The 115,343-nt window shown below is 38.4% G+C and carries 113 protein-coding genes, 7 pseudogenes and 1 riboswitch (2 of these 121 cut by a window edge); of the genes and pseudogenes, 97 read left to right on the top strand and 23 right to left on the bottom strand.

The features are described from left to right. Positions 1-288, top strand: partial view of a CopD family protein gene (locus QUF73_14135; GenBank protein MDM5227340.1) — the 3' portion only. It extends 789 nt beyond the left edge of the window; only the last 288 of its 1,077 coding nucleotides appear in the window; its start codon lies off the left edge, out of view; its stop codon occupies positions 286-288. A 297-nt stretch (positions 289-585) separates the two neighbouring features. Here the strand turns inward: QUF73_14135 and QUF73_14130 are convergent, their stop codons facing one another. Next, a complete protein-coding gene (locus QUF73_14130) occupies positions 586-1,428 on the bottom strand; it encodes an alpha/beta hydrolase (GenBank protein ID MDM5227339.1) in 843 nt (280 codons plus the stop codon). 532 nt (positions 1,429-1,960) lie between these two features. Here QUF73_14130 and QUF73_14125 point away from each other — a divergent pair. The 10 genes from QUF73_14125 (at position 1,961) to QUF73_14080 (ending at position 9,579) form a co-directional block, all read left to right on the top strand. Continuing rightward, entirely contained in the window at positions 1,961-3,193 is a 1,233-nt protein-coding gene (locus QUF73_14125; GenBank protein MDM5227338.1) for a cytochrome P450, read from the top strand. A gap of 128 nt (positions 3,194-3,321) precedes the next feature. After that, positions 3,322-3,861: a helix-turn-helix transcriptional regulator gene (locus QUF73_14120; protein ID MDM5227337.1), complete on the top strand. Its 540-nt coding sequence runs from the start codon at positions 3,322-3,324 to the stop codon at positions 3,859-3,861. Positions 3,862-4,038: 177 nt separating this feature from the next. Then, complete coding sequence (locus QUF73_14115) at positions 4,039-5,541, top strand: multicopper oxidase domain-containing protein (GenBank protein MDM5227336.1); 1,503 nt, start codon at positions 4,039-4,041, stop codon at positions 5,539-5,541. 17 nt (positions 5,542-5,558) lie between these two features. Further along, positions 5,559-6,086 carry a CueP family metal-binding protein gene (locus QUF73_14110; GenBank protein ID MDM5227335.1) on the top strand — a complete coding sequence of 176 codons (528 nt, stop codon included), beginning with the start codon at positions 5,559-5,561 and terminating at the stop codon, positions 6,084-6,086. Between the two features lie 273 nt (positions 6,087-6,359). After that, the gene (locus tag QUF73_14105; protein ID MDM5227334.1) at positions 6,360-6,983 is read left to right on the top strand and encodes a class I SAM-dependent methyltransferase; all 624 of its coding nucleotides are present in this window, start codon (positions 6,360-6,362) and stop codon (positions 6,981-6,983) included. A gap of 114 nt (positions 6,984-7,097) precedes the next feature. Beyond that, positions 7,098-7,574: a GNAT family N-acetyltransferase gene (locus QUF73_14100; protein ID MDM5227333.1), complete on the top strand. Its 477-nt coding sequence runs from the start codon at positions 7,098-7,100 to the stop codon at positions 7,572-7,574. Positions 7,575-7,618: 44 nt separating this feature from the next. After that, positions 7,619-8,218, top strand: a complete 600-nt coding sequence (locus tag QUF73_14095) for a DUF402 domain-containing protein (GenBank protein MDM5227332.1) — start codon at positions 7,619-7,621, stop codon at positions 8,216-8,218. Positions 8,219-8,231: 13 nt separating this feature from the next. Beyond that, the gene (locus tag QUF73_14090; protein MDM5227331.1) at positions 8,232-8,414 is read left to right on the top strand and encodes a Na-translocating system protein MpsC family protein; all 183 of its coding nucleotides are present in this window, start codon (positions 8,232-8,234) and stop codon (positions 8,412-8,414) included. Positions 8,415-8,607: 193 nt separating this feature from the next. After that, the gene (locus QUF73_14085; protein MDM5227330.1) at positions 8,608-8,934 is read left to right on the top strand and encodes an antibiotic biosynthesis monooxygenase; all 327 of its coding nucleotides are present in this window, start codon (positions 8,608-8,610) and stop codon (positions 8,932-8,934) included. 105 nt (positions 8,935-9,039) lie between these two features. Beyond that, entirely contained in the window at positions 9,040-9,579 is a 540-nt protein-coding gene (locus tag QUF73_14080; GenBank protein ID MDM5227329.1) for a GNAT family protein, read from the top strand. A gap of 193 nt (positions 9,580-9,772) precedes the next feature. Here the strand turns inward: QUF73_14080 and QUF73_14075 are convergent, their stop codons facing one another. The 3 genes from QUF73_14075 to QUF73_14065 form a co-directional block, all read right to left on the bottom strand. Then, complete coding sequence (locus QUF73_14075; protein MDM5227328.1) at positions 9,773-11,098, bottom strand: CitMHS family transporter; 1,326 nt, start codon at positions 11,096-11,098, stop codon at positions 9,773-9,775. Positions 11,099-11,376: 278 nt separating this feature from the next. Further along, positions 11,377-12,072, bottom strand: coding sequence for a response regulator (locus tag QUF73_14070; GenBank protein ID MDM5227327.1), 696 nt, complete (start codon positions 12,070-12,072; stop codon positions 11,377-11,379). Continuing rightward, complete coding sequence (locus QUF73_14065) at positions 12,069-13,688, bottom strand: sensor histidine kinase (protein ID MDM5227326.1); 1,620 nt, start codon at positions 13,686-13,688, stop codon at positions 12,069-12,071. The genes QUF73_14070 and QUF73_14065 overlap by 4 nt, the downstream gene beginning before the upstream one ends. A 529-nt stretch (positions 13,689-14,217) precedes the next feature. Between QUF73_14065 and helD the strand changes: the two genes are divergently transcribed. Then, the gene (gene helD, locus QUF73_14060; GenBank protein MDM5227325.1) at positions 14,218-16,554 is read left to right on the top strand and encodes an RNA polymerase recycling motor HelD; all 2,337 of its coding nucleotides are present in this window, start codon (positions 14,218-14,220) and stop codon (positions 16,552-16,554) included. A gap of 62 nt (positions 16,555-16,616) precedes the next feature. Then, on the top strand, positions 16,617-18,137 hold the full coding sequence (locus tag QUF73_14055; protein ID MDM5227324.1) for a DHA2 family efflux MFS transporter permease subunit: 1,521 nt from the start codon (positions 16,617-16,619) through the stop codon (positions 18,135-18,137). Positions 18,138-18,199: 62 nt separating this feature from the next. Here QUF73_14055 and QUF73_14050 read toward each other — a convergent pair. After that, a pseudogene (locus QUF73_14050) lies at positions 18,200-19,974 on the bottom strand (dihydroorotate dehydrogenase). Positions 19,975-20,211: 237 nt separating this feature from the next. Here QUF73_14050 and QUF73_14045 point away from each other — a divergent pair. From QUF73_14045 to QUF73_14035, 3 genes are read left to right on the top strand one after another with little or no spacing between them, the layout of a single operon-like run. Beyond that, on the top strand, positions 20,212-20,637 hold the full coding sequence (locus tag QUF73_14045; protein MDM5227323.1) for a MarR family transcriptional regulator: 426 nt from the start codon (positions 20,212-20,214) through the stop codon (positions 20,635-20,637). A gap of 12 nt (positions 20,638-20,649) precedes the next feature. Then, positions 20,650-21,168: a GNAT family N-acetyltransferase gene (locus QUF73_14040; GenBank protein ID MDM5227322.1), complete on the top strand. Its 519-nt coding sequence runs from the start codon at positions 20,650-20,652 to the stop codon at positions 21,166-21,168. A 22-nt stretch (positions 21,169-21,190) separates the two neighbouring features. After that, the gene (locus QUF73_14035) at positions 21,191-21,814 is read left to right on the top strand and encodes an FMN-binding negative transcriptional regulator (protein MDM5227321.1); all 624 of its coding nucleotides are present in this window, start codon (positions 21,191-21,193) and stop codon (positions 21,812-21,814) included. Between the two features lie 300 nt (positions 21,815-22,114). On the opposite strand, the gene QUF73_14030 is transcribed toward QUF73_14035, so the two are convergent. Beyond that, complete coding sequence (locus QUF73_14030) at positions 22,115-22,585, bottom strand: tRNA (cytidine(34)-2'-O)-methyltransferase (protein ID MDM5227320.1); 471 nt, start codon at positions 22,583-22,585, stop codon at positions 22,115-22,117. A 283-nt stretch (positions 22,586-22,868) separates the two neighbouring features. Between QUF73_14030 and QUF73_14025 the strand changes: the two genes are divergently transcribed. From QUF73_14025 to fosM, 6 genes are all read left to right on the top strand, one after another. Beyond that, positions 22,869-23,081: a hypothetical protein gene (locus QUF73_14025; protein MDM5227319.1), complete on the top strand. Its 213-nt coding sequence runs from the start codon at positions 22,869-22,871 to the stop codon at positions 23,079-23,081. Between the two features lie 449 nt (positions 23,082-23,530). Then, positions 23,531-25,495 (top strand): D-aminoacylase, encoded by a 1,965-nt coding sequence (locus QUF73_14020; GenBank protein MDM5227318.1) that lies wholly within the window; start codon positions 23,531-23,533, stop codon positions 25,493-25,495. Positions 25,496-25,961: 466 nt separating this feature from the next. Then, entirely contained in the window at positions 25,962-26,978 is a 1,017-nt protein-coding gene (locus tag QUF73_14015; protein ID MDM5227317.1) for a DUF3231 family protein, read from the top strand. Positions 26,979-27,301: 323 nt separating this feature from the next. Next, positions 27,302-27,811, top strand: coding sequence for a DUF402 domain-containing protein (locus QUF73_14010; GenBank protein ID MDM5227316.1), 510 nt, complete (start codon positions 27,302-27,304; stop codon positions 27,809-27,811). Positions 27,812-28,035: 224 nt separating this feature from the next. Then, positions 28,036-28,713 carry a GNAT family N-acetyltransferase gene (locus tag QUF73_14005; GenBank protein ID MDM5227315.1) on the top strand — a complete coding sequence of 226 codons (678 nt, stop codon included), beginning with the start codon at positions 28,036-28,038 and terminating at the stop codon, positions 28,711-28,713. A 153-nt stretch (positions 28,714-28,866) separates the two neighbouring features. Further along, entirely contained in the window at positions 28,867-29,289 is a 423-nt protein-coding gene (fosM, locus tag QUF73_14000; GenBank protein ID MDM5227314.1) for a FosM family fosfomycin resistance protein, read from the top strand. A gap of 270 nt (positions 29,290-29,559) precedes the next feature. Here the strand turns inward: fosM and QUF73_13995 are convergent, their stop codons facing one another. After that, positions 29,560-30,114 (bottom strand): DUF3231 family protein, encoded by a 555-nt coding sequence (locus QUF73_13995; GenBank protein MDM5227313.1) that lies wholly within the window; start codon positions 30,112-30,114, stop codon positions 29,560-29,562. A 202-nt stretch (positions 30,115-30,316) separates the two neighbouring features. Between QUF73_13995 and QUF73_13990 the strand changes: the two genes are divergently transcribed. Both QUF73_13990 and QUF73_13985 read left to right on the top strand, forming a co-directional pair. Next, positions 30,317-30,916 (top strand): undecaprenyl-diphosphatase, encoded by a 600-nt coding sequence (locus QUF73_13990; GenBank protein MDM5227312.1) that lies wholly within the window; start codon positions 30,317-30,319, stop codon positions 30,914-30,916. A 49-nt stretch (positions 30,917-30,965) separates the two neighbouring features. Continuing rightward, positions 30,966-31,190, top strand: a pseudogene (locus QUF73_13985) (hypothetical protein). A 252-nt stretch (positions 31,191-31,442) separates the two neighbouring features. Here the strand turns inward: QUF73_13985 and QUF73_13980 are convergent. After that, positions 31,443-32,657, bottom strand: coding sequence for a translocation protein TolB (locus QUF73_13980; protein MDM5227311.1), 1,215 nt, complete (start codon positions 32,655-32,657; stop codon positions 31,443-31,445). Positions 32,658-32,913: 256 nt separating this feature from the next. Here QUF73_13980 and QUF73_13975 point away from each other — a divergent pair, with 256 nt between their 5' ends. The 3 genes from QUF73_13975 (at position 32,914) to QUF73_13965 (ending at position 35,600) form a co-directional block, all read left to right on the top strand. Further along, positions 32,914-33,444 (top strand): ATP-binding protein, encoded by a 531-nt coding sequence (locus tag QUF73_13975; protein ID MDM5227310.1) that lies wholly within the window; start codon positions 32,914-32,916, stop codon positions 33,442-33,444. A 369-nt stretch (positions 33,445-33,813) separates the two neighbouring features. Beyond that, positions 33,814-34,530: an MOSC domain-containing protein gene (locus QUF73_13970; protein ID MDM5227309.1), complete on the top strand. Its 717-nt coding sequence runs from the start codon at positions 33,814-33,816 to the stop codon at positions 34,528-34,530. A 173-nt stretch (positions 34,531-34,703) separates the two neighbouring features. After that, positions 34,704-35,600 (top strand): chromosome condensation regulator, encoded by an 897-nt coding sequence (locus QUF73_13965; GenBank protein ID MDM5227308.1) that lies wholly within the window; start codon positions 34,704-34,706, stop codon positions 35,598-35,600. A 165-nt stretch (positions 35,601-35,765) separates the two neighbouring features. Here the strand turns inward: QUF73_13965 and QUF73_13960 are convergent, their stop codons facing one another. The 3 genes from QUF73_13960 to QUF73_13950 all read right to left on the bottom strand — a co-directional run bounded on the left by QUF73_13960 (position 35,766) and on the right by QUF73_13950 (position 38,790). Next, positions 35,766-37,271, bottom strand: coding sequence for a BCCT family transporter (locus tag QUF73_13960; GenBank protein ID MDM5227307.1), 1,506 nt, complete (start codon positions 37,269-37,271; stop codon positions 35,766-35,768). Between the two features lie 34 nt (positions 37,272-37,305). Further along, positions 37,306-37,974, bottom strand: a complete 669-nt coding sequence (locus QUF73_13955) for a hypothetical protein (GenBank protein MDM5227306.1) — start codon at positions 37,972-37,974, stop codon at positions 37,306-37,308. 243 nt (positions 37,975-38,217) lie between these two features. Further along, complete coding sequence (locus QUF73_13950; GenBank protein MDM5227305.1) at positions 38,218-38,790, bottom strand: TetR/AcrR family transcriptional regulator; 573 nt, start codon at positions 38,788-38,790, stop codon at positions 38,218-38,220. Positions 38,791-39,514: 724 nt separating this feature from the next. Between QUF73_13950 and QUF73_13945 the strand changes: the two genes are divergently transcribed. The 10 genes and pseudogenes from QUF73_13945 to QUF73_13900 all read left to right on the top strand — a co-directional run bounded on the left by QUF73_13945 (position 39,515) and on the right by QUF73_13900 (position 46,328). Next, positions 39,515-40,033, top strand: coding sequence for a DinB family protein (locus QUF73_13945; GenBank protein ID MDM5227304.1), 519 nt, complete (start codon positions 39,515-39,517; stop codon positions 40,031-40,033). 195 nt (positions 40,034-40,228) lie between these two features. Next, complete coding sequence (locus tag QUF73_13940) at positions 40,229-40,846, top strand: alpha/beta hydrolase (GenBank protein MDM5227303.1); 618 nt, start codon at positions 40,229-40,231, stop codon at positions 40,844-40,846. 170 nt (positions 40,847-41,016) lie between these two features. Further along, complete coding sequence (gene catA / locus QUF73_13935; GenBank protein ID MDM5227302.1) at positions 41,017-41,664, top strand: type A chloramphenicol O-acetyltransferase; 648 nt, start codon at positions 41,017-41,019, stop codon at positions 41,662-41,664. A 239-nt stretch (positions 41,665-41,903) separates the two neighbouring features. After that, positions 41,904-42,251, top strand: a complete 348-nt coding sequence (locus QUF73_13930; protein ID MDM5227301.1) for a VOC family protein — start codon at positions 41,904-41,906, stop codon at positions 42,249-42,251. Positions 42,252-42,412: 161 nt separating this feature from the next. Continuing rightward, complete coding sequence (locus QUF73_13925; protein MDM5227300.1) at positions 42,413-42,883, top strand: DinB family protein; 471 nt, start codon at positions 42,413-42,415, stop codon at positions 42,881-42,883. 139 nt (positions 42,884-43,022) lie between these two features. Continuing rightward, on the top strand, positions 43,023-43,556 hold the full coding sequence (locus QUF73_13920; GenBank protein ID MDM5227299.1) for a GNAT family N-acetyltransferase: 534 nt from the start codon (positions 43,023-43,025) through the stop codon (positions 43,554-43,556). Between the two features lie 362 nt (positions 43,557-43,918). Beyond that, complete coding sequence (locus tag QUF73_13915) at positions 43,919-44,239, top strand: PadR family transcriptional regulator (protein ID MDM5227298.1); 321 nt, start codon at positions 43,919-43,921, stop codon at positions 44,237-44,239. A gap of 71 nt (positions 44,240-44,310) precedes the next feature. Beyond that, a complete protein-coding gene (locus QUF73_13910) occupies positions 44,311-44,652 on the top strand; it encodes a DUF1048 domain-containing protein (GenBank protein MDM5227297.1) in 342 nt (113 codons plus the stop codon). A gap of 172 nt (positions 44,653-44,824) precedes the next feature. Next, on the top strand, positions 44,825-45,586 hold the full coding sequence (locus QUF73_13905; protein ID MDM5227296.1) for an ATP-binding cassette domain-containing protein: 762 nt from the start codon (positions 44,825-44,827) through the stop codon (positions 45,584-45,586). Then, positions 45,587-46,328, top strand: a pseudogene (locus QUF73_13900) (ABC transporter permease). 112 nt (positions 46,329-46,440) lie between these two features. On the opposite strand, the gene QUF73_13895 reads toward QUF73_13900, so the two are convergent. Next, positions 46,441-47,211 carry an SGNH/GDSL hydrolase family protein gene (locus QUF73_13895; GenBank protein ID MDM5227295.1) on the bottom strand — a complete coding sequence of 257 codons (771 nt, stop codon included), beginning with the start codon at positions 47,209-47,211 and terminating at the stop codon, positions 46,441-46,443. 106 nt (positions 47,212-47,317) lie between these two features. Here QUF73_13895 and QUF73_13890 point away from each other — a divergent pair, with 106 nt between their 5' ends. Together QUF73_13890 and QUF73_13885 are read left to right on the top strand one after the other, a co-directional pair. Then, on the top strand, positions 47,318-48,244 hold the full coding sequence (locus tag QUF73_13890) for an ABC transporter ATP-binding protein (protein MDM5227294.1): 927 nt from the start codon (positions 47,318-47,320) through the stop codon (positions 48,242-48,244). Then, on the top strand, positions 48,237-49,235 hold the full coding sequence (locus QUF73_13885) for an ABC transporter permease (protein MDM5227293.1): 999 nt from the start codon (positions 48,237-48,239) through the stop codon (positions 49,233-49,235). Before QUF73_13890 ends, QUF73_13885 begins: the two co-directional genes overlap by 8 nt. Positions 49,236-49,475: 240 nt before the next feature. On the opposite strand, the gene QUF73_13880 is transcribed toward QUF73_13885, so the two are convergent. Next, on the bottom strand, positions 49,476-49,865 hold the full coding sequence (locus QUF73_13880) for a YvaD family protein (GenBank protein ID MDM5227292.1): 390 nt from the start codon (positions 49,863-49,865) through the stop codon (positions 49,476-49,478). A gap of 873 nt (positions 49,866-50,738) precedes the next feature. Then, on the bottom strand, positions 50,739-51,575 hold the full coding sequence (locus QUF73_13875) for a protein kinase (GenBank protein ID MDM5227291.1): 837 nt from the start codon (positions 51,573-51,575) through the stop codon (positions 50,739-50,741). A 415-nt stretch (positions 51,576-51,990) separates the two neighbouring features. On the opposite strand from QUF73_13875, the gene QUF73_13870 reads away from it, so the two are divergent. From QUF73_13870 to QUF73_13815, 12 genes are all read left to right on the top strand, one after another. Beyond that, a complete protein-coding gene (locus QUF73_13870) occupies positions 51,991-52,509 on the top strand; it encodes a GNAT family N-acetyltransferase (protein MDM5227290.1) in 519 nt (172 codons plus the stop codon). A gap of 176 nt (positions 52,510-52,685) precedes the next feature. Then, positions 52,686-52,789, top strand: a riboswitch (SAM riboswitch). A gap of 109 nt (positions 52,790-52,898) precedes the next feature. Then, positions 52,899-53,948: an LLM class flavin-dependent oxidoreductase gene (locus QUF73_13865; protein ID MDM5227289.1), complete on the top strand. Its 1,050-nt coding sequence runs from the start codon at positions 52,899-52,901 to the stop codon at positions 53,946-53,948. A gap of 15 nt (positions 53,949-53,963) precedes the next feature. Further along, positions 53,964-54,920 carry an alpha-L-glutamate ligase gene (locus QUF73_13860; protein ID MDM5227288.1) on the top strand — a complete coding sequence of 319 codons (957 nt, stop codon included), beginning with the start codon at positions 53,964-53,966 and terminating at the stop codon, positions 54,918-54,920. 213 nt (positions 54,921-55,133) lie between these two features. Further along, positions 55,134-55,886 (top strand): sulfite exporter TauE/SafE family protein, encoded by a 753-nt coding sequence (locus QUF73_13855; GenBank protein MDM5227287.1) that lies wholly within the window; start codon positions 55,134-55,136, stop codon positions 55,884-55,886. A 108-nt stretch (positions 55,887-55,994) separates the two neighbouring features. Further along, positions 55,995-57,596: a DcuS/MalK family sensor histidine kinase gene (gene dcuS / locus QUF73_13850; GenBank protein ID MDM5227286.1), complete on the top strand. Its 1,602-nt coding sequence runs from the start codon at positions 55,995-55,997 to the stop codon at positions 57,594-57,596. Then, complete coding sequence (locus QUF73_13845; protein ID MDM5227285.1) at positions 57,593-58,300, top strand: response regulator; 708 nt, start codon at positions 57,593-57,595, stop codon at positions 58,298-58,300. The genes dcuS and QUF73_13845 overlap by 4 nt, the downstream gene beginning before the upstream one ends. A 202-nt stretch (positions 58,301-58,502) precedes the next feature. Further along, complete coding sequence (locus QUF73_13840; protein ID MDM5227284.1) at positions 58,503-59,783, top strand: 2-hydroxycarboxylate transporter family protein; 1,281 nt, start codon at positions 58,503-58,505, stop codon at positions 59,781-59,783. A gap of 164 nt (positions 59,784-59,947) precedes the next feature. Then, on the top strand, positions 59,948-61,657 hold the full coding sequence (locus tag QUF73_13835) for an NAD-dependent malic enzyme (GenBank protein ID MDM5227283.1): 1,710 nt from the start codon (positions 59,948-59,950) through the stop codon (positions 61,655-61,657). A gap of 320 nt (positions 61,658-61,977) precedes the next feature. Then, positions 61,978-62,664, top strand: a complete 687-nt coding sequence (locus tag QUF73_13830) for a response regulator transcription factor (protein MDM5227282.1) — start codon at positions 61,978-61,980, stop codon at positions 62,662-62,664. After that, positions 62,639-64,720, top strand: a complete 2,082-nt coding sequence (locus QUF73_13825) for a HAMP domain-containing sensor histidine kinase (GenBank protein ID MDM5227281.1) — start codon at positions 62,639-62,641, stop codon at positions 64,718-64,720. Before QUF73_13830 ends, QUF73_13825 begins: the two co-directional genes overlap by 26 nt. 385 nt (positions 64,721-65,105) lie before the next feature. Beyond that, positions 65,106-65,501, top strand: coding sequence for a VOC family protein (locus QUF73_13820; protein MDM5227280.1), 396 nt, complete (start codon positions 65,106-65,108; stop codon positions 65,499-65,501). A 119-nt stretch (positions 65,502-65,620) separates the two neighbouring features. Next, positions 65,621-65,995 (top strand): VOC family protein, encoded by a 375-nt coding sequence (locus tag QUF73_13815; protein MDM5227279.1) that lies wholly within the window; start codon positions 65,621-65,623, stop codon positions 65,993-65,995. Between the two features lie 380 nt (positions 65,996-66,375). Here the strand turns inward: QUF73_13815 and QUF73_13810 are convergent, their stop codons facing one another. Beyond that, positions 66,376-67,932, bottom strand: a complete 1,557-nt coding sequence (locus tag QUF73_13810) for an amidase family protein (GenBank protein ID MDM5227278.1) — start codon at positions 67,930-67,932, stop codon at positions 66,376-66,378. A gap of 308 nt (positions 67,933-68,240) precedes the next feature. Between QUF73_13810 and QUF73_13805 the strand changes: the two are divergent. The 11 genes and pseudogenes from QUF73_13805 to QUF73_13755 all read left to right on the top strand — a co-directional run bounded on the left by QUF73_13805 (position 68,241) and on the right by QUF73_13755 (position 74,931). After that, positions 68,241-68,623, top strand: a pseudogene (locus QUF73_13805) (VOC family protein). Between the two features lie 455 nt (positions 68,624-69,078). After that, positions 69,079-69,408, top strand: coding sequence for a PadR family transcriptional regulator (locus QUF73_13800; protein MDM5227277.1), 330 nt, complete (start codon positions 69,079-69,081; stop codon positions 69,406-69,408). Next, positions 69,395-69,997: a DUF1700 domain-containing protein gene (locus QUF73_13795; GenBank protein MDM5227276.1), complete on the top strand. Its 603-nt coding sequence runs from the start codon at positions 69,395-69,397 to the stop codon at positions 69,995-69,997. The genes QUF73_13800 and QUF73_13795 overlap by 14 nt, the downstream gene beginning before the upstream one ends. Next, a complete protein-coding gene (locus QUF73_13790; protein MDM5227275.1) occupies positions 69,990-70,853 on the top strand; it encodes a DUF4097 family beta strand repeat-containing protein in 864 nt (287 codons plus the stop codon). The genes QUF73_13795 and QUF73_13790 overlap by 8 nt, the downstream gene beginning before the upstream one ends. Positions 70,854-71,052: 199 nt before the next feature. Then, on the top strand, positions 71,053-71,190 hold the full coding sequence (locus QUF73_13785; GenBank protein ID MDM5227274.1) for a hypothetical protein: 138 nt from the start codon (positions 71,053-71,055) through the stop codon (positions 71,188-71,190). Positions 71,191-71,608: 418 nt separating this feature from the next. Further along, complete coding sequence (locus QUF73_13780; protein MDM5227273.1) at positions 71,609-72,178, top strand: DUF402 domain-containing protein; 570 nt, start codon at positions 71,609-71,611, stop codon at positions 72,176-72,178. A gap of 68 nt (positions 72,179-72,246) precedes the next feature. Then, a complete protein-coding gene (locus QUF73_13775) occupies positions 72,247-72,489 on the top strand; it encodes a GNAT family N-acetyltransferase (protein ID MDM5227272.1) in 243 nt (80 codons plus the stop codon). Continuing rightward, on the top strand, positions 72,470-72,736 hold the full coding sequence (locus tag QUF73_13770) for a hypothetical protein (protein MDM5227271.1): 267 nt from the start codon (positions 72,470-72,472) through the stop codon (positions 72,734-72,736). Before QUF73_13775 ends, QUF73_13770 begins: the two co-directional genes overlap by 20 nt. A 204-nt stretch (positions 72,737-72,940) precedes the next feature. Continuing rightward, complete coding sequence (locus tag QUF73_13765) at positions 72,941-73,360, top strand: VOC family protein (GenBank protein ID MDM5227270.1); 420 nt, start codon at positions 72,941-72,943, stop codon at positions 73,358-73,360. Between the two features lie 388 nt (positions 73,361-73,748). Then, complete coding sequence (locus QUF73_13760) at positions 73,749-74,576, top strand: NmrA family NAD(P)-binding protein (GenBank protein MDM5227269.1); 828 nt, start codon at positions 73,749-73,751, stop codon at positions 74,574-74,576. A 187-nt stretch (positions 74,577-74,763) separates the two neighbouring features. After that, positions 74,764-74,931: a hypothetical protein gene (locus tag QUF73_13755; protein ID MDM5227268.1), complete on the top strand. Its 168-nt coding sequence runs from the start codon at positions 74,764-74,766 to the stop codon at positions 74,929-74,931. Between the two features lie 323 nt (positions 74,932-75,254). On the opposite strand, the gene QUF73_13750 is transcribed toward QUF73_13755, so the two are convergent. Beyond that, complete coding sequence (locus tag QUF73_13750; protein ID MDM5227267.1) at positions 75,255-75,635, bottom strand: hypothetical protein; 381 nt, start codon at positions 75,633-75,635, stop codon at positions 75,255-75,257. Between the two features lie 335 nt (positions 75,636-75,970). On the opposite strand from QUF73_13750, the gene QUF73_13745 reads away from it, so the two are divergent. The 10 genes and pseudogenes from QUF73_13745 to QUF73_13700 all read left to right on the top strand — a co-directional run bounded on the left by QUF73_13745 (position 75,971) and on the right by QUF73_13700 (position 85,254). Further along, the gene (locus QUF73_13745; GenBank protein ID MDM5227266.1) at positions 75,971-76,474 is read left to right on the top strand and encodes a hypothetical protein; all 504 of its coding nucleotides are present in this window, start codon (positions 75,971-75,973) and stop codon (positions 76,472-76,474) included. 234 nt (positions 76,475-76,708) lie between these two features. After that, complete coding sequence (locus QUF73_13740; protein ID MDM5227265.1) at positions 76,709-77,254, top strand: GNAT family protein; 546 nt, start codon at positions 76,709-76,711, stop codon at positions 77,252-77,254. 756 nt (positions 77,255-78,010) lie between these two features. After that, the gene (locus QUF73_13735) at positions 78,011-79,492 is read left to right on the top strand and encodes an Lsa family ABC-F type ribosomal protection protein (protein ID MDM5227264.1); all 1,482 of its coding nucleotides are present in this window, start codon (positions 78,011-78,013) and stop codon (positions 79,490-79,492) included. A 138-nt stretch (positions 79,493-79,630) separates the two neighbouring features. Further along, positions 79,631-80,826 (top strand): IS3 family transposase gene (locus tag QUF73_13730; protein MDM5227263.1). Its coding sequence is split into 2 segments (ribosomal slippage): positions 79,631-79,937 and positions 79,937-80,826, totalling 1,197 coding nucleotides; the frame shifts between segments, so codons are not numbered across the junction. 156 nt (positions 80,827-80,982) lie between these two features. Beyond that, positions 80,983-81,393: an NUDIX hydrolase gene (locus QUF73_13725; protein MDM5227262.1), complete on the top strand. Its 411-nt coding sequence runs from the start codon at positions 80,983-80,985 to the stop codon at positions 81,391-81,393. 229 nt (positions 81,394-81,622) lie between these two features. After that, on the top strand, positions 81,623-82,354 hold the full coding sequence (locus QUF73_13720) for a class I SAM-dependent methyltransferase (GenBank protein MDM5227261.1): 732 nt from the start codon (positions 81,623-81,625) through the stop codon (positions 82,352-82,354). Positions 82,355-82,501: 147 nt separating this feature from the next. Next, the gene (locus QUF73_13715; GenBank protein ID MDM5227260.1) at positions 82,502-83,017 is read left to right on the top strand and encodes a DinB family protein; all 516 of its coding nucleotides are present in this window, start codon (positions 82,502-82,504) and stop codon (positions 83,015-83,017) included. Between the two features lie 171 nt (positions 83,018-83,188). Next, a complete protein-coding gene (locus QUF73_13710; protein ID MDM5227259.1) occupies positions 83,189-83,650 on the top strand; it encodes a hypothetical protein in 462 nt (153 codons plus the stop codon). A gap of 153 nt (positions 83,651-83,803) precedes the next feature. After that, positions 83,804-84,831 (top strand): annotated as a pseudogene (locus tag QUF73_13705) (IS1595 family transposase). Between the two features lie 81 nt (positions 84,832-84,912). Then, positions 84,913-85,254, top strand: a complete 342-nt coding sequence (locus QUF73_13700; GenBank protein ID MDM5227258.1) for a hypothetical protein — start codon at positions 84,913-84,915, stop codon at positions 85,252-85,254. 213 nt (positions 85,255-85,467) lie between these two features. On the opposite strand, the gene QUF73_13695 is transcribed toward QUF73_13700, so the two are convergent. After that, positions 85,468-86,406: an RNA polymerase sigma factor gene (locus QUF73_13695; GenBank protein MDM5227257.1), complete on the bottom strand. Its 939-nt coding sequence runs from the start codon at positions 86,404-86,406 to the stop codon at positions 85,468-85,470. Between the two features lie 259 nt (positions 86,407-86,665). On the opposite strand from QUF73_13695, the gene QUF73_13690 reads away from it, so the two are divergent. Next, entirely contained in the window at positions 86,666-87,103 is a 438-nt protein-coding gene (locus QUF73_13690; GenBank protein MDM5227256.1) for a VOC family protein, read from the top strand. Between the two features lie 272 nt (positions 87,104-87,375). Then, entirely contained in the window at positions 87,376-87,759 is a 384-nt protein-coding gene (locus QUF73_13685; protein ID MDM5227255.1) for a VOC family protein, read from the top strand. 400 nt (positions 87,760-88,159) lie between these two features. On the opposite strand, the gene QUF73_13680 is transcribed toward QUF73_13685, so the two are convergent. Beyond that, the gene (locus QUF73_13680; protein ID MDM5227254.1) at positions 88,160-89,029 is read right to left on the bottom strand and encodes an AraC family transcriptional regulator; all 870 of its coding nucleotides are present in this window, start codon (positions 89,027-89,029) and stop codon (positions 88,160-88,162) included. Positions 89,030-89,158: 129 nt separating this feature from the next. On the opposite strand from QUF73_13680, the gene QUF73_13675 reads away from it, so the two are divergent. From QUF73_13675 to QUF73_13665, 3 genes are all read left to right on the top strand, one after another. After that, positions 89,159-89,815 (top strand): hypothetical protein, encoded by a 657-nt coding sequence (locus QUF73_13675; GenBank protein ID MDM5227253.1) that lies wholly within the window; start codon positions 89,159-89,161, stop codon positions 89,813-89,815. A gap of 244 nt (positions 89,816-90,059) precedes the next feature. Continuing rightward, positions 90,060-90,236 (top strand): hypothetical protein, encoded by a 177-nt coding sequence (locus QUF73_13670; protein MDM5227252.1) that lies wholly within the window; start codon positions 90,060-90,062, stop codon positions 90,234-90,236. Between the two features lie 31 nt (positions 90,237-90,267). Next, complete coding sequence (locus tag QUF73_13665; protein MDM5227251.1) at positions 90,268-90,531, top strand: hypothetical protein; 264 nt, start codon at positions 90,268-90,270, stop codon at positions 90,529-90,531. A 414-nt stretch (positions 90,532-90,945) separates the two neighbouring features. On the opposite strand, the gene QUF73_13660 is transcribed toward QUF73_13665, so the two are convergent. Then, positions 90,946-92,220, bottom strand: a complete 1,275-nt coding sequence (locus QUF73_13660; GenBank protein ID MDM5227250.1) for an IS110 family transposase — start codon at positions 92,218-92,220, stop codon at positions 90,946-90,948. Between the two features lie 248 nt (positions 92,221-92,468). Here QUF73_13660 and QUF73_13655 point away from each other — a divergent pair, with 248 nt between their 5' ends. The 11 genes and pseudogenes from QUF73_13655 (at position 92,469) to QUF73_13605 (ending at position 102,480) form a co-directional block, all read left to right on the top strand. Further along, complete coding sequence (locus QUF73_13655) at positions 92,469-92,807, top strand: hypothetical protein (GenBank protein ID MDM5227249.1); 339 nt, start codon at positions 92,469-92,471, stop codon at positions 92,805-92,807. 151 nt (positions 92,808-92,958) lie between these two features. Next, a complete protein-coding gene (gene plsY / locus QUF73_13650; protein MDM5227248.1) occupies positions 92,959-93,534 on the top strand; it encodes a glycerol-3-phosphate 1-O-acyltransferase PlsY in 576 nt (191 codons plus the stop codon). Positions 93,535-93,748: 214 nt separating this feature from the next. Continuing rightward, on the top strand, positions 93,749-94,294 hold the full coding sequence (locus QUF73_13645) for a GNAT family protein (GenBank protein ID MDM5227247.1): 546 nt from the start codon (positions 93,749-93,751) through the stop codon (positions 94,292-94,294). A 223-nt stretch (positions 94,295-94,517) separates the two neighbouring features. Beyond that, positions 94,518-94,877: pseudogene (locus QUF73_13640) on the top strand (DUF1731 domain-containing protein). A 780-nt stretch (positions 94,878-95,657) separates the two neighbouring features. Continuing rightward, positions 95,658-96,335 (top strand): GntR family transcriptional regulator, encoded by a 678-nt coding sequence (locus QUF73_13635; protein ID MDM5227246.1) that lies wholly within the window; start codon positions 95,658-95,660, stop codon positions 96,333-96,335. Between the two features lie 57 nt (positions 96,336-96,392). Further along, positions 96,393-97,439, top strand: coding sequence for an NAD/NADP octopine/nopaline dehydrogenase family protein (locus QUF73_13630; protein ID MDM5227245.1), 1,047 nt, complete (start codon positions 96,393-96,395; stop codon positions 97,437-97,439). 34 nt (positions 97,440-97,473) lie between these two features. Then, positions 97,474-98,244, top strand: a complete 771-nt coding sequence (locus QUF73_13625; GenBank protein ID MDM5227244.1) for an amino acid ABC transporter ATP-binding protein — start codon at positions 97,474-97,476, stop codon at positions 98,242-98,244. 5 nt (positions 98,245-98,249) lie between these two features. Further along, positions 98,250-99,080: a transporter substrate-binding domain-containing protein gene (locus tag QUF73_13620; protein MDM5227243.1), complete on the top strand. Its 831-nt coding sequence runs from the start codon at positions 98,250-98,252 to the stop codon at positions 99,078-99,080. A gap of 191 nt (positions 99,081-99,271) precedes the next feature. Continuing rightward, positions 99,272-99,943: an amino acid ABC transporter permease gene (locus tag QUF73_13615; GenBank protein ID MDM5227242.1), complete on the top strand. Its 672-nt coding sequence runs from the start codon at positions 99,272-99,274 to the stop codon at positions 99,941-99,943. A 32-nt stretch (positions 99,944-99,975) separates the two neighbouring features. Continuing rightward, a complete protein-coding gene (locus QUF73_13610; GenBank protein ID MDM5227241.1) occupies positions 99,976-100,665 on the top strand; it encodes an amino acid ABC transporter permease in 690 nt (229 codons plus the stop codon). A gap of 1,446 nt (positions 100,666-102,111) precedes the next feature. Beyond that, complete coding sequence (locus tag QUF73_13605) at positions 102,112-102,480, top strand: DUF2750 domain-containing protein (protein MDM5227240.1); 369 nt, start codon at positions 102,112-102,114, stop codon at positions 102,478-102,480. A gap of 209 nt (positions 102,481-102,689) precedes the next feature. On the opposite strand, the pseudogene QUF73_13600 reads toward QUF73_13605, so the two are convergent. The 3 genes and pseudogenes from QUF73_13600 to QUF73_13590 all read right to left on the bottom strand — a co-directional run bounded on the left by QUF73_13600 (position 102,690) and on the right by QUF73_13590 (position 104,045). Then, positions 102,690-103,150: pseudogene (locus QUF73_13600) on the bottom strand (hypothetical protein). 28 nt (positions 103,151-103,178) lie between these two features. Then, the gene (locus tag QUF73_13595; protein ID MDM5227239.1) at positions 103,179-103,415 is read right to left on the bottom strand and encodes a DUF3231 family protein; all 237 of its coding nucleotides are present in this window, start codon (positions 103,413-103,415) and stop codon (positions 103,179-103,181) included. A gap of 201 nt (positions 103,416-103,616) precedes the next feature. Beyond that, positions 103,617-104,045, bottom strand: a complete 429-nt coding sequence (locus tag QUF73_13590; protein ID MDM5227238.1) for a CHRD domain-containing protein — start codon at positions 104,043-104,045, stop codon at positions 103,617-103,619. Positions 104,046-104,401: 356 nt separating this feature from the next. Here QUF73_13590 and QUF73_13585 point away from each other — a divergent pair, with 356 nt between their 5' ends. From QUF73_13585 to QUF73_13560, 6 genes are all read left to right on the top strand, one after another. Next, the gene (locus QUF73_13585) at positions 104,402-104,854 is read left to right on the top strand and encodes a DUF1772 domain-containing protein (protein MDM5227237.1); all 453 of its coding nucleotides are present in this window, start codon (positions 104,402-104,404) and stop codon (positions 104,852-104,854) included. 218 nt (positions 104,855-105,072) lie between these two features. Continuing rightward, the gene (locus QUF73_13580; GenBank protein MDM5227236.1) at positions 105,073-105,963 is read left to right on the top strand and encodes a mechanosensitive ion channel family protein; all 891 of its coding nucleotides are present in this window, start codon (positions 105,073-105,075) and stop codon (positions 105,961-105,963) included. 652 nt (positions 105,964-106,615) lie between these two features. Further along, positions 106,616-109,417 (top strand): hypothetical protein, encoded by a 2,802-nt coding sequence (locus tag QUF73_13575; GenBank protein ID MDM5227235.1) that lies wholly within the window; start codon positions 106,616-106,618, stop codon positions 109,415-109,417. 65 nt (positions 109,418-109,482) lie between these two features. Beyond that, positions 109,483-110,097: a hypothetical protein gene (locus QUF73_13570; GenBank protein MDM5227234.1), complete on the top strand. Its 615-nt coding sequence runs from the start codon at positions 109,483-109,485 to the stop codon at positions 110,095-110,097. Between the two features lie 490 nt (positions 110,098-110,587). Then, positions 110,588-110,965: a cupredoxin domain-containing protein gene (locus tag QUF73_13565; protein MDM5227233.1), complete on the top strand. Its 378-nt coding sequence runs from the start codon at positions 110,588-110,590 to the stop codon at positions 110,963-110,965. Between the two features lie 179 nt (positions 110,966-111,144). Further along, a complete protein-coding gene (locus QUF73_13560) occupies positions 111,145-111,705 on the top strand; it encodes a hypothetical protein (protein ID MDM5227232.1) in 561 nt (186 codons plus the stop codon). Between the two features lie 83 nt (positions 111,706-111,788). Here the strand turns inward: QUF73_13560 and QUF73_13555 are convergent, their stop codons facing one another. Beyond that, the gene (locus QUF73_13555; GenBank protein ID MDM5227231.1) at positions 111,789-113,201 is read right to left on the bottom strand and encodes a PQQ-dependent sugar dehydrogenase; all 1,413 of its coding nucleotides are present in this window, start codon (positions 113,199-113,201) and stop codon (positions 111,789-111,791) included. A 196-nt stretch (positions 113,202-113,397) separates the two neighbouring features. Between QUF73_13555 and QUF73_13550 the strand changes: the two genes are divergently transcribed. The 3 genes from QUF73_13550 to QUF73_13540 all read left to right on the top strand — a co-directional run. Further along, positions 113,398-114,330: a D-2-hydroxyacid dehydrogenase gene (locus tag QUF73_13550; GenBank protein MDM5227230.1), complete on the top strand. Its 933-nt coding sequence runs from the start codon at positions 113,398-113,400 to the stop codon at positions 114,328-114,330. Between the two features lie 433 nt (positions 114,331-114,763). Beyond that, positions 114,764-115,264 carry an RNA polymerase sigma factor gene (locus tag QUF73_13545; protein MDM5227229.1) on the top strand — a complete coding sequence of 167 codons (501 nt, stop codon included), beginning with the start codon at positions 114,764-114,766 and terminating at the stop codon, positions 115,262-115,264. Continuing rightward, positions 115,257-115,343 carry the beginning of an anti sigma factor C-terminal domain-containing protein gene (locus QUF73_13540; protein MDM5227228.1) on the top strand. 918 nt of this gene lie beyond the right edge of the window, so 87 of the gene's 1,005 nt are visible here — the first part of the coding sequence; its start codon is at positions 115,257-115,259; the stop codon falls past the right edge of the window. Before QUF73_13545 ends, QUF73_13540 begins: the two co-directional genes overlap by 8 nt.

Here is a 115,343-nt window from a genome sequence, read left to right as displayed (position 1 = left end):
ACAAGTGTGTTGGGAACTTTATCGCCGCCCCATGAGGTTGAGTTTACGGTCCAGTCGGAAGGTGCTTCGGATTGGGTGGAATGGCTTTTGGGGACTGACATTCTTTCAGTCATGAATGTTCATTTAACACCAAATTTTTTATCGTTATTTTTAATGGTTAACTCACTTCTTTTCTTAGCTTTAGTTGTGATCAGTTATAAGAAAGTAAAACCTTCTATTGCAGTTCTTTTTGGGATGAGTTTTGTTTTCGCCCTTTATTTTGGTTTGATGATGTCTTTATCAATTTAATATGTGGAGAAGCGGGGGTCCTATATATTGGAATTTTATTAGCTAACAGCGTGGGGATTTGTACTATTAGCCGGCCCAGTTATCAATTTTAGAATAGGATTGTGAATAAATGTACTTTCACAACCAGTGCTTTATTATAAAGGCCTGATTGCGAAGAAAAAGCAACCCAATTTCTCGTTAATAACATTGAGAAATCGGGCTTTGAACTTTCCATATGTTACCTTAAATAAAACTAGTAAATACAACTAGAACCAAGCCTACTTGCGTGAATGGGTATTTTCTTTCAACTTATTTTTCTTATCTAGAACTAAGCTTTACAACGGAATCTATAATTTGATTCCAGTCATCACTATGAATCTCATGCCCAGTTCCCTCTAGTGTTACTAACTCAGAGTGAGGGATGGCTTTCTTAAGAGCAAGCCCGTGCTCGTATGGGAGGGCTGGGTCTTCTGTGCCATGAATAATGAGCACCGGTACGCTGATTTCATTCATTCTATCGAAATATACGTCTCCTCCTTGCAGCAAGGCATGGTTAAATCTGCTCGGCAGATGGTTGGCGCGATCCGCCTCTCTTTCTGCCAGTTTATATATTCTTTCCTGCTCGAAAGGTTTGGAGCCGGCTAACGTTTTCCATCCGCCCGCGAGATAAGGAATAGCAGCATCCCGATTCGTCCAATCGATGGAAGCACTCTTCGTGTGGTAATCCAGTATGTTCTGATCCATTGGAGGCAGCTTTTCCATCTCAGTCCCAAACACACTTGATGCAATGAGCGTAAGCGTCAGTACACGGTCCGGATATCTTAAGGCAAGAATCTGGCCAGTTAAGCCTCCCATGGACATACCAACGATATGTGCCTGCCCTATATGATAAGCATCCAGGACACCGGCGGCATCGTCAGCTAGGTCTGTTATCGTATAATTGGAAGTCCCAGGTTCATATGTGGTCGATCGTCCCAGATCCCGATGGTCGTACCGAATGACAAATCTCCCCTGATCAGCAAGGCGGAGGCAGAAATCCTCATCCCACCAGTCCAGTGAAGTCATTGCGCCCATGATCAAAAGGATAGCTGGATCCTTAGAGTTACCAAAACTTTCTGTACATATATTCACTTTATTTATTTTCATTATCTGTTCTCTCATATTTTACCTCCGTATTATTTAATCACCGTTCCTAATGTCGCAGATCAAATTCTTTCCGGAGCATGTTTGATTTGCCCCTGTTAATTATCTGTGCTGAATCCACTTGATAATCATGACGAGGCCTCCTTTTTAATTCTTATTTAACAAGGGACTCATCCCTATATTTATTACCTTAACATATGTCTAATCACTTAAAAACCAAAATTTCCCTGTGTTTTTTTCGGGCACATATTTTACGAGCTGAAGCCTCCTTACAGACAGCATAGGGAGGCTGTTTTTTTATGGAGTTAATACGTCTTGTTTCTGAAAAAATCATCTTCCTATATGTAGGTTACATGGACTATTTATAAATTTTCCCTCAAATAAAAAATGGAAATCTTTAGCCAAAAATACTCTTTTTAAACTACTTTGTTTAGAGTAATGTAATAACGGAAGGTACATTTCCCTTAGTGGATATTAAAGCTTAAATTTGCTCTTGTCCCTGATTGTTGCAGCCCAGTGACCCCCATCTTAAAGGAGGAAAAGAAATAGTATGTTGAAAGAAGTCATTCCCGTAAACGAGATTACTAATTTTCAGTCACGTGCAGAAGAGTTTTTTCCTATTGAGTGGTATAAAGACATGCTTCACCATCATCCGGTTTATTATCATGAACATACGAATACATGGAATGTTTTTACCTATGATGGTGTGAAACAGGTGCTGGGCAACTATGAATTCTTTTCAAGTGCCGGGCCGAGAACAACGATATTCGTTGGAGCAAATGACAAGCATGAAAAAGCGTCGTCTTTAACAAATCTTACACTTGCAGACCCTCCCGATCATCGGAAAGGGCGTTCCTTGTTAGCAGCAGCTTTTACTCCCCGCAGTTTGAAGAATTGGGAGCCGCGCATCGAGCAGATTGCGGAGGAACTGGCAGATAACATCCAGGGAAATACCGAAGTTAATATTGTTGAGGCTTTGGCCGCCCCGCTGCCTAGTATGGTTATTGCAGATCTATTCGGCGTGCCGATACAGGACAGGGCTCAGTTCAAGGAATGGGTGGATATCCTCTTCCAGCCTTACGATAAAGAAAGACTGGAAGATATAGAGATTCAAAAACAGAATGCTGCGAAAGAATATTTTCAATATCTCTATCCGATTGTTGTGCAAAAGCGGTCGAATCTTTCGGATGATATTATCTCTGATTTAATTCAAGCTGAAGTAGATGGTGAAAAGTTTACCGATGATGAAATTGTGCAGGTGACCATGCTGCTTTTAGGCGCAGGAGTGGAAACAACCAGCCATGCGATTGCCAATACGTTTTATTCATTGGTTTATGATGATGAGTCTTTATATGAAGAACTGCGTAAAGACCTGAAATTAGTGCCAATCGCAGTTGAAGAAATGCTCCGCTATCGTTTCCATATGTCGAGAAGAGACCGCACTGTGAAAAAAGATAACAATTTATTGGGCGTTGAGTTAAAAGAAGGGGATGTCGTTATTGCTTGGATGAGTGCATGCAATATGGACCATCGGATATTCGAAGATCCTTTTTCTGTAAACATACACCGCCCTAACAATAAAAAGCATCTAACATTCGGAAATGGCCCGCATTTCTGTCTGGGTGCACCTCTGGCACGCCTGGAAATGAAAATAGCACTGGAGACCTTCGTGAAAAAGTTCTCCAGCATCGAACCAGTGGAAGGGTTTGAATTAGAAAAGAACTTAACGGCATCAGCCACTGGCCAATCCTTAATAAATCTGCCGATGAAAGTTTATAAATAATAGCAGAGGCTCCCTTAAAGCAGACAGGCTTTAAGGGAGTCTTCTATTTAAGCCAGGTAAAGTATGAGGCTGAAATGCCAGCTTCATTTTGCTAAAATAAGGGTAATTCTCTTGAAGGAGCATAAAGAATGACCATTCAAATATTTATTTTAACCAAACTGATGGAGGGTAAGAATTATCCTTATAAAATAAAAAAGCAGCTTTCAGAGCCTATTCCATTTGATCAGCTAGCTGGATTAACAGAGAGCAAGCTGTACTACCATTTCGATTCATTGGCAAAACAAGGCTTAATTGAAACGGTCGAAATTTTAAAAGAAGAACACCGTCCTGATAAACAAATATTTGAAATCACGGCTAAAGGAAGGGAAGAGCTGCCGAAAAAAATCTGCAAATTATTTGAAACGGCCGATTCGATCGGTGAAATGATAGTGGGTCTGGCCAACATCAAATATGTAGATCGGGATAAAGCAGCCGCGATCCTTGAAGAAAAATTAAAGAACTCCAAGGCTAAGTGGGAATATTATAAAAATTTCGAAAAGCTGATTCAAATAGACAAAGATAATGAGAACCTCATAGAATTCCTTGGCGGATATGTTTCGACCAAAGCAGAGCACGCTATTTATTGGCTTGAAAGGGTAATTGAACAGATTAGGAGAGGGGATATTTAGGCAGAATTTATATTTAACGAAAAGTGAATTTTAACAAATATGAAGTTATAAAAAAATTTAAAAAAATGGACATATTTCTATTTTGTTTATGACTATTTATTTCATTAAACTCCACAATTTCTCCATATTTATTTGCTATTGTTTCCTTTGGTAGTAGAAATAGAGGGAGGAAACAAAATGAGATCAAGATTTTGGATTTCTTCATTATTAATAAGCACGATTATGATTGGAGGATGCAGTGCGGGGGATACACAGCCGGAAAATGAATCTGAAAAAAATCAAGCCATGGACCATACCAAAATGGAACCTGAACAGAAAATGGGGGATATGGAGGAAATGGGAGGGCATATGAGCCATGAGAATCCTCCAGCACTTAATGACTCGACAGAGGAAAATGAGCTGGCGATACCTCCTTTGCTTGAACCCAAGGATGGAAGTTATCCTATTACTGCGCAACAGGGAACGACGGAAATATTAGAAGGTATTCAAACAGAAACGTATGGATATAATGGTTCATTTTTAGGTCCTGTGATTCGTATAAAAAGAGGGGATGCCGTCACATTTAAAACAAGGAATGAGTTAACTGAGCCAACAACCTTTCACTGGCATGGCTTGGATATTCCGGGTAAAGGCGATGGAGGACCACACCAAATAATCGAACCTGGTGAAACAAAAGAGGTAAAATTCACAGTCAATCAGGAAGCATCTACCTTATGGTTCCATCCTCATCAAAAAGGCATTACAGCTGAACAAGTGTATAAAGGTCTGGCAGGCCTCATTTATGTGGAAGATGAAAATTCTCAAAAACTTGGTTTACCGGATCATTATGGAGTGAATGACTTTCCTTTAGTTTTTCAGGATCGTCAATTTGATGATCAAAACCAATTAAATTTCAAAGCAGTGCACAATGATGATGGAACAATTGGCAATACTTTATTGGTAAATGGCACACTGAATCCTAAATTAACTGTTGGGGCGGAAAAAGTCCGTTTGCGTTTATTAAATGGATCGAACGCTCGTAATTATACATTCAAATTAAATACTGGTGATTCATTTCAGCAGATTGCAACGGATGGCGGATTCTTAAATGAACCGTTAGAAAGGAGTGAAATTACTCTGACACCTGGCGAAAGAGCCGAAATAATCGTTGATTTTTCAAAGCAAAATTCTGTCAGCGACATTGCGCTGCTAAATGAAGAAGGCACCATTTTATTGCCGTTTAAAGTCAAAGAAGAACAAACAAATTCGGCAGAACTGCCAGAAAATCTGAATGACTATAAAGTAACGGATGAAGAAAGAAACTTGCCGGTATCTAAAAGACTAGAACTGTTTGGAATGGGAAGGCATGTAACCATTAATGGCAAACAATTTGATATGAATCGAATTGATCTTACCCAAAAAGAAGGGGAAACTGAGATTTGGGAAGTGTATAATAAGCCAGATCCGATGGGTGGAATGATCCATCCATTCCATATCCATGGAACACAATTTAAAATTGTTTCAATTGACGGAGGAGATCCTCCTGAAATCCTTCAGGGATGGAAGGATACTGTCGCAATTGAACCCGGCCAAACAGTAAAGCTGGCAGTAAAGTTTAATAATAAAGGGATCTATATGTACCACTGTCATTTGCTGGAACACGAGGATAATGGCATGATGGGACAAGTTGAAGTAAACTAAATTAGGAAGTGATAAGGATGAAGATAAAAATAGTTTTGGCTGTTTCACTTATTTCTATTGTTTTAGCTGGGTGTGGACAAGAAGCTTCAAATGATGAGGAAGCTTTAAAGGCTGAAAACATCAAAGAATTGGTGAATGATTATAGTGCAGGAAACATTAAGAGCGAGTCTGCTTCGATTACCTCACAGCAGCTAATGGTAAAAAAAGCGGATGGGGAAGAATTAGTTTATGATCTGCCGAAAAAAGAGTTTTTCGTTTCTATTGCACCTTACGTTAATGAAACCCATCCTTGAACTAATCATAGCTTGACAGGTTGTCAAGGTGAATTAGCTGATAAAGAGTTTGATGTATATATTGAAGATAAGGAAGGCAATGTCATTTTGAACGAAAAAGTAAGGTCCCAAGCAAATGGATTTTTTGATTTATGGCTCCCAAGAGATGAAACATATCAAATAAGGATTAAGTATGATGGAAAAGCATCGGAATCAGAAATTTCAACTTTTGAGAATGATGGTACTTGTATTACAACTATGCAATTAACTTAAAGGGGCCTTCGGTTCAGCTGAAGATTTCATCCATCTAATAAGAAGGTCCATTTTTTTATGAAAAGCTGCCAAGAGGCAGCTTTTTTGTTTACTTAAAGGAGCAGGCCGGCTAAAGTTTGGTAAAGAATACATTCTGTTAATTGTTAAGGAATTACATTTACAAAAAAACAAAATCCGATTATAGTTATTAAAGAGTCTTTATATCTACAATTCAAATGAGGTTAAGCAGTTTAGCACCCTAATGAAAATAAAACATAAGGAGATAGAGATCCAATGGAATTCTGGGAATCAAGTTTTATAGAAAAACAAACGATGTGGGGGTTTGAGGCTGCAGATTCCGCTGTCTTAACAAGGGACTTTTTCCTTGAAAAGAATGTTAAGGATATACTGTTGCCGGGTTTTGGATATGGAAGAAATGCGAAGGTTTTTATTGAAAATGGCATAGATGTGACAGGTATTGAGATTTCAAAAACAGCCATTGATCTGGCGAGGCAACATGGGATTGGCAGCAGAATTTTTCATGGTTCAGTAACTGACATGCCTTTTGATAAACATATTTACACTGGTGTATTCTCCCATGCCCTTATTCACTTATTGAATAAGGTTGAGAGAGAGAAGTTCATTAAAGATTGCTATGATCAGTTAAAGCCAAATGGCTATATGATTTTTACAGCTGTTTCAAAAAAAGCCCCTATGTTTGGCAAGGGCAAGCAATTGGATAAAGACTATTTTGAGATCATGGAAGGTGTGAAAATGTTTTTTTATGATTCTCACACCATAAAACAAGAATTTGGACAATATGGCCTGATAAAGATTTCAGAAATTGACGAGCCAAGTAAGGATATGAAAAATAAACCATCAATAAATTTCTTCATGATAAAATGCAAGAAAAAATAGTGCCAGCTGCCATCACGGCAGCTTATTTTTTGGATTCATTTTTGGTTTAATTACAAAATTTTAACTGTACAAACATTTGTTCTTATCATACTATTAAACTGAGGGGGAGAATAAATGAAAAATACAAATTATTTGGAATTAAAGCATTTCTCTAATGAATATATGGATATTTTGAACTCTTTTGAGCTTCCTGAAGAGCAGGTTCAATTCACTTCGCTGCCAGGCAATTATAAAGAAGTAATAGATGGCCAGCATCGGATCGTTATCCTTTGTGATGGAGAACCAGTGGGCTTCTTTTTAGTGCATTCAACTGAAAGAGTAAAGGAGTATTCGGACAATCCGCAGGCGATGCTGCTAACATCATTTTCCATCAATCAGGCTAAACAAGGACGGGGATATGCAAAGCAGGCTATGTACTTACTAAGAAAATTTGCTGCTGACGAATTCCCTGACTGTAATGAAATCGTATTAGCTGTTAATCACAAAAACATTGCTGCCCAAAATCTTTATGAAAAAGTTGGGTTTCAGGATACAGGACGCAGAAAAATGGGGCCAATTGGCGAACAGTACATAATGAATTTAATGTTGTAAATACATGTTGCCTGGTTCTTATTTGCCATTGGGAGGTTTCCGCTATGACAAATCTAAGAAGAACTCACCAATTCAATGGGGCTGAAATAATAGAAAGAAAAATAAGGTATGATTCCAAAGTGGTGGAATATAATTGTATGCTGTTGACTGTACAAAATCAGAGTGTGGTGCTTTTTCATATTATTGAAGACACTTTTACAATGAAAGCCAATCAAGCTCAATTAACAATACCGAAAGGCAGTTATACAATTGCTTATTACTGGGAAGATCGCCCATATAATTTATATTTCTGGAGAGACCATAAAGGAAATTATTTAGGCTCTTATTTTAACATTGTAAAAAATACATTTATAAGCGATAGAATGGTATCTTTTGAAGATTTAATAATCGACATTTTAGTACTTCCGAATGGAGAATATTTTATTTTAGACGAGGATGAATTGCCTGAGTCATTGGAGAAATTTGAGAATGGGTCTGTCCAGCAGGCTTTAAACTTATTAACAGAATCTTTACATACTGTTCTTTTTCAAACTATTTCAGAATCGGAAGGCATTTATGCGCATGAGAAATTTATTCCTTTGTTGGAGCAGTTTGTGAATAAGCATACGAAAAATACATTATCCCAGAAATCAGAGGAGATTTAAGTTCAATATTCAGATGGTTCATGAGGCAAGGACCACACTAGTGAAAAGAATCTATGAGGATTCTGCTAAAGTAAAAAAATTGGAGGAATTAGTTCAGGCGAAGCTTGTCAGCATTTATGCGGATATCAATATAGAAATGGACATTGCCATGACTGTTTATGTGTTTGACAAAGATATTAAGGTTAATGAAAAGTAGGCCGAGCATGTCTTGGTAATGGCTGCGACCCAGGCAGATTATTAATGGACGCAAATGACCAAATGAAACCATGGGTAAATATCTTATTATATAGTGTGCGATTGTTCAATAAGGGCAGTCGCTTTTCTTGTTTGAAAATATTTATAATAGAATAGCGGGAATTATAAAAATATTGAAATGGAGGAAACAATGTATGAATGGAATTGTAAAAACTCCTGAAACACCTTATTACGCAGTGATTTTTTCTTCACAGAGAACTGAGGGAGATAGAGGTTACGGAAAAATGGCGGAAAAAATGGCAGAGTTAGCTTCTCAGCAAAAGGGATTCTTAGGCCTTGAAAGTGCTCGTGATGAAGGGTTAGGAATTACAGTTTCATATTGGGTTTCCTTGGATGCAATAAAGAATTGGAAGGAATACTCGGCACATCAAGTTGCACAGGATAGAGGTAAAAAAGAATGGTATAAGAGCTTCGCACTAAGAGTGTGTAAAGTAGAAAGGGATAACTTTTTCGAAATATAATAATTCTTGTCTTATTCAGCTAACGGGGCAGTTAAATTGAAAATGAAAATTCTAAAAACATGATAAAATTTTTATCAGTTTTAATATTTTTGAAGTGGTGAATTTATGAAGATTATAGAAAAGTTTGCTGATGTACCTAGTATAGAAACGGAACGTCTCATACTTAGAAAAGTCACATTGGATGATACAGAAGATATGTATTTATATGCTTCGGATGAAGAAGTAACGAAATCTGTAACCTGGGACACTCATTCTTCATTAACAGATACAATTGAATTTATAAATAAGTTTTTACCTCAATATGATGCTCCATGGGGGATAGAGCTTAAAGAAAATGGTAAATTTATTGGAACGGTTCACTTTGTTTGGTGGCAGCCAGAACACGATAGTGCTGAAATAGGATATGTTCTATCTAAAGAATACTGGGGCAAAGGCTTAATTACTGAAGCTGCAAGAGCAATCATCTCTTTTGGTTTCGACAGTATGAACTTAGTTCGTATTCAAGCGAGATGCTTTTTAGAAAACAAAGGTTCAGAGCGTGTTATGGAAAAGTTAGGTATGTCTTTTGAAGGTATAAGCAGACGAGTAATGTATGTTAAAGGGGAACATAAGGACTTAAAGGTGTACTCTATATTAAAGTTTTAGATGTATGGTTATAACGAACATTTAACGCAGTAAAACAAAGTCAAATGCTGCGTTTTATGTTTTTTACTCGATTCAAGTAATGATCGTCATTTTACCAATTGTGTTAAATAAGATTTATGAAGAATTACACTTAAACTATAGAGTGCGTTGCAGATTAATAGGGTGATACGAATAATATGTATCACCCTAACTATTAAATCGAAATAACGCCAAATGCAATGGCAGCAACGATCATAAATAATGAAGAGGCAACTGCCCATTTTAAAGCAAAACGCTGATTCTGGCCATAGTCAATTCCTATCATGCCGACTAGAAGGTAACCTGCGGCATAGAGCGGGCTTAATACGTGAGCGGGCTGGCCGAGTACTGATGCACGGGCAATTTCAGCCATAGGAATATTGTAGCTGGCAGCAGTTTCTCCAATGATTGGGATAATTCCATAGTAATAGGGATCGTTTGCCATGAAATACGTAAATGGCATGCTCGTGATAGCCGTAATTAAAGGCAGCTGGGTTCCCAATTGTTCTGGAATGACCTGGACAAGTGCTGTCGCCATTGCATCTACCATTCCAGTCCCGTTCATGATTCCTGTGAATATACCAGAGGCAAAGACTAATGCGACCACTGCGAGAACATTTCCAGCATGAGCGGCAATGCGTTCTTTTTGCTGTACCAGGTTTGGATAGTTGATCATCGCGGCAATCGCGAATCCTAACATAAAGAGAACAGGGAGCGGCAGCAATCCGGCAATTAAGGCAATAAGCAGGCCTATCGTCAGTCCGGCGTTAACCCAAATTAACTTTGGACGCTGCAGCTCTGCGAACTTTTCTCCATGATCAACAGCGGCAGCGGTTTGTTCCTTGGCCGCTTGAATCTCACTGGCAATTGGGCCATCCATTTGGCAGATTCCAATCCGTTTCCGTTCCTTTAATCCAAAATGCCAAGCAACTAGAAGGGCAAAGACTATTCCAGCTGCCATTACAGGAATAAGCGGAAGAAATACTTCCTCGGTTGTGAGCTGCAAAGAGCTGATGACTCGGGCTGTCGGTCCGCCCCATGGCGTCATGTTCATGACGCCGATAGAGAGAAGTGCGAGCGTTGCGAGCATATATAAATTCATATTTAGCTTTTTGTATAGAGGCAGCATGGCTGTGACAGTAATAATGAATGTTGTTGTCCCATCTCCGTCCAGGGCAACAAGTGACGCGAGAGCAACTGTTCCGAGGGAAATCTTTAGCGGATCCCCTTTTACAATCCGTAAAATCGTATTCACAATTGGTTCAAATAAGCCGGCATCAATCATGATACCGAAATAAAGGATAGCAAACACAAGCATAACACCTGTAGGAGCAACTTGCTTAATCCCTTCGAGCATCATATCCCCGATTCCGGTATAAAAACCGCCAATTAAAGCAAAAACAATTGGTACAATAATTAATGCCAGTAGTGCAGACATTCGTTTTGTCATAATTAAGGCCATAAAAACAGCAACCATAAAATATCCAAGCAACGCGAGCATTTGAACCCTCCTAAATATTTGTAAGCGCTTCCTTTCGAATTACTTTAACAGGACTGCTCTCGTAAGAATAGATTAGTTGTTTTATTTGAATAAAAAGCAATAGTTTCATAATTTTCATATTTTTTATGAAAATAGAGAAATACCAGATTATGTAAGATTACTATCTTTCACTAGGGAGCTTATTCGTTAAATTGAACTTCTTGGTCAGGTAATGTTTATCCTATAGAAGCTTCTTTAAGACATAGCTAAAAAAAGCAAGCCCCTTTGTAAGGGGCTTGCTAGGGTTGTTTGTATCGGCGTTCTGGACGGCCCACGCTGCCATAGACAATATCGACTTCCACCAGGTCAATCGAAACCAGATACTCTAAATAGCGCCTTGCCGTGGAGTGGCTTGCTCCGATTTGCAAACCTACTTCTTCAGCGTTTAGGCTTGTAGATGCAGCTTCCATTGCTTGTGTAACTTTGCGGAGTGTATGTTTGTCGATGCCTTTTGGCAAAGTTTCGGCCTCGTGCTTTGTCTCGGCAGCTGAAGTGTTTTTTTGAAAGAGCCGCTGTATTTCATCTTGTCTGATATGGGAATTTGTTTGCCAGGCATGCCTTGTTTGGCTGTACTCTTCAAATGTTGAAAAAAAGCTGTCAACCATAATCGGTTTCAGGAGATAGCTATATGCTCCTCCACGCATGGCGTCTCTTACTGTTTTAGCATCATTTGAAGCGGTTATCATAATGATATCTACATGACGGTGTGCGTGTTTGATTTGGAATAGCAAATCAATGCCATTTGCATCTGGCAGATGAACATCGAGCAGGATCAGATCTGGTGTAATAACGTTTAGCAATTGCATGGTTTCTGAAGCAGTTTGTGCTTTTCCGATGACAGTGAAGTCTTTTCTGTTTTGAATAAGCTGCTCATATACAGACGAAGCGACAGGGTCATCCTCAACGATAAGCACCCCAATTGATGGGTTAGTCATGATTCTCTCTCCTTCCCGTTTGGGTAATCGGGCTTAGTTTTTGGAATGGCGATTGTCATACATGTTCCTTCTGATCGATCTGTACGGTACCATTCCCCGCCAAGCTGGCTCAATGCATGCTGCATAATGGTCAGGCCCAGTCCATGCTGGGGGTGATTTTTGGTTGTCGCTCCTTCTGTAAAAAAGTAAGCTTCTTCTTCAGAGGTCATGCCTTTGCCATTGTCTTCAATATCCATAATCAGCTCGTCTCCGTAGTCTGTAAAGGACAGGTGGACAGTGGCGTTTTTTCCTTTCCATGCAGAAGACGCTTCCAGAGCATTATCAATCAGATTACCAACCACTGTCACGACATGCTCGCTTTGAATGGTATCAGGGAAGTCCAGCCACTGGCTGTTTTCGTCGAATGTAATTAATACTTTCATTTCTTTGGCGCGGTTCACTTTCCCAAGAAGAAGGGCAACAATCAAAGGATCTTTGATTGCAGACATTAAAAAGGTGACAGTTTGCTGCAATTCCTGCACTTCCATCTTCATAAGTGCCTTTGCTTCTTCGTAACGATCCAATAGCAGGAGCCCGTTTAATGTGTTCAATTTATTTAAATATTCATGGGTCTGTGCCCGAATATGGTTGGCATGCTGCCGGATTTCAATAAGTTCATTTGCCAAATCTTCAACTTCAGAGAAGGGGCGAATAGTCAGCACTAATCCTGATATTGCCGTTTCTTGAGCCTGGATGGGCGAGATGTCTACAATATATATCGAGTTGTTTATGAGCACTTGTTCCTGAATGAAAAGGTTCGGATTCAGCAAGGCAGTTTGTATAAGCGCTTTCAAATGTGGCTCAGTCAGTGTATCTTTTGTATGTTCACCCAGAATGGTACGCGCTTTTTTATTGGCTGATAAAATATTGAGATCAGGGCTGATAGCAAGAGTGGCATCCGCAATTGATTCCAGAATAGCCTGCTTTTCAGAGAAGGCATGAGAAATTTCCTCTGGCTCCAGATTAAAAATAAGCTTCTTGACACGGCGGGCAATATAGAAGGCGCCTGGTATGCCAATGAGAAGGGCAAGTCCGCCGAAACCGGCTACCCGCAATTGATAGACGAAAATTTTACCTTCTACTTCATTGGTCAAGAAACCAACGGAAGATACACCGATAATCGTACCGGACTCATCATAAATGGGTGTTTTCGCTTTAACTGCTTCTCCTAAAACGCCGTTTCCAATAAAAACAATAGAATCTCCTGCCAGCGGGGCTTTATTGCTCGTTTCTGTAACTCTGCCAATTTGATTCGGATAGGGATGGGAATAACGGATACCATCCTCGTTCGCTATTACAATATAATCAGCGCCTGTCCGTTCTCTTAGCTTCTCGGCAATAGGCTGAATCAATTGTGCTGGATGATCTGTATAAAACGCATTAATGATGGAATCGTTTTCGGCAACCAATTCCGCAACTGTCAGCGCCTGCTGTCCAGTTGTCTTCTCAATCATTTGGTCAATAATGGATGAAAAAGAAATAATAATTAACAATATGCAAATTAAGAGTACAGTAAGCACGAGCAGAACCATTTGGCCGAAAAGCCCAGGCTGTTTAAATTTAAAAGGTTTCGACAAAATGGCCACCTCCAGCAATTTTATTTTACTACTAGATTAAAGGAGGCGATGCTATTCGGCAAGGTAAAGTTCACGTGCTCTAAATGAATAAAGCTTTGGATGCATGAAAGTAATAAGAAATATAAAATAGCAATCTTTTGAAAAAATTACTTAAATAAATGGATATTCGATAACCGGACGCTTTTCAGGGACAGGGCTGGTGCTCAGTCTTTAAAAGGCCAGACTATTTGTTAACAATGGGGAAGTTATTAAGAAAATGTCCTGATGCAAACGGGGCGGGGATCAGTAAAATAAAAAAAGGGGATAAAAAAATAAAAAGAGCCGTAATTAACATTGGAAACGTTAATTACGGCTCTGTCAGAAGTCAAAGAATTAAGTAAATACCATTGAAAAAAATGTAACCCTGTGGTAAATTTATATAGATGCGCATTATGTAATAAAATTTAAATATATTTTCCCTATCTTAATTATATAATGCAATCAATTCGTTTGTCAACCCTTTTATAAATTTTTTTAAGGAGTGTTTGCTATGAATTCGAAACTTCAGCAGGAGCAAAAACGATTGGACAGTGTCATGGGGACAATTGCGGAGGAAGTCAGCAGATTGGAAGAAGAAACCTCCAGGCGTAAAAACGAAGTGGTTCATATACGCAAACACTTTTGGGATGAAGTCAAGGTGAATATTGATACCTTCGATGATTACCTGGAGACCATTATCGGGTTGAGGCAGGAGGCTCAAGCTCTTTCGGTCAGCCAAAGCACTCATAGACATGCATCCAAGCGCTTGTCCACGCTGCGCAGGATGGAGGAGGTTCCCTACTTCGGCCGGATTGATTTTATGGAAGAGGGCTCATCAAATCAGGAACAAATCTATATTGGCATCAGCTCGCTGAGGGATGCCAGCGGTGAAAATTTCCTTATTTACGATTGGAGGGCACCGATCTCGAGTGTCTACTACGATTACCAGCCCGGTCCCGCTAAGTATGAAACACCCGGAGGCACTATCCAGGGCACATTGGAGAAGAAGTGGCAATATCTTATCCGCGGCGGCGTTCTTCAGTCCATGTTCGATACAAGTCTCACCATTGGCGATGAGATCCTGCAGGAGGCTCTGGGCAAGGGTACTGATAAACATATGCACAATATAGTAGCTACCATTCAACAGGATCAAAACCGGATCATCCGTCATGATCGCGGAAGGCTGCTCATTGTTCACGGTGCGGCTGGCAGCGGCAAGACATCGGCTGCCCTGCAGCGGATTGCTTATTTGCTGTACAAAGATCGGGATAATCTAAATGCGGAGCAAATTATTTTGTTTTCGCCTAATTCAATGTTTAACAGTTACGTGTCCAATGTGCTGCCGGAACTCGGTGAAGAGAATATGCAGCAGGTCACATTCCAGGAATATTTGGACCATCGGCTGAGTAAAGAGTTTGAAGTTGAAAATCCATACGGGCAGCTGGAATATGTGTTAACAGCATCCAATACCCCTTCCTGCAGGGCAAGGGTTGCGGGCATTCAATTCAAAGCATCGGCCCGCTTTTTTGAGGCGATCCATGCATACCTGAAGTCGCTGGAGTTATCTGGAATGCTATTTAAGGACATAATCTTCAGAGGAAAGCCGATTGTTTCCGCGCAGCAAATGGCAGAGAGGTTTTATAGCAGTGACACTTCACTACGTTTTCATAACAGACTTGAAAAGCTGATGGATTGGCTCATTAAGCTAATCAAAGAAGCTGAAAAGGCTGAACGGAATAAGCCGTGGGTACAGGAGGAAATCGAGCTGCTCAGCAATGAGGAATATCATAAGGCACATGCCTATCTCGCGAAAAAACGAGGCTTTAAAGGAGATTCGATTCATGATTATGAAATCGAGCCTGAAGCGTTAGCCCGGTTGATTGTCCGGCAAAAGCTGAAGCCGCTGCGAAAACGAATCCGGGCGTTGCGTTTTGTTGATTTTAAGGGGATATACACGCAGGTTTTTGCTGATCCCATCCAGATCAAACAGTGGATAGAAGGGGAGACTCCAGCGGAATGGACAGAAATTTGCCGGATGACGCTTGAAATGCTGGATAGAGATCACCTGCTTTATGAAGATGCTACCCCGTTTTTATATCTGAAGGAGCAGATTCAAGGATTCCAGACGAACAGTTCGATTAAACACATCGTCGTTGATGAGGCACAGGATTACTCGCCTTTTCAATTTGAGTTTCTAAAACGTCTGTTTCCTGCGTCCAAGATGACGGTGCTCGGCGACTTTAATCAGGCGATATTTGCCCATGCCAGCGAAATGGCTGATTTTCATCCGCTTGTCAGCCTATACGGACCGGATGAAACAGAAGTGATTAATATAGCACGAAGCTACCGCTCCACAAAGCCGATCATAGAATTCACACGAAGACTTGTACCAAACGGCGAAAGGATCATCCCTTTTGATCGCAGCGGCAAGCGGCCCGAGCTGAAACAAGTAGCCGGTCACGTGGAGCTGCACAGCTGCATCGCCTCTAAAGTCGCGGATTTACGAAGCCAAGGGTTTAAAAGTATTGCGATCATATGCAAATCGGCTGAAGAAAGTTTACGTGCATATGAGGCCTTGTCCGGCATCGATGGAATTAAACTCTTGAAAAGCAACTCGACTGAATATGAACAAGGAGTGGTGGTCGTACCGTCGTATTTGTCCAAGGGCATCGAATTTGATGCTGTCATCATTTATGATGCGTCCGAGTATGTCTATGGTGATGAAAGCCTGCGCCGAGTTTTCTACACCGCCTGCACCAGAGCTATGCATGATTTGCAGCTTTACAGCGCAGGGGCACCGAGCCCGTTTTTGCAAAACGTTTTGCGGGAAGGCTTCATTCAGGTCTGACCCGGTTGGGTGTATCCGATAAACAAATCTATATTTAACATAGAAAGAAGGATTGATTCTATATGTCGCAGGAAACCAATGAGGTTCAAAACAAACCGCCATATGGCATGATCGCCATTTTATTTATCGGGGCTTTTGTTGCGATATTGAATGAAACATTGCTGAACGTTGCCCTCCCATCCATTATGGAAGAGTTCGATGTGAATGCAACTGCCGTACAATGGCTGTCTACAGGCTATATGCTTATTAACGGGATTTTAATCCCGGCGAGTGCGTTCTTCATTCAGCGATTTTCTGATAAAAAGTTATTTATTACAGCCATGGCATTATTTACTTTGGGAACATTCCTGGCCAGTATTGCGCCTGCATTTGGTGTGTTATTAGGAGCTCGGATGATTCAGGCTTCAGGATCCGCGATTATGATGCCGTTATTAATGAATGTCATGCTTACCGCATTTCCGGTTGAAAAAAGAGGGGCAGCAATGGGGATGTTTGGTCTTGTCATGATTACGGCTCCAGCGATTGGGCCGACTCTTTCAGGATGGCTGATTGAACATTACAGCTGGAGAATGTTATTTGACCTTGTTCTGCCAATTGCCCTGATAACCGTAGTTTTTGCAGTCATTAAATTAAAAGATATCACACCGCAGAGAGCGATTAAGCTTGATTTCATCTCGCTGGTATTATCAAGCATCGGATTTGGCGGGCTGCTTTATGGCTTTAGTTCAGCAGGGGAAAAAGGATGGGTTAGTCCCCTCGTGTACGGCACGATTGCGATTGGGGCACTTGCTTTAGTTACCTTTATAGTCCGTCAGCTTCGAATGGATGATCCTATGCTTGAGTTTCGCATCTACAAATATCCGATGTTTGCCCTCTCATCGGCCATTTCAATTGTGATAGCTGTCGCCATGTTTTCAGCGATGATTTTGATGCCCATCTATGTACAGACCATCCGCGGAATTTCACCAATGGATTCGGGTCTATTGATGCTTCCGGGAGCGATTGTCATGGGGATTATGTCTCCCATTACAGGGAAACTCTTTGATAAGTATGGGGCAAGAGTTTTGGCGGTGATTGGGCTGACCATTACCGTTGTAACATCTTATTACTTCAGCAGAATCGGCATGAATACGGCCTATTCTACCCTTGTTCTGCTGTATACCTTTCGGATGTTCGGGATGTCAATGGTCATGATGCCTGTCATGACAAATGGATTGAATCAGCTGCCGGCGATAAATAATCCGCACGGAACCGCTATGAATAATACGCTGCAGCAGGTATCCGGCGCCATTGGCTCCGCGCTGCTGATTACCGTCATGAACAACCGCACGAAAGAAAAAGCAGAGGAACTGGCTTCTGACACACTGGCCAATATGAGTGCCAGTGCAGCTCAGCCATCTGCACAAGCCGCAGCTGACATGCAGCAGCAAATCATGAATGAAGCGATGCTGCATGGCATTAATTTCACTTTCTTCATTTCTGCATTGATTGCGGTGATCGCACTCATACTTGCTTTCTTTATTAAGAGAGTGAAACCCCATAATGAAAATCAGACAGGTGAAGAATCGGCTGTTAAAGAGTGATAAATATACTGAAAACCGGGTAGTGTCCAGCTCTGGCACCGCCCGGTTTTTATTTGCAGCCACTATTTTTTTAATAAAAAAGGGGCGGTTGCGATGACTCCAATCACATACAAAAGCAATGCGAAGTAAGCAGGAAGCAGGTGGATAAAATCCGTATAGTTAATAAAAAAATGAGTTAAGATCCCGGCGGCGAATGCCGGAATGGCCCCAATGGTGAAGGACCACCACACCCATCTTTCCCCCTCGCGGATTCCCCATAAAGCCAGCATCAAGACGAGCAAGCCCACACTTAAAAGCGCACTTCCAAATCCCGCACGGTCATGTGCGATCACAGGAATCAACCGATCGTTAAACTCGTTCAGAGCCTCCGGAGTCAGACAAAGATAAGCAAGGTCCGTCGGTACAAATACATGTGAAGCTCCAATGACGGAAATGACCATTCCGCCAATAGCTAATGAAAACCCAAGTATCACAAAGCAAAGCTGGCCGAATAAGCTCAGTTTCCACTGCGGACTGTTGGAAAGGTTTGAACTGGCGGGGGATGCATTTGCCGCTCTTGTTTTTGCATAACCCAAAATAAACAAGGGCAGTAAAATAAGCCAAAACAGCCCATGGAGCCAATCGAAATAACCGTAGCCAATAAACAGGACAATTCCCAGGAAGCCGATAGTTCCTGCTATATTTACTGCTTTTCTTGCCCAGTGGAGACCATTTCTTATTCCATGCCTGGCAAGCTGCATATAGATGATTCCCCCAGAAATCATCGTTCCTGAAAGCGTCATTCTGTCATGAGCCATAAAGTATAAAATGGCAGGGTTAAAATAAATAATATCTTTCCTAAAGATCCCCAGAAATCTTTCATCATAGGGAAGGATCACCGAAGTCATGCTGAAGAACAGGGCAATGAACCCTGCAATGGCAATAGCTAAGCCAAAAAGCCAGTACCAGCGCCATCCCTCCGCTTCGACAGGCTCCATGTTGAATGTGCTGGTATAGGCCTCATAAATCCTCTTCGGCAATCCGGGTCCAGTGAAAATGTACTCATCACCTAACATGATTAAAGAAGCTCTGTTTTCAAGCAGTTTAATAGCATCTGAAGGCTCTTTAACACAGCCTGTAGTGATGATGGGCAAATCTTCGCTGTACAGCTTCCTGAGAGCTGCAAGCTTATGAATGAGTTCTTCCAGTGAATCATTGCCAGTAAGAAGAATTCCGTCCGGGCTATAGTCCAGGCTGAGAGTATCATCCTGTGAAATAGAAAGGATGATAGGTTTATTTAATTCGTATTTAAATTTATTAAATTGACTCGCTGATTGAAAAGTATGGCTGCCCAAAATAAATCCGTCGCTAAAAGGAAGCAATTCTTCACAAATTTGGATTGCCTCTTGATAAGTACCTTCAACGTTTATAAGAAGCGGAATCTTCTTTTTCTTTAGTGAAAGCAACTGTGTCTTAGCAGCCGTTAACTCTACGGAAGAGTCAGTTAATCTATGTATCTTCTCTTGTTTCGGGTCTGCATATAGTTCTTCTGATGACCCTCGAATGGAAACGGGCCCAATTTCGATAAAACCAAACCCCAGATTCTGAAAAGCCTTCATCCCCGATAATTGAGGATCAATCCTGCCGCTTAGTCCGACTGGAGTGGAAAAATGAACGCCAAATACATTTTTCGCAAGCTTGCTGGAGGGTTCCAAATGACCAAGAAATTCGATTAATCCTTCCCCTATACGGCTGGATGAATCATGCTCATTCCGCGATGGATAAACTCCCTGCTGAAGGAAGGCGGCAGCTTTTGAAGTATGGGCTTAAAAATAGGATGATACGACCAATCCGGCAAATAAACACCTCCCATCTTTATCTATTTTAGCATATGCTTTTGGGTGGTTAGGTTGTTTATTGTGGTGAAAGTTTGCTCTTTCGGTTAATAAATTTCCAAAGACAATTGAACCATTGGAATATTTTATTGCAAATGCAACAAAAATAGGTTAGATTAAATATATGGCATTATTATTGCATTTACAACAAAAAATATATTAAGGAGCTGAGTACGCTGGAAATTCTCCGTGAAATTGGCATGATCGCGAGGGCTCTGGATTCCATAAGCAATATTGAATTTAAAGAGCTTGACCTTACAAAAGGGCAGTATCTGTACCTTGTGCGAATATGTGAAAATCCTGGAATTATTCAGGAAAAGTTAGCTGAGATGATAAAAGTAGATCGGACAACGGCAGCCCGTGCGATTAAAAAGCTTGAAATGAATGGCTTTATAGAAAAGAAAGATGATGAACAGAACAAGAAAATCAGGAAGCTCTTCCCAACACAGAAAGGGAAAAAAGCTTTTCCTTTTATAAAAAGAGAACATGAATATTCCAATGCGATTTGCTTAGAGGGATTTTCCGAGAAAGAGGCAGAAACCATTTTCAAGCTGCTTCAAAGAGTTAGAAAAAATGTGGAGAAAGACTGGGAATATGTGAAAAAGGGAAACAAGAGAAATTATTAAAGGAGTGGCATAATGACTATTAATATGAAAAAATGTACGCTTGAAGATTTAAGCAGACTTCAGGAAATTAGTTATGAAACCTTTAATGAGACGTTTAAAGAACAGAATTCGCCCGAAAATATGGAAGCCTATTTGGAAAAGGCATTTAACCTAAAGCAATTAGAAACTGAACTATCTCAATCTTCCTCACAGTTCTGCTTTGTTGAATTTAATGGCGAGACTGCTGGGTATTTAAAGGTCAATATCGATGAGGCTCAGACTGAAGAAATGGGCGATGAAGCACTCGAAATCGAGAGGATTTATATCAGAAGCCCATTTCAGAAACAGGGGCTTGGTAAATATCTGTTCAATAAAGCCCTGGAAGCTGCGATGGAACATAATAAAAAGAAAATCTGGCTGGGTGTATGGGAAAAAAATGAAAAGGCAATTGCCTTTTATAAGAAAATGGGGTTTGTCCAAACGGGAGCCCACTCCTTTTATATGGGTGATGAAGAACAAACGGATTTTATAATGGCCAAGATTCTCAAATAATCTTTTCGAAGGGCGGATGGTTATGTATATTCCAAAATACTATAAAGTCACAAATGCGGATGAAATTTGGGAGTTTGTTCAAAGCAACTCGTTTGGCACGATGGTCACAGCAAAACAAGGAAGACCCATTGCTACGCATCTGCCATTGCAGTTAATGAAAGAAGGAGATATTTATTATTTAACAGGCCATATGGCATATGGGAACCCGCAATGGAGAACATTTACTGCCTCTGAAGATGTACTGGCTATGTTCCAGGGGCCACATGCTTACATCTCCTCCTCCTGGTATGAGGAAGAAAATGTCCCGACATGGAACTATCAGGCTGTCCATGTATATGGTCAAGCGAGTATTCTGAGCGAAGAGGAATTAAAGAGGGGCCTGGCCATGCTGCTTCAAAAATATGAAAAGCATCGCAAGGATCCTGTCTTATGGGATAAGCTTTCTCCGGAGCTTTTAGAACAGCAGCTAAAAGGAATTGTTGGATTCAAGATTAAAGTACAGGAAATCCAAGCTGCCAATAAACTAAGCCAGAACCGTAATGAAAGAGACTATCAAAACATATTTCATAAACTCTATGAAGAGAATGATCTTAATTCTAAGCAAATGGCCCAGCTGATGGAGGAGAAGTTAAAAAAGGGATTATAAGTTTATTGGAAAAAACAGAGGAACCCAGATGTCCCTCTGTTTTTTAGTGTTTGGAATATTGTTAGTATAGATGCAGGGGATATTGATTTATGCTACATTAAACGAATTAATATCAATCTCATACATTAGTTATTAAAAGGGAGGTTTAATTGTGGCTGGGTGTAATTTATTAGCTGTTTTTATTGCCAGGAACAAGAAAGAAAATCAGCATTCAGTCTAAAACAGATGCATAATTTAAGAATTGGGATTTGTCTTTTATAAGAGTGCAAATATAAAACATCTCCCAGCGAGGAAGATGTTTTATTTCAGTTGGGGAAATCCCTGCTGCCGCAGAGCCTCATACACTAATATTGCAGCTGTGCTCGAAAGGTTGAGTGAACGGACATTATCATTCATGGGTATTCTTAAAAAGTGATCTTTATTGTCTTCCAGTAAGTCTTTTGGCAAGCCCGTTGTTTCTTTTCCAAACATAAAATAATGTTCCTTAGATGCATCGCTGAAATCAAAGGATGAATGTGCCTGTTCACCAAAGGTTTCAATATAGTAAAACTCGCCATGGTTTTGTGAAAAAAAGTCATCCATTGAATCATAATACTTTATGTTCACGGATTCCCAGAAATCAAAGCCTGCCCGTTTTATCATTTCTGGATCTGTTGAAAAGCCCAGTGGCCGGATTAAATGCAAGGATGTATCCGTTGCAGCGCAAGTAAGGGCAATATTTCCAGTATTTGCCGGAATATCCGGCTGATATAGTACGACATGTATGGCCAAGGATTGTCACCTCTATCTTCATTTCTCCCTCCAAATTATAGCATATTGATTAGGAGCATTAGTAATTATGCTAACGGGGCAGGTTTGTTTAAGAAGGAAAAAATTAATTTTTGTTAGTTTGGGGCAATGATGATACCTTTTATCGTTTTAATCGTCTAATTAATCTTAAGGAGTAAATTATTGTTAATTTGTTTATAAGCGGCTTTTTTACACTATTTATTATGTTTAGCACAGGTAAGATCCCTATAAAGTGTAATAATTTAGAAACTAGGAGGGGATAGGTATGTCATACTTTAAATGGCATTATATTGGTTGGTTAATTTTTGGGTTAACACTTATTGTTACTTATTTTATTGTTCCGCATAAATACGGTTTTACTGCTATTATTGTCTTAACTGCGTTGTTTGCTATGTATGACTTATTAATAATGTTTATGGCAAAAAGATGGGAAAAAAATAGGAATCAGAAAACCACGAAGAATTCCATCAGATCATAGGGTGGAAAGGGATATATTAATCCTCATTTTACAATTGAGGGTGACTGTGTTCAGATCAGCTGCCAAACTAGGTGGCTTTTTTTTGTTTAACTAAAGGGACAGGTAAATTGAAGAAGAACATTTGAGGAACCCCCCATAATTTAGGGGTTTTTTGTTTAATTAATAGTTTTTAGAGATTTTAAAAAATCTAATAAACGAGCCCTTTTTCTTTGGTAATGCATCAACAATTTAGTAACAGAGATCTTTAAGAAAAGAACCTGGACTAATTAACTAAAGCATTAGGGAGATAATAGGAAGTAAATCTTAGATACAATAGTTATATGATATCAATTATTATCTGAAATATTAGAAAAATTAGTAAATTGTGTTAATGTTAGATTGTTAAAATTCAGGATGAGGAGGCGAAAACGGCTATTGCGTTTTAAAGAAGATTACAGGGAGGGTATAAGGTGAATAGTTTTAGGAAACGTTTTCTGTGTCTATTGTCAGCCGCTGTTTTGCTTGTAGGAATAGTATGTGTAGGATACCCGCAGACCGGACAATCAAAGGAGAAGACCAAACAGGAATTTGACCTTATCCTGCACGATGGGACGATTATTGATGGAACTGGATCCAAACGCTATACAGCTGATGTTGGTATTTCCGATGGGTATATCCAATCAATTGGCAACCTGGACGGGGCAATTGGAAAAACAGAAATCAATGTATCAGGTAAAATTGTTTCACCCGGGTTTATTGATATGCACAGCCATGCGGATACTGAAGTCCTTGCAACGGCAAAAAGCTCACTGACTCAAGGGGTTACGACGGAATTGATCAGTCCGGATGGAGGAGGCCCGGTTGATCTTTCCTATTTGTCCGAGCTAGAAGACAAGGGGCTTGCCATCAATATTGGAAGCTACATCGGATTTAATTCGGTTTGGGAAGAAGTAGTAGGGTTTGACGATCGCCGTGCCACTGCAGAAGAAATAACCGATATGCAATCACTGATAGAAGAAGCCCTCCAAAAAGGAGCCTGGGGAATTTCTGCAGGTTTATTCTACGCCCCTGGGAATTATGCAAAAATGCAGGAAGTCATTGACGTTGTCAGTATCGCGGAAAAATGGAGGACAAACTTTCCGAATCATATCAGAAATGAAAGCAGCCATGTTCTCCAAGCGACAGCTGAAACCATTGAAATTGGCGAAAATGCAGGGATTGTCCCTGTTATTACACATATGAAGGTTATGGGACCAAGCAACTGGGGGAAATCCTTGGAGACGATTAAGCTGATTCAGGATGCAAATAAACGGGGAACTTTTGCTGCGGCTGATCAGTATCCTTATTTGGCCAGCCAAACGGGCTTGATTGCCATTGTTCCGCAGTGGGTCCAGGATGGCGGCCATGAAGAAATGCTAAATCGCTTTGCGGATCCTGCCATGAGAGGGCAGATTGAAGAAGAAATTCATGAGACCATTCAAAGCCGGGTGAGTGATGCTGGTGATGTCTATTTCCCAACAAAACAAACGACGTTAGCGGATATTGCCGCTGAACAAGGGGTTTCACCTGGAGAAGCGACCATGCAAATACTCGAAAAAGAAGGAAGCATAAGAACCATTTACTTCTTCGGCCACCAGGAGGATTTCGAACGGATACTTAAGAATCCTACCACCGCAATTGCTTCTGATGGCGGAGCTACTGTTTCCAGCAGCACACATCCAAGAAGGTATGGTACTCAGCCTCGAGTTTTAGGAAAGTTTGTAAGAGAAGAGGGGTTATTATCTCTGGAGGAAGCGGTTCAAAAAATGTCGGGACTTCCTGCCAATATCATTGGCATGGTTGATCGCGGGTTTATTGCCGAAGGGATGATAGCTGATATTACTGTGTTTGATGCCACTACAGTAACGGATAAAGCTACGTTCGATAATCCAAAACAGTATGCAGAAGGTATCGAGCATGTAATTATTAATGGGCAGTTTGCGATAAAAAACAGTGAGCCAACAGGCGTACAGGCTGGTAAAGCCCTAAAACGAAGCTACGACATGCCTAGCCGGCCAATCAGTCTGAATGAAGCACATAAAGTTTCCGTTAAAGGCCAGCTCGTCAATGAAAATCAAGGAGGAGCCAAAAAGGGGCCAAAAATTAATATTATGGTAGATCAGCAAGCCGATCAAACACAATCTAAAGCAAAACTTCAAATTATTGATAAAGATAATAATGTCCAAATTAATCTCGACAAACTGGGAATCCTGCAAACCTATAAAGGGTGGGCGAGCTTTACTGGCACCGTAAAGTTGAAGAAAAATGAAACCATGCCAATCCTCGTTACGATTGACGAAAAAGATCCATTCACCGGAAAAGAAACAATCAGAGTGAAAATTGGCGAGAATTATCAGTACAGCGGAACTTTAAAAGGAGAATTAAAAGTAGATTAGTTTGTTCCTTCCAATTTTATAGTAATACCTTTTAAAAGGCAGAGAGCTTCTCTGTCTTTTATTTTTTTACTTTCGCATGAAAACTCTTGCTGTAACAGGAGCTAGTGTCATCCTTTTAGATAAGAATAATGGTTGTTATTACAAGTAAGGAAAGACGGAGAAATTAGAGTCGATAACCAAAAGGTAAAAGATTTACGCATTTTTAATGTTCATCAAATTCCTTCGAATATAAGCCCTCCAGACATTAGAGTGATAAGAGAGTTTATCATTTCTTGACTTATGAGCTAAAAGATCCCTTGCGATAAGAATGGGGTGCTGCGGCTGCCCTTTTTCTTTTTAAACTAAAGGGCCGGGTTAGTTGAAAAAAGTGAAACAAATTTTTGAGGGTTATATCGATAAAAATTAAGCTCAGAATATGATTGCAAGTTGAGTTAATACTAAAGAAAAAATGAATGGGGGAGTCCCTATGCATTCGATTAAACCGATTAAATTAAGTTCATATAAAACAAATGTTACTGAAAAACTGACATCAGCAGAAATGGGTAAACTCTGGGCTACATATATGGGAAACAGCATGGCAAAATGCATTCTAAGCTATTATCATCAACACGTTGAGGATAAGAATATAAAAAAATTATTAGAAAATGCATTAAAATTAACCGAAGAATTTTTGAAAATAACTAAAGAAATTTTTGAAAAGGAGAACTTCCCTGTTCCTAAAGGTTTTACTGAGGAGGATGTAAACCTTAATGCTCCTCGTTTATTTGAAGATGAATACTACGTTCACTATTTGAAATATGCAGCAAAAGCAGGGATGAGTATTTATAACGTAGGAATACCTCTTGTATATAGAAAAGATGTAAATGAATTTTTTAGATATTGTATGGATTCTACTATGGATTTAATGGATCAAATCAAAGGAATATTAATGAATAAAGGGCTTATCATAACACCTCCTTTAATTCCAATTCCGGAAAAAGTGGATTTTGCTAATAAGGATTTTTTAAATGGTTTCTTAGGAAATGTAAGACCTTTACATGCATTAGAAATTGCCCATTTTTACGATAATATTGAAAATAATGTAACTAGTAAAGCTCTAATTATGGCTTTTGCTCAAGTAGCAAAGGATGAAAATATTCGGCAATTGTTTGAAAAAGGAAGGGACATGACGACTAAAAATATTGAGAGCTATATCCAAAAACTCCATGATGAAAATTTACCTTCACCAACTTTTCTTGACGATTTAGTTACAACTTCTTTATTTTCCCCCTTTTCCGATAAGCTAATGTTATTTCATAAAATGGATATGTTTTCAATGAAAATAAGAGCGTTTGGAAATTCAGTCGCTGTAAACGGAAGGCGTGACGTAGGTTTACTTTATACTAAATCATTTATGAAAATTGGAGCATTTGTTGAAGATGCAGCTAAGATTATGATTGAGAAGGGTTGGATGGAACAACCGCCAATAGCAGCAAAGAGGTGAAAATCAAAGGTCTTTTATAGGGATACTGCTAAAAAAGGATAAAGAAAAGGCTAATGGATTTTTTTAAATTTTTTAATGTTTTGGCTCAATATATAAACTAAAGGAAAAAAAGTTAACTTTTAGCATAGTGAGTGTTCCCGTATAGCTTTTACCCAAGGATAATTGTGAAATATTGTACTTAACTTAAAGGGTGCATTACTTTAAGATCCGGCTGCCAACTCAGGCGGCTTTTCTTATTGCACTAAAGGGGCGGGTTATTTTAAGAAGGAAATTTCCAATGATTAGGCGAAATAGTTAGGAGAATTTCTTTTAGGATGATTAAATTGAGTAATGTTGTAAAAATTAAAGCTCTTAAATTCCCTAATATTCTTCACTATGAATGGGAAGGCGAATTGATTCATCACACCTCTGATTATTTACTTGTCCTTTGCAAACCAGGCCGCAAGTTAATTCACCATACCAAAAGTAATGTTTTTACTATTGATAATACCTCATTAGAGTATTTTTCCTTGAAAGAATGGTTCACAGCTGCGATGGAAGTTGAAGATGGAAAAGTTGTATCTACTTATTGCAATGTAGCAAAACCTTCCTTATTTAATAACAAAGAAATAAGTTTTGTTGATTTAGATTTAGATTTTATTCAAGAGAAGAATATCCAATGGACAGTCGTTGATGAGGATGAATTTGAAGTAAATAGTATTAAATATGGGTATTCAAAAGAATTAAAGGTGGAGGCATTAAAAGCACTAGAAAGGTTAAAGGAAGAAGTGAGACAGAGGAATTTCCCTTTCAACAATCAAGTTGCATCTCTACTTAAAAACCAAATTTCTTAGACACTGAGAACTAGGCGCTTTTTTATACAATGGGTTGCTTCTGCATCTCTTTTTCTTTTTGACGATAACCTAGGAGATTTAGTTCTAAGCCTGGATTTAAAAAGCGAAGTAGAAAAGAAGAAATTTGTCTCGATAATTCATAAACGTTTTATAGATACATTGTGAATTATTACACTTAAACAATCTTGAATATTAGACAGAAATGATGAGTGTGGAGGGATAGTATGATCTCTGATTTAGAATTGATGGAGCATCATGTGAATGTGTTATTTAGACATGATAGTGAAAATCGAGTGACAGTTGTGAATGAGCCACCTTACGGTTCAGCGCCACTAATTTTCGTTGGAGACACTAGAATGGGTAGTATTGTAAGGTATTCAAACTCCCTCGATAAGAGTATTGTAGAGAAGTTAGACCAAGTTATAGGAACTAACCCTGGTGCTCACATAGAAAAAATTATAAAGGTATTAAGCATGGACCACCTTTTAAATAATGTATGGACTGGGCCAGCGTATGTATTCCCTGATGTAAGGGACAGGACTTATTCAAGAGCAATTAAAATAACTCATGAAAACAAAGAAATTTTAATGCCTCATTTTCCATATACATATGAAGATTTTGAGTATAAGCAACCCTGTTTTGTAATAATTGAAGACAATAGACCAGTTTCAATTTGCTGTAGTGCAAGGCAGACTTCCAAAGCCGACGAAGCAAGTGTATTTACACATGAAGACTATCGTGGAAGAGCATACGGTGCAGATGTTGCAAAGGCCTGGGCTGCAGAAGTACAAATACAAGGACGAATTGCTCTATATAGCACTTCTAAGGACAACTTAGCGTCCCAATCTGTGGCAAGGAAACTGCAATTAGCTCAGTATGGAACAGACATTCATATAAGTTGATTAACACAGGCCTGCTTTTGCAACTAAAAGGGCATTAATCCAGGAGGGAATATTGCTTCTTTTGTTAAAGTCACTATTGGGCAAATGGGGCAGAATACTTCAATAAGATTTTGTATAATGACTATATAAAAAAACTTAGTTTGGGGTGATTTGGTGTCAATAAAAGGCATTAATCATTTTTTATTTTCAGTTTCCAATTTAGAAGCTTCTATTGAGTTTTATAAAAATGTTTTTGATGCAATGTTGTTAGTTAAGGGAAGAAGTACTGCATATTTTGATTTAAACGGTATATGGCTTGCCCTTAATGAAGAAAAGGATATTCCTCGTACTGAAATTTGCCAATCATATACACATATAGCTTTTTCAATAGAAGAAGCGGAATTTGATAATATGTACCGTAAACTAAAAAAATTGAAGGTAAACATCCTGTCAGGTCGTCCAAGAGACGAAAAAGATAAAAAGTCTATTTACTTTACTGATCCAGATGGGCATAAGTTTGAATTTCATACAGGTACTTTACAAGACAGACTAGATTATTACAAAAAGGAAAAAACACATATGGAGTTTTACAATTAAATGATTTTAGTTGGTTTGAAGAGTTTTTGAAGGATTGTACTTAATGTAACTGATGCTTATATTCAAGATCAGCTGCTAATCAGGCAGCTTTTTTCCATCAATGGTTTTTAAAAAACTGCATAAAATGAAAAAAATATAAACGCCAATCCCCGATTCATATGGGTTTGGCGTTTTATAGTTGTGTTTATGTAAACCTAAAATTACATTTGATTGTTTTTGCTCTGCCTAATTTTCACCTTTATCACTCACACAGATAGCATTATAGAATTTTTAGCCTAACGGTTGTTGAGAACCGGGTGGGACGTAAAAAGGTGGGACTTGAATCCATCCGCGCTTACGCATTAAATGTTTTAATCTAGTCGCGTAAGCTAATTTTTCTGCTTGAAACTGAATAAACAATATACCTACATCAGTACGAATTGATTCTGAAGCAGCACTGGCAGCACGCATAATTAAGCTAATAATTTTTAAAGATAATTCGTTTGCAATTACATCATCCGTTAATTTAACACCGAGAGGAACACTGTTAGGGTCTGATTTTGGCATATCTTCAGGGGCAGAAGGCAAAGTAATTCCTTCCTTAATCATAAAATCATGAAGTCGTTCCCTCTGACTGTTCCCTAGTTTCATGTCTTCTTCAAGTATTGCTTTTAGTTCATTATCCGCCGTGGTATTTATACCTGCTTGAACAGAAACTTTTGCTAATTCAAGGCCTGCTAAGTAAATCCAGCATGCCATCACTTCTCCTACATGAAGAGGTTGATCTTCATCTTGATCTGTCATCGATTTCATGGTATCCATAACTGTTTCCCATAAATTTAGCATGTGATCCCTCCTGATTTTTTAGCTTAATTACTTATATTGTTTGTTGCATATGAATATTTATTCAACCGGTTCAGCTTCTGATTTCAGCAGCTGCGTTCATATTACATAATTGTTAGATTCATGTAAGGTAAATCGATTTTTAACTAATAAATGATTGACTATACTTCTTTCATAGTGATAAAACAGGAAGGAAGTATAAATGATGGATTTATCCCAAATGAACGTGGAACTGTTTAGGATCATTAATGATTTTGGTAAAGAACATACATATTTAAACCATACATTCATATTTTTAGCTGAGTATATGGTATTTGTCCTTGGTTTAATGGCTTTAATTTTCTGGTTTACCAGGAGAAAAGAAAACAGGTTTATGATCATCTCGGCTGCTTTAGCCTTTATTATGGCTGAGATTATCGGTAAAATTGCTGGAAAGTTACATTCAAATAATCAGCCATTTGCAGAATTGTCTAATGTAAACAAATTAATAGAGAAAGCAGTAGATAATTCCTTTCCAAGTGACCATACCATTTTATTCTTTGCATTTTGTACGACTTTTTTCATCTATCAAAAAAGATGGGGATACCTTTGGATCATTATTGCCCTTTTGGTTGGCGTATCCCGTATATGGGTGGGGGTCCACTATCCTGCAGATGTCTTGGCTGGAGCACTAATAAGCATTGTTTCGGCAATAATCGTTTCTTACATTGTCCCCCGTCTCAACTTTATAAAAAAGTTTCTACTGCTTTATGAAAAAGGGGAAAAACATATTTCTCCTGGCAGGGACAGATCCAGAGAATTATAAATGAAAGGATTTAATAAATGTGGTTCATTGCTGGCGGATGGGAGATTGGATTTCATACCCAATTAATTCAATTTTGAGTTATTCTGAAACCGGAATCCCCTTTCTAGATCCAGAAATAGTACTTTTATATAAAGCGAAAAGCACAAGGGAAAAAGACCATCAAGACTTTATGACAATAAAGGATTATCTCGGTAATGAGCAGAAACAATGGCTTTGTTATACATTAGAAATGCACCAGCCAACACATAAGTGGCTTCAATTTCATTCCTATTAATTATTCCAACTTATGTTCAAGAACAGCTGCTAATCAGGCAGCTTTTTTTTATTGTGTTACTGGGGCAGGCTAGTTGAAGAAGGAGGGCGATTAAGCGCTTGTAAGTAATACATTTTTGGAATAAAAAATAGGAAAAGCAGTCCAAAACGGACTGCCTGTAATTCTGGTGATATATTCTGGGCTTTAGCTGTTCTTTTACATTTTTATCTGTATTGGAGCTAATTACGCTATAAGTTTTTTTCTCCTCATTGGTTACTTTTTAAATATAACAGGCGAAAAATCTACATCTTCTATCCAAATTCTCGCTTCATTCTGCTTTTCATGCCTTATCAATACATTACCTTTCTGCGTTTCATCTTGTCTGCGTACCCATATGAGATAAGATCCAACGACCTGAGGATCTATATCTAACTCATTTTCTTTTGGAAATGTGATTTGATTCTGAGTGCCTGAGTCTAAATCTATCTCAAATAGAGAGGTGAACATTGTGGGAACTGGACCCTCTTTCCACGCTTTGTTTTCCTGTGACCGTGCGACGATTACTTTGGATGGTGACATCCACTCCAAATCTAAGTCTGCATATCCTTTCGGTGTATACTCTACCTGCTTGGTGGATGCCTTTATTTCAGCAATTTTAGTAATTTTATTTTCAACAAAAAACCGTCCTTCTCCTGAAATATAAGCTAATTGGTTGCCGTGTGGTGCCCACTTAAACCAGTCACTAAATCCTAACATCCTACCGATGTCCTGAAACACTTTTCCATCAAAAGATAAGACACATAAAGGATTACTGTCCATTGCCCAAGAAGGTGTAGGGGTGCCGAGAAAGCTGACCCATTTGCCGTCATGACTCCACTTAAAGTCACCAACAGTAACGGCAAATATATCATTTTCATCGATTGGAATTGAGTACAATAGTTTCGCTTTTTTCTCGTTAAGATTCATATCCTTTGGTATACGATACAACTTAATCGGCTCCCAGCCTGTGGGAAGGCGGTTTGAGCTAGCAGAAACAATAAACTCTTTCCCGTTTGGATACCACTCAAAGCCACTAACACCTAACGACACATTTTGAAATCCATAAGGCCTGCCATCCTTCATTTTTGTAACATTTAATACCCATCCAGATAAATAAGCCAGTTCATTTGAAACAGGGGACCAAGTAAAAGAATGTGTCTCAATACTATGGTAAGGTTCATAGCTTTCTTTCTTCTCTGTATCATACATCCACAAGTTAAACTTTTCTCCCTGCTCATCACCGTCGATGTACGCAATAAATCTGCCATCATAGGACCACTTCGGTGAATAGACATATTTATCTTTGGTAAGTTGTATTTCATAATCTCCCTCTTTCATCCATAACTGGTGGTCACGAACAAACGCAGCCTTCAATGGAACTTCTGCCTTCGTCACAGAAATGAACTGAAATATGAAAAGCATCATAAATAGAAATATTTTTATTGGCACGTCAATCCCTCCTTTTAATTAGATTTTCCTAAGAAATTCAAGGTGATGCTCGGTATTGAGTGTGAATAGGTCTTCAAATCTAAGTGAGGTGAGTTTTTTCGAACGGATTGAATATGGAGCAAGAAAAGGTATTGATCTAAGAAGGAATATTACCTTTTCCTTTCTTATTGAAGTAAAGGGGCAGGTTAGTGAAAGAAGGAATATTATAATAAAGCACAGAATATCTAAAAAAATTTTATTAAAAGGGGGACTATAGGTGTTTGAAAAATCCGCTTTAGATTACCTTTATCGTGAGAGAGATGACTTTACCCCTTTAGTAGTAATGATGTGCGGGATAGCCGGTTCTGGAAAAACGACTTTCTCTCAAAAGTTAGAAAAGGCGGGTTTTGTACGTCTTTCTATAGATGAAGAAGTCTGGTCTGCTAATGGTCGATACGGAATTGATTATCCGATTGAAAAGTATAGAGAGTATTTGGAAAAAGCTCATTTAAGATTGCGTGATAAACTAGTAAAGTTAATCCTTAATAAGAAACAAGTAGTGGTTGACTCTAGTTTTTGGAGAAAGTCTGAAAGGATTGAATATAAGCAGCTAGTTGAAGCTGCTGGAGGTAAATGGTGTCTTATTTATTTGAAAGTGAATCATAATGATTTGCGTGATCGTCTAAAGATAAGAAGTAACCGGTTTGATGCAAATGCTGCCTTCCCAATAACAGAGGAAATATTAACTGCTTTCCTAAATGGATTCGAAGTTCCAAAGGGAGAAGGAGAGATTGTAATTGAGTATTAAGAGAACTTTTCTTCTTTTAGCATTCCAGTAACAATTTTTATTAAAGAGCCTTTATGATTTGGTTACATTTTAACCCAAGGATCGGGTAAAGGGGCAATTAATTTATGGAATTTAGATTATTAAAGTTAATTTGATCTACCATAGACAACTTCTTTTGGTTTAAAAATATAGTTTGTGAAGAAGTGTGCTTAAGCTAACGGGTGCGTTGATCCAGGAAGGATTAATGCCTTTTTTGTTCAATATCTTCTTATTGAACAAACAGCAGGATAGTTGAAGAAGGAAAAGGAATAGTTTAAAGAGATACGTAATAAAATGCAGGGAGTTAATTGTACTAACGTGCATTTCAGATTAATTACAGGGGGATAAACTTTGGATCAAAAGAAAGAACGTATAGGAAGAGTCAAAGAAATCAATAGGTTTCCTGTGAAATCAATTTTGGGGGAGTCTTTATCCTCTGCCCTAGTTGATAGTCGAGGCATACTTGGAGACCGCTTATGGGCAATAAAAAATGAGAATGGAAAATTTGGCAGTGGTAAGACTACACGGCGCTTTCAACAGATGGAAGGTTTATTTAACTATAAAGCAAGATATGAGGGGGACACTCCTCTAGTAACTATGCCCGATGGAACAGAATATCGAGGTGATCAGGAAGGGATAAACAAAGCATTAAGTGAGTTGTTAGGGTTTCCAGTATCATTGGCAAAGGAAGAATCAATATCACATTTCGATGAAGGGCCAATAAGTATCATCACAACCTCTGCGTTAAACATGTTAAGTAAGGATTTAGGAGAAATAGCAGACCCTCGCCGATTTCGAGCAAACATGTTAATTGAAACAGAAGCAACAGGATATCTTGAGGATGAATGGGTGGATCGACTAATTCAAGTAGGAGAAAGTGTTACCCTGAAAATTGTTGCCCCACTTCAAAGGTGCATTATGGTCAACAATCCTCAGGAGGAACTAAAACAGGATGCTGGAATATTGAATACCTTGGTAACTAATCATGCTGCAACATTTGGTGTTTGGGCAAAAGTTGAACGATGTGGTGAGGTAAGTGTTGGGGATGAGGCTGTGTTACTTGAATAATATGTGCTGAGTGTTTGTTCTGCAAGAAAAGTAAAATTCCCTGAAGTAAAAGGTGCGAGAGTGACTAAGGCTGCAATGAGGCATCTATTTTTTATTAAAGTAACGGGGCAGGTTAGGTATTACAGGAAAAGTGATACATTAATAAAATAGGTCTTGTTTCGAGGAGGTAAAGCATGGATTATATGTTACCGGAAGAAGCGGTGTTAAAGGTGAAACGGTGGCCTAAAAATACCATAGCGGCGGGTCGTCGTCATACCGTTGGGCTTAAATCGGAAGGAACGGTGACGGCAGTGGGGGATAATAAATATGGCCAATGTGATGTAAGCGGCTGGCGCAATATTGTGGCGGTTGCGGCTGGTAATGTTCATATGGCAGCGAACACGGGTAATGCTCATACAATCGGTCTTAAATCTGACGGTACTGTGGCGGCTGTGGGCTGGAATAAGCATAACCAATGCGATGTAAATGACTGGAGTAATATTGTAGCGGTTACGGCAGGCTGGCGTCGTACCATTGGGCTTAAATCGGATGGCACGGTGATGGCAGTGGGCCGGAATCATGGGGTTGAGTTCAAGCTAAGCGGCTGGCATGATATTATAGCGGTCGCGGCGGGTGACTGGCATACCCTCGGTCTTAAATTGGACGGAACGGTGACGGCTGCGGGTAATAATCGGTATCGCCAATGCGATGTAAGAGGCTGGGGCGATATTGTGGCGGTCGCGGCGGGTTATCTTCATACCCTCGGTCTTAAATCGGACGGAACGGTGACGGCAGTGGGCTTGAATAAAAATGACCAATGCGATGTAAGCGGCTGGGGCGATATTGTGGCGATAGCGGCGGGTAGTAATCATACCCTCGGCCTTAAATCTGACGGTACTATGGCGGCGGTGGGTTGGAATGAGTATGGCCAATGCAATGTAAGTGATTGGCGCGATATTGTGGCGATTGCAGCGGGTTGTGCCCATACCGTCGGGCTAAAATCGGACGGAACGGTGGTCGCTGTGGGTGATAATGAATATGGCCAATGTGATGTAAGCGGCTGGCGCGGCATCCAACTGCCCAAGAATTAGTTTTCGGGGTAAAGATTCCTTCTTCAGCTAACGGGTGCTTACGTTCAAGGTCAGCTGCTGCTCAGGCAGCGGCAACAAGCCTGAATTTTCTAATAAATAAAAAAACTTCCTGACCTGTAAAAGAAGTCAGGAAGATTAGTCAGTTACCTTTAACAATGTGCCGTTTCACTTATGGCTATTCTCTGCCTCATACTCATTCTTGAGACCTTTGTGCAGGGAAAAGCACATCAAAATCAAGATAATCGCAAATGGCAGTGCTGCTGCGAGAGAGGCAGATTGCAGGACGTTCAGACCGCCAGCGAATAGCAATACTGCAGCTACAGCAGATTGAATAATGCCCCATGTTACTTTAATCTTGTTGGAAGGATTTAATGTGCCGCCTTCACTTAGCATTCCTAACACAAAGGTTGCAGTATCGGCAACTGTTATATAGTAAATGGCTACAACGGTAAAACCGATGATACTTAACAGAAAACCTAGTGGAAGCTGATCAAAGAATGTAAAGATAGACAAGTCTACATTATTTGCGATTGATGTTGCCAGGTCACGGTTTCCTTGAACGAGATCCAGCGCAGAACCGCCAAAAATGGACATCCATAAACATGTTCCTAGAGTTGGAACAATCAACACCCCAATAACAAACTCCCTGACTGTTCGTCCTCTTGAAACGCGCGCGATAAACATACCTACGAATGGAGCCCAGGCAATCCACCATGCCCAGTAGAATAACGTCCAGGAGGCGATCCAGCTGTCTCCTTCGGAAAATGGTGCCAGTCTAAAGCTTAAATGCAGGAAATCACTAAGATAAAGACCAGTCGTATTAAAGAAGACTTTCACAATAGTCAAGGTAGGGCCGACAATCAAAATCAGCAGCATAATCAAAAAGGATAGGATCATAGCGCCATTTGATAAGTATTGAATTCCTTTATCCAACCCTGTATTAATTGAAATGATAAAAATGACGGTTGCAACGGCAATAACAATCAGCTGGACGAATAGATGATTCGGAACGCCGAAGATGTGATGCATTCCCGCTGTTACCTGCATGGCACCAAGGCCCAAAGATGTCGCAATACCGAAGACCGTTGCGAAAATTGACAGAATATCTATCGTTTTTCCGATCGGTCCGTAAATGCGGTCACCTAATACTGGATAGAATGCAGAACTTATTGCTGCCGGAAGCTTTTTCTTGTATTGGAAAAAGGCAAGTGCCAATCCAATTACAGTGTAGATCGCCCAGGGATCCAGACCCCAATGGAAGAATGTATATTTCATAGCGGTATTGGCAGCCTCGGCTGTGAACCCTTCCCCGTAGGGAGGTTTTACGTAATGGGTTACTGGTTCAGCAACACTCCAGTAAACGATCCCAACTCCCATTCCAGCTCCAAACAGCATAGCAAGCCAGGAGCCGGTGTTGAAATCAGGCTTGTCTGTTTCCTTACCCAGGCGAATACTGCCGTATTTAGAGAAGAGTATATAAACGGAGAAGATTACAAAGAATAGTGCCGCGCCAAGATAAACCCATCCAAGGTAATCGATTGCACCCTTGTAGATGATATCAGTGACATTGGTGAGACTATTTTTAAAAAAGACGCCCCAAATAATAAAGATTAGTGTAATTAATATAGAAATGATAAAAACAGTATTACCAGTTTGTTTTTTACTGCCCATAGAATCCTCCTAGTATCTTAGCTTGTCCGGTTAATTACATATCGAGGAGATGATAAATAACCTCCCATATATCTGAGTCCGTTAACTCATGCAGCGGAACTTCTAAACCGCCCCCAAGATATATGGTCTGGCCCTTGATTGCGATTACCATCGCTTCCAATAACTCATTGTCGTCTTTCTTTCGATAAATGCTGCCTACTCTTGGCAGTTGCTCACTGCTGGTAGTAATGACAGGTCCGAGCGCACTGTCATCTAAGTTCTCCGCAGTCACATTTTCCATACTCTGATAATCGATAGGATTGCTGGCATCAGCACGGCCAGGTTCCATTACCATGTATTCGTAATGCTTGAGTCCGTGAGAATTACTCGTAGTAACTCCGTTTTTATCTGACGATTCCACCACATCGATTTCATTCAAAGAGTATGTATCAAGGGGATCAGGCTTCGGATTGTGAATTATTATATGATCGCCTTCCTCAGCATTCCTTTTGCTCAGCGTATAGACATTCCGATTGAATACAAAGCTGTCATGTTCATTTGGTTTGTATTTTTCTACACTCGCTGCTGTCGTTAAAATCTGTGTTAAATCCCTCAATCTTATTGCATGAACGGATTGCTTATACATCTGTTTAACACCGTATATCCGATGCAGCTCATTGTTATAATATACAAGCTGTCCTTTTCTTATTTGATATAGTTTCACGGATAATTCCCCCTTCTAGCTAAATTCTTAAGTCAGGATTATAAAAAAAGAGGATTGCACAACATCTATCATAATTAGGGGTCACTTTATATAAATTATGATGCATAAAAGAAGCAGATAAATACATTCGAAAAATCGAGAAATTGTTGTGATTTCCGCCCATTACAATATTCTTATATAATCCAAAAAGCAGCAGAATAAACTTCCTAACGCTGATTATTGCCTAAACGGACAGCCTTCCGTTTATTTAATTCCATTCCGCTTTAATAATACCCACATCTGCTCTGCCATCAGCTGTGGAGGCTGCGGCATCCCGTTAATTATCCAATTCTCCACAGTCCCAACAAAAGCCAGCGCCATAAAATCAACAATTAACGTTTTATCCATGTTCTGGTTTACCCCATCCATATCAATCTTATCCTGAATTAAAGACGTAATAACTAACAGCATCCGTTCACGAAATGTTGAAGTTCTTCTGTTGGATAGCAAAGAAAAGAATAAAGAGAAATTCTCCTCCACATAAAGGAACAAAGTCCTCAGCCCCTCTATCGTTTCCGCTTCCTCCACATCCTTCTCCATGAACTTAGAAAAACCAGGAGAGTTAAACATTCCGCTTAAATGATCATCAATGCATTGAGCCAGCAGAGCGTATTTATCCGTATAATGCAGATAAAAAGTCCCCCGGTTTACATCCGCCCGCTCCGTAATGTCATTAATGGTGATTCGATCAAACTCTTTCTCCTCAAACAACTCAAGAAACGCCTTATTAATGGCCTTCTTCGTTCTAAGGATCCGTCTGTCTGTCCTTGTCTCCATCCAATCTCGCCTCCTTTGACAAAAAAACTTAATCAATTGTTCTTTTGCATTACAAATGCATACATCAAGCGAACTTAATTCTGAACCTTTGTTAAGATAAACAACATAATTAGGATAAACAACATTATAATAATAAACAACAATAGTTAATAAAACAACAGTTGTTCAATAATTTGATGAGGATTTACTTGGAAAATGCAAATAAAGGAGGATTCAAAGCGACATAAATTCAATTTCAGGAAGGAGGGAAAAAATATTATGCCATTTGTTTTTTCTGCCTATTTTGTCACATTCAATATTATTTAATCGTCTCAATTTATAAACACCACTGGGAATAGGTGAGATTTATAAGAAGGTTGGATAAAATGGGGTACCGAGCAATTCAATGTGCTCAGGGAATTAAAAATTCAGCTGCTTTAACTGCATCATAAATGAATAAGAGTTCAAAAAAACTTAGAAAAAACTATCCGAAATCTCCGCTATTGGACCAGCCTCATCCGTGTTCATTTAGAACGCCATTGGTTATATAAACATACTTTCATATCAAACTATTGCGTCTATATACTTTATAGATGAAAATTTGTGCAGTAACTACGCTTAATCTAACGGGTGCTTTTGCTCAAAAAAGCGTTGCAATGGTCTTCAGCAATCTAGCAGGGCTTTTTACATTGAAGACCGAAGTATTTAGGAAGGAAAAATTTAACTAAAAGGGAGGAAGTCCTTGATGGGAAAACATCATGCGTTAAAACTGTATGATTATCACGTTTGGGCGAATAAAAAGTTTTTCGAGCGATTGAAAGAATTGCCCAAGGACATTTATGATCGGGAAATACAAAGTGTTTTTTCCTCGATTGCGAAGGCACTTGTTCATATTTATACGACAGATACAATATGGCTCGGTGTAATGCAGGAGAATAGTATGGAAGAGATTCAAGCTTCTATCGCCATTGCTCAAGAAAAGACAAAGGATAAGAGTCTTGAAGAAATGGAAAAACTGTTTCAAAGCTTGTCAGAGGAATATCAAAAGCTTCTTAACAATGTTAGCGATTTGGATAAAGAGATTTCCCCAGAGCATCCTAAATTTGGGCGTTTGGATACTCATTTTTCTGAATTGATTCAGCATGTTGTTAACCATGGCACATATCACCGCGGAAATCTTACGGCAATGATTCGTCAACAGGGTTACTCAAGTGTATCTAATGATTATGTTTTTTATCTTTACGATATCAGCACGTCAAATTAGTTTTTTGCATAACTTCATTCCGGAAGGTAAATAAAGTTTTATATCTGATTATCGCACTCGGGTTCTTTTCGAGTAACGCGTCTTTTTGTGTATAGGGCCATTTAAGGGGAATCAGTTTATATCTGCAAATTTTTCAACATTTTAAGAGTTGTAGGTTGATAAGACAATATGACAGACTAAGGAAGTGAGAAAACGGTGCCTGCTCATAAAATTGCTGGTTCAAAAAGTATTCCTTTTAGATTGATAGAACAAAAGGAAGAAGCAAACAGTTTAGTTATTGTCTTGCCCGGGGCTGGCTACACAACAAAAGCTCCGCTGCTGCACTTTACAACAGGGCTATTTTACACGAAAGGTTTTGATGTATTACACATTAACTATACATTTAGCAGGGAGGAAATGTCTGTTCTAAGTGAAGTGGATTTCACACGAGATGTACAACATGCAATCGACAACGCCATTAAGAACAAAAAATACAGAAATTATTATGTAGTGGCTAAATCAATAGGAACAATAGCTTTAAGTCATCTGCTTAATAATGCAATGTATAAAGGTGCGAAAGCAGTATGGCTGACGCCATTGCTGCAAAGAGATGATGTATTTAACGCATTGGTTAATAGTGATCATAAGGGACTTTGTATGATTGGAGATCAGGATAGTTGTTTCATTGAGGAGCGCTTTGAAAAATTGAAAAAGAATCAAAATCTTATATTAAAAGTGATTGATGGTGGAAATCACAGTTTAGAGCTTGATGAAGAACCAATAAAATCTATTGAAATATTAAAAGGTGTCATTTCAAACATTAATGAGTTTTAATATCTGAAGGGGCCATTCTGTAGAATGCCTTATTGCTTTTTGAACTGAGGGGCTGGTTAGTGGAACTTGATAATTTAAAGAAATTTTTTATTAAAAAGGATGACTGTCATGAAAAAAGCAGTGAAAATAGCCTCCTAAGATAAATTTAATTATATTAGGAGGCGTTGAATATGAAATTTAACATTATTAATCGTGACAATTGGGATCGAAAAGAATATTTTGAGCACTATTTACAGCAGCAGACAACATTCAGTATAACGAATGAAATGAATATTACTATTCTGATGAAGAACTTAAAGAAAAAGAATTATAAGTTATATCCTGCGTTTATTTTTATGGTTACAAAAATAGTTAACTCCCACAGAGAATTTAGAATAAGTTTTAACTCAGAAGGTAATTTAGGTTATTGGACAGAGATATGCCCTCTCTATACAATTTTTGATAAGAAGACGCACACATTTTCTGGCATCTGGTCACCAAACTTATTTATTTTTTCTGAGTTTCATTCTCAATATGAAAATGATGTAGAAAACTACAATGGTACGGAGAGATTATTTCCAAAAACACCTATACCAGATAATAATATTCCGATCTCTATGATTCCTTGGAGTTCTTTTACCGCATTTAATTTAAATATAAATAATGGCGGGGATTTTCTCTTACCCATAATAACCGGAGGGAAGTATTCACAAGTAAATGATGAATTCTTCCTGCCTGTCTCTTTACAAATGCATCATGCTGTTTGTGATGGCTATCATGCTGGTGTTTTTATGAATGATTTACAAAGACTTGCTGATGAAAGTGCAGACTGGGTTTAACTGGTCATTGGAGGAGTATACCAAAGGAACTGGGTGCAGCAGTTCCTTTTTTTATAGAGATACTGAAGTTTGTAAAGAACTGCACTTTAAAATATAGGGCTCAATAGTGGCTAGGATTAGGAGCTTTTTTTTATTCGACTAAAGGGGCAGTATAGTTGAAGAAGGGAATTAACATTAAATCTCGTATATTTAATGTAATCGAAAAACTAAAAATTAAAGAAAGTCAGGAGTTAGTTACGATGATAAAAGGTTTTGGCGGAATATTTTGGAGGACTAAGAATCTTGATTTTGTAAAAAAATGGTATAGTGAAGTACTGAAGATTGAAATAGAAAATTGGAATGGGACTGTGGTTAAACCCCAATTAGGGAATGAAACCATCTTTTCTTTCTTTGCCGAAAATGACAGCTATTTTCCAACAGAACAACAAGTGATGCTGAATTTTCAAGTACATGATCTAGACGAGACTATAAATCATCTTGAACAAATTGGTGTACCTCTTGCTAAGGAAAAAGAGGTAGGTGAGTTTGGGAAGTTTATTTGGATTGAAGACCCTGAAGGCCGGCTGATCGAGCTTTGGGAAAAATAGCGAGTTGTATTTTATTTGCTATGAGCTATCGGGTGCGTCAGCTGCCGAACTAGGCGGCTTTTGACTAATAAACAAGCAGAGGGGGTTAGTTTAAAAAGGAGTTTCTGCCATTTTGTTGAAGTACTCTTTAGTTGATGCCAATTTTTAAGGAGTGGATATGAATGAATCGAACTGACTTGCTTTTAAGAATGCTCGATACTACATACGATAATGAGAGCTGGTATGCACCATTCAAACCTGCAATAGAAGGACTCACGGCAGAACAGGCCAGGTGGAGACCAGCGGGAGACACAGCAAAATCAATTTGGGAAAATGTTAATCATCTTATTTACTATAAAAAGAGACTTGCCGCAAATTTAGAAGGCCGTGAATGGGCACAAAATCTCGATGGGGATCAAACTTTCTCCCTAACAGACCAAATAAATGATGACAAGGAATGGATGGCTGTCGTGGAACGCGCAGAAATGGTTCAGCGCAGTTTAAGAGAAGCTTTAATTAATACAGCCACTGAAGCGCTTGAACAAAATTCTCTTGTAGAAAAGCTATTAGACATAATGCTTCACGATGCATACCATACGGGTCAAATTATTCAAATTAGGAAGATGCAGGGTTCCTGGCCATCACATCGTTGATAGGTGGAAAAGCAGCTGAATAAATGTATATAAGTAAACGGGTGTTTCGCTCCTGGATCCTGCTGCCAATAGTGGCTCTTTTCCTTTTTAAACTTAAATGGGGGTAACCAATTTTTTTGTTATTAAAAGGATGATTTAATTGGAATTCAGAACTGAAAGATTATTAATTAGGCCGTTTAAGAGTACCGACTTACAAGATGTATTTAACATTTATAAAAATGACTATACATGTAGATACCTCTTGCATGATAAGTGGACCCATGAAAATATCAAAGGAAATTTTAATAAAAAGTTAGAGAATAGTGCACTCACAAAAGAAACAATGTTAAGTTTAGCAGTAGTACACGGTACCAGGGTAATTGGTGATTTATCTGTATGGTATACAGATATGAAAGATACTGTTGAAATTGGCTATAGCTTTTCTAATGAAGCTTCGGGAAGGGGGTATGCAACTGAAGCTGTGAGTAATTTAGTGAAGAAGTTATTTGTTGAGTTTGGTGTGCATCGTATACAAGCCAGCCTTGATGCAAGAAATAAACCCTCACAAAAGTTGTGTGAGCGTATAGGTATGAGAAAAGAAGCTCATTTCATACAGGACTTTTGGAATAAGGATGAATGGACAGATAGCATTGTGTATGGAATGCTGCGTTCAGATTTAAATTTAAGAAACTAGCAGCAGGATTGTACTGAGATTTTATCAGTCTTATATATATTAATTCCGTTGAAATACTCCTCTCGTTACTAGCTGAGTTACTGTTCAGACAAAACACCCCTAAAGATTTCACTGCTGTTTTAATTGATTATAGAGCTGCTTATGCTTAGGGATGCTGCCGAATAAGGCGGCATTTATTATTTAATTAACGGGAGCAACTTAGTTGAAACTTTTTTAAATAAATAGTTGACACCCCTTGCTACTTGGTGATACAATGTACTTGTAATAAGCAATACTGAATAGCAAAAGCTGTTCAGTATAAATTTTACCTGGTACTAAGTAATACTGAATATAAGTCAGACACAATAGAGGAGGCTCTGAATATGGAAAATTTAACTGAAATGCTGAAGGGATCGCTTGAAGGCTGTGTAATGGAAATCATCAGCCGACATGAAACCTATGGCTACGAAATTACCCGCCGGCTGAACCAGCTCGGTTTTACCGAAGTCGTGGAAGGGACGGTCTACACCATCCTCGTGCGATTAGAAAAGAAAAAGCTGGTGAACGTGGAAAAGAAACCGTCAGATATGGGGCCGCCCCGCAAGTTTTACTCCCTTAATGATGCCGGCCGCCAGGAACTTGAATTATTTTGGGAAAAATGGGATTTTGTATCATCAAAAATCAACGTCTTGAAGTCAACCTAGTTTCATAAGATACTCTGTCGGATATTTTTGGAGTGTCTTGTTCAGCTTTATAAAAAAGGAGGAAAAATAACATGTTGGAAATGTTCAAAAAAATGCTTGGTGATAAAAAAGAATACAAGATGATGATGGCACGGGTTGAAGCCCTGCCAGAGGATTACCAATTTGTATTTAAGAAAATTCAAAACTACATGTGGAATTTCTCAGCGGGCAACGGAATGGATATGCTGCACATGCAGTATGAATTAATCGAGTTGTTCGAAGCCGGTGCGGCGGAAGGCAGACAAGTGCTGGAAATCACCGGGGATGACGTGGCGTCCTTTGCCGACGAATTAGTGGCAAATGCTAAAACCTATGTTGCCAAGTATCGTGAAGATTTAAATGAGAGTATCATGAAGCGATTGGGAAAAAAGTAAATTCACTAGATGAGACCGACTGAATAGGTGTTTTACAAATGTGATTTGTCACCTGCACTATTCAGTTTCATTTTTACCCCGGTACTAAGTTATACAGAATATCTGTCAGACTAAGTAGAGGTTTGTATGCAATCCAGCTCCGCAAGGCGCTTACTATAAGGAGGAAAAACGTATGAACAATGCAGCGATTTCTGTAAAAGGGTTAAAAAAATCCTTTAAAGACAAGGAGGTCTTAAAGGGGGTGGATTTTGAGGTGCAGCGTGGTGAAATTTTCGCCCTGCTGGGTTCAAATGGAGCGGGCAAGACGACGACCGTCAACATCCTCTCGACGCTGATGAAGTCCGATGGCGGAGAAGCAGGTATTTGTGGCTTTGACGTCCAGCGTCAGCCGGATCAGGTTCGCCAGAGCATCAGCCTGACAGGGCAGTTCGCAGCTTTAGACGGCATGCTCACCGGGCGGGAAAATCTGATGATGATCGCCAAGCTGCGTGGAGTTTCCAATCCCGCACAAGTCGCTGACAATTTGCTTGCAAGATTCAGCCTGACCGATGCGGCCAACCGCCGGGCTGACCAGTATTCCGGCGGGATGAAGCGCCGGCTTGACATTGGGATGAGTCTGATCGGGACGCCAGCAGTCATTTTTCTCGACGAACCGACGACAGGGCTTGACCCGGAAGCGCGGATTGAAGTCTGGGATACCGTCAAGGAGCTTGCCGGCGGCGGTACGACCATCCTGCTGACGACCCAGTACCTGGAGGAAGCCGAACAACTGGCAGACCGTATCGCTATTCTGCATGGGGGAAAAATCATCACGACCGGTACTCTAACCGAACTCAAGGAGATGTTCCCGCCAGTGAAGGTGGAGTATATCGAGAAGCAGCCGACATTGGAGGAAATTTTCCTTGCAATCATCGGCAAAAAGGAGGAGATGTAAATGAAAAGCAAAACAGGGGTATTACTAGGCCGTTTAATGCGCAACATCATGCGCAGCCCGGATACGATTATTACGGTGGCGATTACACCGATTATGATGATGCTGCTGTTTGTCTACGTATTTGGCGGGGCCATAGAGACAGGATCGGACAATTACGTCAATTATTTATTGCCGGGAATCTTGCTGATGGCTATCGCATCCGGCGTTGCTTACACTTCCGTGCGGCTGTTTACGGATGTAAAGAGCGGGCTGATGTCGCGTTTCATTACGATGCCCATCAAGCGCTCGTCAGTATTGTGGGCTCATGTTTTGACCTCGCTTGTTTCCAATGCACTTACTATCATGGTGGTTTTACTCGTCGCGCTCTTGATGGGCTTCCGTTCCAGCGCTGATATCCTGGATTGGCTTGCGGTAGCTGGGATACTCGGGCTGTTTACGCTGGCACTGACATGGCTGGCGGTCATTCCCGGATTGAAAGCGGGGTCTATGGAAGGTGCGACAGCCTATTCTTACCCGCTGATTTTCCTGCCGTTTATCAGTTCGGCCTTTGTTCCCACCGATACCATGCCTAAAATAGTCCGTAAGTTCGCTGAGAACCAGCCCGTGACTTCAATCGTGGATGCGATCCGTGCCCTCTTGTATGAAGGGTCTGTTGGCAGCGGCATCTGGATTGCGCTTGCCTGGTGCGTCGGCATCATCTTACTTCTTCGCTGTTAAAGAATTCAAACGCCAGTTAGGGTAAGTACACCATTATAGGATTGACGGAATCATAGCCCTATAGAACACTTTGGCTAAAGGTTAATGAAGCATGTAAATAATGAAAAAGGTGAATCTGCAGTGGATTCACCTTTTTCTTATTGTATGATACTTTTTTCAATGACAAGTGACATGCTTTCAGCTATTTGCTGATAAGTAGCATCATTCGGATGAAAGACGTCACTGGAAAGATCGCGTTTGGCATCCGTGACCAGATTGAAAGTATCCACTACTTGAACTTTGTATTTCAACCCTAATGTACGGGCAGACTCATTCCATTTTTGGATGATGGAATCAAATGAATCCCCGTTGGGCGATTGCTTGAATGGATTATAAAGCCCCATATAGAGTATGACTGCATTCGGATTACTTTCACGAATGTTTTTAAACGTTTTTTCCAAGTTAGGAATTTCGGTCTCTAGGATGCCAAGGGCGGTTTCTTCTGAATATTTTTTGAGTGTCTCCCCGCTATTAAAAAGGTTATTTCCCCCTATTGTGATGGTAATGATTTTGGCATCCTTAAGAGATCTCTTGACTTCTTTTTGTTCTAACTGGGCCAGCAAATCTTCAATTCTGGCACCCCTTACACCTAGGTTTTGGAAACGATCAACAGTATTATTTTCTTTAAGTTCATTTCCAATCAGCGGGACAAAACCTTCTCCCTTTGATGAGCCGACCCCCCTGGTCAATGAATCACCAAGTGCGATATATGTATCACCAGGTGTGACAGGAACTTCTTCTGATTTCGCTAATATCTCCGCTCGAGGCGGACTGGTAACATCCATGTAGGCACTGACAAGGCCATACCCAAAAAGAACTGTAAGCACAAGGGACAATGTTAAAAATAACTGCCGCATCCATTTTTTCATCGTTTGACCTCTCCTTTAATGTAATTGTATCTAAATTTTTCGCAAATTGAGTATTTAAAAGAGTCATTATTCGAAAATTTAGTTAGAATAGAACAAGGGTGATGCTATGAGCTTAAAGCCGACAGTTCAATTGGAAAATGTAACGAAAATCATTGGAAAGAAAACGATTATTGATAATATATCATTTGAAATTTATCCAGGAGAAGTATTTGGGTTCCTTGGTCCTAATGGTGCCGGGAAAACTACCACAATTCGGATGCTCGTTGGGCTCATTAAGCCAACGTCCGGAAAGATTCACATCTGCGGCTTTGATGTAAGAAAGCAATTTGTTCAAGCGATGCAGCGCCTCGGTTCTATCGTCGAAAATCCAGAGTTATACAAGTATTTGAGCGGCCGCGAAAACCTGCAAATCTTTGCACGGATGCTGCCTGATGTGGATGAAGAACGGGTTCAAGAGGTCATTGATTTGGTTGATCTGACTGCAAGAATTGATGATCAGGTTAGGACCTATTCATTAGGAATGCGTCAGCGTCTTGGTATTGCACAAGCATTGTTAGGCCGTCCGGATGTGCTTATATTGGATGAGCCTACGAATGGCTTGGACCCTATGGGAATAAAAGACCTTCGAGCATTTATCAGGAAGCTGGTCGATGAAACGGGCCTTTCGGTACTCGTATCCAGTCATATTTTAAGTGAAATCGAGTTGCTGGCGGACCGTGTGGCTATTATGAGCCATGGAAAAATCGTGAAGGTCGGAAGCGTAAGCGATTTAGTTGGTGCACTGTCATCTGGTGTGGATTGGAGAGTCAGTGATTCTTTTCGTGCACTTGCTATTCTTAAAGAATCCCCCTATGTCCAGGCTGCAGAACTATACGATGACCATACTATACACACTCTTATGGATGAAAGCAAAACCTCAATCCTGAATGAAGCTTTAATGAAGGCGGGTATTGATGTATGGACGATCGAAAGGAAAGTGCAGACATTGGAGGATCTATTTATTAGTTTGACAGGAGGCGATCATATTGTCTAATCCAAATATGGTTGGCCTGATTCATAATGAAGTGATGAAGATTGCTTCTAAAAAACGCATGGCGGTTGTCATCGTTATTTTAGTCATTCTAGTCTCTATGTTTACCTACGCACAATACCGGGAGATACAGGAAAAAATCGAAAAGCAGGGCACTCTGGACTGGAGAGTGGAGCTTCAGCAGGAGATTGTCGATCGGCAAAATCGGCTGGCATCGAGTGGAATCCAGGACGAGTTCAGACAGTTTCTTGAATTTGATTTGAAGCAAAAGCAGTATTATCTGGACAACGATATTAACCCAAACTATCCTGGAGCCCCTACGTTTATCCGCATCTTTTTCTCACAGGGAGTCACACTTGTCCTGCCATTATTCATTATTATTATAATGGCTGATATTGTGAGCGGGGAATATAATGATGGGACCATCAAAACATTACTGTCCCGGCCAGTTAAACGATGGAGAATCCTGATGGCTAAATGGCTGACGGTTTTGCTGTATACCTCCATGCTGATGGCGGCAGCCGTGATTGTCTGTTATGGGGTTTCAGGTATCGTGCTCGAATATGATGGCTGGACGGCACCTATTTTGACCGGATTTCAAGCTTCCGCATCTGGTGAGTTTTCAACGGAGTACATCCATACCCTGCCGATGTGGGAATACTTGCTGATGTCTGTTGGACTTTCCTGGGTGGTAACAGCGGTTGTTGGAACCATAAGTCTCATGATATCAGTTCTAGTGAAAAATACAGCGACTGGAATTGGGGCTATGATGGCTGTGTTAATCGCAGGCACCCTGCTATCTTCTATCGGTTCGAGCTGGACGAGCTCCAAGTATTTAGTGAACTTGAACTTTGATCTGATTAACTACTTAGAAGGTCAAGCTCCGCCGATTGAAGGGATGTCACTGCCATTTTCATTAACCATGCTTGGGATTTGGGCTGCCGCCTGTCTTGCTGTTGCGTTTTGGAATTTTACTCAGAAGGATATGTATTAAGTGCGTCTTGAAAAGAGACAAAAAATGGACGTAGAGTGTGGGCGGTACTTGGGAATCTATCCACGCAATGCCTGCCATATTGGACAAATCATTTACGTCCGGAAACTGCAAAAGAAGTTGGAAAAATGAGAGATTAAAAGAATTTCGAAAGTATCAAAAGTAAAAAGTAAAAAGTACACTGCTTCAAGATCGGCAGCAATTAAGCCGATCATTTTTATTCAACAACCAGAGAATCAGAAATTAATTCTGATTCTCCTTTATAACACTAGGAATAAAAAACAATGGATAGATAAGTAAATATAAATTTGGTAACCACCAGGATAAATCGAAGTCACTTCTAAGTATCCAAAAGGAAATTGCCTGAAGGCCTGAACAAGAGGTTAAAACTAAGGATATTAGAGCAATCTTACTCCAGTTCGGATTATTTTTTTTATACAAAAACAAACTAGCAAATCCAGTTATAGAAATTAGAATATCAAGAGGAAAGAATGACCAGTTCCAAGCAGAAAGAATTGGATTTTCGTAATCCTTGAAAAGATATTCATTTGGAATAATATGCAGTAAAGTGATGATCCAATAAACAATGAAACCAACATCAGTTAACCAGAAAAAAAAGCGCAAAAATCTCATCCGCATGGTTTTATCTCCTTAAATTGTATAATTTGGAGATACGATTAAAGCATGACAAAAGTTTCAAAGATTACTGCAGAATTGCTAAGTTTTACAGTCGGGGAGGAAATGAAGCATTTAGACATCTTCTCATTCGAGAACCAAGTTTCTATAATTCATCAACTAATATGGATATTTACATGCTGAAGCATAGGCAAATGAAAAAGGCTTGCCAATGACTCAAGACTAATGCACAGTGCGATGAAGTTGTGAAAAAAATGATGGTTTTGTTTATAAAAAAGGAGCCTAAGGAACTCCGAAGAGTTTATGGTGAATGTTAAAGATATAATCAAAAACTAATTGAAAGCCAAAAGGTAAAATAGAAGCGACAGTTTTTCCAGTTACTAAAGAACACGCGGTAAATAGGATTAATTTTTTCAGAGGTATTTCATGCCTTTTATATGCGATATGTAACACTTTGTTTATTGAAAATACAGAAATGAAAATAATTATTGCCGAGAAAATACTCGCAAGTATCACCGGCATATTAAAACACCTTTCTTTGACTAGTTTATGTATCTGTAATTTACGGGAAATGAAGGGGGAAGTTTCATTAAATCACCGGATTTATTAATACCAGCCTTAAGGATTATTAATCCGCGTTATTCTGGATGTATCTCTTTAATCTGTGCTAGACTAAACAAAAAACAGCTACTATAAAAGTTCAAAGGAGGTAAAAATGTTAAAAAAAATATTAAAACAAATCAAGCAGCTCTCTCAAGGAAGCAGTGCGCGAAGACATGGTCATTATCGCAAAGGCAGCAGCAGCGGTCGTTATAAACGATCTCCAATGAGTGGAAGTAACTACTACAAAAGGAAGAGGAGAAGCAGCAGCTAATTCCATCTCTGAGGTTCATGTACTTTCTCTTTCGCTTTAAGTGCTGCATGAAGATCTGCTGAAATCTCACAAATGCTTGAATAAGGTTCTTTAGTTTGCAATAGCCTTTTCAGTAAATTAACAGTTTCCTTTTCTAAAGAAAGTTCTTCTGTCCAAGGAAGAGCTTTTTTATTTTTGGAAGAGTACGTTGTATAAAGCAAATATAAAAGTATTTCACCTAAATCATAGTAGTCCTGGTGTTTCATTTCCTGGAAGTCTTGTTTTATAAGTAAAGAGCTAGAGGGTGAGTGAAATTGATCAATTGCGGCTCTCTGCATTGACAATCCAAAATCAATCAAAAAGGGCTCATTATTTTTTAGTATTATGTTTGGAATACGTAAATCTCTATGATAAATGTCTTTTTTGTGAAGATAATCAACTAATTCGAGTAGTCTATCTAAAATAAGCAGAGACTCTTTCTCGCCAAAAGTTTTCTTGCTGAGAAAAATTTGATCTTCTAAATTATCGCCTTCAATAAAACTCATTACATAAAAAAAATATTCATTATTTGAAGAAGCATCAAATAGTATTGGCATATTTTTGTGGTTCAATGTACGCATAATAAAGGTTTCATTTTGAAAGAGCTCAATCTCTTTTTTCGAACGACATTTACTAGGACGAAGCTGTTTAACCACTCTATTTTCTTTTGAACACAAATCATTACAGAGATAAACAATGCCATAGCTTCCAGACCCTATTACACTCAAAACCTCATAACGAGAGTTCAAAATCGTCCCTTCTTTAATTGGTATATCTACAAAAAACTGATAAATTCTTCGAATTGATTGCAAAATTGTAACTTTCCTCACCTCTTCTTTTAAATTATGATCTTTTACAGAGCAATGTAAATATAATATGAGGTATAAAAGAGTACTCTCCTTAAAGTTTGAAGAGCTCTATAGATGCAGAAGCCGAAACCTTGTATCTTTATTAATTTCTATTTCTATAACTTTGAAATATGGATAAAAAATCTGATATATATTTTAACCTAGTTAACGATAGGTCTCATAGCCCTCAAAACGTTTATTCACATAGTATGTTTTCCGTAAATAGTAACATATTATTTCTTCCTATTTTATTGTCAAAAGGAATTCCTTTTTTATTGTACTTTAACCTGTAAAAAACACGTTAGATTTTCTAACATACTCCTTTTATTAATTTTTTTGTGTGGTATATTTAACCATAAAAAATGAGTTAGGGTGATTCCTCTTGGAAAAAGCAGCAAATAATATAAAAGTAGAAAAATGTATAAAAATTGAGGAACATATAATTGAACTTGCAGACCTTCTAATCGATGTTGTTAAGGATGGTGCTTCTATCGGATTTTTACCATCACTAAAACCTTCAGAGGCAATTAAATCCTGGGAAAGCGTACTAAATCCTGATGTAATTCTTTTTGTTGCAAAGGTTAATAACGAAATAGTTGGCAGCGTGCAATTACACCTCTGCTCAAAACAGAATGGCGGACATAGAGCTGAAATTGCAAAATTAATGACTCACCCAAATTATCGGCGTAATGGAATTGGCCGTTTATTAATGGAGAAGGCTCATGAAACAGCTTTAAAAATGGGTAGAACACTATTGGTTCTCGATACTAGAGAAGGTGATCCCTCAAATTTACTTTATACTTCATTAGGATACACTAATGCTGGCCGGATACCTGCTTATGCAATGTCCGAAAACGGTAACTTCGATGCGACAATAATTTATTATAAAAATATGATGTAGGCATGCAGGATTGTAGATTGTGAAATATTATAATTACACTATAGGGTTCATTACTAATAGAACTAACTGCCAGCTCAGAAATTAGGAAACTCTTATTAACAATGTAATAATTGATTGACAATTTGATGAATTTAAATTATTATCGCTTTAAATAATTAAATAGTTAAATATTTTTCTTCTTATCCAGAGAGGTGGAGGGACTGGCCCTTTGAAGCCTCGGCAGCAGGTTCTGATGAATACTGTGCCAATTCCAGCAAGCGTATCGCTTGAAAGATGAGAAGAGAGTTGATAAAACTCTCTTCTTAGGAGGAGAGTTTTTTAATTGTTTATAAATCCAACTTAAGTTATGTGAAAAGTAGTTATTTAGAATGCAAGAGGAGAGAAGAGAAATGAAATATGGTTTCTGGCTGCCGATTTTTGGAGGCTGGCTGCGAAATGAGGAAGACGAAAATATGCCGCCAACCTTTGAATATGCAAAAAACGTCATTCAGTCGGCTGAAAGATGGGGATACTCGACTACATTAATTGCTGAATTATATTTAAATGATATTAAAGGACCGGATCATGATTCTCTTGAAGCCTGGTCCACGGCAGCCGCACTTGCAGCCGTGACAGAAAAAATTGAAATTATGACCGCGATCCGTCCCGGTTTCCATAATCCTGCTGTAGCAGCAAAAATGGCCGCCAATATTGATCAAATCAGCAGCGGACGTTTTACTCTTAACGTTGTTTCTGCCTGGTGGGCCGAAGAAGCCCGTCAATATGGCGGTATTTTTACAGAGCATGATGAGCGTTATGCCCGTACCGAGGAGTTCATCGATGTTCTAAAAGGACTATGGACGGAAGAAACCTTCAATTATTCCGGCCAATTTTACAACCTAAGGGACACGAAGCTTGCTCCGAAGCCTGTTCAACGACCTAACCCGATTCTTTATGCAGGCGGTGAAAGTGAAAAAGGCAAGCAGACTATTGCAGAGAAATGTGACGCTTATGTTATGCACGGAGGAACAGTTGAAGAGATTGAACGGAAAATAGGAGAAATGAAGGCACGGCGTGAGCAAACGGGCAATGCGCCATTCAGTTCTTTCGGAATGGCTGCTTATGTTATTTGCCGTGATACAGAAGAAGAGGCTCTTGCTGAGCTTGAAAAAATCACTACTGTGAAGGATTCCAGCGGTTATGCAGGTTTTAAGGACTTCACGACAAAGTCACAATTAGAGCAGCAGATTCAGCTGCAGGATTACTCTGTCTCCAATAGAGGTCTGCGGCCAAACTTAGCAGGAACACCAGAGCAAATTGCTGATCGGATTTTACAATATGAAGAAGCTGGCCTGGACCTGCTATTATTGCAATTCTCACCTCAGCTGGAGGAAATGGAACGCTTTGCAAAGACGGTTATGCCATTAGTGGAACAAAAACGCAGTTTAATAAAGAGCTAGAAAGGGGCATGAATAATGAGCAAGGTATATGTAATACATGAAAATAGTGAGTGGACAGTCCATTTGACAAAAAGGCTGAAGGAACTGGGTGTTCCTTATGAAGAATGGCATTTAGACGAAGGGACGCTGGATTTATCGGCGGAACCGCCGGAAGGGATCTTCTATAGCCGGATGAGTGCTTCTTCTCATACCCGCGATCATCGTTTTGCGGCTGAATTTTCCGGACAAGTATTGGCCTGGCTTGAAGCACATGGCCGTACAGTGTTAAATGGAACGAGCGCTCTGAAGCTTGAAGTTAGTAAGGTTTTGCAATACTTGGAGTTAAACAAATCTGGTGTCAGGACTCCAAAAACGATTGCAGCAGTGGGAAAACAACATATTATTAAGGCAGCTGAAGCATTTGCAGGACAGCCGTTTATCACGAAACATAACCGTGCCGGTAAAGGTTTGGGTGTTCAATTATTCCATAGTATTGAAGCTCTAAAGGCTTATGTGGAAGGACCTTCCTTCGAAGAACCTGTTGATGGCATTACCCTTATTCAGGAATACATTCAATCCCCTGAAAGCTATATCACCCGCTGTGAATTTGTCGGAGGCAACTTTGTTTATGCCGTAAGGGTTGATACTTCGGAAGGATTTGAACTTTGCCCGGCGGACGCATGCCAGATTGGCGACTTATTCTGCCCTGTAGGAGAAGAGGTTGAAGAGAAGCTTAAGTTCCAGATCATTGAGGATTTTGAGGACGAAATTATAGAAAAATATAAAGAGGTTCTGGCCAGGAATCATATTCAAGTCGCTGGCATTGAATTTATCAGAAATGCTGAAGGTGACATTTACACTTATGATATTAATACAAACACAAACTATAATTCTGATGCAGAATCGAAAGCTGGAAAATATGGAATGCTTGAGTTAGCTTCATTATTAAAGAAGACCTTGGAAGAAAAATACGCTGCATCTGTAACGGCTTAAGTTGCGGGGACCTGCATTAGCAGGTCCTTTTCTCATATATTATCTGTTACATAAGGAGAAAAATCTATAACCCATTCTATTACCTTACTAAAAGCCTATAAATACGATCCAAATACTTTTTTTAATTACAAAAAGTCTCCTGCATATTTCATATACTATAATAATATTTGGACTAAGTTTGTCGAATGATAGAAAGTGTATTTGGGGGCATTTATTATTATTACATTTACTATGTTCTTAATAGGGATTTTACTAGGATTTATTGGGGCCGGAGGGTCCGGGTTTCTTATTGCCATATTAACCGTTGTTTTTGGAGTGCCTATCCACACAGCGCTAGGGACTTCGCTTGCGGCTATGGTCTTTACGACCTTGTCCGGAGCTTACAGCCATTACCGGCAGGGCAATATTGATGTGAAAGCGGGCTTAACCGCAGGTATCTTTGGAGCCATTTTTTCCTACTTTGGTTCCAGGATTGCTGTAGGAATTCCTGTCGATTCACTTCATTGGCTCACTGCGGGAATGCTGTTCTTATCTGCTGTTATGCTTATGACCCGCCTTTTATTAGTCAACAGGCTTAAAGAAACAAACAAAAGTGAAACAAAATCTGCTTTCAGTTTTCTAATAAGAGCAGCTTCTGTCGGTATAGTGACTGGCGTCTTATCTGGTACATTTGGTATTGGATCTGCTCCTTTCATCCAGCTTGGTCTGTTGATTGTTTTGGGTCTTTCTATACAAAAATCTGTTGGGACAACCATGCTTGTCATTCTCCCAATTGCCATGGCTGGAGGGATAGGCTACTATTTTGAGGGCTATTTCAACGCCCTGCTCCTGGTCCAAGTACTGGCCGGCACGATGATTGGCTCTTATATTGGGGCTAAATTTACAAACCATGTTCCCGTGCCGATTTTAAAAATTGCAATGGTTCTCACCCCCATAATGGCGGGTGCAACTTTGCTGATTCTATGATTTTACTTTAAGGCTGCTTAAAACTCGTCAGTGGGTTTTACAGTCTTTTTTCATTTAATGGAAAAAATTTTACACATACTAAAACGAGCAAACAACCTGGAGGAGATCATGAAAAAGGGGAAATTTAGTTTACAGTTCATCATTATTATGTTTGTATGCATTGTCGTTGCGCTATCACTTGGGATAACTGACCTGCTGATAAGCAAAACCATTACCTCCAGTGTTGAAGAGACACAGGAAGATAAGGCTCTTAATGTTGCAAGGATGGTTTCTTTAAACCAGCTGGTGATTGATTCTTTGGAAGGCTCAGCCAGTTCTGAGGGAATACAGGCTTTTGCCAGCCAAATTGAAAATAGAACGAATGTTAATTTTGTTACTATTATGGATATGGAGGGAATTCGGCTTACCCATCCGGATCCTGAACAAGTGGGCAAACCCTTCAGGGGAGGAGATGAAGGGCCTGCCCTTAAAGGGAAAGAGTACGTATCCATTTCAAAGGGAACTCTTGGTCCATCGCTGAGGGCTTTCACGCCAATAATAAATGCCCAGGGAAAGCAAGTCGGTGCGGCTGCCGTAGGGATTTCATTAGAAAATGTGACAAAGGCGGTCAATAATGGCCGGAAGGGAATGGTGATCGGTACATTAATCGGAATCTTGATCGGAATCATGGGGGCTGTTGGCCTGGCAAGGTATATTAAAAAAACTCTGCTGGGGCTTGAACCGTTTGCCATTGCCAGACTGCTTGAAGAGCGAAGTTCCATGCTTCAGTCTGTGCGAGAGGGGATTATAGCCATTGACCAGGAAGGGAAAATTACCCTTGTCAACAGAGCGGCAAGCAAAATTTTTAAAAAGGCTGGACTTGAAGAAGATCCATTGGGGCAGAGCATTGAAGAATATTTGCCGGATACTAGATTAAACCGAATTACAAAATCGGGTGAAATGGAAATGGACCAGGAGCAGAACCTGCATGGGGTTACTATTTTAGTAAACAGAGTACCAGTGGTGGTCGAAAATCAGCCGGTTGGAGCCATCGCTACATTCCGTGATAAAACCGAGGTCCAATTATTGGCCGAACAGCTTACAGGTGTACGCAAGTATGCGGATGCCCTCCGTGCCCAGGCGCATGAATTCATGAATAAGCTTCATGTCATTCTTGGGCTGGTCCGTACTGAACAATACGATACGCTTGCTAACTATGTCAGTGAAACGGTTACCCATCGGGAAACGGAAGTGGGCTTTGTAACCAAGATGGTTATAGATCCAGTTCTTGCAGGATTTTTGATTGGAAAGCTTAGTTTTGCCAGAGAATCAGGAGTCTCTCTATCAATTAATTGTGAAAATAAACTGCCCAAGCCAGAAAATCAGAAAATCACTCATGAGCTGATAACAATCATTGGAAATCTAGTCGATAATGCATTGGAGGCAGTTGCAGACCGGCCAACTAAAAAAGTCGATCTAATGCTGGATTACGCAGAGGATATTTTGACCATTGAGGTAAAAGACTCAGGGGTGGGGATGACGAAGGCAATCCAAAACCAAATCCTTGCAAAAGGCTTCTCCACGAAAGGAGCTAACCGCGGGTTGGGATTATATATTTTGGCGCAGGCAATCGAAAGGCTGGAAGGGGACCTTATTATTTCTTCCAAGCCGGAAAAGGGAACAAATTTTGCTGTTTATATACCTTATAAAGCGGAGGATGAGCAGAATTGATTAATGTAATGATTGTCGAAGATGACCCGATGGTCGCAGAAATCAATAAACAATACCTCAGCAAAATGGATGGGTTCCGTCTGGCAGCTCAAGCAAGCTCAGTTGATGAAGCCATCAGGCTGCTGGGAAAGGAAGATATACAGTTAATTCTCCTGGATATCTTTATGCCTGGTAAGCAGGGCCTGGACCTGTTGGCGTATCTTAGAAAAAATGACCATGAAATTGATGTCATCATTATTTCTGCCGCTTCAGACTTAGATCGTATCCAAAAGGCATTGAGGTATGGAGTGGCGGATTATTTAATTAAGCCTTTTGAGTTTGAAAGGTTCCATATGGCTCTTGCCAGTTATCTGAAGAAAACCAGGTTTATCGATAAACAAGAAGCTGTCAGCCAGCAGGAACTCGATAATTATCTATTAAACAGAGAGGAAAATACAATAGTTGATGAGCTCCCAAAGGGACTGACCAGGGATACATTAAAACAAGTCTGGAATGCGATTCAGGAATTGAAGGCTTTTCCTTTTTCCACCGATGAAGTTTCCAATATCGTGGGCATATCACGAGTTTCTGCAAGAAAATATCTTAACTTCCTGAAGGATTTGGGAATACTGGAGGTCAAGGTGATCTACGGCACCGTAGGAAGGCCAGTTTACCAGCATGAATTCAATCCATATAAGGAGCATTTAATTAAAAACTTTCTGTAAGCAGTCCTTGTAACTGCTTACTTTTTTTATTTACTAAAAGGATTACGATAATTTCATATTCTATGAAAACGTTTTATGGGGGAATATGATGGACAGGTAACAAAATAAAGGGGGTTTACAAATGGCACAGCCTGCAAAAGAGTTGGAACCGCTTACTCCAATTTATGAAAATAAAGGTAAATCAAATAATAGTAATAAAGGTATGTTTGCCAAGTTATCCAGTGTGAAGGTCGGCACAGTGCCGCTTCCGCTGTACATCATTATCGCCGCTGTTGTCTTTTTTGCAACGGCATTTGACATATTGCCGGCCGATATGATTGGAGGCTTTGCCCTTATCATTACGATGGGAATTCTTCTGGGAGAGCTTGGAATGAGGATTCCTGTCCTTAAGGATATTGGAGGCCCGGCTATTATGGCACTCCTTGTTCCATCACTATTAGTTTATTTTAGTGTGATTAATGAAACTGGGATGAACGCTGTCACACAATTAATGAAAACCTCGAACTTCCTTTATCTATATATCTCGATCCTTGTGGTAGGAAGTATTCTTGGGATGAACCGGAAAGTACTCATCCAGGGCTTTACAAGGATGTTCGTGCCCCTTGCTTTAGGTACGCTCGCTTCTGTTGGTGCTGGAGTACTGGTTGGGATGCTGTTTGGATATTCAGCAAAGCATACATTATTCTTTATTGTTGTTCCTATTATCGGGGGCGGAATTGGAGAAGGAATCCTTCCGCTTTCCATTGGGTATGGCCAAATTCTCGGACAGGATCCGGAAACATTTGTTGGCCAATTGATTCCAGCTGCTGTCATTGGAAATATCGCGGCCATTATCTGTGCGGGTCTCCTTTCTCGTTTAGGCGAAAAGAAACCTCATCTTACGGGCAACGGTGTTTTAGTTAAAGCAAAAGGCGGAGATGGCATTACGGAATCCGCCACCATTAATAAGCCAGTAGACTTCCCGCTCATGGGAGCAGGTCTCTTATTGGCATGTGCATTCTTTATTCTTGGCGGCGTTGGGCACAAGCTTTTGGGCATGCCGGGTCCTGTCCTTATGATTGTGGCTGCAGCATTGGTGAAAAGCCTGCAGCTTTTACCGGCAAAAATGGAGCAAGGTGCTTTCCATATGTACAAATTTACTTCATCCAGTCTGACATGGCCATTAATGGTTGGACTTGGAATGCTTTACATCCCGCTTGAAGATGTAGTAAAAATCGTGACTCCTTCATACGTGATGGTCTGTGTTGCTGTCGTGTTGGCGATGGTCACAACCGGTTATTTTGTTGGAAAACTGATGAAAATGCATCCGGTTGATTCTGCGATTGTCACAGGCTGCCATAGCGGACTTGGCGGAACAGGGGACGTTGCAATCCTTTCTGCTTCTAACCGTATGTCCCTCATGCCTTTCGCCCAAGTATCCACAAGACTTGGCGGAGCATCTACAGTCATCCTTGCCATTATGCTGCTAAAGTTTTTTAACTGATTTGTAAAGTAATGAAAAAACAGGCAGCCGCTTTTATTGCCTGTTTTTTTAGTTACAAAAAAGGGTACTTTATTTAAATAACCTAGTGGGAAAGAGCAAAGGTCATTAACATGAATAGGGGAAATTTGCACAGCTAATTTTAAGAAAGAAAGAAGGGAAATTCCATGAATATTCCTGATAATGTTATTATTACCACATTGAAAGGAAAAGAAGTTCTCTCAAACCCTTTTTTGAATAAAGGAACGGCTTTTACAAAAGAGGAAAGGGAAGAGCTTGGACTTGACGGCCTGCTGCCGCCCCAGGTTCTGACACTTGATGAACAGGCGAAAAGGGTCTATGAGCAATACTCCATGCGGACGACGGATCTTTTCAAAAACGGGCTTCTATATGATTTATATAACCGCAATGTCGTTCTGTTTTACCGGCTTTTGAAAGACCACCTGGCAGAAATGCTGCCAATTATCTATACCCCAACTGTCGGAGAAGCGATCCAGACATACTCCCACAGCTACCGGCGCCCAGGCGGCTTATATCTTTCGATTGATGATCCTGCCGGGATTGAAAAGGCATTTCAAAATCTGGGACAGCCTAAAAATGGCATTGATTTAATTGTTGTTACTGACTCTGAAAGTATTCTGGGCATCGGGGACCAGGGAGTAGGAGGCATTAACATTGCGATTGGCAAACTTGCTGTATATACAGCTGCAGCCGGTATTGATCCAAGCCGAGTCCTGCCCGTTGTGCTGGATGCAGGTACAAACAATAAGGATTTGATTGCCGATCCTATCTATATTGGCAACAAATTCTCTCGTGTCCGCGGTGATCGTTATGATGAATTCATTGATCTATTCATACAGACTGCAAGGAAGTTTTTTCCGGAGGTTCTCCTTCACTGGGAGGATCTTGGCAATGTGAACGCGCGAAATATTATTGATAAATATGGTGACAAAATCCTGACCTTCAACGATGACATTCAGGGAACAGGGGCCGTCACCCTTGCTGCTGTCATGTCTGCTTTGAAAGTAACCGGGGTTTCCATGAAGGACCAGCGTATTGTTGTCTTCGGTCCGGGGGCTGCCGGGATCGGTAATGCTGACCAAATAGCAGATGCCATGGTTCTTGAAGGGCTGACCAGAGAAGAAGCCTATGACCGTTTCTGGGCTATTGATTACCGGGGCTTACTGACAGATGACATACCAGATGTCCTGAAGTTTCAAAAGCCTTATGTAAGGAAATCGGATGAAGTGAAGGGCTGGGACAGAAATGAGGACGGAATTATTTCATTAATGGAAGTTGTACAGAGGGTGAAGCCAACAATCCTGATCGGTACATCTGGCCAGGCAGGTGCCTTCTCTGAAGAAATTATTAAAGAAATGGCCAAGCATGTTGAGCGGCCAATCATCATGCCGATGTCCAACCCAACTGCTCTGGCTGAAGCGGTACCGGAAAACCTGATCAAATGGACAGACGGCAAGGCGCTCATTGCAACCGGAAGTCCATTTGCCGATGTAGAATACAATGGTGTTTCTTATAACATTGGGCAGTCAAACAACGCATTTGTATTCCCTGGCCTCGGGCTGGGAGCCATAGTTGCCAAAGCTGAAATAGTATCAAAAGGAATGTTCGCTGCAGCTGCCAACGCTGTTGCTGAGATGTCAGACAGCAGCCAGCCAGGAGCATCCCTGCTCCCTTCGATTGAAAAATTGCATGATGTCTCTATCTATGTAGGTGTTGAAGTAGCGAAAGCCGCGATAGAAGAAGGTATTGCAAGAGCAAATATTACTGATGTTGCAAAAGCTGTGGCAGATGCAGTATGGGAACCTGAATATAAAGAATTTAAAAGTGTCGGTAATTGGGCAAGTGTAAGATCCTGATTAAATAGGCATACGGAAGTAGCAGAGGAATTCTAACACCGTAGAGCCAATAAGAAATGACTCAAAACATTATGTTTGGGTCATTTTTTTTGTTTGCAAAAAGTAGTTATTAGTTGCCCTGTTATTTCTATCTTGGCTGATTGTTTAAAGCGCTTCAACCAAGCTTCAGTGGCCAAATTATAGCTGATTCTTTTAAAACACTAAGAAAATCTTAAGAATTGCATAAAGTGTTTGTTAAGATTTAACTGATATTATTCTATTAACAGGAATAATAAAGGGATGGCATTTATATTGAAAATCATATTTAGGAGTGAACTTTCATGAACATATTGGTTTGTGATGATGATAAAGCCATTGTAGATGCGGTAGGCATTTATTTAGAAAATGAAGGCTATAAAATACTTAAAGCTTTTAATGGAGTAGAAGCCATCGAAGTAATAAGAGATCATGAGGTTCATCTTATTATCATGGACATTATGATGCCCAAGATGGATGGGATTAGAGCTACCATGAAGATTAGAGAAGAAAATAATATCCCATTGATCATGCTTTCTGCCAAATCGGAGGATTCGGATAAAATTTTAGGCTTAAACTTAGGGGCAGATGATTATATCACTAAGCCATTTAATCCCCTGGAGCTAATCGCAAGGGTTAAATCACAGCTGAGACGATATACGACATTTGGAAGTCTTGAAACAAGAAGCAATGTATATCAGACTGGGGGACTTATAATCGATGATGAAAGGAGAACAGTCACGATCGATGGGAAGGAGGTCCATCTCACACCCGTACAATATAAGATATTAAAGCTTCTGACTGCAAACGCCGGAAGAGTTTTCTCCATCGAGGAGATCTATGAAAAGATATGGAATGAAAAATCCTTCAGTCCGGAAAACACGGTAACCGTTCATATCAGGAAAATTAGAGAAAAAATAGAGATAAATCCGAAAGAGCCAAAATATTTGAAGGTGGTGTGGGGAGTTGGATATAAAGTTGAAAAAATATAGTCATTCTGTCATGACGAAAATAATTGTTTTCATCATAGCCATCGTATGCTTTACGGGGGCAATTCGAGCCGTTGTTGAGGTAGAGGTCGTCAATGATGGACAATTCAGCAGCGTATTAGAAGACAATTACTTAGAGAGCAGGGCATTTGTGCTGGAAAATGAGACTCTCATCGGTGATCTCACAAGACTATTAGGGGAATTTAAGAATGAGGAGCATATTTTAAGCGGCAAAACAATCAGCCAGGATACATGGAGAAGTGTTGAAGAGAACTTATACTCAGAATTTCGGAATCAATCCAGAAGCTATAATCCTGAATTAAGTGAAGAAAAAAATTTCAAAAAGTTTAAAGAAGAGTACGCAGAGACACTCTCTCAGGAAAGGGATCAGCTGATCAGGGAGGATTTAAGAGAATTTCATTTGCTTTTGCAGAATATTGAGGATTCAGAGCTGATGTTTTATGCCAGTGATGGTACAAATGTGTTTAAAAACAGTACAAAGACCGAAAAGGAACAGTTTGAAAACGCCCCTTCTTATATGCTGTTCGAGGAATATAATCGAGAGTTTTATCCAAAAGAAACGGAAGAAAATGAACATTTGCATTTGATAACAGAACAAATGGATGAACTGAATTCAGGGAACACGGTTGTGTATATTGCTTTTCCGGACGAATTTTTAGACCTTAAAATAGAAGAGTGGCAAGAAAACAAAGCCATTGCTGGGAAAAACGTATATCAATTATTTGGATGCATGGCCGGATTTATTCTTTCATTTTTTTACCTTGTGCTCATAGCGGGCAGAAAGTCATTTAAGGACCAAGAGCTGCATTTTCATCCAGCAGATAAATTATACAATGATATCAATATCGTACTATGTACTATGCTTATAGTATTTTGGGTTGCATTAGTGGATGATGTGTTTGAGAATACAGCAAAAATGATTACACCCATCACGATCCCTTTTGCCTCTCTGGGATTGATGCTGATTCTGTCACTCGTAAAGCATTTCAAAAATAGAACCCTTATCAGACATACATTAATTTTTACATTGATCCACAAGCTAGTTAAATTTATAGGGGATGTCTATCAAAGCGGAAGCGTTGGCGTAAAGACGGTACTGCTTGTCATTGGCTATCCGGTATTAATTGCTTTAACGTTCTTCATGTTTCCGGTGACGATTGGCTTGGCAGCCTGGTTTGCCTTAAAGAAAATCAAGACCTTTAACTCTATACAGAGCGGGGTGGAGAGAATTAAGGAAGGGAATCTTCATCACCGTATTGAAGCAGATGGAAAAGGAGAATTCAGCAGGCTTGCTGCCAACATCAACAGCATCACGGATGGATTAAAAAAAGCGGTGGATAACGAACTAAAAAGTGAGCGGTTGAAAACAGAGCTAATCACCAATGTATCGCATGATATTCGGAACCCCTTAACTTCCATTATTACTTATGTTGATTTATTGAAAGATGAAAAGGACCCATCGAAGGCAGAAGATTACATTGAAGTACTGGATCAAAAGTCAAAAAGGCTAAAAATACTGGCAGAAGATTTATTTGAAGCTACAAAGGCATCCAGCGGAAATATTCCAGTTCATCTTGAAAAAATAGATGTCGTGTCTTTAATCACCCAGGGGCTAGGGGAAGTGAATGACAAGATTGAATTACTGGATTTAGATATTAAGTTGAGTTATCCACGGGAGAAAGTTTATATTACAGCAGACGGGAAATTATTGTGGAGGTCCATCGAGAATTTATTATCCAATATATTTAAATATGCCCTCAAAAGCTCAAGGGTATATATATCTATTGAGGAATTGGGCAGTGAAATCCTCCTAACCTTCAAAAACATCTCAGCTACTGAGTTAAATATCTCAGCAGACGAATTAATGGAGCGTTTTAAAAGAGGCGATGAATCCAGATCCAGCCAAGGCAGCGGGTTAGGACTGTCCATTGCAAAAAGCCTGATTGAAATACAAAAAGGGAAATTCAACATCCAAATTGACGGAGATTTATTTAAGGCCATAATCTATCTTCCGAAACATAATCCTGATAATGAATGATTATATAGAGGCGGGATTTCAAAAAAGTCTTAAAGATCTGGCTTAACATCGTGAAAAAGTTAATAGTATAATAATTGGTTTCATAAATAGTAAATTGTGTTTTTACCCATTAAAAAAATGGTTCCAGTTTTAATCCATCAAATAGATAAAGTTTGTGAAGCGAAGTAATTGAACTATGGAGTGCTTAAATGTAAGAAGAGCTGCCTAAATCAGGCGGCTTTTCTTATTCAACAAACGGGGCAGGTTTGTTGAATAAGGATATATGAAAAAGACGTTGAAATATTAAGTATAGTATCTAAATTTAAATTTTTTGGATCAGCTGTCATCACGGTAGCATATTTTTGTGAGCTTATTTTTATTTGATATACATAATGGGGGGATTAGTTTGTCAAAAGGATTGCTTCACCATATCGAACTGTACGTATCAAATTTGGAAAAGTCGGTGGAATTATGGGGATGGTTTCTTCAGGAATTAGGGTATAGTTCTTTTCAAAAATGGGATGGAGGGCAAAGCTGGAGACTAGGTGAAACTTATATTGTGTTTGTGCAGGCAGAGGAACGTTTCCTCGATATTCAATATCACAGATGCCGAGTAGGGCTGAATCATCTAGCATTTTTTGCTGAATCACGCGTTCACGTTGATGAAATAACGAAAATTTTGGTATCAAAAGGGATACATATCCTTTATAAAACCAAACATCCATTTGCTGGAGGATGTAATCATTACGCAGTATATTTTGAAGATCCTGACAGGATTAAAGTTGAATTGGTAGCCCCTTAATTGAACAGGGTGCCTATTCTTTGTGAACAAACGGGCAGGTTAATTCAATAATTTGGAAGGAAAGGAACACAAAAAAGAGAATTATTTGATATACCAGATTAAAGTAAGGAGAGGTAAATATGAGTAAATCATTTATTGAGCAAGTACATTATATTAGAATTCCTGTAAAAGATTTAGAACAGTCTGCACAATGGTATAGAGATGTATTAGGGATTCAGTTATTAAACATTACTGACGATCCATTTGCGATTTTTAAAGTAAATGAGGGAGCTTTTTTACTTATCTTAGTTCCAACTGACGATGAAACATTTGCCCACTTTACAATTAATAATGAATCAGCTTTTAGTATTGGCTTTACAAGCCCAGAACTATCCGAATTTCGTCAACACCTAATTAATAATCAAGTTAAAGTCGAGGATATACAAGAAGATAACGGTCATTCGTATTTCCACTTTTATGATCCAAATGGTAATAAACTTCAAGTACACTGGTAGGAACAAAATAAATTTCCTTATTGCATTAACGGATGCATTACTTTAACATCCAGCTGCCAAAAGGCGGCTATTTTTGTTACTTAACGGGGTGCGACTATTCAATAAGAAATGATCGCCTTTTCCTTATTCAACGGGTGCTAAAGTTTAAAGAAGGGGGATCGTTGCTGCAATCCCTATTCTTATGTTAAGGAAAAAGCGATTCTTCTTTATTAAAGATAGACCCCAATTAGGAATAAGAAATAAAGAATTGAAGTAAGAATCCTTTGGTATTCTGCTCAGTTCCTTTTTACAAAAAATGATGTACTTTCATTAGTAAAACTTGTTTTATTTTCTCATGACTTGCAAGGCTAGTGGGACTTACCTCTATTCTATGAAGGTTCTTATTTTAGTTCAGGCGCTTTACGATGGTAAGTTCCTTCTTGATAAGCGTAGGCTAGTTTAATCAATGTTGGCTCGTCGAATTCTTTTCCTAGCAGCTCGAGCCCGACTGGAAGGCCGTTGTCACTGAAGCCAGCAGGAACCGAGATTGCAGGGAATCCTGAATAAGGACTTAAGCGATTAGCGTTCCCTGCACCTTGACTTTTGCCCACCTGTGCGGGCAAAGCACTCGAAGTTGGATAGAGTAGTGCATCAAGGTCATGTTCATTAAACGTTACCATTAAGCTTTCCCTTGCCATTTTAGGACGATTGGTAATAATGTCATGGTATTCCTCATCATTTTCTAATGATTCTCTTTCATTTCGGGATTTTAATCCACTTTCCAAACTTGGATGGAATTTCCCGCTTTCGATAATATCTGATAACGTTCTTACAGGTGCATCCGGCCCAAGGCTAGCCAAATAATCATTTAACTGAAATTTAAATTCATATCCGCTTAAGCTTGGATAAGAAAGAATTGGACTAAGACTGGGAACGGTTACCTCGAACACTTCTGCTCCAAGCGCTTCCATGTCCGCAATCACTTGATCCATCACTTTATTGACTTTAGGATCATTCCCAAACAGGTCGCGAATAACGCCTATCCGAGCTTTCTTTAATCCATTTTTCTTAAGATAATGAGTATAGGTTTTTGGAACTTTTCCGATACTGGCTTCAGTAACTGGATCTGCTGGGTCATAGCCAGCAATTGCATCGAGCACGACAGCCACATCTTCAACCGTACGTCCCATCGGTCCGCCGACATCCTGTGATAGTGCAAGTGGAATGATTCCATCGCGGCTGGCAAGTCCCATAGTAGGGCGAAGTCCAACCAGGTTATTAAAGGACGAAGGTATTCGGATGGACCCACCAGTGTCTGTCCCTAATCCGACAGTGGCAAAGTTGGAAGCAACCGCTGCTGCCGTACCACCGCTTGAACCACCTGGGTATCTTGTTAAATCATATGGATTATAGGTTTGTCCACCAAGGGAACTAATTGTTTGGAATCCGAAAGCAAATTCATGCAGGTTCGCTTTCCCTAAGATGATTGCACCTTGATCTCTTAATCTTTTTGTTTGATAGGCATCCTTTAGAGGGATGGAACCTTCAAGTGACAGGGATCCTGCAGTAGTTTGCATATCGTATGTATCATAGTTGTCTTTTAATATAACCGGAATTCCATGCAAGGGACCGCGAACTTTTCCCGCTTCGCGCTCTTTATCTAGTTGTTTTGCTTCTTCTAATACATTTTCGTCAACCGTAATGATGGAGTTAATGCTGTCATCGTACTCCTCAATTCGATTGAGATAGAATTGAACCAATTCCTCAGAGGTTAACCCCCCCCTCTGCATCGCATGCTGCAATTCAAATATCGTCGCTTCCTCAATCTCAACAGATAAAACTCTTTCAGCGACGGGGTCCGCTAAATTAGAAACAGCACCTGCTGGAGCTGTGTACAGCCCCAAAGCCATTACTAGAGCAGTGAAGAAAACTATAAATTTGTTATACCTCTTTACCATTTGGAACTCCTTTCATTTTTTGGAATAATTTGAATATACCAATCTATATTTATACTGTATATAAGAGGAAGGTCATGAAAGACCTGGTCATATAGGGAGTATTGACCGATTAGAAGGATGCATTTTAAGCTGAAGATGTTAGCTTTAGACGTTGGGAAGATGACCCTAAATTTAAGAAGAAACGTGAAGCAGTTCTCCTGAGCTAAAAGAACAATTAAATTCCCCGCAACCACAAACTAAAAATGGCTTATTTTTGTGGAATTTTTTTGATTGACTTACACAATGGGTGGATTAATTTGTCAAAATGATTGCTCCAGCATATCGAGTTGTATGTATCAAATTTGGAAAAATCGGTGGAATTTTGGGGATGGTTTCTTCAGGAATTAGGGTATAGTTCTTTTCAAAAATGGGATAGAGGGCAAAGCTGGAGACTAGGTGAAACCTATATTGTGTTTGTGCAGGCAGAGGAACGTTTCCTTGATATTCAATATCATAGATGCCGAGTAGGGCTGAATCATCTAGCATTTTTTGCTGAATCACGGGTTCACGTTAATGAAATAACGAAAATTTTGGAATCAAAGGGATAAATATCCTTTATAAAAACAAACATCCATTTGCTGGAGGATATAATCATTACGCAGTATATTTTGAAGACCCTGATAGGATTAAAGTTGAATCGGTAGCTCCTTAACGCAACAGGGTGCCTTTTCTTTTGAACAAACGGGGCAGGTTAGTTTAATAAAGGGTAAACAAAAGGGCATTTTTACTTTGTTAAACCATTGCAAATAAATAGAATACTCTTAACCTAGTGCTAGTAAGATACCATTGTAAGAATTAAGCTGACTTCGTTCAAATTATTGGATGAAATGCATGTCCTTTGCTGAAACACCGATAAAGGGAGACAAACTAATTCCTTTGAATTCAAAAAAAGAAGCTCATCCTAATTTGTATAACAAGTATTCGAAAAAGTATTTTGACCAAGAACAAAATTACTGGCAAGCCATCTGGAATATTTTTCAAAACAACTTGCGTTCTTTTATGATTTCCAATATAATACTTTTTGAATGGTACCTTGCATTGAACAGTACTGAATTTTATTAAGCTACCTTTCAAAGTTTACTACCTTATAAAGAATTAGGTGATCATGTGAATGTACAATATAAAAAAGGCGTTCTTACATTATGTGTAATGGCTTTATCGATGAATAAAGACCATTACGGGTATGAACTTGTGAAAAACATCTCAGAAAAATTCTTGATTGCTGAAGGAACGATTTACCCTTTGCTTAGAAGATTGACAAAGGAAGGTTATTTTTCGACCTATCTTGTTGAATCCCAAGAAGGGCCGCCAAGAAAATATTACAAGTTAACTGAATTAGGAAGAAATCATGTACTTGAATTAATTGACGATTGGAAGAATTTTTCTAAATCGGTCGATCTGATCATTGGGGAGGGGATAAAGAATGAGGCAAACTGAATTTTTACAGAGACTCAGCAAATTGTTGGAGAATGTTCCGAAAGAGGAAAAACAAGATATGTTATATGATTATGAGGAGCATTTCCGATTAGCTATGGAAAGCGGGAAATCTGAAACTGAAATTACAGCTGAACTAGGGAAGCCTGAAATCATTGCAAAAGAATGCATTGCAAATTACCATTTGGAAAGAGCTTCAGAAAACCAATCCGTATCAAGCCTTTTTCGGGCTATATACGCAGCTATAGGATTAGGATTCTTTAACTTTGTATTTTTGCTTGGTCCGTTCATTGCAGCTGTAGCAGTTATTTTTTCTTTCTTTGTTGTTTCATTTGCGTTTTTAATTACACCTTTGGCAGCGATTGCTTCCATTTTTACGGTGGGCAGCATAGCAGAATTCTTTCTTAATCTTTTTATTTCAATTGGTCTCGCCGGCTTAGGCCTTATAATTGGAGTTGGTTCGTTGAAGCTAACAAGGGCGTTTTTGGCATTGTCTACAAATTATGTACGATCAAATCTAAACATAATTAAAGGCGAAAACAAGAAAAGTGTACTCTTGGAAGATACAAAACGGGGGATAAAAAATGGGTAAAATATTAAAAGTTGGTTTGTTATTGTTTGTAATCGGACTAATCGGGACCGTAACACTTCTATTCAGCGGCGTAGGCTTTGCTGATAATAAAGTAATTGAAAAACAAACGCTTATCAGCAACGGCCTTAAGAAGGTTTCTATTCATAGCGATCTGGCTGATGTGATTATACTCCCTGCAAATGATGATGAAGTGAAAATGGAGCTTACAGGGAGTACAACGCAGAAACTTAAAACAACATTTCAACCCTCAGATGACGGTGAAACATTAAATATCTCAGTAAAGCAAAAAGATAAGTTTTTCTTTAATATTAATTTTGACTTTATGAACAGTAATGATGTCAACCTAAACGTCTATCTTCCCCAAAAAAACTATGACTCGCTAGAAATTAGTACAAATTTAGGTGATATTTCAACAGATTATAAGCTTACAGCAAAAAATGCAATAATCAAGACAGAGATGGGAGATGTACAATTAAAAGGGTTTGAAGGGGAAAAAATCATTGGCAAAACAGCATTAGGCGAGATTGAAATAAAAGAATTAAATGCAGCTTTTGATATTCAATCAGAGAAAGGTGATGTAAATCTTCAATCTGTACTTTCATTTAGTAATGAGAACAAAATTAAAACGGCTTTGGGCGATGTTGAAGTCGGAATCACAGAAGACCCAGAAGGACTCGCTCTGGATTTATCGACTGAGTTGGGTGATATAGAATCAGATATTTTTATTACAGACGCTATTAAATTCTCAGGTGATGCCATCAGTAACAAATTAAAGGGTCAATATGGAAAGAATATAAATGACGGCCCAAGCTTGACAATTAAAGCAGAGATGGGCGATATTACCTTGAAAAAATAGCTTCTAGGCAGTAACCTCAGGGGTAGGTCTTGATGTTCTTTTTCAATAATGGATTGTGGTTCGGGCTGCTGCTGCAATCTTTTTTTATTCGAACGGGGGCAGGTTGAGCGCCTAGTAGTTAAGATAAAAGGAATATAAACTATTGATAGCGAAATTTGTTTTAAGGGAACCATTTCCTTTATAGGGGGGGATGATTGAAATGAAAATTGTAATTAAGGAATTGACGGAATATGAGGTAGCGTTTATTAGACGAACAGGAATTTTGAACCACAAGACCATTCAAAAAGAGGTTGGGTATCTTTTGGACGTCCAGAAGGTACCCAACCTTTTTAATTGATGATAATAATGGTTATGTAAAAAAATTTTGCATATAGTTAGTTGCTTTTTTGTTGAACTACCGGGTGCATTACTTAAAGAACGGCTGCCATTACGGCCGTTCTTTTTATTGAACTACAGGTTAGTTGAATAAGGTATGGTTGGTCGAATAAACATACCCATACAGGGCTAGAGCTGATGAACGATTATAGATCGTCGTTCTCTATATTTTTTAACAGGGCAGCATTTCATTAATAAAAGAATTATAGAAAGATAAATATGTGAAGAAATACACTTAAATTATAGGGTGCAATACTTTAAGTCCAGCTGCCAACTCAGGCGGCTTTTCTTATTGTACTAAAGGGGCAGGTTTGTTGCAGAAGGAAATTTCCAATTATCAGGCGAAGTAGTTAAGAGAGTTTTTATTGAGGATGATTAAATTGGGTAATATTGTAAAAATTAAAGCTCTAAAATTCCCTAATATTCTCCACTATGAATGGGAAGGTGAATTGATTCAGCACACCTCTGATTATTTACTTGTCCTATGCAAACCAGGGCGCAAGTTAATTCACCATACCAAAAATAATATTTTTACTATTGATAATACCTCTTTAGAGTATTTTCCCTTGAAAGAATGGTTCACAGCTGCAATGGAAGTTGAAGATGGAAAAGTTGTTTCTACTTATTGCAATGTAGCAAAACCATCCTTATTTATTAACGAAGAAATAAGTTTTGTTGATTTAGATTTGGATTTTATTCAGGAGAAGAATAACCATTGGACAGTAGTTGATGAGGATGAATTTGAATTAAATAGTATTAAATATGGTTACTCCAAAGAAATAAAGGTCGAGGCAGTAAAAGCCCTAGAAAGGTTAAAGGAAGAGGTGAGACTGGGAATTTCCCTTTCAACAATCAAGTTGCATCTCTACTTAAAAAACAAATTTCCTAAACACAGAACTTTGTGCTTTTTTATACAATGGGTTGCTACGGCAGCTCTTTTTCTTATTTAGTTTTGTTAAAGTAGTAAAGGTGAATTACTTATAGAAATCTTTAAGAAAAGATAAGGGTGGAAATAAGTATGATATTGAAGAATGAACTGCTTATTCGACTTATGAACGGTGATGATTTTGAAGTTATGGTTAAATGGCTAAATGACCAGGGCGTGTTAGAATTCTATGAAGAGCCACCTTCAAATATAGATATGGTGATAAGAAAATACGGGCCAAGAGTTGAAGGGAAACATTATGTTACTCCTTGTATTGTAGAATACAAAAACGAACCAGCAGGTTATATACAATACTATGAGATTCCAAGAGGGTGAATTAAAGAGATACGGCTATACAGCAAACCAAAATATCTATGGAATGGACCAATTTATTGGAGAAATCCAATTATGGGGTAAAGGGATAGGCACTTCAATGATTCTAATGATGTTAAATTACCTCAGTAAAAATAAAGGTGCCTCAAGTGTGGTATTAGAGGTAAAAAAAATAATGGTAGAGCAATATCAAGTTATAAGAAGTGTGGTTTTAGAAAAATTAAAGAGCTTTATAATGACCTTTACTTAATGGAATGGAATAAGGGAACCGACTAAATTCAATAAATAAGCTAAGGGGTCAGCTGACATCTAAGGCAGCTCCGCTTATTGCACTAAAGGGGCAGGCAATAACAGTTGTATGAAAAAGTATATACTCCTTACTTGATGCAGGAAGTAAGGGTTTTTTGTTGAATAATTAATTTAGAATATTTTGGTATTTCGAGAGGAGAAAAAAATGGGCGAGAAATTATTAAGGGTAGGCACAACATATATTCCAGTGGCAAATGTAGATCTTTCCTCTGATTGGTATGTAAATAAACTAGGAGCAGAGTTAAGCTACAAAGATCATGACAAAGCTATTTTAAACTTTGCCAATCAAAGTATTTTTCTTGTGAAATCTAATGAAAATCAAAGCTCCAATTTCTTTGATATTTACGGTAATGAACGTTTTTCGTTAACATTCGAAGTTAATGGATTAAATGCCTTAGAAGCAATACATAAAGACTTTAGGCAAAGTGACATTAGAGTCGGAGAGATTGAAAACAGAGGACACACGGGAAGAAATTTTGTTTTTTATGATTTAGATGGAAATAAATTTGATGTATGGAGTGAACTTAGTCCAATCTTCAAAGAAAAATATCTAATTTCCCAATAGATAATTTAAACGATGTTTTAATAAAACATCGCATCGACCGTTCATTCTTCAATAGCAGGAAAGGTTGAGAGTTGAAGATCCACCAGGGATCGGCAGCTCTTTTTTTTTATCCGACTAACGGGGCAGGTTTATTTAATAAGGAAGTTAGGCTCCTTATAATTCTACATCTAAAGTTGTAGGGAATTTCAAACTATACCTGGAGGTAATAATTTCGTATTAATGTAAAAATAAATAAAGAAGGATATATAAATGTTTAAAGGGATTTATTTTCGAAAATATTTGAGAAGAAAATAAATATGGCCAAACCTACAAAAATAGCTGCTTTAACAAGGTTAAATTTGGCTGAGAAAATTAATGGGATGAAACAAGAATGGGAGGATGGAAAGGGATGACCATATTAGTGGCAGGAGCAACGGGAACCGTAGGGCGGCATGTCGTAGATCACCTTATTCAAAAGGGGGAAAAAGTGAGGGCATTGACACGTAATCCACTAAAGGCCAATCTGCCTGCAGGTGTGGAGGTTGTTTCGGGGGACTTAAGTGAACCAGGTACGATCGGTTCTGCTTTGGTTGACGTAAGCGGTATGCATTTGATTACTACTGGCGCAGAATATACTCCGTTACAAACGGGACCAGAAATCATTAAGCTTGCTGAGAAAACTGGAGTGCGCAGGGTTACTGTTTTATGGAACGGTGAAAAGGGCCCATTTGAAAGTGCAGTTGAGGCAAGTTCCCTGGAGTGGACTCAACTTCAAGCCTTTGAATTTATGGCAAATGCACGAAAATGGGCAAACTCCATACGCTCAGAGGGGCTGGTTCGAGACCTGTTTGGGGGATCACCAATTGCTCCTATTCATGAAGCTGATATTGGAAGGGTCGCAGCAGTCGCACTGACTGAAGACGGCCATGCAGGTAAAATATATACCTTAACAGGGCCTGAGAGTTTGTCAGTTAAAGATAAAGTTGGGATTATTAGCAAGGTTATCGGACGGGAAATCCGATTTGTTGAGAGTTCCGAAGAAGAAGAACGTGAGCAGATGAGGAAGATGGGTGTTGAGGAAGATGCCATTGATTATGTGATTAACTGGCACCTTAACCCGCCTCCATCCGCTCATAAGGTATTGTCGACAGTTGAGGAAGTTACAGGACATAAGCCGTCTACTTTCGAAGAGTGGGTTAAGGCGAATACAGGATATTTTTTAAATTCAAACAGCTAATCATTCCGAAAACTTTTGAGGAATTGAAATTAACATCAGCGGGAGAGCATATATAACAATAGGTACTATTATTAAAAACCAGCTGCCAAACCAGGCAGCTTTTTCTTATTAAACAAAAGGGGCAGGTTAGTTCAATAAGAAATGTTATTATAGATACTACTAAAAGTACTAATAAGGGGGTTATTCAATGGGAAATTGGCTTGAACTATCCGAGGCACAAAATGAAAAAGTATGGACTAAAATATGCGGAGAATTGAAGTTTATCACCTACGATATTTCCATTTACTTTGGAGAATCTGAAGATTTAGATGCGTATGATGACTTGGAAGAAAAGGCACTAGAATTTGGAGTATAATCCTACTCCTCTATTTAACTATGTCTTCACGTAGCCATTTGTCCAGAATCTACTCTTTTCAATTTAGAAATATATATCCATGGAGGATGAAATCCTGCGAATAAGCGAGCATTCGTGAGTAAACCGTATTAAACTGAGGGAGTTGAATAAAAAATTTTAAAAAGGAATAAGAGGAGAAAAATAGCTATAATTTTTATAGGTGTTCCGATGGGGTTGACATTATGAAAAATGATATCTTTTGTATTTACTCTCCTTATACCAAGACAAAAAAGGACCATTCATTAAAATAGCCCTCATGGATATCCTAATTAATAATCTTATTACTATCTATTAATAACTGTACATTCTCTTGCGCCTCTGGCGATTAAACGACGTGCCTCAGCCAATGTGATTCTCACGAGAACTGCTTCGTCTGTGTCTTCTTCTTCCACATCAAACACTGCAAATGCGTCTACACCTACAATCAAAACACAAATAAACTCTACTTCTACGTCATTAGACCTCGGAAAACTACTCCTAATCTCACAAAGTTCTACTCCTGCATTCAGCAATGTCCTGGCCTCTCGTTGCGATATTCGAATAAACACGAATTCCTCGATCTCAACATTACCCGCTTCAACTTCGATTTCTACTAAAAGAAAAAATCGATTCCTAATTCGTACGATACAATTTGCCCCAATTGAAATAACGTCCTCCAAACGCATATATATCACCTCCTATTTCTAATAAATGCAGGGAGTACTCGGAAGGTTTGGACAAAGGTATCTAAATTCTGAAATTAAGAAAAAAGCCTTTCTTAAGTAAATGCAACCCATTTTTATTAGCTCTAATTAAATTAATGCCTAGAAATAATGATTCACTGTAATCTAAAATAAGTTCAAAAAGATTTTGAACTACTGTAGTTAAAAATACCGGGTGCTTTTGTTCAAGAACAGCTGCCAAAAAGCGGCTTTTTTTCTTAATTAAATAAAGGGGCAGTTAGTTGAATAAGGACTAATAAAGAAGTAAGGAAGAGATAATACCCTATGAGGTGATTGATTTGCGTTTATTTTTTCTCCCCCTTTTATTTTCGTTAATTTTACTACAATGCAATTCTACTTATGCTCAAACAGAAAATCCATTAGAAAGCCAAATAACTTCATTTATGACAGGCTTACAATCTGAAAATCCTAAACAAACTGTAGAATTGTGGGTACTAGGTTTAAATAATAGAAGTGGAGCTGTTCAGTATGCTTTACTTTCACCATCTCTTCAAAGAAAAACACGAAAGCAGTTCGAAGAAAGAGGTTGGGGCACTGGGCAATCAAGCCCTTGGGTAGATAATGTTCAAATAACAAAAGTTGTAAACATAAGTGATGAAAAGGTTAAATTTACAATTACTTACGATTTACTTAGTTCTTATAAAAACTTTGGAAGTGGGCAGAAGGTGATTACTTTAGAGAAAAATCCAGAAACAGGTAAGAGAACTTGGTTTATAATCCAAATAGTCACAAAGTATAATCAATATGAAGGATTTACACCTGCTGAAACAGTGACTAAATAAAGTGAATGCTAATTATTCATATATAACTAACAGGGGCAAGAGTTAAAGATTGGAGCTGCTATTTTTGGCAGCTTTTCTTATTCGACTAACTAAGCAGGTTTGCTTAAAAAGCCCCCTAAACATAAATAAAAATCAAACGTCTAATATTATGAGGAACAAGATTTGAATAGGATATACATCATACTTTTGCCTAATTAGAATAAAATGGTAGTAAAAAGATATTGGAGGGGTATTATGAAGCTAGTAGGGCAACAAATTTATCTTCAACTTTACAAAACTTCTGACGCCAGCGAGTTAGCTAACTTACATACTAGAAATCGCGAATTTTTTCAACGAGTTAGCCCATTACTCCCAGAAGCCTTTTATACAGAAGAACATCAAAAAATACGCATTGAACAGGCATTAAAAAAGTCAGATGAAGGGCAATTATATGCTTTTGGAATCTTTTTAAAAGCAACTGATAAACTTATCGGAGACATTTCATTAACTCAAATTGCTAGAGGAGACCTCCAAAGCTGTTATACGGGATTTACTTTAGATAAGGAGTATAATACAAAGGGCTATACAACAGAAGCTCTTCAACTTGTTGTAGACTTTGCTTTTAGAGAATTAAAACTACATAGAATTGAAGCAGGAGCTATGCCTGACAATATAGCATCTATTCGTGTATTAGAAAAAGTAGGGTTTAAAAAAGAAGGTATAGCTAAAGAAAATCTAAAGATTAATGGCAAATGGGCAGATCATCAAATATTAGCTATCATCAACAGCTCGGATGTGTAACGATAATATTATGTAAACGAAACGCAGTCTCGCGCGAGACGCCACTACTTCAAGAAATTGTACGTAGCGGTAAAATTGTATATTGTACGAGGGATTTGGTACTTATCTAAGGAGTTGCTTGGCAACTCTCTTTTTTATCGAAGATTGTGAAGTGTTTCACTTAAACTAACGGGTGCATTACTTTAACATCCAGCTGCCAAATGACGGCTTTTTTTCTTAACTAACGGGGCGGGTTAATTGAAGAAGATGTCACCTATGTGATGTTGGGGAAGAAATGGGACTCTAGACGATATGAAATATTGTGATATTGTATTCCGGGAAAAAAATTGTTACTATAAGGATACGATTTATGAGAGGACTGATGGATGGACAATGATTAACTAATCTATATTTTTATTTGAAATGAATAACTTCAAACTACAAAATATAGGGGTTAGTCTATCCATTTTTATAAAAAAACTTTTATTTGTCATGATTCAGCGGGCAAATAGGAGCTTATTTAGTATTAAAGACTAATCCTTCCAATTATATAATGGGAGGATTTTTTATACTCCCAAAGATAAGAGAGATCGTATAAAAATTAATTTGAAAAATAGGAGACCGGGAAATGGGCAATTCAGACACTATTGTTACGCATGCAGACTCCGTATAAGTCGTTAGTATCCATCAAACTTATACGGAGAACTAGTAAAATAGATGGGTACACCGACTTTGTATAAAAAGAAAAATGAATTGATATACAAAGGAGGAATAATTATGTCGATGATAAAGGTTCAAGACTTAACTTTTTCTTATCCAGGCAGCTTTGACAATATTTTTGAAGGTGTAAACTTTCAAATAGATACGGATTGGAAACTTGGATTTATTGGCAGGAATGGACGCGGTAAAACAACATTCTTTAATTTATTATTAGGAAATTATGAGTATAGCGGGACAATCATCTCTTCGGTAGAATTTAATTATTTCCCTTATCCCGTTTCGGATAAAAATAAGTATACCCATGAAATCTTAGAAGAGATTTGCCCACAGGCTGAAGATTGGGAATTTTTTCGTGAAATATCCTATCTAAATGTTGATGCAGAGGTCATGTACCGCACATTTAAAACATTATCAAATGGAGAACAAACAAAGGTATTGCTTGCTGCACTATTTTTGAATGAGGGCCAATTTCTTTTGATAGATGAGCCAACCAATCATCTGGATACTGATGCACGAAAGGTGGTCTCTGATTATCTAAGGAAGAAAAAAGGGTTTATTTTAATTTCACATGATAGAATCTTTTTGGATGGATGCGTTGACCATATTTTATCTATAAATAGAGCAAATATTGAAATACAGAGTGGTAACTATTCTTCATGGAAGCTAAATTTTGATCGGCAGCAAGAACACGAAGAGGCAGCAAATCAGCGTTTGCAGAAAGACATTGGGAGATTAAAGCAATCTTCAAAGCGTTCAGCAGGCTGGTCTAATCAAGTGGAGGCTTCAAAGAATGGAACAACGAATTCGGGCTCTAAGCTGGACAAGGGGTTTGTTGGACATAAAGCAGCGAAGATGATGAAAAGAGCAAAGAACCTGGAATCAAGGCAGCAAAAAGCGATTGAGGAAAAATCAAAACTGCTTAAAAATGTGGAAAAAACCGAATCATTAAAATTAGAACCATTTGAATTTCAGTCCAATGAATTGATTTCTTTGGCTGATGTGTCTGTTAAGTACGATGGCCAAATAGTAAATAAGCCCATTAGTTTTAAAGTTGAACAAGGTGACAGAATTGTACTTGATGGCAAGAATGGAAGCGGAAAAAGCAGTATTTTAAAACTAATTTTAGGAACTCTGATTCAGCATACGGGCTCAATAACTGCAGGTTCTGGCCTCACCATTTCCTATGTCCAGCAAGATACCTCTAATTTAAAGGGGCTGTTATCGGATTTTATTGAAGAGCACAAGATTGATGAGACTCTATTTAAATCCATTTTGCGAAAGATGGACTTTGACCGGATACAATTTGAGAAAGATATTTCGCATTATTCCGGCGGCCAAAAGAAAAAGCTGCTTATTGCTAAAAGTTTATGTGAAAAAGCTCATTTATATATTTGGGATGAACCGCTAAATTTTATTGATATATATTCGCGAATGCAGATTGAAGAGCTTATTCAAAGGTTTAATCCCACAATGGTTATTGTTGAGCATGATCAGGCATTTCAACAAACAGTTGCTACAAAAATAATATCTATGCAGTAAAATATGGAGAATTGAAAATAAATTAGGTTAATCTTCGAAGACCGGCTGTAATTGCAGTGATATTATCCCCTCTAAGTAGACAGTGTAAAAAGACCATCATAAAAAATGGTGATACACTTAACTTGGAGGGGATTTTTCATGGGGAAAACAGGAAGAACGTATCAAAAATATACAGAAGATTTTAAAATAAGAGCAGTAAACCTATACAAAGAAGGAAACAAAAGTTACCGAACAGTATCGGAAGAGCTAGGTCTTCGAAGTCCAACCCAATTAAAGAAATGGGTTATGAAATTTAATCAGGGAGAGTCCTTTGAAGATTTAAGGGGACGTGCAGGCGGTAACACAGACAGTAATCCACTTAAAGGGCGCCCCAGAACGAACTTTAAAAGTATCCAAGAGGAAAGGGATTATTATAAAGCTCAGGTTGAATACCTAAAAAAGCGGTATCCAAATCTACACGAGGAGGGATCATCCCAAAAGCAGAACGATTCGAAATCATAAACGAACTAAGTGGTATTTACCCTATCGCTTGGTTAGCTGAGATTGCGCAAGTCTCAAGATCAGGTTATTATAAGTGGCTTAAAACGACCTCCCTTAGGGAGGACAGGCAGACCAAAGAATATCTAATAAAATCACATATTATGGCTATTCATCATACATACCCTTTTTATGGTTACCCTCGTATGAAAATAGCTCTTAAAGACGAAGGATTTCATATTAATCATAAGAAGGTATATCGATTAATGACTGATATGAATATTCGAGCTGAAATTAGGAAGAAGCGAAACTTCTTCGGAAGGAAGCCTTCCGTTATTTACTCAAACTTATTAAACCGTAACTTTAAGGCTCTAAAACCAGATGAGAAATACGTAACAGACATTACGTATATTCAAGTTGGAGATTCATTTTATTACCTTTCCGTTATACTCGATCTTTATAACAATGAGGTTTTAGCCTGGAATATTTCAAAGAGAAATGACTTAGAATTGGTCCTTAATACAATCGATCTATTAACACAAAAAAGAAACGTGTATGGTGCGATCCTGCATTCAGATCAAGGCTTCCAATACACGTCTAATCAATACCACAAAAAGTTAAAGAAAATAGGCATTCAAGGCAGCCATTCTCGCAAAGGAAACTGCCTCGATAATGCCTGTATTGAGTCTTTCTTCTCTCATCTAAAGACAGAGAAGCTATATCGATCACAGTTTAAAACAGAAAAAGAATTAATTCAAATACTTGAAGAATACATGTATCTCTATAACTATAAAAGATTCCAGAAAAAACTAAACCAGTGTGCTCCGGTTGAATACCGACTCACACTGGCTGCTTAGTCTTTTTTAAGGTTGTCTACTTGACAGGGGTAAGACCACAGCCGGTCCTTTTTTATTCAGTAATGGGGCAGGTTTGTTTAAGAAGGTATATAATTTAATATATTTTTACTAAAAATTGTTATCTAAAAATCAATAGATAGAGGTGAAGAGGATAATATGCTGAGAGTTGATGTCGTTTACGCTCTTATTTACAACAAAGATAGTGAACAAATTTTAATGGTTAATAACAAAGGGCAGGGTTGGTCACTTCCTGGTGGTGCAGTTGAAAAAGATGAAAGTTTAGAACAAGCTGTTGTTCGTGAAGTCGAAGAGGAGACAGGGCTAGCTATTAAGGCGGGAAATGTTTTAGCAGTTAATGAAGCGTTTTTTCAGGAGAAAGGTCATCACGCTTTATTGATAACATTTGAAGCAAATTTATTGGGGGGAGAATGTGAAATAAGATATGAAGAGGAAATCACAGAAATAAAATGGGTTGATTTACAAAGGGCAAATAAGTTAATGCCCTACTTTCCAAACGGTGTAGAAGGTCTGCTTAAATCGTCTTCAACCTACACTTTTCAATCATAGTCACTTGATTTTCTTTGCTAAAGGGTGCTTTGGCTAGGTTCAGCAGCAGAACAGGGTCGCTTGTCTTATTAAACAAACGGGGCAGGTTTATTTAATAAGCAAAGTGTTATAGTAGGTACAGTTATTTTTAATGAGGTGAAAGAAATGGTTAGAAGGAGATAGATAGCCTCCTGAATTAGATGCTGTTTTAATTTTAGGAGGCTAACTAATATTTTAGGAGTTGTATAAAATGAAACAAAACAAGTATGATGATGTGAATTTCTTTTCTGCTTATAAAAAAATGGCACGTTCAGTCACAGGACTTGAAGCTGCAGGAGAATGGCATGTTTTAAAAGAACTTTTACCCGAACTTCGAGATAAAAGTGTACTTGATTTGGGATGCGGTTTCGGCTGGCATTGCCGTTATGCTCGTGAGCAGCAAGCAAGGTCTGTAATTGGAGTAGATATATCTGAAAAAATGCTTGAACAAGCTCGTGAAATGACTCATGATTCCTTCATTTCATACATTAAAATGCCAATTGAAGACATTGATTTTTCAGACTCTCCATTTGATGTTGTCATCAGCTCATTGGCTTTTCATTATATTAAGTCCTTTGAAGCAATTTGTAATAAGGTCTATGATTGTTTAAAGCCTGGAGGTTCTTTTGTCTTTTCAGTTGAACATCCAATCTTCACTTCTCGGAACGAACAAGAATGGTATCATGATGACAAAGGGAATCGTTTGCATTGGGCAGTTGACAATTACCAATTGGAAGGATTGCATGAAACAGCATTTCTAACTGAAAACGTTATAAAATACCATCGTACATTTTCAACTTATATCAATGCCTTAATTAATGCTGGATTTAATATAAGGACAATTAAGGAACCTATTCCCTCTGAGGAAATGTTAATCAGTATTCCTGAAATGAAAGATGAACTCCGCAGACCTATGTTCTTAATAATCTCAGCAGAAAAGTAATTGTTTTTAAACGTTCCTGCGCAAATGCAGGGACGTTTTTCTTATTCAACAGACGGTGCAGGTTAGTTAAATTAATGAAAAAAGGAGGAGGTAATTTAATTAAGAGGGAGAATTTTAATATGAGTATAAATTGAGAGGAGTCTGAAGATGTATCATAGCTTAAGCGATTTTTATAAATCCTGGGAATTTGAGACTGGGGCTACAAGCAGAATTCTTAAGAATCTCACCGATGAATCATTAAAGCAAGAAGTCACTCCAAATCAATGGTCTTTAGGGCGTATTGCGTGGCATACGGTCACTGCTATTAAAGTGATTAGTTCACAGGCAGGTTTAAGGTTCGCAGCTCCTGGTGAAGACTGGTCTGTCCCATCTTCAGCTAATTTCATTGCTGAAAGCTATACTAATTCTTCAAATAACCTAGTTGAGGCTTTGGAAACTCAGTGGACTGATGAGACCCTGTTGGAACAAATTGATTTCTTTGGCATAAAAATGACTAAGGGAAGTCTGTTATTATTTTTAAACCAGCACCAAACTCATCACCGGGGACAAATGACTATACTAATGAGACAAGCAGGACTTAGTGTTCCAGGGATTTATGGTCCCTCAAAAGAAGAGTGGACACAATTTGGAATGGCTGAACCAAAACAAACTTTATTTGATTAAATTCTAGAGACACTATTGTAAGCAGAGTTTAATCAATATACAACGACAAAAATAACCGAATTAAGATCCAGCTGCCAAACTAGGCGGCTTTATATTATTTAACTATAGTAGGCAGGTTAGTGGAATAACCTATCGAATAAAAAGGAAAGAAGTCATGGGGGGAGGGATGTCGTGGGTTTGAATTTAGTTTTTCACATACCTACTTATACAAAAGAAAATTCAGCCTTGCCAAAACCAATGAATGATAATTACAGTTATTGGGCGCCATTGATTAATTACTTTTTACCAAAGTCAAACACGATTGAAATTCATTGTTGGAATGAGGAAATTGAGAGTATTAAAGAACTTAAATCCCTGTATAAACAAGAATTTGCAATAGTCAAAGAAGAGAATTTGACTATTTTTAAGGGAAGTATTGATTCAGCCATTTCCAATTATATTCTATACAACTCATTGAATAAAAGCGGAGAGTTTAAATGGTTTACAATTAATCTTGATAAAGGTGAAAAAACTATTTTTTATTCAGGGCACTGGGCAACTGAATTTCTAATAAATAATATTATGGAAAAGGACATTGAAGTAATAAAACAAGTTACCCCACCTGATACTGATTTCCATCATTTAATTTCTTAATCAGTGACGGGTGCTTGTGTTCTAGGTCAGCTGTTAAACAGGCAGCTTTTTTCTTTTAAACTAGGCTCTGTTAAAGGTAAATGTTGATATTTGGTACCTACCCGATTTCTTAAAATAATATTTTTAAGAACACACATTCGGGAGGTTATGAAGTTGAGCAAAGCGTTTAACAATCTGTTAAAACATATTGATAAATTGTCACATACAGACAAAGAACGAGTGTTTCAATGGATTCAACGCTACGTTCAACCTTCTTCTTCTGTCGGTGGTCGTTTAATCAATGAAATGCGAGAACTCGATCCAAGGAAGGGTTTGAATGCCCTCATTGTGCCTCCGAACACGTTGTAAGGTTTGGAAATTACAATGGTCGCCAACGTTATCGCTGTAAGTATTGCAACAAGACATTTACTGACACTACAAATACTGTTCTTTATCGTACTCGAAAAGGTAACGAATGGATTACATTTGTTGATTGTATGTTCAAAGGCTATTCTCTGCGAAAATCTTCCGAAATCGTAGGGGTTACTTGGGTTACGCTTTTTTATTGGAGACACAAATTGTTAAATGCATTAAAACAAATAGATTTTGAACAATTTGAAGGTATCGTTGAAGTTGACGAGACCTATTTCCTATACTCTGAAAAAGGAAAACGTGGCATTTCTGACCGTAAACCTCGTAAGCGTGGCGGGAAGTCTAAACACAGAGGTATTAGTCACGAACAAGTTTGTGTCCTTGTTGCCAGAGACCGTACAAAAGCTACTGTATCAAAGGTAGCTTGTATGGGGCGTGTTGTGAAAACTAAAGTTGATAATATGATTGGCTCTAAACTGACAACTGATAATGTCCTTGTTACGGATGCTTGGAGAGCCTGCAAAACCTATGCAAAAGAAAAAGGTATAGAACACTATCGCATTAAATCTAATGATGGCAAACACGTTATAAAAGGCTTATATCACATCCAAAATGTCAATGGTCTACATTCTCGTATGAAACAATGGATAGACCGCTTTAAAGGTGTAGCCACAAAATATCTCAACAATTACCTTGCGTGGTTCTTGTTTGTAGATAGCCGTAGTAACGAAAGCACCAAGCACAATATAAAAGAATTGTTATTAACGTCATTTATATTTGAAATGACAGACACATATGACAGCTTACGTTTGTCGAAGTTTAATGCTTAATTTTACTTTTCATCAAATTAAACACTATAATAACGAAATTTCTCCAATGAAATCGTCTACTAAATAATGAGGATGGATAATTTGAACAGGTTGGCTTCTATATCAATACTGCTTTTATTAACAATAATTTTGACTGGTTGTAATTTATTTGATTCTAAAAATGATTTACCAATCGAGATGGTAGCGTTCAATAGTCTTACGAACGAAGAAAAAGATTTAATTCCAGTAAGTCCAAAAGATTCAGTTGTTGAGAAAGTAATTGTTAATAGCGAGAACAAGCCTTTGATTGATATAGACTATGACAAAGGCGAAGTTTATTCAGTTACTTTTAACAATACAGAGACAGATTCTTCGGGAAAACTTACTGTTTTCGTTGATTTAGATAAGAAAACGGTTGTTGGGAAAGGTTTTACCAATAACTAAAAACAATATAATCTTGTTAATTTCAATACGAATGGGAAACCCATCAAAACGTGGGTTTCCTTAAATTTTAACTAATTATCAACACTAAAGTTTAACAGAGCCTTAAACTAAAGGGGCAGTTTAGTTGATGAAGGTATTAACAAAGGATTAATAGTAACGCAGCATTTATTTTTAATGATGAAACAAGGGGTAACAAATGTCACCCCTTAATGCTTAGGTCCAATCCACCGGTGGCTTTTTTAACTGAGCGTTTACTCCAAGCTCTTTAGCAGCAGCCAAAATAAATTCTTTTCTAAAGAAATAACTTTTATGATTTACTATTTTTCCATTTTCAATCTCTTGTACTTGAATATCGTGAATTTCTGGTCCATGATCGCCATCAGCAAATACAATAATAACTGGTTTATCCCAAAGTATAATTTCTTGAGCTCTATGACCGGGTAGACCAAACCGCAGAGAGCCTTTAATCATCTCATCTTTAGAGAATTCCTGGAAACCCAAATAGGCTTCATTCTGTGCTTGAACACTAAATAGTGCTAACATACCGTTCAAATCTCCATTATTAAATGCTTTTAAGTATGATTGAATGGTTACATTTTTTTCTCGGCTATTCAAACCAGATTTTGATTGAGTAAAATCAAAAGAAGCTATTTTTCTTCTCGCTCGCTGTACTGAAGAATAGACCCCTCCCGGAGTGCTTTGTACGATGCCGGCTACTTCTTCAGCACTAAACTGAAAAATATTTAGTAAAAGAAATGCCGCAAGTTGTTTAGGTGTCAATATAGAATCCAAAGATAATAGAATTTCTTCTAATAATAGAGGACTAGAGAAATCTTCGATAGGTTCAGATATTTCTTCTAATAATCTTACTTCCCTCTTTAGCTTTCTGCACAGGTCAATCCAAGTGTTTGTTGCAACCCTAAATAAGTAATGTTTTTTGTCAGTTATTTCACTCCACCGTTGAGGGAGAAGCCCAAACGCTTTTATAATTGATTCTTGATATAGATCTTCACCATCCCAAGGGGAACCGGTGATATATTTACAATAATTCCATAAATCGGTTGAATGATCAGAGATTATTTCAAAAAATTCACCTCTTACCTTCCTGGTTTCATCAACAATATCCTTGGTAATGTTATCAATTGGTTTCATGAAAAAGATTCCTCCTACTGTCAATATACTAAATAGACGATTGTGTATTAAAGAATTATACGGCTTTGGAGAAAATATTTTAGAAAACCAATTATAAAATTGTCTTTAAATTAATTAACTTTTTAGGAGATGCTTGTTGAACATACGGGGCAGGTTTGTTGAAGAAGGATATTTTCTGTTTTAAGCGAATTAGAATTCCAAACAAACCTAACACGAATACAAGTATTGAAAATAACAGGAACATAGGAGGTATGAAAATATGAGGATCAATAGAATAGATCATGTGAGTATAAACGTAAATGATCTTTCAGAGGCTAAAGCGTTTTTTCTTGATTTAGGACTTGAAGTGCAAGCGGAATGGGAATTGGATGGAGAACAGTTGGACAGAATAGTTGGGCTTAATGATGTTAAAACGGCATGTGTGGGATTGGGGATGCCAGATGGTCAGGCATGGATAGAGCTAGTCAAATTTTATACGCCATCAGATGAAAAAGATATTCAGCAACCTTTGGCAAATACGCTGGGTATCCGACATATTTGCTTTGCTGTTGAAGATATTGAGGCTATTGTTGCAAAATTGAAAAAGAAAGGCACGGAAATCTTTAGTGAGATACAGCAATATGAAGAAAGTTATAAGTTATGCTACGTTCGTGGTCCAGAGGGAATTATTTTAGAGTTGGCGGAGAAAATCAGATAAATATTGAATGGGACTTTAAATGATTTAGACCTCCAACTTTAAAAATTTCTTCTTAAACGTTCGGGTGCGATGCTTCAACAACGAAGGATCGCTATTTCTTATTCAAGTAACGGGGCAGATTTGTTCAATTATAGTTGCATAAGTAAGTATAAAATCCTTAATTGATGCAGGAAGTAAGGGTTTTTTGTTGGATAAATTAATTTAGAATATTTTGGTAATGTGAAAGGAGATAAAAAATGGGCGAGTAATTTTTAAGGGTAGGCACAACATATATACCAGTAACAAATGTAGATCTTTCTTCTGATTGGTATGTAAATAAATTAGGTGCAGAGTTAAGCTACAAAGATCAAGACAAAGCTATTTTAAACTTTGCCAATCAAAGTATTTTTCTTGTGAAATCTAATGAAAATCAAAGCTCCAATTTCTTTGATATTTATGGTAATGAGCGTTGTTCGTTAACATTCGAAGTTAATGGATTAAATGCCTTAGAAGCAATTCATAAAGACTTTAGGCAAAGTGAAATTAGAGTTGGAGAGATTGAAAACAGGGGACACATGGGAAGAAATTTTGTTTTTTATGACTTAGATGGTAATAAATTTGATGTATGGAGTGAACTAAGTCTGATCTTCAAAGAAAAATATCTTATTTCCAAATAGATAATTTAATGAGGAGGCGATGTATTATACATCGCCCGTTCATTGTTCAATAACGGGAAAGTTAGTGAGTTGAAGATCCCAGGGGATCGGCAGCTCTTTTTTATTAATGACTAAACGGGGCAGTAATGTTTAATAAGCAAGTCGTAGATGGGTAGTAGACACATTCTGTGCAGTAAATAGTTCTTGGTAAGAAAAACCTTTGATAATTGGAATGTTTTCTGTGTTAAATTACTTCAAATTGGTGCTTTTCCAAATTAATAACGGAAGGCATCTTTTTTGCGTTACAAAAAAACTAGCTTGTTTACGATTTACAGCAAGATTTGGAAAGTTTCTTTACATTTGTGATGGTATCCTTCTTATTAGAATAACAAGTTTATTAACATATATAGGTAGTAAGACACTAATCAACGTCGTCACTGGAGAGTTTTTTGATTGGCACGAATATATGATAGGAGGTATCAAGGTTATGAATATCATCAAACACATGAATAAGTTCAATATCGGATTCCTCAGTTTCTTGTTTTGAAATCTTTAAAAACCTTGCGAAGTCAGTAATAAAGACTTCTCCAATATCCAGTAGATCACCATTGTATTTAAACTTCGCACTAAAGAATTGTTGAACTTCTACTGTGAAAAAATTTGGTTTATTGATATTTAGAGTTTGTGGAATCCCGACTAGTGCCTTGAACTTAGTCGAGTTTGGCTGGCAATTGGAGTAGATGACATAACAGGAACTACTGATTGTTTCATCAATGCAGTTTACGAGCATTCTCGAATAGGCTCGAATCTTTTCTTTAAAATCACTTCTGGCTAAGTCAACTTCAAATGCTATCCCACTTATTTGAGTAGTTTTGAAATTTGTGAGTGTAAAGTCGGCAACGATATCTCCATTAATGTTCTTAATTGGTCTTTTAATTACTGGTGGAATGTCTTCTAGAGCTATGGTCGTTCCATTCTTTCGTAAAGAGCTCGGCGCAATACCATATTGGCTTTTAAAGGCGCGGGCGAAGGACGATGGAGTTCCAAAGTTTAGTTGATACGCTATTTCTGTTAATGATAAGTTTTCATTTTGAATGTATTGAACAGATGCATTTAATCTTCTTGATAAAGTGTATTGGTTTAATGAACAGCCCATTATTGCAGAGAAAAGTCTATGAAAATAGTACTTAGATATATTGAAGGAATTTGAAACAGACTCCAATGTTAATGGCTGTTGCAAATTATTTTCGATATACAATAAGGATTTTTCAATTACCTCATAGTGTTCCATTCAACCACCTGATTTCAGAAATTTTAATTAATTATACCTAATTTACTATAAGACGTTTGATTCTTCAATAACTAGGGTCGTTTATAAAATTTGTATTTACTTTAGGAGAAAAAAATTGGAGGGAATCACATGAGTAATAAAAAACGAAGAATTATGGGAAAGAGTTTAATGCGATGGGTAGGTCTTTTGGCAATATTGGCAGGGATTTTATATATATGTATACAGTTTATTCACCCAGAGGATCATATATCTTCAGTTAGCACAAGCTTATGGGTTGTCATTGCATGCACTACCAGTATTATGTCTCTATTCAGTCTGATAGGAATTACAGGAATCTATACAAGACAAGTGGTGGAAGCTGGCTTGACTGGGCTGATTGGTTTTATTTTATTTAGTCTATTTTGGTTAATTTCTATGATTTTTAGCTTTAACGAGGCTTTTGTTTTACCATTGCTTACAACCGAAGCTCCGAAGTTTGTAGAGGGAATAGTAGGGATCTTTGGTGGAACCACAAGCAAAGTGAATCTTGGTATTTTCCCATTATTAGCACCGATTGCGGCGATTCTGTATGCTCTTGGTGGACTCCTGTTTGGAATCGCAACCTTTCGTGCGAGAATCTTTCCACGCATGGCAGGTGCTTTACTTTCCTTCGCGGCCGTGGTTACCTTTGCTGCCGCTGTAATTCCCCATCCATTCGATAGGATATTGGCAGTACCGATGGGATTAGCCCTTATTTGGTTGGGATATGTTCTTTGGTCAGAAGGTAGGAGAATCAGCGCTGATTGATTTTTATATATTCTCTTAATAATCTGTACTTAAATTATTTTATCATTGCAAATAAATATAAATTTAGTTTAGAGAAGACTATTAAAGTAACGGATTTTAGTTGAACAAGAACTCTCATTTTAAACAGGATCATTTACTGCGCAGTACAAAGGTACTATGCATTCAATGGCAGTTTAGTGGGGGAAGGAAATAGAACATTTTTGGTAAATTTCAGTAATTGAAGGGTAAATAAAGAAGAAATCTAATGATACTAAATAATCTAGAAAGAAATATAATTAAAAACGAGCTCAAAGAGGCAATTAAATTGGTCAAGGAAATTGGAGAAAATAAGATTGAAGAAGCGGTAGACATCCTAGAATATCATCTTCTTGATACTGAAAATCATCTTCTTAGAAACTCAATCGCTATAGCCCTAGCATAAGCAAAAAAGTGTTTGGGAAAGGGTGTTGAAAATGGCTACATTAGTGAGAATGCTTGAAAAAGGTGAAACACGAATGGACCCTATTAATCAAAAGGTATTTGGAAATGAGGATTGTAGTCGCTATTTCCGCATGGAGATACGAACGCCTGATGGAAAAAGACGTATTTACAGGCTTAAAGCTGATTCCAAAAAAGTAGCAAGGTGTGAAGCGGGGGATGCTATTCATACCATGAATGAATTATTCAGATCCAATAGTATTACTAAAATTGTCATTGTGACAGCTCTTTTTATTTAATGATTGTGAAGTAATGCACTTAAACTCCCTCAGTTTAATACGATTATCTTCCGAATGCTCGCTTATTCGCAGGATTTCATCCACCTAGGATTACATTTAATTTAATGTAAGGAGTAGATTCTGGACATTTGGCTACGTGAAGGCATAGTTAAATAGAGGAGTAGGGTTATACTCCATATTTTACCATATCATGTACTTCTCCACGCCGCCCCTGGAGGCTTTCCCTCCCATGTCTCAACGGGTCAATCGCCCTCTCATTCCTTCGTCATGCCTATCCAAGGGGTGGAGGCCAGTCTAGCTAACGGAATGGGTCAGTGCCCTTTTGTTTAAGTAACCTGGTACTCCGTACATATTTGAAATCCTACGAATAAGCCAACACTCGATCTAATTTCTCTTCGGAAAAATATGTTTAAACTAAGCTGCCAAATCTGTTAGGGGTTGAACTTTTTCTGGACAATACGGTTCGTTATTGCGTGCTATTCCTACAAAAATCCTGGCCAATTTACCAACCAGTTTCATTATTGATTTCATCTTTTTCATTTTCTTAACCTTCACATTATTGGAGTGGATAGCCTTAAACTCAGCGTTGTTTACCACCAGGCTGATAGTGGCCAGGTAAAGGAAACGCCTGAGTCTTGACCTTCCGCGTTTTGATAAGACAATTTGTCCTTTCCATTTCCCAGAACTAGCTTCAGAGAGATGGAGCCCAGCGTGGCGGAGTAAAGAATTACCGTGCGAAAACCCACTTAAATCTCCTGCTTCACCTAAAATACCGGCTAAAGAAATATCACTAATTCCCTTGATTTTAAGCAGTTTATCGGCGAAAGGGATTTTAAGAAGTTCCTTCTTGATTGTCAGCTCGACTCTGTTTAGTTGTAGAACCGCAAGGTCATACTCTTCGAGTAATTGTTCCAGATGAAATTTATAGGCCCCTATGGCTTGCCGTGTACCGACAGATTTCCTGGCTACATTGAGAAGTAAATAGGCTTTCTTTAACCCTGGCTGCCTTTTCATGAGTGATTTCCAACCGGCAACGATCTTATCTGGCTTCATGGAACTCAGTTCCATCGGAGTTGGAAAAAGCCGTAGTGTGGCGATTGCCCCTTTTGCGGTAATGTCTTTAAAGACTTGCCTGAGTTCGGGAAAAACAATGTCCACCCAGCGATTTAATTGATTAATAGAGCTTACAAGCCTTTTAACAACAACATCCCGGTTAGACATGAGAACCCTAAGTTTTTCAAAAGGTTCAGAAGCATGTCTCACATAGGAGTAGTAACCATTCTTCACCATATCGGCTATGACCAGGGCATCTTTCTTATCACTCTTTGATTGCGTATTATCACGATTTTCTTTATTCCTTTTAACCAAATGTGGATTAACTGTTACTACCTCAATATTTCGCTTTATCAGCCATTTTGAAAGGTTAATCCAATAATGGCCTGTAGGTTCCATTCCGATAATGGATACCTCCAATTTATGTAATCTTTTAATATTATTAATCCAGTTTAATAGGGTCGAGAAACCGTCTTCGTCGTTTTGAAAAGTGATTGGATCTCCTAGAACAATTCCACGAAAATTGACAGCCCTGGCTACATGGAATTGTTGGGCAATATCTACTCCAATTACAAGATGCTTGGCAGAAATTCTTTCGATTAGTTGATTTTGTTTGTCCTGCATTTTAAACTTCATAGTAAGGGTTCCTCCTAAGGTTTGAGTTAGAGTGGTGTCTATACTCATATCTTACTGAGGAGCCCTGTTTTTATCAAAGCTCAAATTTAGTGATCTACAGGAATGCTAACGGGGGCTTATATTAAAGATCAGCTGCTGAATCAGGCAGCTTTTTCTTATTCAACAAAAGGGGCAGGTTAGTGGAATAAGGAAATAAAAAGTGAGATTATGGAAAAAGGGTAATTAAGTAGCAAGGTGGTGTATCTCATTTGAAAGTTAAGGAGAGGAGATTTGCAGTAGGGATTTTTACAGTTATTCTTTTAATAGCTATAATGGTGCTTACTACTCCTACCAAGGATGAATTTGATAAATGGATATTAACAGAGAATGGAATTGTTTGTAACAATATAGGTTGGAATGAAGAATGTACAAAAGACAATCAGATAATATGGAGTAGTTCTTCGCATTTTAGAAACGCTGCCATATTTGCCTCCTATGAGTCGGATTTTGAATTTCAAAACGGTGAGCAATTCACCTTTAGAATTCTAGGGATATTTGGTACTTTCTTTAAGATGAAGGACGGAAACATTTGGGGGATATTAAACTAAATTATTTATTGCACAACTTTATGTTTAAGATTAGCCGCCGACCAGGGGCTTTTTTTAAACTAAATGGCAGGTTAGTTTAAAAATGAAAAAAGGAAAATAAGGTAATTAAATTGAATATCAATATAAATAGTTTAAGTAAGAAAGGTATATTATGCTCAATATTTCAACACTAATTTTAAGTTATTTGATTGGTTCAATTTCATTTGCTTTGGTTGTCGGTAAACTATGCTATAAAATCGATATTCGAGGTTATGGCAGTGGAAATCTTGGTGCAACCAACACCTATAGGATACTTGGAAAGAAAGCAGGACTAATTGTTGCAATTGCTGATTTATTAAAAGGTACATTTGCTTGTTTACTTCCCCAAATATTAAACTCTACGGTCAACCCCATTATATGTGGTTTATTAGCCATATTGGGACACGTATTTCCTATTTTTGCAGGGTTTAAAGGCGGGAAAGCTGTTGCGACAGCAACCGGAGTTTTATTATTTTTGACACCTTTAGGTACTTTGACTGGCTTTGTGGTATTTATATTAACTTTGATAATGTCTAAGTATGTTTCACTAAGTTCAATGTTAGCTGGAGTAGGAATATTTATTTACAGCCTTATATTTGAGGATAGAGTCATTATTGCCCTTTCATTATTTATTAGTGTATTAGTGATAATTTTGCATAGGAAAAATATCAAAAGAATAATAAAAGGAACTGAAAACAAACTATGGTAATGAAAAACAAGTATTACAAAAATCACAAGTTATAAGTATAAAAGGAGATTGTGATGAGTTATTCATAAACAATAGGGTGTCTATGTTCAAGCTCAGCTGCCAAATCTGGCGGCTTTTTTGTTCAACAAACGGGGCAGTTTAGTGCAATAAGAATTTACATTACTTTTGCCTAATTTGAATATAATGGAAGTAAAAAAGATATTGGAGGGGTTTTATGAAGCTAGTAGGGGAACAAATTTATCTTCGACTTTACAAAACTCTTGATGCCAGCGAGTTAGCTAACTTACATACTAGAAATCGAGAATTTTTCCAACGAGTTAGCCCATTACTTCCGGAAGCCTTTTATACTGAAGAACATCAAAAAATACGTATAGAACAGGCATTAAAAAAGACAGATGAAGGGCAGTTGTATGCTTTTGGTATCTTTTTAAAAGCAACTGATAAACTTATCGGAGACATTTCATTAACTCAAATTGTTAGGGGAGTGCTCCAAAGCTGTTATACCGGATTTACTTTAGATAAGGAGTATAATGGAAAGGGCTATACAACAGAAGCTCTTCAACTTGCTGTAGACTTTGCTTTTAGAGAATTAAAACTACATAGAATTGAAGCAGGAGCTATGCCTGACAATACAGCATCTATTCGTGTATTAGAAAAAGTAGGGTTTAAAAAAGAAGGTATAGCTAAAGAAAATATAAAGATTAATGGCAAATGGACAGATCATCAAATATTAGCTATCATCAACAGCCTGGATGTGTAAGCTCATTTCACTTCCGATATTATATAGAAGTCACGCGCGAGACGGCCTTCTTATACATTTTTAAAAATTCACCACTTAAGCTAACGGGTGCTTGAGTATAACAAAGAGTCGGAGCTGCGACGCTTTTTCTTGTTCCACTATTGATGGAGTTTAGTTGGAAAATTACAGAAAATAAAGGAGTATTTGGTTTTAAAGCTCAGGGTACTCATATCAAATCGGGATGTTTGGACTTGGAGGGATTCAGGGAACGGGAAACCAAAAGTTTAGTTGGATACATATCGACGATCTGTTTCAAATCGTTCTCTTTTTGAAAGATAAAGAAGAACTAAGTAGTGTTTTTAATTGCTCTTCCCCACAACCTGTTAGTAATCGTGAATTAATGAAAGAACTAAGAAAAACGATGAATGTTCCATTCGGTTTACCTTCGCCCAAATGGATGTTGGAGATTGGCTCACTGATAATTAAAACAGAAACAGAATTGGTGTTAAAAAGTCGGTGGGTTCTTCCAGACCGGTTAGAACGTGAAGGTTACACGTTTACTTATAAAACACTTGATAAGACCTTGCAAGACATTCTAATGTAGTGAAGTGTCCTATATACAAATCAATTTAACAAAAAAATTAATGCACAAAGTTATATAATAGAGTGCATTAATTGAAGAAACGGCTGCCAAATTTGGTGGCCTTTTCTTATAATACTCCCATGAAAATTAAAAAAGCTCAAAATCCAGAAAAAACCACAACAAAACAGACCCAGTAAAAACGCTTTTAAAAAAAGGCTGAGCCTTATGAGTGATCTGATTGAGTTTGGTAAAGCGTTAAACAAAAACTTCCAATCATTGCAAATTAAGTAGAGGCTAGCGCGACGACCAAAAAAGGATTAATCTCCCATGAGTGCTACCATTAAGGGCGCAACAGTCGGTTGTACACCGTGGTCGTCGGAGTCAGACTAACGGATGGGCTCAAAGGCACCATAGTGCAACGACCTTTTTCGCTAGCCATTAAAACATTATCGACAAAGAGACCAATTTTCATTCTCTGTGGTGAAGCGCTGATTTTTGCGCTTCATGGATGGCTAACTGGGGCTAGAGTTAAAGATGGGGACTGCTGCGGCAATCACTTTTCTTATTCCACTAACGGACAGGTTAATGTAAGGATGTATAGATTAAAATTGTTCGGGTGAAAGGAACCAAATGGAAAAATGCTAGGAATGACGTGGCAGCTACTAATGTCGAGAAATTATTCGATAAGTGCGTACAGGTAAACAAAAAAACAGAAAAAACAAAATATTCTTTTTATTTTTAAAAATGTGTGCTAGAATAACTTTATAATTGTATACAATTATTTTAAAGGCGGTGAACCAATTGAATGAAAGAGCAAAAGTCAGTCGAGTCTCGACGAAAGATATTGCACATAAAGCGTTGAGAGAAATGATCATCAAAGGTGAATTGGAACCGGGTCAACCAATTGCGGAGGAAGAGTTAGCCAAAGAGCTACAGATCAGTCGAACCCCTCTTAGAGAAGCACTTCAGATCTTGGAACTGGAAGGATTGGTCAATCGCAGTTTAAACGGCCGAATGAATGTGGCGCCGATTTCGATCCAAGAAGTGAAAGAAATATTTGTTATCCGTAGCAACTTGGAAGGGATTGTCGTTGAAGATGCCATTGATAATATCACGCAAAAGGACATTGACCAATTAACCCATCTCATCGAATTACTCAAAATGGCGATAAGCCTGGAAGATTATGAGACAATCGATCGATTTGGTAAGCAATTCCACGAATACATTTATACGGTGAGTGGCAACAAGATGGCGGTCAAGTTCTTGTATCAGCTCAACAGCATGATCAACCGGTACAGGCGATTGGCACACAAAAGTATTGGCGATACAAAACAATCCGTAAAAGAACATAAGATGATCCTTCATTACATCATCCAAAAAGACAAGATCAACGCAGTAGAAGAAATGAAGAAACATATTTTAGGTTCGTTGAATCAAGCCATCAAGACGGTCGAAAAATACGAACATACCCAATTCTAACAAGAGAAAGGTACAGATTGATACAGATTGCGAACCATATGAGAGGAGGAAGAGTTCATGTCATATGCAGTAATGGGCGGTGGAAATACAGGGCAGGCCATTGCAGGATATCTGAAATTGAACGGAGAAAGCGTGAAATTGTATACCCGTGATCCACAGAAAGCTGAAAGAATTTCTACACAAGGGTTGGAAGTGAAAGGGATCTATTCGGGGCACGTCGATTTAGAGGCATCGACCACCATGGATCAGGTGATTGCAGAGGCCCAGTTTATCATTGTATCGACGACGGCTATAGGGCATGAGACGATTGTCAATCAAATTAAACCGTTCTTGCAACCCAATCAAACCATCATCTTTTTTCCAGGCTACTGGGGTGCACTAGAATGTGAACGAATTCTGGGCACTGATTTGATTACAGAAAAGAACATTACAGTGGCTGAAACGAGTGCCATGCCTTTTGTCAGTTTGGCCGATCAAGCCGGTTCTGTTGCGATCACTAAAATTAAATACAACGTACTAATTAGTACGTTGCGTAAAGAGAACCAGATTGCTCCATCGTTTATGGAAAGGTTTCCGCAATTGATTCCTGGAGAAAGTGTATTTGAGACTTCCTTAAATAATACCAATGCGGTGATTCATCCTCCGATCACCCTGTTTAACGCGGCAAGGATTGACGCATCCGAGAGATTTCAGTACTATCCTGACGGAGCATCTCCCTATTCCTGTAACTACGTAGAAAAGATGGATAAAGAACGACTGGAAATAGCAAGTCGTCTACATGTCGATCTTCAAAGTATTTTGAATATGTTGAATGAATTTTATGATTCCGATTATCCCACGTTATATGAAGCTTTGCCTGGCTTGTTCCCTACTGGATTAGGTCCTACGACACTCGATTATAGGTATCTGACAGAAGACATTCCTTTTGGACTTGTTCCGATTTCAGAATTAGGGAAAATCTTAGGGGTGGCAACCCCGTATACCGACTCTATCATCAGCACGGCATCTTTACTTATGAACAGCGACTATAGGCAAGTAGGGATTCGCTTTCAGGGGTTGACCGAGGAGAATCTACGGCGGATGACCATGGTACAGCGCATATAGGATTTGAAATAAAGCACTTGGGGAGGTAGAGATTATCTTACACGTTAAAAACTTGCATGTTTCATACAACCAAAAAGAAGTGTTGAAAGGTATTAACCTATCGGTCGAAAAAGGCGAGGTTGTATCGTTTATTGGTCCGAGTGGAACAGGGAAAACGACCTTATTAAAATGCATCAATTACTTAGAAAAACCCCAACAGGGCGAAATTCAAATCGGAGATCTGCGTCTCAATTATCAAAGTTTATCCAAGCAAGACACCCTAAAGCTTCGCAGGAAAACCGCCATGGTGTTCCAGATGTTCAACATTTTCAAACATAAGACGGTCATCCAAAATGTAATGGATGCTCAAATAGCCGTTCAGAAAAAGTCCAAAAACGAAGCGTATGCCATGAGTTTGAAACAATTAGAAAAGGTAGGTCTTAAAGATAAAATAAATGAATATCCGTCTCGCTTATCGGGAGGACAATTACAAAGGGTCGGCATTGCACGTGGCTTGGCGCTTGAACCCGAGTTGATTTTGTTTGATGAACCTACTTCAGCTCTTGATCCCGAATTAGTAGAGGAGGTATTGAAAGTAATAGAAGATGTAGCAAAGTCCGGTATGACAACGCTTCTTGTCACCCATGAAATGGACTTCGCAAAGCGGATTTCCGACAAAGTGGTCTTTATGGAAAATGGTCACATTGTGGAAGTGGGAACGCCTGAACAAATCTTCGAGAAATCAGTGAATGTGAGAACAAGGCAGTTTTTGAAGAAGATCTATGCAGAGCAAGACCAACAAAAATTAAACACTAAGGGTGGTTGATGAGAATGAAGAAAGTGTCAATTTTAGTAGCTGCTTCTGTACTGGGTTTATCTCTCCTTACTGCATGCAATTCCACTGACAAGTCACAAGCTGAGAGCACTGGGGATTCAGGCGTAAGAACAATCAAAGTGGCGACTGGCCACACGTCAAAACCATTGAGCTGGGTCGATGAGAACGGCGAAGTGACGGGTTATGAGCCTGAGGTGATAAAAGAACTGGATAAAGTGCTTGAAGACTATGAATTTGAATTGTCCGGTGTGGAAGATTCAGCGGGTGAAACAGGAGTAGCTACTGGAAAGTACGACATGTTGGCAGGTGGTCTAGGGTTCACGGAGGAACGTGCAGAGCAATATATCATTCCTTCAGAATCGAGTGGTCGTGCCCTAATCAAGATTTACGTGGCAGAAGATAGTGGAATTGAGAGCATTCAAGATTTGGTAGGGAAGAAAATTTCTCCTCTATCCCCAGCGGGTGCCACATATAAAACCGTTAAGGATTGGGAAGAAGAAAATCCTGAATTTAAGCTAGAGTATGATTTGGCTGATGTGGGAATTCCAATCGCAGATCGACTAAAAGAAGTGGCGACTGGCAAATATGATGCGTTGTTCTATCCATCGAGTTACGGACAAATCGAAATCATTGAAGATCAAAATCTACCTGTTGTGGGATTAGACCCAGTCAAAATTATTCCTACGTTCTTTATGATTCACAAATCAGAGGAAAATGAGGAACTGAAACAGGCCATCGATGAAGGTCTAAAGGAATTGGCAGAAGCAGGCGTGCTTTCTGAGTTGTCTACTGAATTCTACGCAGAAGATGTGTTTCAATACGATTGAGGCTTTTACATGAACGTCTTGGTTCGAGTCAGATAAGGTCATAGTGAATATCTCCGGATCGACTAGAGCACATCCATATTCTCTCGTTTGGTTGAATCCCTTGAGAATATGGATGTAGACTAAGACTAAAAACATAGTCATGACACCGTCATGTACAGAAGAGATATTCATTAGAGAAGGGAGAAATGACGATGGAAACGGGTATGCAAGGATTACTAATGGAGTTTCTTAAAACGCTTCCGATCAATATTATCATCATCATCTTGTCGGCTGCGCTTGGGTTACTATTTGCTGTGCTATTAACGTTTGTGCGACTAAAAAGAATTCCCGTCATTAGTCAATTAGCCGATTTGTATGTATCTTTTGCGCGAAGTGTTCCTGGACTGATTTTACTATTTATAGCTTACTTTGGAATTCCAAAAGTGTTACCTCTCATCGGTTTGGGCACATATGATATAAGCCCGATGCATGCTGCTATTATTTCTATGGGATTTTATCATTCTGGTTATATTTCTGAAGTGTTTCGACCCGCTTATCTCGCCGTTGAAAAAAGTCAACATGAAGCTGCAGATAGCTTGGGGTACACACCAATGCAAAAGTTTTTCCGAATTATTCTGCCCCAAATGGTCCCTGTTGCTCTCCCGGGATACGGCAATGCCTTGGTTTACTTGATTCATGATACGTCGCTGATCTTTGCAATTGGCATCGTGGATATTATGGGAACCGCAGAATTGTTTATCTCACGATCTTACGGTATTAATCAAATCCTAATTTACTTTATCATTGCCTTGATGTTTTCGGCTATGTGCTTCGCAACGGACGGATTGGTTAGAAAACTGGAGAAAAGAGTGGCCATTCGATAAAGGTTTAACCATAATAAGCAGGGGGGATTAACATGTTTGATTTAGAGGCTTCATACGAAATGTTTTTAGGGATATTGGGTGTACTTCCTGAAACCTTACTCATAGCGATTACTATACTTGCATTATCCACCCTTCTAGGAGTGGTGTTGGCTCTGATACAACAATATAAAATCCCTGTGCTGGTTCAACTTACAAAATTATTTAAACTGTTTTTACGAGGGACACCTATGGTGGTGTTTTTATACTTGATGTATTATGCACTCCCTGCCATTGGACAGTTCATCGTTACACTTCTAGGTATCGATTATAATATGAACAATATGTCGCCTCTGGTTATTTTAATTGTCACAGTTAGCCTCACGTTGTCTTCCTTTCAATCTGAAATCATCCGAGGCTCATTTTTAGCGGTAGATCCGGGGCAAATTGAGGCGGCGCAATCCTTGGGCTATAGTTTTTCTCAAACGTTTACGAGAATTGTTGCCCCGCAAGCTTTTGTCCATGCCATCCCTGATTTCGCAAACTCTTTCACAGTGGCCATCAAAGCCACTTCACTCGGGTTTTTAATCACCGTTATTGATATCTTTGCACAAGCCAAAATTATGGCAGCCCAGAACTTTCGCTTTGTCGAGGCGTTCATGATGGTGGCACTCATTTACTGGGGAATCGGTATTTTAATCACCAAGTTCGCCGACCGCTATGAGAATGATGTGCGAATAAAATGAGCTCATGCCATCACACAAGCCCCATCCATACATATCCGTCCTTGCAGCCGCATGGGCGTTTTTGTATGCCTCTTTAAGTAGCAGTTACTCTTAATCTTGATTGATTTCCTACAGATTTTACACTCGTGACTACACCGTATACCAATTATATATAACAAAGGTATAGACCACATAGAGGACGAAAATCGAAGCGAAAGAGAGGAATGCGGGTTTCTTCGGTTTAGGTGAAACCACAGTAAAGATGAGATACGAGTACTCCGGCAAGTAGAGTAAGAGCGTGAAAGACAAGCAGTTCTAGGAGAGACGGCGCTTCAGACATGAACTTAATGGTGCCTGTCAGCCGGCGCACTAGGAGAGGTTGATGGACGACCACCAATCTCTTACAGTGAACCTTTAATAGAGGGTGAAATGGTTAAACTCACAATTGAATGTACAAGTGCTGAGACGATTGAGATTGATGAACAGAAAACCATTAATAAAGTAATAAGGAAATCAACCATTCAAGAAGAGAAGGTACACAAGAAATGGAGTTCGAAATTGGACATCGAGCTACAATTGAAAACAGTGATGGCGAGACAAAATCTTTCATTTTTTCAGCGAGGGGAAAGCCCTTGTGTCTGGATACTATATTCACTCAAACATTGATGATTTTTGCGGGAAAAAGTTTTGAACAGTTAGAAATTGATTGGTTTTTCCAAAGACCTTTCCTTTCAACTACCATGAAAATAAATTTCTTCAAGAAAAGAAAAATGAACACTTAAAAAGACCCTGCTCGATGGTTAAAAAAAGAGGAGAGAGTACATTAATGAGTCTATGGATTACGGTGGGCTGGATTAAGGTCAATATCAGTATTGACTCCTCTTAACCATTTTCATTCTCTGTGGTGCAGCATTATTTTGTGCTGTATGGATGGCTAACGTGGCAGGTTAATATAAAAAGGATTTTTGATTGAAAGTGAAGAATATTAAATAATTCCATCTTAAATACTTAGAGGATAATTTAAAAAATATTATGATTCGGGTAGAGGTGAAAGTCAATTATCAATTATCTTTCATCATTAATCATTCATCAAACATTATTAAAATATTGGTGAGGTGAAAATCGTTTTTAAGATTTCCGCACACAGAAAAAGTGGTAACCACTGAGAATAGGGATATGAAAAAGTAGGTTAAAATGCAGTTTGTACGCCATTATGTTCATTTTGCATTTAGCTGTTGATCAATAAGGTTTAGGCAGTGTGCTGTCGAGTATATGTTATACTTAAAAATTATTGCCTTTCAGAATATACTAAAAAAATGTACCTTGTAACGACAAATCATGACTGGATTTTGAATTGTATAAGTAAGGATGATCATGCAACTAACTATGCTCGGAAATGAAATAAAGTAGTAACTATCTATATAATTTGATATTTTTTTAAATAATTATCGTAAAGGAATGGCCAATATGAAATTAATTAAACGATTTATTTTAAACCGCCCTGCTGAAAAACGACTTGCATATTTTTATGGTATGGTTGCAACGGATGAACAGGTGTGGTTACTACGCGATGAAAATGGCGATCTATTATTCTTAGAAGATGACGGGGAATTTGCATTTTTACTACCTGTTTGGCCAAGCAGAAGCTTTGCTGAAATGAAGGCTGCCAATTTAGATGAGTCATACGAAGCGTTCAACATTCCACTTTCAAATTTTTTAGACGAATTACTAGTTGATATTGAAAATGACGGTGGTGCCACAGCGATTTTCCCCAATGAAAACGATACAACTATTCAAAAACGTGATGAAATAAAGGAAATGATTCGCAATTTATAGCAAAAGAAATGCTCACATTAAATAGGAAAGTGTAATGAGACCAGTAACGTATGTTATCTAACTAACGAGTGCAAGAGTTGAAGGTCCAGTGTTTCTTCTTCGAACGGGGGAGGTTGTTGATTAAGGATATAAAAAGTCTGGAAATATGGTAATTAAGCTGTATGAAAACAGAAAATAAAAATCGCCATTTAATTTAAAGGCGATTTATCCTATAAATGTTGTTTTATCATTTTTAAAATAAATAACCCTAAGAACATTCCTGGTATCGAAAAGAATATTGGTAAAAACACTGGACCGAGTAAAATCCCAACTATTTTTATTTTAGAAGAATAGATTAAACCTATCGTTACGAAATAGGCTGTAATAACGAAAGGCAGAAAGCTGAAAGGGGCAGTTGTCCCTTTAGCTTCTCTTATTGCATCCCACATTGCAAAAAAGTATAAGCAAGGATAAAACATAAGCCATTGGTAATTGGTTTTTTCAACAGCATTTCCAATATTCCCATGAAAACTGAACATAATCGCAAAGTTAAAGTTTGTTGTAACATTGATTATAACTTCAATATTATAAAGATAATACCTTTTATATATTTTCGGTTCAAGAGTTGAGCAAAACCTGGCAGTGCAATTGACCATAGTAACTTTTCTGATCTTTGTTCATGTATAAACATCAACTTTCTTATAGAGTAAACAGTTACATTAACCTTTTGCTAACCCTTTATGATCTGGGATTTGTAGAGGCTGTTCTAACCATGTATTTTTAATCATTATTTCGACGCCGTTTTTGGCAAATTGAGCAACTTCTGTTGTTAAGCGAACATAAGAAGATGCAATGTCTGACCTTAAGGATGATGCGGAAGCGGTAGCGCTAGCATAATTTGATATACTTGATGCAATGATTAAAGATGTATGAAACATGAGTAAATTATCGGGGATACGTTTTGTGCATGTAACAGATGTATTTGACGTTTTCCTTCATAGCTATTTCCAACTGCTTAACAATTTGAATAAAGATTATTAACAAGATGTTGTATGGGATTCTCGATTTGTAATAAATAGATAAAAAATGATGACTAAAAAAATTCCTTACGTGAATCCTTTTGAGCCATCATCTTAATCAACTAACAGTGTCGAAATTTAAATTGGTACAATTTGACCTCTAATCTCACCTGTTGGATTTTGTTCAGTATGAGCATTAACATAAGTTAATTCTTGTTCCATGAAATTTAATAAATCTTCTACAGTTTCTATACCTGCGTCATTTTCTACAATATCGTCATCCGTAATAATTCCTGTAACAACACCTCTTCTTGTCGTGATACCATTTTGTTCCTCAAGCGTTTCTAAGTCAGCACCAAAAAGAAATACTATGACAGGTCCATTTACACCACGTTTACCAGAGTGGATATGTGCTTGAATAAAGTTTTTAATGTTTTCAACTTCTAGTGCAAACTTTATCTTTGTTCTATTATTATTAGCTGCAAATTTTGCAAAACCAAAAGCATTAGTTTCTACAGGAGGGACTTCATTTTCACCTTTTAACCTTGCCTTAAAGAATTTTAGCATGTCGATCACCTTTCTTTCATGTACTTAATACAGTTTATGTAAGGTGATTTTGATTTGTATAGGTTGGGTAACTAAAGAACTTTTAGTTTAAACAATTGAATTTAAAATATTGATAATTGTGTAAATCAGCACTGTATTTTAGCAAAAATTATATTAATAACCTTAGAATTTGTGAACAGTACTTAAGCTAACGGGTGCGTTAGTTAAATAGAGGCTGCTAACAGCAGCCTTTTTTCTTGTTCCACAAACGGGGCAGGTTAGTTAAAGAAAAACTCATTCTTGAAATAAAAATTAAAAAATTGTTCAATACTTGTATGATAAGAATTAATTATTCAATTTTAAGGAGATGTTCCATTTTGGATATATTAGGTTTTATTACGTTGATGATAGCGGGCTTTACAGCTTGTGCTGAGTTTACTTCATACGCTTTAGTACATCCCGTTATCCGTCATTTACCTCAAAAGCAACATATATACTTTGAACAAGGTTCGCTGAAAACTTTTGGACTTATTATGCCTATATTAATGCCTGTAAGTGTAATTTTAACCTTGTCTTTCGCAGTATTTACGAAAGAACCTGGAATTATGGAGTATGCAAGCCGTGTTTCTTCTGCTGGAATGTTCATTTTAGCAACAATAATAACTATTAGATTTAACGTTCCTATTAACAAGGCAATCAAACAGTGGGATGCAGACAATCCGCCAATTGATTGGAAGGAGATAAGAAAACGATGGATGTTCTATCAATCTATTCGTTCTTGGTTACTTCTTATTGGCTTCGTGTTACTTTGTATATCAGTTACGATTTAATTATTTGACATTCAGTGAATTATACTTTTTATAAATTCCTAATTGAACAAACTTTTTATTAACAAACGGTCACGTTTCCACAGGACGTGTCTTTTTATTTGGGCCAAATTGTTGAGGATGAACTGGGAATGATAATGAAAAATCATAGTTAAGGAAACAATATGTAAAGACAAGGTAACAGATGATCCTGGAAATTTTCCTTTTTAGGGAGTGGATGGATGGACCTATTAACTTTTACTGAGGAATTTTTTGATTATATAAGGAAGTTTTTACTTTTAAAATTTACTTTATTTGCTTTGGTTCTCGTTACCTTTTCAATTGTCATAAACCGCATTCTTAATTGGTTCTTTAGGAAGTCTAATTTTTTTGATGAAGAGGTAGAACAGACGATACAAGGTGTAATCCGATCAATTTTTAGGTATGGAATTGCGATCAGCCTTGTTATTTATCTAATTAGTCAATTTGTAGATATAAAAGGTATTCTTGCAGGTGCAGGGATTGCCGGAGTTGTCATCGGATTTGCTGCACAGCAGTTGTTAAAAGACGTTATTTTAGGGTTCGCAAGATTAACGGATAAGGAGTTTCGTGTTGGCGATTTTGTTACTTTCAACGGGACAAGTTCAGGTACCATTGAGGAGATAAGTATTCGCTTTATGCAAATTCGTGAATGGTCGGGAAAGCTCCTTACCATTCCGCATGGTGAGATTAGAGCGATACAAAATTTTAATAAAGGCTGGATGCGGGTTATTGAACGGGTTACGGTAAGTTATCAGGAAGATCCTGCAAGAATAAAGCAATTGTTAGAGAAAGCAAGTGTTATCTGCAATGAAAAGTTAGATCATAGCCTATATAGGGTAGGGGGCGAGGCTGTTGAACCCTTTCAATATATTGGGATTACAGACTTAAATCCAAACCTTAAACATGTTGGGTACGAATTTTGTATTGTAGGTTTGGTTAAGCCTGAAGAGTATTTTGAAACTTCCAGGCAGGTAAGATTTGAACTAATGTCTTTATTCCATAAGAATCAAGTACAAATGCCAACCGCGAACATGTTCGTTCAAACTGAAAATTTGCAGGAGATTCTTGAGCAGCCTTCACCAAGTACGTAAAGAACCTAGCTGATTCAAGAGCCAAGAGGTTTATGAGTGTTTCTGGCAACTAACCGATGTTTGTTTTGGCAGTATGTTTATTAATTTTTTATGAATCGTTTTGCTCAAGGAAAAATTGTATAAGTGCTAATATTTATTCATATTTGTGAAGATATGCTTACTGCACTAACGAAGTAGTTGCTTAAGAAAAATTGATAGTTATGTCTTTGTAAGTGGATTAATCTTCCATGTGTGTTTCCCCTAAGGGAGCGACAGCCAGTGGTGCACCGTGGTCGTTGGAGTCAGACTAACGGATGGGCTCTAACGCACCATAGTTCATCGACCTTCCTCATTTCCATTCTCTGTGGTGGAGAGCTGGATTTTAGCGATTCATGGATGGCTAATGGGGGCGTTAGTTTAATAAGAAAGGACATAGCATATTAGTCATATAAAATATGTTATGTCCTTTAATTTATCTAACTTTTTTCAATTTAGGTCTTGATAACGTACAAAATTCGTGTTTTGCGGGCTTTACCTTATAAGTCAAAGATCACGAGAATAATAAACAAAAAAAGCCGATATTTCCTATATTAATAGCAAAAAGATTAAGGTAGTATGATACCTGTAGTTTGGAATTTCCAAAATAAAACAAAAGAGAGGAGTAAATTTTACAGTGAAATTTAAAGTATTTATCCATTTGCTGCTAGGGATTATGTTGGTTTTTGCTACTGTTACTCCAGAAATTGTCCTGGGAAAAGGGAAAGATAGGGGTAGCTCTACTAAAGTAGAGGCAGAGACATCACAAGTATCGGATCAAAATGCGAAACAGTTAATTAACGAGGCAATGGAACAAATTGAAGCATTTCCGGATCTTCAGGATGACCCCCAAAATCATAAACGAGTAGAATACGCGCTTTTTGAATTACAAGCAGCTGTTGACGGCAATTTTGAAACAAACAATGCGATAAAGTCCTCAGAGTTTTTTGACCACAGCTTGAACTCAGTGAATATCCTTGAAAACCACACTCAGACTCCATCAGATAAAAAAAACTCAGTCATCGACAAAGTTATTTCAGCAAACAGAATAGTTACTGATACACTTCTAACATTGCTTGAGAGCAATACAGAAATGTTCGATAAAAAAGATCAAAAACTGTTAGAGAAAGCCAATAAGGATTATGAAAAAGGCGTAGATTTTGAAACCAAAAAAAACAGAAAACAATCGATTCATTTTTACAAAAAAGCATGGACAAGCGCTCAAGAACTAAAAGAAAAAGCAAAGAGAATTCTTGATTCGGATGGAGACGGTTTACTGGATGAAGCAGAAAAGAAGTTAGGAACTAACCTGAAGGAAAAGGATACCGATCAAGACGGATTGCTGGATGGATTTGAAATTTTACAGCAGTATACCTCTCCGCTTAAGAAAGATACAAACAATGATGGGACGCCTGATGGGGAAGAGGATACCGATCAAGACGGCCTAAATAATATTAAGGAACAAAAAGCGGGCACCAATCCGGCCTTAAAGGATAGTGATGCAGATGGTTTGGATGATCATTTTGAATTGGAGGAATTTGGAACCTCCCCATTATTAAAGGATAGCGATCATGACGGGTTGGACGATGCCGGTGAATATCATGCTGGAAGCGATCCTCATAAAAAGGATTCGGACCATGACCGGCTATATGATGGGCTTGAAAGCTTTAACCAAACCTTTACCGAAAAAGAATCAGGTGCAGTCCTTGAAATCAGCGGAATAGGGGATCTATCACGAGCTGTTAAATTGATCAATGTTTCAGATCAATTGATTTTCCAAGATGTTCCTGGATCTATTTCGGAATTTGTTGATATCTCTGTAAATCGGGAATTTGAACACGCGACGGTTAAGATCCCGATTGAAAAAAGCGACATCCCGAATGGCGACCTTGAAAGTGTGAAAATGTATATTTATGATAAAGAAAAGCACACATTCACCCCCCTTGAAAAACAAAAAGTGGACGATGAAAAGGGATATATCATCGGAGAAACGACCCAATCTTCCGTCTTTACGTTGATCTATACACCGGAGTTGGAAGAGGCTCAGCAAAATGAAACTAGCAGCATAAAGGCAAGCGCAGCCGGTTTATCCTATACCATTACCAATGATCCAGAAGTCGATGATTCGGATGGCGATGGATTGACTGATGAAGAGGAACAGTCCTATGGAACCCTTGTGTACTACCATGATTCGGATATGGATGGTCTGGATGATGGAAATGAACTGGATATGGGATTCAATCCCTTTGAAGAAAATGCCGACGGGGATTCATATACGGATCTTGAAGAGTTTAATAACGAAACTGACCCAGATATCTACGACAAGGAATGGACCGATTATATTCAGGAAGTGGTGCTAGGGGCGTCGGTGAACGAATTTGCTTCTACTCTGGTAGATTGGGGCTGGATGGATGAGGAAACCTATGAATCCGTTGCCTTCCTGCTTGGACAAATAGTTGCTGGGTACCTTGGATATGGGGATATCGTGGAAGCTGTAGCTGAATTCACTCAAGCAGATGTCGGCGCCGGATTGTTCGCCCTCTTTGGCATTATTCCTGCTGTCGGTGATATTGCAAAGACCGTTGAAAAAGTCGTGAATTTCGTTAAACGGGTACCTAAAAACATCATCGCTGGGACCTATGAGATGATTCTTAAAAACTTTGCTGATCAACCAAAATTATTCTCAGCTATCCTTGATGCCATAACAGGCGGAGCATCTAAATCATTAAGAGATAGGGGGGCTTCTGATAAAATGGTTGCCCAGCTAGGGAAGAATGGGAATGATCTTAAACGAATAGCGAAGCTAACAAAAGCCAAATTTGGTGAGGAAACACTTGATGCAGCGCAAAAAAAAATCATTGACCAGAAGATTCGCGATCACTGGGGAACCAATCTGAAACCCAACAAAAGAGCGGAAGCGTTTGGTACCGAAGCGGCCATTTGGTACTACGAACTGCTGGGGTACAAGCTTTTATATGCCCAGCGGGATAAAAATCCAAGGGTGAAGGCGCGCACGGGTCCAGATATTATCATGAAAACCCCATCCGGCGAGCTATTCATTATTGAAGCCAAAGGCTCCCACTCTAAAAACGGGAAGCTGAATGATGGAAAAAAACGTGGGGTGCGCTTGGCCTCAAAAGTCAGCGGGCAGTACCGTCTATATTTATCGAGGGAATGGTTGACAACCAACAGCGAAAGATACATGGATAAATTTGAAGATGCTATCCGAAACAAAACCATATCCAAAGAAGAGAAAGAGGCCTATGATCTATTAAAAGATGTGATTGATAATGGGGCATCCTACAAGAGTTCAGTTGTGTATGGAGGTATTCGGGATGCCAAGTCTGTCATCGAGGCGGGGAAAGAAATGGATGACTACCTCGAAAACATTCTTAAGGATACCGACGCAATTGATTTTATTTTAATTCACAGCATTTAAACGAAGATTTCAGCAGGAAGGAAGGAGAAGCTCCTTCTTTTCCTGCATTTGTGAGGTGATCATATATGTCCAAAGAAATAAAAGTAGATGCCAACAAGCTGAGTCAAAAGGTTGAGTTTCTCAATTCAGTTGGCTTGAAGTCGTGGTCTGATTATGAGGCATATGCAAGATGTTTATCTTTTTTTGATGAAAACGAAAAAGCCGCAGAATATTTTATAGAGGCAGCGAAGCTTATTGAAAAACCAATGGCTGTCTTTGAAAAGAAGAACCAAAAAGAATACAGCCGTTTAAAATTGATTCAAGCCAATTATTACCGCCTGGCAGGGGAGAGGGAGAAAAGTCTGCAACAATATAGAGAACTCTCGAACCTGCTGGAGGACTTATTACATTATGGTGGGGACAAAGAACAAAGTGAAGGAGTGTTAACAAATCTCAGTTATTGCCATTTCTTTCTTTCAGACTACGAGAAGTCGATCTTTTTTGGAAAGAGGGTAAAGGAATGGGTTCCGATCTCACTGGGTTTTTCAGAAGGAATTTTCTATAATGATCAAGCAAGAATCGAAGCCGCAATAGTCGATGTAATAGAAGACATCGGAAGAGAAAAAAGTCTGCTTTATTATACAGGAGCAGAGGTTTCATTGTGGGACTGGTATGAGATTGGGAAAGATTTGCTGGAATGAATTCTGCTGAATAAGAATTTCAGACAAAATTGGTTATTTTTATTAATATCAGTATGGAGAGACGGATGGGATCTAACGCACCATAGTTCATCGACCTTCCTCTCCAGCCGCAGAATCAGTATTGACGGTTTAAAAACATTTTCATTCTCTGTGGTGAAGAGCTGTTTTTTAGCGATTCATGGAGGGCTAACGGGGTGTTTAACAACACAATAAGGAATAAAATTAAAGAGCCTAAAATATGCAAGCTTTTATACACTGCTTGTATATTTTGGCTTTTTTACATTCATAAAACATACTGCCATTAACAGCATTTTTTAATTGACAAATACAGTTTATGAGGAGTGGCAGCACATTCTTTAGAATTTGGATTTGCAGACCGGCAGTGATCTTTGTCTATTCACTTTTTCAGAAAGCACTTTGGAACTAAATTTATAGTGATAATTTTTTGTGAATCAGAAAAAAATAATGTTAAGGAAAGGAGGGATTGCGAATGTCTATGAAAAAGCGGGTAACAGGATTGGTCGCTCTGCTTGCAATGGCTGTGGTTTTGTCAACTCTAGGCTCACTCGGCGTATTTGCCGAATCCAGTGTTCTAACTAAGGTGAAATCGATTGAGGTCGAGTTGAACGATGATTACTTTAATCCGAAAGTCATCACTATTCCGAATGGAACAACCACAACGTTGATATTGAAAAATAAAGGGAAGAAAAAGCACACCTTCACAGTGGAAAAGCTCGGAATTGACGCCGAGATCCAGCCAGGAAAAGAAACAAACATTTCCGTGAAGCCGAAACAGCCCGGGACATATGAGCTGATATGCCGGTTCCACTTCCAGGAAGGAATGACTGGAAGCGTAATAGTCAAATAATAACTGGGGGCCAATAAGGCCCTTGCTTTTTTATGGGTGAAGGAAATTTACTTTACCCAGACAGCATCATAACCGCTAACTTTCCTCTGCAAATCAATAGTAAAAAATCGTTCCACCTCTAATAAATGGTAAATATAATGTATAGTTACGCTTAAACCATTATAGAAGGAGGTGAACAGGTGTATTTTTTTAAACCTATTTCTGATGAGGTTCGTCTATTTCAGGAAATATTCAATAAATATAAAAAAACAATGAAGCTTATTTTAGTGTCTATTTTTACTTGTATTGCTGCTATTCTTCAGGCTGCTGGCGGCTTTTTACCAGGTATAGGATATATTTTAAGTCCGCTTGCCACTGCACCTATTATGTTATGTTCCATGTTTTCCATTCCATATGGAGCAATGTCCTATTCTCTGACAATTATGTTGTTATTAATCCTGCATCCATCTGAACTAATGATATTTCCTTTTACAACAGGATTGTTAGGGCTTGGCATTGGGGCTTCTTTTTCCTTTTTCAGAAAGAGATTAAGTATTATTGCTGCTGGTACAATTCTTTTAATGTTAGGAATTATGAGTTTACTATTTATTTTTCACTTTCCAGTTTTAGGTCCAGCCGTCTCTGTTTCCTTTTCATTTCTTTCAACGGGAAGTATTTTTTTATTTGTTTTCCTTTATAGCTGGTTATGGGTCGAAATTGCTTTAATCATGATTAAAAGATTAAAAATGATTATCATTTAGTGATTCTCCATTTCTTGGTTTTAATTTCGATTCAATCCATGTAAGAGATTTATCAGGATTAAGCAGAATTCTATAGTTATGATTCATGGAACTATTTCAAAAACAGTGCCTTGGTTAAAATCAGTCACTTTCATAGAGCCATAAACCCCTAAATATAATCTGGTCTGTTTCAGATTCGTTCCCAAATTAACATAATAGGCTGATTGAGATCCAAAATCGTAATCGGTTTGTATCACACTAAATTCATTTTGTTCACCATTTGGTCTTATGGCGGTATAGGCTAAAACCCCTCTAACCTGAGGCTGCGATTCTTTCCGGGCAAGATCGGTAAACACAACGTTTCCTGTTAAACCAGGGATTCTTTTCCCCATATAGGCTTGAACTCCTGTAAGTGCAGTTCCTCCAAACTTATCTGGTCTGGAGTCTTTATGAAAATAACTGGTTAAAGGCCGAAGACGACTCGCTGAAAGTGCGGTTGCTTCATTGTAATAAGCAATTGCCTTCTCATCCAAAGTCCCATTATTGGTGCAGCCTCTTATAATCGATGCAGGAAAATCACCTTCCCAGCCTCGCCAGCCGAAGTTTACAAATCCTTCCATATCAGGTGCAGAATTCATGAAAGAAGCTTGAACAAATTGGGTAACCGGTATGGGTTTATAATGAACGAATGAAAAAATCGACTCGACCAAATCCTGGCCGACATTCCCTGCATATTTAATATACTGATTATAAAACCTTTGAAATGAAATGCCTGGAATATTGCGAACCCCTTTGGCCATTACCGTGAGGGTTTCCTGAATCGCTGCGGGAAGTTCATTAAAGCGTGTGACAATGGGGGGAGTAGTGATGTAAGTTATCTTATCTACATCCATTTCAATTATTTTACCGGCAATTTCGAGATCATCCTGGCTTAAGTTAAATGGATCATATGCTGATCCGCCATCTCCGGTTGTTAAAACAAGTTTTCCTGTTTCTGGTGAAAAGTTTAAACTATTGAACCCATTGTGATTTGAAAATGGCCTTCTTAAGTTAAGTAAAGTCCTTCGTTTTTGGGGCACGCCATTCGATTGTAAAATCCATTCTTCAATGATATCAATATGGTCATATTGCGTTTCTCTATTCATCCACCTTAAGTTTAAAGTTCCCGGATCACACGGGTTAGGATTAAAAGATTCAGAAAGTGCACCTGGTCCTTGTGTTCCGGCTGCTGAATAATGAAGATAAAACAGACCGTTATAATAAAATTCGGGATGAAACGCTAGTCCGAGCAATCCCCGTTCATCATATCCGCCACCAGAAACACCCAGTTTTAGGATTCGGGGGCGAATATCTAAAAAAGTCCTTAAGCTTGAGTCTCTTATGTAAAAGATCTCTCCTACCTGGGTTGCAATAAATAATCTTTCCTTTGAGTCACCTGGAAGTATAGCTGTTTTCAAAACAGTAGGTAAATTGATCTTACTGGCAATGGGCCGTAAACCAACCTTAACTGTTATCAACTGACTTTCCACCCCTTCATATTGTTTTCTTTTATAAGAATATGATTAGAACCGGCTATTAGTACTAAGTTAGTCAGGGGAATTCTGGAACAGGCTCCTTCAACTATAGATAGTCTAATATTAGTAGAGGAAGGATGTGTGTTACCGTGCTAGAATGTAATCAAAATCAAAGGAGCAACAGGATGGGGGAAGTCGAATGAACATACATAATATACTGGTTGCAGGAAGCTATGAAAAGGAATTCCAGGAACAGCTTCCAGCTGAAACATCTCAGAGCTTTCGTTTTAAACAGGTTGATGATATTACAGAAGAGGATTTGTCATGGGCGGATGCCTATGTCGGTTTCAAGCCATGTCGAGGCTTCCGCTTTGCCGATCTTAAATGGGTACATTCCTTTAATGCGGGTGTAAATAATTATTTGGAAATTGATGGGTGGAAGGAGCATGAGATTCTTCTAACCAGAACTGTTTGCTCGTTTGGACAAAGAATAAGCGAGTATTGTTTAAGCTATGTATTAAGGGATCTTCAATATCATCACTACTTTGAAGGAAAACAAAGGGAGAAGAAATGGGCTCCAAAAACTCCGCAAATGGTGAAGGATCAAACGATTGTTATCTTTGGTACAGGGGAGATTGGGCAGGAGGCTGCGAAGGTATTTTCAAGTCTTGGAGCCACCGTTTACGGCGTCTCGCAAAGCGGCAAGCAAAAGACGCATTTTCAAAAGGTGGTTGAAACCGCCTCTGCAGGTACACTGGCTGCACAGGCAGATTGGATTATCAGCACATTGCCTTTGACGAAAGAAACAAGTAAGCTATTTGATCGTACGTTTTTCAGCCATTTAAACGGAGCTGCCTTTATTAATGTCGGCAGAGGCCATACAGTGAACGAGCAAGCGCTTATTGAAGCGCTCAATTGCAGAAAGGTCCGTTGCGCTGTGTTAGATGTTCTTGAAACAGAACCGCTGCCAGAGACTTCCGAGCTATGGGGAAGGGACGATATCGTCGTCACGCCTCATATATCAGCAGTGACAGAGCTGAATGAAGCGATTGCTTGCTTTTTAGATACATTGAAGAGAATCGAAAATAATGATGCTATACCTAATAGGGTGGATTTTCTGAAGGGGTATTAATAGATAAGCAAAGATCTTCGGTGGAGACGTATTCATGGCCAGGGAAAATTGTTTAGTGGTTAATGAAATATGGATAGCGTCTTTCTTTATGAAAAGGGCCAGATTGTAGAGTAACTCCTTTTAAGAAAATTGGATATTTATGTTAATATTTTAAAATAAAATAATGTCCCAAAATTGGTTATTCAACTAACGGGAGCTTAAATAAGAATCAAAAGATCTTAGGACGAAGTTATGGATATTAGTTATTCCATTAACGAGCGCTTTAACTTAACAAATAGCATTGAAGGGTCTTTCAATCGAAGATCCTTTTTTAGTGCCTATAACATCGCATAATGTTAACTGAGTGTAGGGGATATATATAATTTAAAAAATTAATTGCTACCTGCTGTATATTTTTTCTGCTCGAATACGTCTAGTATTCAGGAGGGGAGTAATGAATGAGTTAAATAAGAATAATGCATTGAATACAGAACTTAACATCGTATATAAGTACTTACGTAAATTAGGGATTTCTCATGCGGATGCAGAGGATGCTGTTCAGGAAACTGCGTACAAATACTTATTGTATTACGATTCCATTAAAACTTCAAAAATACGCAGTTGGCTAATACGTGTGGCATTAAATTTTTATTACGATCAATGCCGAAAACAACAGAGATATAAGCTTGATTTAGATGTAATTATTCCAAAATTAGTTGCAGCGGATCAGCCAGAAGAGCTCTTTCTTGAAAAAGAACGGAACAATCAGCTTTCATTTGCAATCTCCAAGCTAAAGCCCTATTTTAAAGAACTATTATTGTTAAAGTACCAATCGGGCTTGTCCTACAAAGACATTGCAGTGCTGCTGGAATCAAATATCAATTCAGTAAGAACAAATTTATTTAGGGCTAGAAAACAACTGGCAAAAATTTATAGGGAGGAAAGCAATGAGTGATAAACGTTTATCAAAAGAAGAGGATAAGAAAGAGATTGACTTTATGAGCAACCCTTCCTTACAGTTAGCCATAAAAAAA

It is taken from the genome of Cytobacillus sp. NJ13 (assembly GCA_030348385.1).
GTDB lineage: Bacteria > Bacillota > Bacilli > Bacillales > Cytobacillaceae > Cytobacillus.
Note: the sequence above shows the minus strand (reverse complement) of the source record. Positions and strands in the feature narration are given on the sequence as shown.

Excerpts from the sequence above, each read along its gene's own strand:
- QUF73_14130 (MDM5227339.1), bottom strand. The coding sequence starts at position 1,428 with ATGAGAGAACAGATAATGAAAATAAATAAAGTGAATATATGTACAGAA.
- QUF73_14125 (MDM5227338.1), top strand. The coding sequence starts at position 1,961 with ATGTTGAAAGAAGTCATTCCCGTAAACGAGATTACTAATTTTCAGTCA.
- QUF73_14120 (MDM5227337.1), top strand. The coding sequence starts at position 3,322 with ATGACCATTCAAATATTTATTTTAACCAAACTGATGGAGGGTAAGAAT.
- QUF73_14115 (MDM5227336.1), top strand. The coding sequence starts at position 4,039 with ATGAGATCAAGATTTTGGATTTCTTCATTATTAATAAGCACGATTATG.
- QUF73_14105 (MDM5227334.1), top strand. The coding sequence starts at position 6,360 with ATGGAATTCTGGGAATCAAGTTTTATAGAAAAACAAACGATGTGGGGG.
- QUF73_14100 (MDM5227333.1), top strand. The coding sequence starts at position 7,098 with ATGAAAAATACAAATTATTTGGAATTAAAGCATTTCTCTAATGAATAT.
- QUF73_14095 (MDM5227332.1), top strand. The coding sequence starts at position 7,619 with ATGACAAATCTAAGAAGAACTCACCAATTCAATGGGGCTGAAATAATA.
- QUF73_14090 (MDM5227331.1), top strand. The coding sequence starts at position 8,232 with ATGGTTCATGAGGCAAGGACCACACTAGTGAAAAGAATCTATGAGGAT.
- QUF73_14085 (MDM5227330.1), top strand. The coding sequence starts at position 8,608 with ATGAATGGAATTGTAAAAACTCCTGAAACACCTTATTACGCAGTGATT.
- QUF73_14080 (MDM5227329.1), top strand. The coding sequence starts at position 9,040 with ATGAAGATTATAGAAAAGTTTGCTGATGTACCTAGTATAGAAACGGAA.
- QUF73_14075 (MDM5227328.1), bottom strand. The coding sequence starts at position 11,098 with ATGCTCGCGTTGCTTGGATATTTTATGGTTGCTGTTTTTATGGCCTTA.
- QUF73_14070 (MDM5227327.1), bottom strand. The coding sequence starts at position 12,072 with ATGACTAACCCATCAATTGGGGTGCTTATCGTTGAGGATGACCCTGTC.
- helD (MDM5227325.1), top strand. The coding sequence starts at position 14,218 with ATGAATTCGAAACTTCAGCAGGAGCAAAAACGATTGGACAGTGTCATG.
- QUF73_14055 (MDM5227324.1), top strand. The coding sequence starts at position 16,617 with ATGTCGCAGGAAACCAATGAGGTTCAAAACAAACCGCCATATGGCATG.
- QUF73_14045 (MDM5227323.1), top strand. The coding sequence starts at position 20,212 with ATGATCGCGAGGGCTCTGGATTCCATAAGCAATATTGAATTTAAAGAG.
- QUF73_14040 (MDM5227322.1), top strand. The coding sequence starts at position 20,650 with ATGACTATTAATATGAAAAAATGTACGCTTGAAGATTTAAGCAGACTT.
- QUF73_14035 (MDM5227321.1), top strand. The coding sequence starts at position 21,191 with ATGTATATTCCAAAATACTATAAAGTCACAAATGCGGATGAAATTTGG.
- QUF73_14025 (MDM5227319.1), top strand. The coding sequence starts at position 22,869 with ATGTCATACTTTAAATGGCATTATATTGGTTGGTTAATTTTTGGGTTA.
- QUF73_14015 (MDM5227317.1), top strand. The coding sequence starts at position 25,962 with ATGCATTCGATTAAACCGATTAAATTAAGTTCATATAAAACAAATGTT.
- QUF73_14005 (MDM5227315.1), top strand. The coding sequence starts at position 28,036 with ATGATCTCTGATTTAGAATTGATGGAGCATCATGTGAATGTGTTATTT.
- QUF73_13995 (MDM5227313.1), bottom strand. The coding sequence starts at position 30,114 with ATGCTAAATTTATGGGAAACAGTTATGGATACCATGAAATCGATGACA.
- QUF73_13990 (MDM5227312.1), top strand. The coding sequence starts at position 30,317 with ATGGATTTATCCCAAATGAACGTGGAACTGTTTAGGATCATTAATGAT.
- QUF73_13965 (MDM5227308.1), top strand. The coding sequence starts at position 34,704 with ATGGATTATATGTTACCGGAAGAAGCGGTGTTAAAGGTGAAACGGTGG.
- QUF73_13960 (MDM5227307.1), bottom strand. The coding sequence starts at position 37,271 with ATGGGCAGTAAAAAACAAACTGGTAATACTGTTTTTATCATTTCTATA.
- QUF73_13950 (MDM5227305.1), bottom strand. The coding sequence starts at position 38,790 with ATGGAGACAAGGACAGACAGACGGATCCTTAGAACGAAGAAGGCCATT.
- QUF73_13945 (MDM5227304.1), top strand. The coding sequence starts at position 39,515 with ATGGGAAAACATCATGCGTTAAAACTGTATGATTATCACGTTTGGGCG.
- catA (MDM5227302.1), top strand. The coding sequence starts at position 41,017 with ATGAAATTTAACATTATTAATCGTGACAATTGGGATCGAAAAGAATAT.
- QUF73_13930 (MDM5227301.1), top strand. The coding sequence starts at position 41,904 with ATGATAAAAGGTTTTGGCGGAATATTTTGGAGGACTAAGAATCTTGAT.
- QUF73_13925 (MDM5227300.1), top strand. The coding sequence starts at position 42,413 with ATGAATCGAACTGACTTGCTTTTAAGAATGCTCGATACTACATACGAT.
- QUF73_13915 (MDM5227298.1), top strand. The coding sequence starts at position 43,919 with ATGGAAAATTTAACTGAAATGCTGAAGGGATCGCTTGAAGGCTGTGTA.
- QUF73_13910 (MDM5227297.1), top strand. The coding sequence starts at position 44,311 with ATGTTGGAAATGTTCAAAAAAATGCTTGGTGATAAAAAAGAATACAAG.
- QUF73_13905 (MDM5227296.1), top strand. The coding sequence starts at position 44,825 with ATGAACAATGCAGCGATTTCTGTAAAAGGGTTAAAAAAATCCTTTAAA.
- QUF73_13895 (MDM5227295.1), bottom strand. The coding sequence starts at position 47,211 with ATGAAAAAATGGATGCGGCAGTTATTTTTAACATTGTCCCTTGTGCTT.
- QUF73_13890 (MDM5227294.1), top strand. The coding sequence starts at position 47,318 with ATGAGCTTAAAGCCGACAGTTCAATTGGAAAATGTAACGAAAATCATT.
- QUF73_13880 (MDM5227292.1), bottom strand. The coding sequence starts at position 49,865 with ATGAGATTTTTGCGCTTTTTTTTCTGGTTAACTGATGTTGGTTTCATT.
- QUF73_13865 (MDM5227289.1), top strand. The coding sequence starts at position 52,899 with ATGAAATATGGTTTCTGGCTGCCGATTTTTGGAGGCTGGCTGCGAAAT.
- QUF73_13860 (MDM5227288.1), top strand. The coding sequence starts at position 53,964 with ATGAGCAAGGTATATGTAATACATGAAAATAGTGAGTGGACAGTCCAT.
- dcuS (MDM5227286.1), top strand. The coding sequence starts at position 55,995 with ATGAAAAAGGGGAAATTTAGTTTACAGTTCATCATTATTATGTTTGTA.
- QUF73_13840 (MDM5227284.1), top strand. The coding sequence starts at position 58,503 with ATGTTTGCCAAGTTATCCAGTGTGAAGGTCGGCACAGTGCCGCTTCCG.
- QUF73_13835 (MDM5227283.1), top strand. The coding sequence starts at position 59,948 with ATGAATATTCCTGATAATGTTATTATTACCACATTGAAAGGAAAAGAA.
- QUF73_13830 (MDM5227282.1), top strand. The coding sequence starts at position 61,978 with ATGAACATATTGGTTTGTGATGATGATAAAGCCATTGTAGATGCGGTA.
- QUF73_13815 (MDM5227279.1), top strand. The coding sequence starts at position 65,621 with ATGAGTAAATCATTTATTGAGCAAGTACATTATATTAGAATTCCTGTA.
- QUF73_13810 (MDM5227278.1), bottom strand. The coding sequence starts at position 67,932 with ATGGTAAAGAGGTATAACAAATTTATAGTTTTCTTCACTGCTCTAGTA.
- QUF73_13795 (MDM5227276.1), top strand. The coding sequence starts at position 69,395 with ATGAGGCAAACTGAATTTTTACAGAGACTCAGCAAATTGTTGGAGAAT.
- QUF73_13790 (MDM5227275.1), top strand. The coding sequence starts at position 69,990 with ATGGGTAAAATATTAAAAGTTGGTTTGTTATTGTTTGTAATCGGACTA.
- QUF73_13785 (MDM5227274.1), top strand. The coding sequence starts at position 71,053 with ATGAAAATTGTAATTAAGGAATTGACGGAATATGAGGTAGCGTTTATT.
- QUF73_13775 (MDM5227272.1), top strand. The coding sequence starts at position 72,247 with ATGATATTGAAGAATGAACTGCTTATTCGACTTATGAACGGTGATGAT.
- QUF73_13770 (MDM5227271.1), top strand. The coding sequence starts at position 72,470 with ATGAGATTCCAAGAGGGTGAATTAAAGAGATACGGCTATACAGCAAAC.
- QUF73_13765 (MDM5227270.1), top strand. The coding sequence starts at position 72,941 with ATGGGCGAGAAATTATTAAGGGTAGGCACAACATATATTCCAGTGGCA.
- QUF73_13760 (MDM5227269.1), top strand. The coding sequence starts at position 73,749 with ATGACCATATTAGTGGCAGGAGCAACGGGAACCGTAGGGCGGCATGTC.
- QUF73_13755 (MDM5227268.1), top strand. The coding sequence starts at position 74,764 with ATGGGAAATTGGCTTGAACTATCCGAGGCACAAAATGAAAAAGTATGG.
- QUF73_13750 (MDM5227267.1), bottom strand. The coding sequence starts at position 75,635 with ATGCGTTTGGAGGACGTTATTTCAATTGGGGCAAATTGTATCGTACGA.
- QUF73_13740 (MDM5227265.1), top strand. The coding sequence starts at position 76,709 with ATGAAGCTAGTAGGGCAACAAATTTATCTTCAACTTTACAAAACTTCT.
- QUF73_13735 (MDM5227264.1), top strand. The coding sequence starts at position 78,011 with ATGTCGATGATAAAGGTTCAAGACTTAACTTTTTCTTATCCAGGCAGC.
- QUF73_13725 (MDM5227262.1), top strand. The coding sequence starts at position 80,983 with ATGCTGAGAGTTGATGTCGTTTACGCTCTTATTTACAACAAAGATAGT.
- QUF73_13720 (MDM5227261.1), top strand. The coding sequence starts at position 81,623 with ATGAAACAAAACAAGTATGATGATGTGAATTTCTTTTCTGCTTATAAA.
- QUF73_13715 (MDM5227260.1), top strand. The coding sequence starts at position 82,502 with ATGTATCATAGCTTAAGCGATTTTTATAAATCCTGGGAATTTGAGACT.
- QUF73_13695 (MDM5227257.1), bottom strand. The coding sequence starts at position 86,406 with ATGAAACCAATTGATAACATTACCAAGGATATTGTTGATGAAACCAGG.
- QUF73_13690 (MDM5227256.1), top strand. The coding sequence starts at position 86,666 with ATGAGGATCAATAGAATAGATCATGTGAGTATAAACGTAAATGATCTT.
- QUF73_13680 (MDM5227254.1), bottom strand. The coding sequence starts at position 89,029 with ATGGAACACTATGAGGTAATTGAAAAATCCTTATTGTATATCGAAAAT.
- QUF73_13675 (MDM5227253.1), top strand. The coding sequence starts at position 89,159 with ATGAGTAATAAAAAACGAAGAATTATGGGAAAGAGTTTAATGCGATGG.
- QUF73_13670 (MDM5227252.1), top strand. The coding sequence starts at position 90,060 with ATGATACTAAATAATCTAGAAAGAAATATAATTAAAAACGAGCTCAAA.
- QUF73_13665 (MDM5227251.1), top strand. The coding sequence starts at position 90,268 with ATGGCTACATTAGTGAGAATGCTTGAAAAAGGTGAAACACGAATGGAC.
- QUF73_13660 (MDM5227250.1), bottom strand. The coding sequence starts at position 92,220 with ATGAAGTTTAAAATGCAGGACAAACAAAATCAACTAATCGAAAGAATT.
- plsY (MDM5227248.1), top strand. The coding sequence starts at position 92,959 with ATGCTCAATATTTCAACACTAATTTTAAGTTATTTGATTGGTTCAATT.
- QUF73_13645 (MDM5227247.1), top strand. The coding sequence starts at position 93,749 with ATGAAGCTAGTAGGGGAACAAATTTATCTTCGACTTTACAAAACTCTT.
- QUF73_13630 (MDM5227245.1), top strand. The coding sequence starts at position 96,393 with ATGTCATATGCAGTAATGGGCGGTGGAAATACAGGGCAGGCCATTGCA.
- QUF73_13620 (MDM5227243.1), top strand. The coding sequence starts at position 98,250 with ATGAAGAAAGTGTCAATTTTAGTAGCTGCTTCTGTACTGGGTTTATCT.
- QUF73_13615 (MDM5227242.1), top strand. The coding sequence starts at position 99,272 with ATGGAAACGGGTATGCAAGGATTACTAATGGAGTTTCTTAAAACGCTT.
- QUF73_13610 (MDM5227241.1), top strand. The coding sequence starts at position 99,976 with ATGTTTGATTTAGAGGCTTCATACGAAATGTTTTTAGGGATATTGGGT.
- QUF73_13605 (MDM5227240.1), top strand. The coding sequence starts at position 102,112 with ATGAAATTAATTAAACGATTTATTTTAAACCGCCCTGCTGAAAAACGA.
- QUF73_13590 (MDM5227238.1), bottom strand. The coding sequence starts at position 104,045 with ATGCTAAAATTCTTTAAGGCAAGGTTAAAAGGTGAAAATGAAGTCCCT.
- QUF73_13580 (MDM5227236.1), top strand. The coding sequence starts at position 105,073 with ATGGACCTATTAACTTTTACTGAGGAATTTTTTGATTATATAAGGAAG.
- QUF73_13570 (MDM5227234.1), top strand. The coding sequence starts at position 109,483 with ATGTCCAAAGAAATAAAAGTAGATGCCAACAAGCTGAGTCAAAAGGTT.
- QUF73_13565 (MDM5227233.1), top strand. The coding sequence starts at position 110,588 with ATGTCTATGAAAAAGCGGGTAACAGGATTGGTCGCTCTGCTTGCAATG.
- QUF73_13550 (MDM5227230.1), top strand. The coding sequence starts at position 113,398 with ATGAACATACATAATATACTGGTTGCAGGAAGCTATGAAAAGGAATTC.
- QUF73_13545 (MDM5227229.1), top strand. The coding sequence starts at position 114,764 with ATGAATGAGTTAAATAAGAATAATGCATTGAATACAGAACTTAACATC.